The sequence below is a fragment of the Rhodococcus sp. NPDC003382 genome, assembly GCF_053589135.1.
Genome location: NZ_JBSFRH010000006.1, coordinates 1 through 114,121, shown reverse-complemented (window position 1 = coordinate 114,121; position 114,121 = coordinate 1). Strand labels below are relative to the sequence as shown.

Below are 114,121 nucleotides of genomic sequence, written 5' to 3'. Positions count from 1 at the left end.
GGAATCCTCACCATCGCGATGAGCCTCGCGTACCGTCAGCCGCTCGGGTTCTTCTGGACCATCCCCGGCACGGTGGTGGTCGGCGAATCGCTCACGCACCTGAGCTGGCCCGAAGTGATCGGCGCGTACGTCGTCACATCCGCACTGATTCTGCTGCTGGGACTTTCGGGTCTCGTGCGGCGCGTGATGTCGGCGCTGCCCATGCCGATCGTGATGGCCATGGTGGCCGGGGTGTTCCTGAAGTTCGGGGTGGATCTCGTGCGGGCACTCGACGCCGACGTCGCGATCGCGGTGCCGATGGTCCTGGTGTTCCTGGCGCTCAGCGCAGTTCCGCCTCTCGGCAAGTGGATGCCGCCGATCCTGGGGGCGCTGCTCACGGGAGTGGTCGCGGTCGCGGTGTCCGGCCGGTTCGATCCGGTCGGCGACGATGCCGGGGTGTTCGCGTCACCCGTGTTCACCGCGCCGGTGTTCACCTGGACGGCGATCCTGGAACTCGTTGTTCCGCTCGCCATCACGGTGCTTGTCGTGCAGAACGGGCAGGGTGTCGCGGTGCTGCGCAGCGCCGGACATCACCCGCCGATCAACGTGGCGACGGTCGCGTGCGGGGTGTGGTCCTTCGCGGCAGCGGCGGTCGGCGCCGTGTCCACGTGCCTGACCGGACCGACCAACGCGTTGCTGGTGTCCTCCGGCGAACGCAGCCGCCAGTACACGGCCGCCGTGACGTGCGGCGTACTGGCGATCGTGTTCGGCTCGTTCGCACCGCTGTTCGTGCGGTGGATGACCGCGGCGCCCGTCGCATTCGTCGCCACGCTCGGTGGGCTGGCGATGCTGCGGGCACTGCAGGGCGCGTTCGTCGCCGGGTTCGGTCGCACCCACACGATGGGCGCGCTGGTTGCGTTCGTGGTCACCGCGTCGAACGTCGCGTTCTGGAACATCGGCGCCGCATTCTGGGGCCTGGTCGCGGGCGTTGCGGTGTCGTGGCTGCTCGAGCGCAGCGACTGGACTTAGTTTATGCGGCAGAGGATCTCGCTGTGGAGCAGTGCGAACCAACCGTCTTTGTCGGCAGTCCAGGTACGCCAGCCGTCCGAGATGTGGGCGAGGTCGTCGCCGGTTGCGAACCCCAGTTCGATCGCCCGATCGGCGTAGTTCGACTTCAGAACCCGGTCGGCCCACGACCCGCCCCACCACTCGCGGTCCTCGTCGGACGAGAAGCACCATGCGCTCGCGGTGCAGACCACGTCGTCCAGGCCGGCCGCGTGCGCCCAGGCACGGAGGCGTCGCCCCGCGTCGGGTTCGCCACCGTTCGCGCGAGCGATGTCGTGGTAGAGCGACAGCCATCGGTCGAGTTCGGGATTCTCGGGGTACCAGGTGAAGGTGCCGTAGTCGGCGTCACGGGCTGCGACGATGCCACCCGGCTTGCAGACCCGAGCCATCTCGCGCAGCGCCTGCACCGGGTCGCCGACGTGCTGCAGAACCTGGTGAGCGTGGACGACGTCGAACGAGTCGTCGGGAAAGTCGAGTGCGTGGATGTCGGAGACGACCGTCTCTGCATTGGTGATCCCGCGCCGGGTGAACTCGTTCCGGGCGAGATCGAGGGCCTCGTCGTTCATTTCGACCGCGGTGACCTCGGCGACCACCCCGGCGAAGTCCGCGGTGATCGTCCCGGGACCGCATCCGACGTCGAGGAGAGTCATGTCGGGCCGCAGGTGCGGCAGCAGGTATACGGCGGAGTTCTCGGCCGTGCGCCAGCGATGACCGCGCAGCACCGACTCGTCATGACCGTGTGTGTAGACGACCTCTTCGTTGCCCATGCCTCGAGCTTAGGCGACCTGCCCAGTAAGTGGGAAACCAATCCTAAATCATGAGAACGCCGACGCACGCTCCGTGAAACGCACCAGGCGATGCCGCGCATCAGCGGTCGCGGTAGTACGCCCGGATCGCTCGGCTGATCACCTTGGCCTCCCGGTTCCGCTCGTGCCGCAACCGCGCATCGGCACGCGCCGCTACCCACTCGTTCTCGCGGCGCAGCTTTCGGTGACTCTCCACCCGTCGCGCGTCGAGGTCGCCTTGTTCGACGGCAGCGCGGACCGCACATCCAGGCTCGGTCTCGTGCGCACAGTCCGTGAAGCGGCAGTGCTGCGCGAGATCGTCGATCTCGGGGAACACCGCGGCGATACCGGCATCGGCGTCCCACATTCCGACCCCGCGCAGGCCCGGTGTATCGATGAGGGTGATGCCGTCTCCCAGCGGAAACATCTCCCGATCGGTGGTGGTGTGCCGGCCCTTGCCGTCGCCGTGCCGCACCGGCGCTGTTGCCTGGATGTCGCGGCCGCACAACGCGTTGACCAGCGTCGACTTCCCGGCACCGGATGCCCCGAGGAACACGACGGTGCCCTGGATCCGGTCGCGCAGTTCGCTCAGCCCAGCCCCTTCCGGTGCACACACCTCGACCACGTTCGCGCCGGGCGCGAGCGCCACGACCTGCTCGAACACCGGTTCCGTCGTGACGTCGACCTTCGTGAGCGCGACGACCGGCTGAGCTCCACTGTCCCAGGCCAGGGCAAGCAGGCGTTCCACGCGGCCGAGATCGAGCGTGTCCGCCGCGGCCGTCACCACGACGGTGTCCACGTTTGCGGCGAGGACCTGCTCCTCCGATCGCCCCGACGCGTCGGCGCGACGGATCGCACCGGTACGCGGCAGCACGGCGCAGACCGTGCCGACCGTGTCACCGTCGGTGGCAGGTTCGCGCACGATCACCCAGTCGCCGGTACAGACCCGATGACCCGACGACCGCACCCGCAGCGGGCCCGCGGAGGTCACGGCTTCGCTGTGGCCGCGACCGGACCGCACGATTCGTCCCGGCGTCCCCTGAATATCGCTGTCCGCGAAGCATTCTGCAATCCGCCGAGTCCAGCCGTACTCGGCCAGAGGTTCGATTTCGGGTAGGACATCGGGGTGCACGGTGACTCCTGATTCATGGTGGCGCGCGGGGCCCATGTCCCGCTCCGACAGATTCCGATGGTGAACCCGGTGGCACCGCAGCGCAATCGAATTTCCGGATGGGGCAGCCTGGACCGATGACGAGACGCCTCCGCATCGTGATCACCGTCGCCGTCGCGGTGCTGCTCGTGATCGCCACCGTGCTCGGGCTCTACACGCTCTCGAACTCGCGCACCTACCAGCTTTTCGGCGATCTCGTGCACCGGGTCGAGACCGACGACAAGCTCGTCGCGTTGACCCTCGACGATGGACCGTCCGACCGCACTCCCGAAGTTCTGCGTGTCCTCGCTGAAGCAGGTGTGCCGGCGACCTTCTACGTCACCGGCGCCGAGCTGGCCGCGCGTCCCGAGATGGGTCGCGCGATCGTCGAGGCCGGGCACGAGCTCGGCAACCACACCTACACGCATCGGCGGATGATCCTCGTCGGCGGCGACACCGTGCGCGAGGAGATCGAGAGCACGGACGCGCAGATCCGCGCCGCCGGGTTCGACGGCGAGATCACGTTCCGCCCGCCCTACGGCAAGAAACTCGTCGCCCTACCCCGATATCTCGACGCACACGACCGGACCACGGTGATGTGGGACGTGGAACCGGACTCGGTCGCCGCCGACTCGACCACGATGGTCGACACGGCGCTCGCACAGACCCGTCCGGGGTCGATCATCCTGCTGCACGTGATGTATCCGGCGCGGCAGTCGTCGCTCGACGCGATTCCGGGGATCGTCGCCGGTCTGCAGGCGGAGGGCTTCCGGTTCGTGACGGTGTCGGAGCTGCTCGGCTCCTGACCCGCCCGAAAACGTACCCGCTGGTCCCTGCGTCCTGACACGCTGGAGATCTGTAGGCCTCGCCGGCAGAAACCAGACAGGGGTGATCGCAGATGGCACGTCCGGTTCGCGTCGTCGTTCTCGGTTCCGGGTCGTGGGGGACCACGGTCGCGGGGCTCGCGGCCCAGAACACGCCGACGCTGGTGTGGTCACGAAAATCCGACACCGCGGCGGAGATCAACGAGGAGCACCGGAACCGCCGCTACCTCGGCGACCGCGAGCTTCCCGCGGAACTGCGCGCCACCGACGACCTGGTCGAGGCCGCGCGAGAAGCGGACGTTTTGGTCGTCGGTGTGCCCTCGCACGCGGTGCGGGAGACGCTCGAGCAGGTCGCCGACGAGCTGCGCGCGTGGGTGCCGATCGTCTCTCTCGCGAAAGGTCTCGAGCCGGGCACCCGGCTGCGGCCGACCCAGGTGATCTCTCAGTGCCTGCCGGGACACCCGGTCGGGTTGCTCGCCGGCCCGAACATCGCCAGCGAGATCGCCGACGGCTTGGCCGCCGCGGCGGTGGTGGCGATGCAGGACGAGTCGATCGCGAGCGCCCTTCAGCCGCTGTTCGCGTCGAAGGTGTTCCGCGTCTACCGCAACACCGACGTGCTCGGTTGCGAGCTGGGTGGGGTCCTGAAGAACATCGTCGCGATCGCGGCCGGCATGGCCGAAGGACTCGGGGTCGGCGACAACACCCGCGCGATGGTTCTGGCACGGGGACTCGCCGAGATGATCCGGCTCGGCGTGGCGATGGGGGCGCAACCGCGGACTTTCTCCGGCCTGACCGGCATGGGAGATCTGATCGCCACGTGCATGAGCCCGGCGTCCCGCAACCGCCGAGTGGGCGAGGCGATCGCACGTGGGCTGTCCGTCGAGGAGGCGGTCGCCGAGTTGGGGCAGGTTGCCGAGGGTGTCAAGACCGCGCCGACGGTGATGGAACTGGCCCGCGAGTACGGCGTCGAGATGCCGATCGCCGCCGAGGTCGAAGCGGTGGTCGCGGGACGTCACACCCCCACCGAGGCCTACCGCGGCCTCCGGAAGCGCGCACCCGGCGACGAGGAGGACCTCGTCTGATCAGCCGCATATTCGGCTTTCTCGGAGGGACCCTAGAGACCCATAGATTCCCCGATTTGACTGTTCAAACCACAACTTGAACACTGTTCAGGTGTCGTCGTCCACAGAAGTGCTCATCATCGGCGCCGGATTCGCCGGACTCGGTGCCGCCGTGTACCTGCACCGCCGCGGCCGCGACGTGCGGGTTCTCGAACGCGCGGATTCCCTCGGCGGAACGTGGCGCGACAACACCTACCCGGGATGCGAATGCGACATCCCGCCCGCGCTGTACTCGTACTCGTTCGCCCCGCAGGCGACGTGGGCCCGGGGACGCGCCGGCCAACCGGAGATCCTCGCGCACCTGCACGAACTCGCCGACGAACCCGGCCTGCGCGAGTGCATCACGTGCGGGGTCGGCGCCACCGGCTGCCGCTGGGACGAGCACACGCAGCGCTGGCACGTCACCACGGACCGCGGAACCACCTACGAGGCACGTTTCCTCGTCCTCGCGGTGGGCGCGCTCAACGTTCCGCGGACACCCCGCTTGGACGGGACGTTCGACGGCCCCGCCGTCCACACCGCACGCTGGGACCACTCCCTCGACCTCACCGGCCGACGCGTCGCCGTCGTCGGAACCGGCGCCAGCGCGGTACAGATCGTTCCCCGGCTCGCCGAGATCGCGGCTCACGTCACCGTCGTGCAGCGCACCGCACCGTGGATTCTGCCGCGCACCGCACCCCGGCTGCCGCTCCCCCGTCCGGCTCGGCGGGCATTCGAATACTGGCGCGCGGAAGCGCGATTGGGCTCCTTCACGGGTTCGCCGGACCGGCTCGAGGCTCGCGCGCTGAGGCACCTGCACGATCAGGTCACCGATCCGGCGCTGCGTGAGGCACTGACCCCGCGCCACCGAATCGGATGCAAGCGAATCCTGTTCTCCGACGACTACTATCCCGCCCTGAGTCGGGACAACGTCGAGCTGGTGCCGTCACCGATCGCACGGCTCGCCGGGAACTCCGTCGTCACCGCGGACGGTCGCGAACACCCTGCCGACGCCCTGATGTATGCCACGGGATTTCACGTCTCGGGCGCGCTCGCATCGGTGCCGGTGTCCGGTCGGGGCGGAATCGTCCTTCTCGAACGCTGGGCGCGCGAGGGCGCGCAAGCGCACCTGGGTGTCACCGTCTCGGGGTTCCCGAACATGTTCGTTCTGGGTGGCCCCAACACCGGCCTGGCACACACGTCGGTTCTCACTATGCTCGAATCCCAGTTCCGTTATGCCGCAGCCGCGATGGACGTAGCCGATCGCGAAGAAGTCGAGGCCCTCGAGGTAGACGAGCAGGCGCCGGCCCGGTTCGGCGCCGAGATGGCCGAGCGGTCGGCGGGAACCGCGTGGACGTCCGGCTGCGACAGCTGGTACCTCGACCGCGGTGGCATCAACCGTTCGTTGTGGCCCGATTACGCGTGGCGCTACCGGTGGCGCACCCGCAGGTTCGACCGCGAGAACTACCGCGTGCCGGTACCTTCGACAGAGCCGTCACCGACCTTCCTGCCGTAGCGCGAGTTTCGGAATGATCCCGCCGGCCAGCACATCCTCGAGTTGCCGGGGCGACAGCCTGTGCCGCACCGGAATATCGGTGTTGCGGGTCGAGTTGTGCACCGAAAGCTCGGGTCCTGCCACGAGCGCGTCACGAAGCCCGTCGAGGACGAGCACGTCGCCCTGCTCGATGACGTCGTAGTCGTCCGGGTTCGCGAATTCGAGGGCGAGGACACCGAAGTTCGCGAGGTTCTGCCAGTGGATCCGCGCGAACGACTTCGCGAGCACGGCGCGGAGACCGAGATACCGCGGCGTGATGGCCGCGTGCTCACGCGACGATCCCTGACCGTAGTTCTCTCCCCCGACGACGATGTGTCCGGTGGTGTCCTTGGTTTCCGCGGCCCGCTCGGGGTAGGTTTCGTCGACCTGAGTGAACGTGAATTGCGAGAGCTTGGGGATGTTGGACCGGAACGGCAGTGCCCGGGCTCCCGCCGGCGAGATCTCGTCGGTGGAGATGTTGTCCGCGACCTTCAGCAGAACAGGTGACTCGATCCGGTCCGGCAGCGGCGGGAAATCGGGCAGCGACGAGATGTTCGGCCCCTTCACCGGTTCGATCCCGCGTGCGTCTTCTTCCGGGGGCGGCGGGACGAGCATCGCGGTGTTCACCGAGGCCTCGGCGGGCAGGTTCAATTTCGGGTAGTCCGTGCCTACCTCCGCGGCCCAGTCGCGGGGATCGGTGATGCGACCGGTGAGTGCGGACGCGGCCGCGGTCTCCGGCGAACACAACCACACCGAATCCTCCCGGGTTCCGGACCGGCCGGGGAAATTCCTCGGCATGGTGCGCAACGAGTTTCGCCCGGTCGCCGGGGCCTGCCCCATGCCGATGCAGCCCATGCACCCGGACTGGTGGATGCGAGCTCCGGCAGTGATCAGGTCGAGCGTGGCGCCCATGCGGGTGAGGTCGGAGTAGATCTCCCGCGAGGACGGGTTGATGTCGAAGCTGACCTCCGGAAGGGTCTGCCGCCCGGCGACCATCGCGGCCACGATCGCGAAGTCGCGCAGTCCGGGGTTTGCCGAGGACCCGATGACCACCTGCGCGACCGGTTCTCCGGCGACCTCCCGCACGGGCACGACATTGCCCGGCGACGACGGCTTCGCGATCAGCGGTTCGACGGCGGACAGGTCGATGTGCTCGACCAGGTCGTATCCCGCACCCGGGTCGGCGGCAACCTCGACGAAGTCGTCCTCCCGCCCCTCCGACCGCAGGAACTCGTGCACCGCGTCGTCGGCGGGGAACACGGTGGTGGTTGCACCCAGTTCGGCGCCCATGTTCGCGATCACGTGGCGGTCCATCGCCGTGAGCGTGTCGAGGCCCGGCCCGTAGTACTCGACGATCCGCCCGGCGCCGCCCTTGACGCCGTGCCTGCGCAGCATCTCGAGAATCACGTCCTTCGCCGAGCACCACGGCGGTAGCGCACCGGTCAGCTCGACGCCCCAGATCTCGGGCATCCGGAGGTTCAGCGGCTCACCGGCGATGGCCAGCGCAACCTCGAGGCCGCCGACTCCGATGGCGAGCATCCCGAGCGACCCGGCCGCGGGGGTGTGCGAGTCGGATCCGGCCAGTGTCTTTCCCGGAATCCCGAATCGCTGCATGTGCGTCGGGTGCGAGACGCCGTTGCCCGGCTTGGAGAACCACAGTCCGTACCGCAGGCAGGCGGTACGCAGGTACTCGTGGTCTTCGGCGTTCTTCTCGTCCGCCTGCAGCAGGTTGTGGTCGACGTACTGGACGCTGACCTCCGTCCGCGCCCGATCGAGGTTCAGCGCCTCGAGTTCCTGCATCACCAGGGTCCCGGTGGCGTCCTGGGTGAGGGTTTGATCGATCCGGATCGCGATCTCCTCGCCGGGGTCCATACTCCCCGACACGAGATGCGTTCCGATGAGCTTGCGCGCAACGTTCTCCGGCATGGTGGCTCCCGTCCGCGCCCGGGGCACCGAAGGCCGGCCGGGCGGCACTGTCGATTCACTTCCTCCAGGATGCTCCGATTCGACCGCGGGAACTACCGCATTCCGGGGCCTGGGGCCCCCGTGGCGACCACCCGACCCGCCCACTTCAGGAACGAGGGGTCTCTACCGACGCCGAATCCGCACCGCCAGTCCTGCGACGTGAGCGCAGCTGGCGGCGCGGGCACCCTCGGCATCGCCGGCCCGGATGGCCGCGACGATACGTTCGTGCTCTTCGACGGCGAGCTGCCGGTTGGTCTCGGACGCCCACATGTCCGAGCGGTACAGGTGGGCCTGCGCGTCGAGGCGGAACAAGGCCTCGCGCAGCGGCTTGTTCGCGGCGATGTCGCGGATCGCCGTGTGGAAGTCGAGATCGAGCCGCGAGTCCCGTCGTCGGTCCGCGGGCTGGTCGAGCAGTGCCCGCTGTGAGTCGACCATCGCCATGAGATCGGCGACCTGCCGGTGGGTGGCCCGCAACGTCGCCTGGTAGCCGGCGAGCCCGTCGAGCACCTCGCGCACCGCGAACACCTCCCGGATCGTTTCGTCGTCGACCGTTTCGACCTTGGCTCCGGCGTTCCTGGTGTACACCGCGAGTCCGTCGTTGATGAGTTGCTGCACGGCCTCGCGGACCGGGGTCCTGCTCACGTTGAGTTTCGCGGCCAGCGCGGGCACGGACAACGCGGTGCCGGGTGGCAGCTCCCCTGCGAATATCTGTTCTCGGAGCGTGGCGTGAACCGATTCCGCGAGCAGCTCGCGTTCCGTTGTCGTCATCTGTGTTTCTCCGCTGCTTCTTGCCACGCCCCACGGTAACGCGGATGTGGCGTACTCCTCGGTCGCGACCGGGTGTCCTCGGGTGCGCGTCGCATGGACTCGCCGGCTTTCACGGAGACCGACGGGCGCGACAGCGCCCTTCATCGTTCCAGGATTTGTTGTCGTGCAACGGTTGTCCCCCTATTTCTTTGTCGTATCGGCGGAGGAGTGCCAGCTCCCGATCAGAACCTTGGACAGTGCTCCGAAGAGCGTGAACACGGCCACACCGAGCAGAGAGGCGAGGACGATGGCGGCGAAGAGATCCTCGGACTGCAGGCGGCTGCGGTAGATGTCGAGCAGGGTGCCGATGCCGGGGTCTCCCTTGGCGAAGAACATGTCGCCGATGATCGCGCCGACCACGACCAGCCCTGCGGCGGTGCGGATACCGGTGAGGATCGACGGAAGGGCCGAGGGCAGTTCGAGCTTGACCAGCCGGTCCCAGGCGGATGCCCGGGCGAGCGTGAACAATTCGTGTTGCCCGCGATCGACGGACCGGAGGCCGAAGTGCGTGTTCGTGATGATGGGGAAGGCGGCAATGATGACGCACACCAGCACTCGTGCAAAGGTGCCGTACCCGAACCACAGTCCGATCAGCGGCACGATCGCCAGGATCGGAATCACCTGGAGTACAACGGCGTAAGGGTAGATTGCGCGCTCCAGCCAGAGGGCCCGGCTCATGAGGACACCGACACCGACACCGATCGCGGCGGCGATGACGAATCCGAACGCCGCGACCTGGGTCGTGACGAGCAAGGCGTCGAGCATCGGCTTCAGGTGCGTCCAGTCGAGGATCGAGTTGGTCAGCACCGCATGCGGCGGCGGCAGCAGGAATCGTCGCTCGGGGCTGAGCACCAGGTACGTGACCGCGTACCAGGCGGCGAGCGCGACGCCGAAGGACGCGAGCGGAACCGCGACGGCCCCGAGCATGTGACGCACGGATCTCGTGGAGGGACGTCGCGTCGCAAAGGCAATGGTGGGCCGGGCGATTCGTTCGGATCTGGCGAGGACGGTCACTGTGCACCTCCGTGCAGCGAGGCGGAGATCCGCGAGACGTATTCGGTGTAGCGGGTGTCGTAGCGCAGTTCGGGACGGCGGGGGTAGGGGAAGTCGACGTCGATGATCTCGGCGATCCGACCGGGGCGGGCAGTCATGACGACCACCCGGTTGGCGAGGAACACCGCCTCGGACACCGAATGGGTGATGAACATGGCCGTGAACGTCTTCCCCGTGTAGAGCCTCTGGAGTTCGACCTGCATGTCGAGGCGGGTCATCTCGTCGAGGGCACCGAAAGGTTCGTCGAGCAGCAACACCTCCGGGGCCAGAGCGAGCGAACGAGCAAGGGAGGCACGCATCTTCATTCCGCCGGAGAGTGCTCTCGGAAGCTGGTCAGCGAAGTCTTCGAGGCCGACGGCGGCGATCGCGGCATCGGCCCTGACCCGTCGTTCCGCCTTCCGCATGTGCCCCAACTCGGCTGTGAGCTCGACGTTCCGCCGGACCGTACGCCAGGGAAGCAGGGTCGGCTCCTGGAAGATGAACCCGACGGACTCGGTTCCGACGGCGACATTGCCCTCGGTGGGGGTATCGAGCCCGGCCGCCATTCGCAGCAGGGTCGACTTGCCGCAACCCGACGGACCCACCACCGCGACGAAGTCACCGCGGCCGACCTGCAGGTCGATTCCGTCGAGCGCTGTCGTCCCCGTGGGGAATCGCTTGACCACGCTGTCGAACGTCAATTGCGTCGACTTGGTCAGAGTGCGCGCATCCGCGTCGCGCATCGTGTTCACCAACGCCATACCGACCCTCCAGGAATCCGCTCTACATGCAGAACTTGAGTTTGTTGACGACTCAGATCATTAGTTACATGTATTACGCGTGGATGACGAAATATTGCACAGCGGTCACCAAGTCGGGCAAGCACTGGAAATCAGCGAGCTTTCCCGCCACTCAGCGTTGTTAACCCAGATGCAACGACGCACATATTGCATGTAATTCTGAGGCGTGGGATGTTGTCCGTGTCGAACCGGTGACTGTCCCCGGCTCACACTTCGGCTCTCCCTCACGTCCTTTCCGGCGCAGACACGCGCGCAGATCCCGAGGAGCACAGTGACCACTTCACGCACCCATCGCCTGCGGGCCGGCCTCTCGGTCCTCGCTCTCGCCTCGCTGACCTTGACCGCGTGCGCCGACGGTGACACCGCGGAAGCGAACGAGGCCACCCTCGAGTCCGCCGCGCAGGATCAGCATCTGGCCGACGCCTGCCCCGGCACGGTGACGGTACAGCTCCAGTGGCAGCCGCAGTCCGACATGGGCGCGCTGTTCGAGATGCTGGGCCCCGGCTACACCGTCGACACCGAGAACCGGTCGGTGACGGGCCCGCTCGTCGCCGGCGGCAAGGACACCGGGGTCGACCTCTCCCTCCGGGCCGGCGGTCCCGCGATCGGCTTCCAGTCCGTGACCTCCCAGCTGTACGTGGACGAGGAGATCGACCTCGGAATCGTGCACGGCGACCAGCTGATCGCCGCAGCGGGCAACCAGCCCGTCGTGGGTGTCACACCGCTCCTGAAGTACAGTCCCGCGATCCTGATGTGGGATCCGGCAAGCCACCCGGACTGGGAGTCGATCGGTGACATCGGGAAGACCGACGCGACGGTCGTGGTCTCGAAGGAACAGATCTTCCCACAGTGGCTCGTCGCGAAGAGCCTGCTGAAGGCATCCCAGCTGGATCCCACCTACGACGGCGCCCCCTCGCGTTTCGTCGGCGACCCCACCATCGCACAGCAGGGCTTCGCGAACTCCGAGCCGTACTCCTACGAGGAGGACACGCCGGCCTGGAACAAGCCCATCGAATACCAGCTCGCCAAGGACGTCGGCTTCGACATCTACGCATCCAACGTCGTCGTGCGCGCGGACAAGCTCGACGCGATGTCGCCCTGCCTCGAGAAGCTGGTCCCGATCATCCAGCAGGCGAGCGCCGACTACATCACCGCGCCCGACGCGGCGAACGCGACGATCGTCGACGTGATCGCCCAGGACGTCGCATACACGCCGTACAGCGCCGGTGAGGCCGCGGCGGGCGCCGAGCTGCTCGCCGCCGACGGGCTGATCGACAACGAGGCCGACGGCTCCGTCGGCACCTACGACGCCGCGCGCACGCAGCGCAACATCGACGAGCTCGTGCCGGTGCTCAACGCGGGCGGCGCGAACCTGCCTGCCGGCCTGACCGCCGAACAGCTCTTCACCAACCGGTTCACCGACGCCTCCATCGGCATCGAGTGACCGCCGCGACACGATCCGACGGATAGGACCACTGATGAACCACCCCATGACCGAACTACAGCGCGAGTCCCGGATGGGCGCGCTCGGCACCGTGACCACCGACCGGGAGGTTCGCCGAATCGATCTGTCCGACTTCGAGAACCGGCGTGCACAGATCACCGAGGAACTGTGGGCCGCCGCCACGGAAATCGGCTTCTTCCAGGTCGTCGGGCACGGCATCGACCTCGACGAGGTGCACGGTGCCTTCACCGCGGCCGAGCAGTACTTCGCCCTGCCGGAGTCCGTGAAGGGCGCGGCGCCGCTGAAGAAGGGACTCAACTCCGGCTGGGAATCGATGAGCCAGGTACGGCCCTCGATCGGCACCCCCGACCAGAAGGAGTCGTTCCAGATCACCCGGCCGCACATGGACGGACTGTGGCCGGGTGAGGAGAACCTGCCGGGATTCCGTGAGACCGTACTCGACTTCGAGCGTCGCTGTTGGGAGTTGGCGATGCGGCTGCTGTCCTGCTTCGCGGACCGGCTCGGTTTCGAACGTGACTTCTTCACCCGCGCACACGATCCCGAGACCGTGAGCTACCAGAGCACGCTGCGGTTGCTGCACTACTTCGCCCTGCCCGACGATGCGCTTGCCTCTCCGGACATCTGGCGCGCCGGTGCCCACACCGACTTCGACTGCCTGACATTGCTGTTCCAGCGCACCGGGCAGGGCGGTCTGCAGGTCTGCCCGGGCCGCGAGATGGACGGCGAGGCCTGGACGCCGATCGAACCGTCCGACGACGTGATCACCTGCAACATCGGCGACATGCTCATGCGCTGGAGCGATGATCTGCTGCCGTCCAACTTCCACCGGGTGCGGTCGCCGGGACCCGACGAGCATCGCGGCGCCCGGTACAGTCTGGCGTTCTTCGCGCAGGCCAACCGTGACGTGCTCATCGAAAGCCCGCAGGGCAAGTACCCGCCGATCACCGCCGAGGACTACCTGCGCCGGCGCGTCGAGGCCAACTACTCGACTTCGGAGGAAAAACGATGAGCGACAATGCATCACCGACCACCACCGTGATCACCGACGTGACGGTGTTCACGGGAGGTCGGTGGCTGCCCGGACGCGATGTGCTGATCTCCGGCGGGCACGTCGGCGCCATCGGTGCTCGCGGTGAGGTCGACCCGACCGGTGCGGGGCGAATCGACGGGTCCGGCGCCCACATGATCCCGGGATTCGTCAACACCCACACGCACCTGCAGCAGTCGCTGATGCGCGGCATAGCCGAAGGCATACCGCTTCTCGAATGGCTGCTGCAGGTGGGCGAGGAGTCGATGACGATCACCCCGGAGCGGGCGTACACCGCGACGGTCGCCGCGTCGCTCGAGGCGTTGCGCAGTGGTACCACGACACTCGTCGAGCACATGTGGCCTCACCCGTCCACCGAGGTGCACGACGCAGTCCTTCGGGGATTGCGCGACACCGGGATTCGCGCGGTACTCGGTCGCGGCGTCGCCGACCGGGCCGACGCCACCCGCAAGTGGGGCTTCGAGCCGCGGCTCATGCAGCCGCTGGACGACGTGCTCGACCACACCGACCAGCTCGCGAAGGACACGGCCGGATCCGCCGTCACCGTCGGGCTCGCGGTCCCTAACCCGCGGTCCGTCACCGCCGAGGGCATGGCCGCCATCCGGGAGTTCGCGACCGCCCGCGACATGACCGTCTCGATACATCTGCTCGAAACCACCACCGACGACACGATGTGCCGGGAGCACGCGGGTATGGGCGCGGTGGAGTACCTGGCCTCCCACGATTTCCTGTGGGACCGGATGATCGCGGTGCACTGCGTCGAACTCGACGCGGCCGGCCGACGCACGCTCGCCGACCACGGCGTCGCCGTATCGTACAACCCGGTGTCGAACATGCGGCTCGGCAGCGGGATCGCCCCGGTCCCCGACCTGATCTCCGACGGTGTCGCGGTCGGACTGGGTGTGGACGGTGCCGCCAGCAACGACACCCAGGACATGCTCGAATCACTTCGCACGGGTGCGTACGTGCAGCGGGCGGCGCGACGCAGGGCCGACCTGTTCGGCTTCGAGCAGATGCTCGACATCGCCACGGGCGGAGCAAATTCCGCGCTCGGACTGCCGGCCCGTGCCGGTGGCGTGCACGTCGGGGACGCGGCGGATCTGACGTTGATCCGGTTCGACCGGGACTTCGCGACCCTGCCCGTCCGCGATCCGGGTGCCGCCATTCTCACGACCGGCACCAGCCGGATCGTGGACACCGTGATCGTCGGCGGTGAGGTGACGATCCGGGACGGGCGCAGCACCCGGGTCGACGAGTCCGAACTGGCCCGCACCCTGGCAGCACTCTGAGATCACAGCCCGGCAATCGGCAGTTCGAGGGTGAAGACGGCGCCGCGGCCGGGTCCTTCGCTGTGGGCCCGGATGCGGCCGTGGTGGGCTTCGACGAGGGCCCGGGCGATGGTCAGTCCGATGCCGCTGCCTCCACTTTCGCGGTCGCGGGCGGTGTCTACGCGGTAGAAGCGATCGAAGAGATGGTCGAGGTGATCGGGTGCGATGCCTTCGCCGGTGTCGGCGACGGTGATCTGCACACGATCCTCGTCGGCTCGCCTGCTGGTGACGGCGACGAATCCGCCCGGAGGGGTGTGCCGCAGGGCATTGTCGAGCAGGTTCCCCAGCACCTGACCGATCCGGTCCGGATCGACCGCCACGATCTCGGAGTCTTCGATGCGGGTCTGCAGAGCCACGCCTGCGCTTTCGTACCGTTCGCGTACCGCATCGGCCGCGGTGTCGACGAGGGCGCCGGTGGTGGTGGGCACCGGCCGGATGCGGGTGAGGTGTTCTTCGGCGCGGGAGACGGCGGTGATGTCCTGGGCGAGCCGGGACAACCGTTGGGTCGCGGCGTGCAGGACCTGGCGGGTCTCGTCGTCGAAGGTGCGGACTCCGTCGTCGAGGGCTTCGAGGTAGGAGTCGAGAGTGGCGATGGGCGTGCGCATCTCGTGGCCGAGGTCGGCGAGCATACGGCGCCGGGTGGTCTCGGTGGCGTCGAGGCGGCGGGCCAGTTCGTTGACGGTGACGGCGAGTTCGTCGAATTCGCGGCCGAGTCCGGGACTGGCCAGACGGGTGTCGTAGTGGCCACCGGCAATGCGGGCGGCGGAGGCGGTCACCGCGGTGATCGAACGTTGCACCCGGCGGGTCAGATACCAGCTCACCACCAGCGCCAGGAGCACCGCGAGTGCGACGGCCAGCCCCCAGGCCAGGACGATCGACCGGGTGAAGGCCTGCTCGACGTGAGCGGCCTGGCTGGAATTGTGGTCGATGCCGGCCTGTCCGAGGTGATCGTGGAAGATACCGGGCGCAAGAGACGAAGCGACGAGCCAGGCACTGACCGCACAGCCGACCACCACCACGGTCAGCGCGAGAAACAGCCGGGTGCCGAAACTCGCTCCGGGGAAACTGCGCCGCAACGATTCTCTGTGCCGCAACGATTCTCGTGGAGACGACTGGTGGTTCATGCGCCGGTTCCCATCCGGTAGCCGACCCCGCGGACGGTGCGCACATAGCGACCCCGTGAGGCGTCGTCACCGAGTTTGCGACGCAGATGACCGATGTGCACGTCGACGAGGTGCTCGTCCCCCGTCCAGGTCGGCCCCCACACCGTCTCGATCAGCTGGGCGCGGGTGAGCACGACCCCGGGGTCGCGCGCCAAGGCGGCAAGGACGTCGAATTCGGTGCGGGTCAAGGACACCGGCATACCGCCGACGGTGACCTCCCGGCCGTCGACATCGAGGCTCAGATCACCGAAACGGAGGATCCGATCGGCAGGAGCCGAGACAGGCTCGGCTGCAGGTACGGCGAGGCCGGCGCGGGGACGGCGCAGCATGGCCCGGATGCGGGCCATCAACTCGCGGGGACTGAACGGTTTGGTCATGTAGTCGTCCGCGCCCACGGACAGCCCGATGAGGGTGTCGACCTCTTCGGTGCGGGCGGTGAGCATCACCACGTACGCATCGGAGAAGGTGCGCAGTCGCCGGCACACTTCGACACCGTCCAATCCCGGCAGCCCCAGGTCGAGGACCAGGACATCGGGATCGACCTGACGGGCGAGAGTCACCGCGTCGGCGCCGTCGCCGGTGATCACGGTCTCGAACCCGTCGCGTTCCAGATACGAGCCGATCAGGTTCGCCAACGGCGCCTCGTCCTCGACGACCATCGCCCGCAGCCCTGTCGTGGGGCGTTGCGGCGGCCCCGGGTCGCCGGCTGCTGTGGGCGTGCGCGCAAAGGAGTCCATGACGTCCATCTTCACCGGCGCTCACTACGACGAACGCTGTGGTCGGGCTTCTTGAGCAAATCTTCATACGACCTCCACAGCAGTCGCGGGGTAGGAGCGCCAGGCTGGACACACGAACCGGGGAAGGGAGGCGATCATGATGGGCTGGGCAGGTCAGCTGACCTGGACCGGATGGATCGTCATGGCCGTGTGCATGGTCGCGTTCTGGGCGGTGGTGATCTATCTGGTAGCGATGATGTTCCGTTCCGACCGGGTGGACGGATCCGGACGCGGCGGCCAGGAACCCGATCCGCTGCGGCTGCTCGAGACGCGTTTCGCCCGCGGCGAGATCGACGCCGACGAGTTCGCTGCTCGTCGGCAGATGCTCGTCGCAGGTTCACCTGTGCTCCATGGCCATTCGAGGAAGGGAACACCCTGATGGACAAGAAGACTCTCGCTGCCGGTGTAGCGGCGCTTGCGGTGGCGTTCACCGCGGCCGCGTGCGGCGACTCCGACACGGGCACCACTGCCGCCCCGTCGAGCACCACCGTCACCACGCCCGCCGAAGAGGCCGTAACGCACAATCAGGCGGATGTGATGTTCGCCCGCATGATGATTCCGCACCATGCCCAGGCGATCGAGATGAGCGACATCATCCTGGCGAAAGAGGGCATTTCCCCCGAGGTGACCGCGCTGGCCGAGCAGATCAAGGCCGCGCAGGGACCGGAGATCGAGCAGCTCGAATCCTGGCTCGGCCAGTGGAGTCAGCCGCAGATGCCCACCGACGCTCCGGGGGCCGGGCCGAACATGCCCGGCATGACGTCCATGCCCATGGAGCCGATGCCGATGGAGTCCATGCCCATGCAGTCCATGCCCATGCAGTCCATGCCCATGCAGTCCATGCCGGGCATGCAGGGAATGATGAGCGACGAGGACATGCAGGCGCTGTCCGCCGCGCAGGGCACCGAGGCCGCCCGGCTGTTCCTCACCCAGATGATCGTCCACCACGAAGGCGCCATCGCCATGGCGCAGACCGAGGTCGAGAACGGACAGTCTCCCGAAGCAATCACCATGGCCCGCACCATCATCGACACTCAACAGCAGGAAATCGACACCATGCGCCAACTGCTGACCACCCTGTAAACCGATCTCCCTGTCCGGTTTCCCCCAGGGCCCGCCGCGTCCGGAGCACGGACACCCCGGAGGTCTCGCCGGAAGATCCACGGCCGACGCAACCGACGGGTCGCCGCACGTGATTCGGGTATGCCGACGGCGGCCACGCGGTAGGGTTGGCCACACCTGGAGGCGATATGGGCATGCTCGGTTCGCTGCGCACCGCGACGGTGGGGTTGGTCGTCGTACTTCCCGGCATGCTCCTGGCCGGCTGCACGTCCACCGACGCCGCGGATCCGGTCTCGGAATCGACCGACTCCGTCCCGGCCTACTGCCAGCAGATGGAACCCGACCTGGCCGGCCTGGCCGACAGCATGAACGTACCGGGTGCGGTCGTCATGGTGCTCTCGCCGGAGCTGGGCGACTGCCTGCTCACGTTCGGTTCGCGCACGGTCGGGGAGCAGGAGCCGATCGGCTTCGACGACCAGCTCCGCATCGGCAGCAACACCAAGCCCATGACCGGCACGATCGTCCTGCAACTCGTCCAGGAGGGCAAGCTCAGTCTCGACGACCCGGTCTCGAAGTATCGCGAGGGCGTGCCCAACGGCGACGACATCACCGTCGAGATGCTGCTGAACATGCGCAGCGGCCTGGCGGATTACAGCGGCCTGCCCGAGATCGCCCGGTCGATGGACGAAACGCCCGACCGCGTCTGGACGCCGGATGAGCTCCTCGCACTCTCTTTCGCTCAGCCGGTCGCCTTCGCACCCGGCGAGGGGTACCTCTACTCGAACGCCAACACGGTCCTGCTCGGGCTGATCATCGAGCAGCTCACCGGCGAACCGGTCGAGCAAGCAATCGACGAACGTATCTTCGAGCCGCTCGGCTTGGAACGCACGCTGATGCCCGCCCGGACATCCAACGTGATCCCCGAGCAGCACGCGCGGGGCTACCTTTTCGGCACGGTCACCGACTTCGTCGCCACCGGCGGGGTGTTGCCGGCGGAGCAGGCTGCCGAGGCGGCCGCGGGAACGTTGCAACCCAACGACGTGACCGACATCAATCCCTCCTGGGGATGGGTCGCCGGTGCGGGGATCTCCACCAGCAACGACCTCGCCCGCTTCGTGAAGGCACTCGTCGGCGGCGAGCTGCTGGACGACCGGATGCAGGAGGAGCGTCTCGCCAGCGTCATCTCGATCGACCCGGCCAACCCCGACAGTGCCGCCTACGGCCTGGGGATCGCGAAGTACGGCAGCCTGTACGGACACAGCGGGGAGCTTCCCGGCTACAACTCGTTCATGGGACACGATCCGGAACGCGACATCACCGTGATCGCCTGGGCGAACATGATGACCGGACCCGACGGACAGCCGACCGCGGCCGTCCTCTCGCAGGCGGTGATCGACGAGCTCTACTGATCGGATCTCGGTCGCAGGCAGCTCTTCGGTACTGGGGCGAACAGCGCTGCGGCACATCGCGTCCGGTGCCTGACCACCCGCACACCCAGCAGCGCCCTGTCGTCGAGTGAATGACGCAGCTCGCCGGTCGCAGACTCGGGCGACACCCCAGTCGAGATCACTACACTGAGAAGTGCATGACCGATCATCTGCCTCTGGCACCGTGTCCGGTAACAGACTGGAGCGATGAGCGTCGCCGAGCTGCTTTGCACAGCACTCGGTTCGGTCACCGTTGGAGGCGGTTCGCGCGTGTGCGCCGAGCTTTGGTGTGGCTGACCCTCGTTCTCGTGGCGCTGCTGACGCTGTACGGGCAGTACTGGATCCATGACGTCGCACCGGAGCGGGCCCGATTGGCTCACACCCAGCCGTACCTGCATCCGATCTTCGATGCTGCGGAGCCGGCCGACCGGACCACCGCAGTGGTGGATCTGGTCGGGTTGGGCAATCTCGATGCCACCGACACCGCCCGCGCGCTTCCGGCATTGGCCGAGCTGGGTCAGGTGTGGGCGGTGCAGTACGACAACGCCGGCCTCGACACCGCCGTGATCGCCCGGATGATCCTCGATCGTGCCGAACACACCGAGGTGGAGCGGATTGTGCTGGTCGGACACAGCATGGGCGGCATCATCGCTCTCGAGGTGGCCGAGCATGTCGTCACCGATCCGGAGGTGAACCTGCTGGCCGTGATCTTGGACTGCACGCCGATCGATCTGCACGCGGTGCGGGCCGATGCACGAGACACCGGGGAAGATCTGCTGCGCTGGATGGGCTGGCTGCCCGGAGCACGGGAAAGCCGCACGTTGCGCCTGGTGGTCGAAACCGCTGCCCGCAAAGACCACTATCTCGTCACGCGCCCGAACCGCTTGCCCACCGTCGATCCCGGCGCGCTGGTCGAAGCGGTCACCGAAGTGCTCCAGGACAAGATCTTCTCCACCGATGCCGCCAGCAACGGGTTGATCGAGGCGCAATTCGAGGCGATCGTGGCTTCCGGTGCGCTCGACAACCTCGGGGTGCTTGCGTCCCATCGGAAGGACCGGCGACCTCCGGCGGTGGTGTTCCTTCGACCCCGGCACGGCACCGATGACGAGGTCGTCGATGTGGACTACACCCAGAAGGTTCTGTTCGACCGCATCGGCGGACCCCAGGGCTTCTTGCGGGTGGTGCGACTCGCGGGCACCGGGCACGCCGATCCGATCCAGCGGCCGCAGGCCTACAACTCGGCGCTCGAGTCGAGGGTCGTCCCGTTCCTCGAGCGACTCGCCCGAGAGGCCGAGCGCCCGATGGTCGCAGGTGGGCGGTAACGCTCTCTTCGCAATACCGGACCCAGGACCTGAACGAGCGCTAGCTCCCGCCGTGTGCGATCGTGAGCCTATGACTGCCAACGATGCGACGATCCTGTCGACGCTGCTCGACACCCGGTACAGCTGCCGCGCGTTCCTGTCCAAGCAGGTGCCGCGCGAGGACATCGAACGCATGCTGCGGATGGCGCAGCGCACCCCGTCGTGGTGCAACTCGCAGCCGTGGCAGGTTCACGTGACCAGCGGTGATGCCACCGACCGGCTCCGCGCCGCGACGTACGAGCAGGCCGTCTCGGGGGTTCTCGACCCGGACATCGCGGGCCCCGCCGAATACCGCGGCGAGTACGCCGAGCGCCGGCGCAACGCGGGGTACGCCCTGTACAACGCACTGGGCATCGCGCGCGACGACTTCCCCGAGCGCACCCGGCAGATGCTCGAGAACTACCGGTTCTTCGGCGCCCCGCACGTCGCGATCATCACCAGCGACAAGCAGCTCGGAACGTACGGCGCCGTCGACTGCGGCGGCTACGTCGCCACTCTGCTGCTCGCCGCGCAGTCCCTCGGGATCGCCGCCGTACCTCAGGCGGCGGTCGCGATGACGGCAACAGCCCTCAGGAAGGAGCTGAACATCTCCGAGGAGCGCGACATCGTGTGCGCGGTCTCGTTCGGCTACGCCGACGAGTCGCATCCGGCGAACACCTGCCGGACCGACCGCGCCGAACTCGACGACGTCGTGCGGTGGGTGGAGGACTGACCACCCCCAGGGGTGCTGTTTCGTGAGGCCACGGAGGCGCACGCTCGAGGTGTCGAATTCCCGCACCGAGAGGAACCACCGTGACCGATACCGAAACCGAAGCCCTGCTCCGCAATTGGGTTCCGCGGGCCGTCGCGGGTGAACCGCACGCCGTGGGTGTGGTGGTGCGCTCGGTCCATCCCCACGTGATGCGGTTCTGCGACGCACGGATGGACGCGCACACCCGCGCCCACACCCCGGTCGAGGATCTCGTCCAGGAGGTGTGCCTCGCGCTGACCCGCGCACTCCCCCGTTACCGCGACCAGGGAACCTCGGTGCTGCGCTTCGCTTTCGGTATCGCCACCCGGAAGATCGCCGACGCCCGCCGCGGGGCGGCCCGTTCCGTGCCGCACGTGCACGAGGTGACGGTCCCCGGCCCCGAGGAAGCCGTACTCGACGAGGAGTTGATCGCCGCCGCGCAACAGCTCATGACGACGCTCCCCGAACAGCAGCTGCTCGTGCTGAAATTGCGGGTCATGCAGGGCTACAGCACCGAACGCACCGCCGCGATGCTCGGCACCACACCGGGCGCGGTCCGCATCGCCCAGCACCGGGCGCTGAATCGTATTCGGGCGCAGCTCAATCGGATTGAGCGCGCAGATACCGTCCGAAGTGCGGCACGGTGAACCCGATGAAACCCCGCTCGGCGGAGTAGATCAGCCCCTTCTTGATGAGCCCGTCCCTCGCCGGGGACAGCGACGCCGGTTTCCGCCCGAGCTCCGCTGCGATCTTCGACGTGGCGACGGGCCCGTCGTCGCCGGACAGGTCGGCCATCGCACGCATGTATTCCCGTTCGGCGGGCGTCGCGCGTTCGTACCGGGATCCGAAGAACCCGACGGCGAGTTCCTCCTCGGCGGCCGGCGCGGCGACCCGCACGTCGTCCACGGTGATCGGGCTCGCCGCTGCCACGTCCCACGTCGCCTTGCCGTAGGCCTGCACGAAGTAGGGGTATCCGTCGGCTGTTTCGTAGAGGGCATCGAGCGCGTCCTGCGTGAACTCCACGTCCTCGCGTGCGGCGGGGGCGATGAGCGCGAGGTCGGCGGCGGAACGATCCAATCGGTCGATGCGGTGATAGGTGAACAGCCGCTCCGAGTAGCTCTTCGACGCGGACAGCACCGCCGGTAGGTGTGGCAGGCCCGCGCCGACGACGATGAGCGGTGCCGCGTCCTGGCTCAGTTCGTGGCAGGCCCCGCAGATCGCCGACACGTCGGCTGCTCCGAGGTCCTGCATCTCGTCGATGAACAGCGCGATGCCCACGCCGACGTCGCGGGCAAGACCGGACGCGTCGACGAGCAGTTCCACCAGGTCGATCTCGATGTCACCGGAATCCGCGCGACCCTTGACGGCGGGCGCGTCGATCCCCGGCTGCCAGCGCTCGCGCATCCCCTTGTCCGCGGTGGCGCGCAGCGCGAACGACTTGAGGACGCCGAGGAAGTAGTCGACCGACTCGCGGTCCGGATGAGCCGCCGCGATCTCCCGCACCGCCATGTGCAGCGCCGAGGACAGCGGTCGCCGCAGGTCCTGGTCGGGGCGCGCTTCGATCTTGCCGGTGCCCCAACTGCGGGCGATCGCGGCCGAGCGCAGCTGGTTGAGCAGCACGGTCTTGCCGACGCCGCGCAGCCCGGTGAGCACGACGCTCCGTTCCGGACGGCCCCGCGCGATGCGTTCGAGCACCACTTCGAACGCCGAGAGCTGCCTGTCGCGGCCGGCGAGTTCGGGCGGGCGCTGTCCCGCGCCCGGGGCATACGGGTTGCGGACCGGGTCCATCGGTCGATGGTAACGACAGGCCTGCGCGATTCCGCGTTCATCCGAACGGTGATTCGCGGCGGTTCCGGATCGGACGTCGGCCGCGCGTCGGCCGGGTCCGCGGGAAGCCACGAAGTGCCGTCGTCTCCGGCCCGGCCGGGGAACAATAGGGTCCTCCGAAACACACCGGACCGGCACTCCGGTCGGCGCGCCGGTGACAGGGTGTAAGGGGGTAGCCGCGATGACCTGGGCATTGCCCGCGATCGCCGTAGTCCTGCTCGGTTTCGCGGCGATCTCCCGGCGAGTGGAGGGCACGCCGATCACCGCTCCGATCGTCTTCACCGTCAGCGGGCTGCTGCTCGGCGTCGAGGCGGCCGGTGCGGTCGACGTGCACGTCACCGCCGAGATCGTCAAATTACTGGCCGAGGTGACCTTGGCGCTGGTGCTGTTCTCCGACGCCGCTCGCGTCGACCTCCCCGAACTCCGCACCGAGATCTCCTTGCCCGCGCGACTTCTCGGGATCGGACTGCCGCTGACCATCGCCGCGGGATTCGGTGCCGCCGCGATCGCGCTTCCCGGCCTCTCGTGGCCCGAGGCGATGCTCCTCGCGGTGATCCTCGCCCCCACCGACGCCGCGCTCGGCCAGGCCGTGGTCACCCTGCCCGTGCTGCCGACACGGATACGGCAGGGATTGAACGTGGAGAGCGGGCTCAACGACGGTATCTGCGTGCCGTTGTTCCTGATCGTGCTCGCGATCGCGCAGGCCGAAGCGGGCACGATCGGCGGTGGTGCGGCCGCCCGTCTGGTTGCCGAACAGATCGGGTACGGGATCGTCGCCGGGGCCGCAGCGGGTGCACTCGCCGCCGCGATCCTGGTGACCGCCGGCCGACGACACACCCTCGATCCGCTGTGGGCTCACACCGTGCCGGTGACCGCGGCCCTGCTCGCCTACACCGCTGCCGTGCCGCTGGGCGGGTCCGGGTTCATCGCCGCGTTCGTCGGCGGACTGACCTTCGGCACACTCCGGCGCCGCGCCGACCTCGACGACGGAAACGCCGGGCGCATGATCGACGAGGCCGGTGACCTGTTCAGCGCGGTCACATTCATCGTCTTCGGGGCCGTGCTGCTCGGCCCGGCACTCGGTCACCTCTCGTGGACTGTGCTCGGATACGCGGTTGCGAGCCTGACGGTGGTGCGGATGATCCCCGTCGCACTGTCCCTGATCGGCACGCACCCGCGGGCGCCGACCGTTGCGTTCCTCGGCTGGTTCGGGCCTCGCGGCCTGGCCACCATCGTCTTCGTCATCCTCATCGTCGAGGAACCGGGTGAGTTGCCCCACGAGGAACTACTTCTGACCACCGCGGTGATCACGATCGCGCTCTCGGTCCTGGCGCACGGGCTCACCGCCGCTCCCCTCGCCGCCCGCTATGCCGCGTGGTTCCAGGACCACCCACGCCCGGAGAATCGGGTTTCGCGGTGAAGCCCGATCACCGCTCGATTCGGGTGCGCAGCAGCTTCGCCTCCACACCCCGCAGCCCGGTCGCCTATCCCGTCCTGCCCGGCGTCCCCGGCCTGACCCCGACCGACGCCGGAGAACCCGACTGACAATGCACGCATACGCATACTCGACTTTGACATTCGTTTCCATTAACGCGTAGATCTGTGCTCATGAAACCACTCCCCCGATCCGTCGTCGCCACGCTGTCCGCGGGTCTCGCCCTCGCCCTGCTCGCGGGATGCTCGTCGACCGACACAGACAGCTCGGCGAACCAACCCTCCGAGACCACCGCATGGGACGGCCCCGCCGAGACCGCCTCGGCGCAGCCGCGATTGGCCCTCACCTACGACGGCGGCATCCTCGTCGTCGACGCCACCAACCTCGACGTCGTCGCAGATCTTCCGGTCGACGGATTCAATCGTCTCAACGCCGCGGGCGACGGGCGCCACGTGCTCGTCACGACGTCCGGTGGCTTCCGGGCACTGGACACCGGCAGTTGGTCCGAGGCACACGGCGACCACGCACATCACTACGTCGGCGATCCAGCTTGGGCCACAGCGGAATTCGCGGCCGACAAACCTGGACACGTCGTCACCCACGCCGGCCGCACCGCGCTGTTCGACGACGGCACCGGCCGCATCGACCTGTTCGACCCGGCCGAACTCGCCGACGGTACCCCCGACGTCGAAACGGTCGCGCTGCCCGAGGCGCATCACGGTGTCGCGGTACCGCTGGCCGACGGCGGTCTCCTCGTCACGCTCGGAAACAGCGGCTCCCGCAACGGAATCGCCGTCCGCGACGCCGCGGGCACAGAGGTCACCGCCAACGAACAGTGCCCGGGTGTTCACGGTGAAGCAACCGCCCGCGACGCGGTCGTCGTCGGGTGCGAGGACGGGATGCTCGTCTATCGGGGCGGAACCATCACCAAGGTCACCGCTCCCGATCCGTATGCACGTCTCGGCAACCAGGCCGGGTCGGCGAACTCCGATGTCGTGCTCGGCGACTACAAGACCGACCCGGACGCCGAACTCGAACGGCCCGAACGCATTGCGCTGGTCGACACAGTCACCTCGGACCTGCGGCTGGTCGATCTCGGTACCAGTTACACCTTCCGGTCGCTCGGTCGCGGACCGGACGGGGAGGCGCTGGTGCTCGGTACGGACGGCAATCTGCACGTCGTCGACGAACACACCGGAGAACTGATCCGGAAGATCGCCGTCGTCGATCCGTGGACCGAACCGGACGAGTGGCAGCAGCCGCGGCCCGCACTGAAGGTGCTGGGCGGCACCGCATACGTCACCGACCCCGCCGACGACGAACTGCACGCCGTCGATCTCACCACGGGCGCGATCACCACCGGCACCCTGCCGCGAACCCCCAACGAGATCAGCGGAACCTGATCACCGCTCGATGCGGGTGCGCAGCAGGAAGGTGTTGTAGTCGGACCAGGTCGAGAGCATGAAGTACACGTCTTCGTCGGTCGACCACGGGTGGAGGAACCCGCCGTACAGTTCGACGTGTTCCTCCACCCCGACGAGGCGGGCGCTCTCCGACCACGCCCCCTGCGGGGTGTCCGACTCGCGCAGCACGATCGCGGCCTTCGCCGTGTCCAGATACGCCATCTGCCACCGGCCTGCGGCGGCGTCGTATCGCACGGAGAGCTCCGCGGCCGGTGCGTGCACGATCGGTGTGGCCGCGGTGTAACCGCCCACGTGCGTCCAGTTTCCGTTGTTCCAGTACTGGTAGGCGTCGGGCTCGAGCACCCGATCCTCGGGTACCCGGGCCAGCGCCACCGATCCGAGGCGTGTGTTCGGGGTTCCGAAGAGATACACGTAGCCTTCGGCGGGCACCGCCGCCGCCACCTGGAAGTTCGTCACCCCGAAGATGTTGTCCCACTGGGCATGTGGGTCCTTCGTCCAGGTCGAACCGCCGTCGTCGGAGTAGGCGATGCCGCCGTGGTTGGTCCACCAGGTGGCGGGGATGCTGTTCCAGGTGCGGATCGACATGTAGGTCAGGTACTGGCGCGATCCGACCGCGAAGCCCGAGGTGGGGATCACGGTGATCTCGACGTTGTCGAGCTTGCGGCTGCTCAGGATCTCGGCCGCGTGACAGCGCGAGTCCTGCACCATCGAATCGAAGGTCATGCCGTCGGCGAGGTCGCGGTCGGTGCTGAACGCGAGGACGTTGCTGCGCCAGTCCTCGCCCTGTCCGCCCGGCGGGTGGAAACCCTTGCCGACCGTGTCGCCGAATGCGACGGCGATCCTTCCCGGCTCCGACTCCCACATGATGCCGAGATCGGTGCCGTGCACCTGCCAGCGCTTGTCGGTCCGGTTGATCGAGCCGGCACCGGTTTCCTTGGCAACGGTGGTGACGTCCACGACGTTCGGCACCGGAGGTGCCGGAACCTGCGGGGCGGGTTCGATCGGCGCGATCTCACCGCCGGGTTCGGGCGCGGGGGGCTGCGGCTCGGGTCCGGGCACGGGCAGGCCGAAGTAGAAAGGTGTCGGTTTCAGTCCGATGCGGGGCAGCAACGGCGGGGTCCGCTCGGGCTCGTCGGTCAGGTCCGGGCACGGGTCGGTGCACGGGTCCGCCGGGAGGGGGTCCGGTTGGATGCGTACCGGCTCCGGTTCCGGCGCCGGATAGGGCACGGTCGTGATCACCGGGTACGGCACGGGGATGTCGAGATCGGACGGCACCAGCGACTCGTGCTTCCAGGTGTCGGTCGCGCACGGCCCGGTCCCCGGTAGCCCGTCCGGTTCGTCCGCCGAGGCGGTGACAGATTGCCCGGTCGCGACGACGACGGCCGCCAGCACCGCCGCCAGCGGCAGCCCGCGCCGATTCCGTCCCGACCACCTGTCCACCGCCCGCTTCACGGACGAGATCGTGACACAGACACCGGGCCGGTGCAGCGCAGAGGTCCGGCCGACACGCGTGTCGTGGGACGGACAGCGCACGCCTCGGCGGCACGCTCGCGCATTCGGATATCTACCGGTTTCTAGGCACTACGGTAGATATCCGAATACTGCGGTGTTTCGGCGATCCTCGCTGCCGGGAGTCACGGCGCTGCCCCGCGGATCCGTGCGACGATGAAGGCCGGGTCACCGCGACAGGACCCGGTGGAGGTGCTCAGAAATGCAGGACGCGACCGTGCGCGACGTCCCCCCGGCGCTCGGGAATCCCGAGCTCGCCGGTCGGCTGGCCGGACGCCGCCCGGCAGTGTTCCTCGACTACGACGGCGTGCTCAGCCCGATCGTGGAGCGACCCGAGGACGCGGTGATGTCGGAGCACATGCGCACCGTCGTCCGCGACCTCGCCACCCGCGTCCCGGTGTGCGTCGTCACCGGCCGCGACCGCACCGTCGCCCAGCAGTTGATGGGCATCGACGACCTCACGATCGCAGGCAGTCACGGTTTCGACATCTGGACACCGACACAGGGCGCGCTCTCCGACACGTACGTCGAGCAGTACACCGACCTCGTCTCGGAGGTGACCGCGCGGCTCCGCGACGACACGCGCGACGTCCCCGGTGCCCACGTCGAACCCAAACGCGCTTCGGTTGCCGTGCACTATCGCCAGGTCGACCCCGCCGACCGAGATCGCATCTCGGCAACGGTGCAGACCGTGATGGACGCCTACTCCGGCAAATTGAAGCTCACGCCCGGGAAGATGGTGTACGAACTCGGCCCCAACGTCGACTGGAACAAGGGCAAGGCGGTGCTCTATCTCATCGACGTGCTCGGTCTCGCCGGCGACGACATCGTGCCGATCTACCTCGGCGATGACATCACCGACGAGTACGCATTCCAGGCGTTGCGCGAGCGTGGGATCGGCATTCTCGTCGGCGACCCCGACGACCCGGAAGTGGCGAATCGAACCACGGCGGCCCGCTACGCGCTGACGTCCGTCGACGACGTGGAACGATTCCTGGCAGCCCTGACCTGACACACCGGTAGGTCGCGTGACTCGGGAGGTGAAACACCGTGCAATCTCCGGATTTCGGACTGGACTACGATCGTTTCGACAGCGCCGCAGAGGGTTTGCGTGAGGCCCTGACCTCCACGGGCAACGGCTACTTCTGCGCGCGCGGCACCGCCGAGTGGGAGGACATGGGTCCCGTCCACTATCCCGGAACATACGTTCACGGCATCTACAACCGCGAGACCACGATCATGGGAGGGCGACCGGTCCTCAACGAGGATCTCGTCAACGTGTCGAACTGGCTGGTTCTCAAACTTCGTATCGAAGGTGAGGACGCGATCCGGCTCGACAACATCGACCTGCTGGGATACCGCCACACCTACGACATCCGCTCGGCGACCGTGATGCGGGAGATGACCTTCCGGGATCACTGCGGGCGGGAGACGACGCTGCGGAGCCGCCGGTTCGTCAGCATGGCCGACAGCCACCAGGCCGCGATCGAATGGATCGTCACACCCGAGAACTGGTCGGGGCGAGTGGAAGTGGTCTCGGCCCTCGACGGTCGCGTCACCAACCGCGTCGTCGCCCGCTACCGGCAGCTCGAGGGCCGGCACCTGGATCCCGTCTCACCGCGCACGTTCAGCGACGAGACCATCGCTCTGCGGGTGCAGACGCGGCAGTCCGACATCTACGTGGCCGAGGCGGCGCGCACCCGTGTCTTCCGGGGAGACAGCGCGGAACCGTGCGAAGTCGAACGCGACCTCTACCAGATGGAGGACTACATCCAGCAGGTGCTCAGTTTCGACGTCGAGCGCCGGAAGCCGGTGCGGGTGGAGAAGATGGTGTCGCTGTTCACCTCTCGGGACAACGCCATCACCGAACCACTGGCCGCGGCCGGCCGGCACGTGCTGCGGTATCCGGATTTCGCCGCCGCGTACGCCGAGCACTGGGCGGCATGGGACGAACTGTGGGACATCTGCGATGTCCAGTTGCCCAGCGAGCCCCGCGCGCATCTCCTGCTGGGCCTGCACGTGGCGCACCTGCTGCAGGTCTGCTCGCGGCACACCGCACGGCACGACGCCGGGGTCCCGGCCCGCGGATTGAACGGTGAAGCGTACCGGGGCCACGTCTTCTGGGACGAGATGTACGTCTACCCGTTCCTCAATCTCCGGATGCCGGAGGTGACACGGAGCCTGATCCTGTACCGGTATCGCCGTCTCACCGAAGCGCGTTGGGCCGCACAGGATGCCGGATTCCGGGGTGCGATGTTCCCGTGGCAGAGCGGCAGCGACGGCACCGAGGAAACCCAGGAAGTGCATCTCAACCCCCTGTCGGGACAGTGGGATCCGGATCGCAGTCGCAATCAGCGGCACATCAACGCGGCGATCTTCTACAACGTGTGGCGCTTCCATCAGGTCACCGACGACGCCGAGTTCCTCGCCGACTACGGCGCCGAACTCATGCTCGAGATCGCCCGCTTCTGGGCGTCGATCGCGCACTGGAACCCCGAACGGGAACGGTACGAGATCCACGGTGTGATGGGGCCGGACGAGTTCCACGAACGCTACCCCGGTTCGACGGAACCGGGGCTCCGCAACAACGCGTACACGAACGTCATGGTGGCGTGGGTGATGGCGACGGTCCCGTCCGTCCTCGAGGCGCTGTCCACGATCCGGCGGAACGCGCTGCTGGCCCGGCTCGCCGTGACCGATGAGGAACTGAAGCTGTGGGACGACATGAGCCGCAAGATGTTCGTGCCGTTCCACATGGGAGTGATCAGCCAGTTCGAGGGATACGACGAACTGGAGGAACTCGACTGGGAGGAGTACCGCGCCGCCTATCCCGACATCGGACGCCTCGATCGGATCCTGCGCGCCGAGGGCGAAGATCCCAATCGGTTCAAGATGGCGAAGCAGGCGGACACCGTCATGCTGTTCTACCTCTTCGACTACGAGGAACTCCAACCGGTCTTCGAACGGCTCGGCTACCCGTTCGACCGGGATCTCGTCGACCGCACCATCGAGTACTACGACGAAAGAACCTCGCACGGTTCGACACTCAGCCACGTGACGTTCGCGTCCGTGCTCGCCGACCTCGACCCACCCGGCTCCTGGACTCGTTTCATGCTGGCGCTCGAGAGCGACGTCAGCGACCTCCAGGGCGGCACCACCAAGGAAGGTATCCACATGGGGGTGATGTCCGGCACGCTCGACGTGCTGCAACGCACCTATGTCGGGACCCGCGTCGAGGACGGTGTCCTCGTGTTCCGGCCGCGGCTCGTCGACCGGCTCGACGGAGTATCCTTCTCGATCCGGTTCCGCGGCACACCGTTGCGGGTACGCATCTCGAGGGGAGAACTGACCGTGCTCGCGCAGTCCGTAGGCTTCCACGTCCCGATCCGGGTGGCCCTCAACGGACAGGAGCACGAACTCGGTCCCGGCGACAGCTGTGTGTTCACCCTTCCCGCGCAACGGTCGTCGAGCACCCGGCAACCGCGCAGGGCGCGGTCGTGACCCCAGCGGCGACGCCTCCGCCGTCACAACGCACCGGTTTCGCCGGCGCGATCTTCGACGTGGACGGAGTCCTCGTCGACTCCCCCCACGAAGCGGCATGGCGCCGAGCCCTGCACGAACTGATGGTCGGTGAATGGTCCGGCATCCGGGACGCGACCACGTGGTCGCCGGAGGCCTTCACCCCGCAGGTCTATCAGCGGGTGTTGTCGGGGAAGCCGCGCCTGAGCGGCGCGCGCGCCGCGCTCGAGTACTTCCGTGTCCCGGACGCCGCCGAACGCACCGCGACCTACGCGGAACGCAAGCAGCAGCTGCTGGTGCGCCTGATCGACGAGCGCGCGTTCGAGGCGTATCCGGACGCGGTGCGGTTCGTCCTGGCCGTGCGCGCCGCGGGTATCCCCGTCGCCGCGGCGTCGTCGTCGAAGAACGCCGACCGGTTCCTGCGCGGCATCTCGCTGGCCGAGTTCGAGGGTGTCCCGGACGCGGCGGCCGGCTTCACCCTTCTCGATGTCTTCGACGCGAATCTGTCCGGCCGGGACTTCGCCCGCGGCAAGCCGGATCCGGAGATATTCCTCACCGCCGCAGGCGAATTGGGTGTTTTGCCCGAATCGTGTTTCGTCGTCGAGGACGCGGTCAGCGGAATTCTGGCCGCGAAAGCCGGCGACATGGCGGCGCTCGGCGTCGCCCGGTCCGGCGACGCGGACGCCCTGGTGGCGGCGCACGCCGACCTGGTGGTGACCTCGCTGGACGACGTCGATCGAACCCGGTTGCTGCACGGGGAACTCGCCACCCGCAGTCGATGACGGCAACGCAACGGAGCAGTCGACGGTAATCTTGCTGCCACGTCGCAATGACAACGATTGTGTAACGTGGCTCGAGTTCACATGCCGTACCGGTCTCATGCCGTCTCGAACCCAGGGGGTGCACGCTCGTGCTGTCGTCCGAAATCCGAATACGGCCCGTGCAGTCGGCACTCGTCGCGCTGGGCCTGATCCTCTCGGCGATCGTCGTGACGAGGTACCTGCAGGATTCGCTCACCGAGTACCTGATGGACCTGGACGTGTTCCGCGATGCCGGTGAAGCGTTCCTGCGCCACACTCCGCTGTACACGGAGGGCTTCCACACCAGCTCGGGTTTCCGGTTCATCTATCCGCCGTTCGCGGCGGCCCTGTTCGCGGTGTTGCCGCTCGTGGGCAGCACCACCATGCAGTTCCTGTGGACGCTGGGCCTGATCGCGCTGGTCTGGTGGGTGCTGAAGGTCGCGTTCGAACGCATGAACGTCGACCGCGCGCCCCTGCTCGCCACTGCCGCGCTCGGACTGACACTGTGCCTCGAGCCGATCCGGTCGAACTTCGCATTCGGCCAGATCAACATCGTGCTCATGGCGCTGGTCGTCGCCGACTGCCTCGGTGTCATCCCCCGCCGATTCCGCGGGGTCGGTATCGCGATCGCCGCGGCCATCAAGATCACGCCTGCGGCGTTCGGCCTGCTGCTGTTGCTGCGCCGAGACCTCCCGTCGGTGGCCCGCGCGGCCGGTGGGTTCATCGCGCTCGCCGCGTTCGGCTACTGGCTGCGGCCCGAGTCGTCGGTCTATTTCTGGACCCACGAGGCGTGGGCGACCGATCGTGCCGGCGACCAGGAATTCTTCCGGAATCAGGCGCTGACGGGCCTGATCGCCCGGTTCGACTTCTCCGAGACGGTCACCAAGGGCCTGTGGCTGGCCGGAGCCCTCGTCATCGTCGCCGCGGCCGCGTGGGCTGCCAATCGTTTCCTGCGGTCGGACGAGCCGGTGATCGCGCTCGGGGTGATCGCGCTCGCGACGCTGCTCGCCGCCCCCATCGCCGTCACCCACCACTGGGCGTACAGCGTGCTGCTCGTCGCGATCCCGATCGCGCCGCAGTACCGCCGCTGGTGGCCGGTCCTGCTGCCCGCCGCGCTCGTGTTCCTCGTCGGACCGAACTACCTGCTCATCGACGCGTCGTCGCACGGCTGGGTCGAGCAGGCCGTCCTCGAGTTGCTGGGCAACGCCCAGTGCCTGACCGGGATCGCGCTGCTGGTCGCCGCCGTGATCGCCGCCCGGTCGCGCCGCGGAGCCGACACCTCCGCCACGCCCGCCGAGGAGACCGCTCAGCTCCAGAGCGCGCCTGCCGCCACATAGGCGACGGTGCCGGCCACGGTGCTCAGCGCCGGACTGTGCCGCCACAGATGGACCGCGACGGTCACGCCGAGCCCGATCACCGCGGGCAGCCACGTCGTCGCACCGGTGTCCCGCAGCGTGTACATCACCAGGATCAACATCACTCCGGCCGGCATCGTCGCGCCGAGGAACTTGACCACCGCCGAATCACGCAGGAACGCGAGCGCCGCGAACGGCGCCGCGCGCAGGCCGACGGTGACCGCGAACATCACGAACAGCGACGCCAGCACGTAGCCGGCGCCGGGCACCGAGTCAGGCATGGGACACCCGATTGCGGTAGACGAATCGGACGAGCAGCGCCAGCACGAACAACCCGAGCGCGACGGGAAGCATGACGTCCTTGGCGATCACCAGCGCCACCAGACCGCAGACCAGCGCAATCGCGGGCGCGGGCAGGTCGCGATTGATGCGGAATGCGTCGATCGCGAGCACCGCGCACAGCGCGGTGAGCGCGAACTCCAGTCCCGACAGGCCCGCAGGAAGGGCCGCTCCGATCAGCGCGCCGACCGTGCCCGAGGCCACCCACACCACCTGACAGAGCACCTGCACGCTGAGGACGCGGGCACCGGTCAGCTCGTCGCGGGGTTTCGGGGCGACGATCGCGTACGACTCGTCGGTGAGGGCGTACACGCTGTAGATCCGCCCGGCGCGGCTGCGGATCACCCGCAGCGGGAAGCTCAGGCCGTAGAACACGTGCCGGAAGTTGATCAGCAGCGTCGCCACCGCGAGCGACGCGAACGGGGTGACCGCGCCGATCAGCCCGACCGCGAGGAACTCCATCGACCCGGCGTAGATGACGGTGGAGAAGATCGGCGCCCACCACCAGTCGAAACCACCCTGGGTCAGCACGACCCCGAACGCCAGACCCAGCGGGATCAGCCCGAGACCGACGGCCCAGGAGTCGGCGATACCGGCGCGGATCTGGGCGGAGCGACGGTCGGACACGCGATCCAATCTATCGGGGTCGCCGATTCGCCACGCGTCCCCGGCGGCGGTCGATTTGCCGGTCCCCGGCGGCGGTCGATTTGCCGGTCCCCGGCGGCGGTCGATTTGCCGGTCCCCGGCGGCGGTCGATCTGCCGGTCCCCGGCGGCGGTCGCGTGGCAGGGCCCGCCGTACGATGACTCGTTCAGTTCTCCGACGGAAGGTGCCCCGTGTCCTCGACCCTCGCCTCGATCCCGGACGCACTGGGATCCGCGTGGGACGCGGTGTCCGCGGTCAGCGAGCCGGCCCCGCCCGCCCTGATCGTCACGACCGCCGTGATCGCACTCGTGCTGGTCACCGTGCGGCCGTTGTGGCTCGCGACGCGACACCTGATCACCCAGGCCCACGAAGGCTCGCACGCGCTCGTGGCCCGCCTGGTCGGGAGACGGCTGTCCGGGATCCGGCTGCACAGCGACACCTCCGGGGTGACCGTCTCGTCGGGCAATCCACGGGGTCCGGGCATGATCGCGACCGCGTTCGCGGGCTACGTCGGCCCGGCCGCGCTCGGCTTCCTCGCGGCGACGCTGCTGACGCTCGATCGTCCGGCCGCCGTGCTGTGGTCGGTGCTGGCCGCGCTGGCGTTGCTGATCCTGCTGATCCGCAATCTGTTCGGTTTCCTGTCGGTTCTCGCCGTGGGCGCAGCCATCGGGACGGCGGCCTACTACGGGAATCCGGTCATCCGCTACACGGCGGCCTATCTGCTGACGTGGGTGTTGCTGTTCGGCGCGACCCGCCCGGTCGTCGAGTTGGCCCGCACCCATCGGCGTGGGGGCGGCGGGGGTTCGGACGCCGATCAACTGCGGTGGCTCACGCACATCCCGGCTGCCGTGTGGATTCTGGTGTTCGGGCTGGTCACGGCCGGAACAGCGGCGTACGGGGCCGCGCGGATCGTGCTGACGCAACTGCTGTGAGCCGTGTGCCTTTGTGGCGGTCAGGGCCGCCAATAGGGCACACCGGGCGCTAGGCCACCTCCATTGCGACCGCCCGGACCGGGGCACCGTCGCCGTCACGCAAGCGGATCGGCAGGATGCTGATCAGCGGGTCAGGGAAGTCGATGCGTTCGAGTCCGCACAGGTTCTCGCAGATGACGCCGCCGGCATCGGCGATGAGCCAGTGCGCAGGGAACTCGCTCGCGCCGGTGGCATCGAGGCTCGGTGCGTCGATGCCGATCGTGCGCACGCCCCGGCCGAGGAGTGCCCGGCACGCGTCGGCCGCCAGGTAGGGGTGGGCGAAGTACTCATCGGTGCCGTAGTGCGCGTCCCAGCCGGTGTGCAGGAGCACGATGTCGCCGGGTCCGCACGGTACGTCGCCGAGCAGGTCCGCGGTGATGGCGGCACGCGCGGCCAGGCCGCGCACGTCGACGACGACACCGCGCCCGACGAACAGTTCCGGGGCGAGGCGGTCGACGGGTTCCCCGGCCGCGCGCATGTGCCGCGGGGCGTCGACGTGGGTGCCGGTCTGTGACCCCATGTCGATACGCAGCAGGTTGTAGCCGTCCTCGCCGAGGGTGGCGTGCGGGGTGAGGGTCGGCGCGGGATCGCCCGGATAGACCTGGGTGTCCGCGGAGACCAGGCGGCTCAGGTCGACGATCCGGCGTACGCGCACCCGGCGATCGTATCCCCCGCCGGCGGCGCCCTATCAGCTCGCGACCACCGCATCAAGAGTGCCATTTTCAATACTTGCAAGTATTGTTCTCTACTGCGAGAGCACGATGTTCGTACCGGCACGCGACAGCAGGGGACGAAGACACATGTTGTGGGAACCGACTCCCGACCAGGAGTTCTTTCGAGACACCACCGCCCGGTTCCTTCAGGACCAGGCGCCACCGGCGGAACTGCGCCGCCTCCGTGACGACCCGGCCGGTTTCGACTCCGGCTACTGGCGCCGCGGAGCCGAACTGGGCTGGACGAGCCTGCTCGTCGCCGAGGAACACGGCGGCGGCTCGCTCAGCGGCGCGGGCCTGGTCGACCTCACCTTCGTCGCCCACGAATTCGGCCGGCAGGCCGCCCCCGGCCCACTGACCCCGAGCAATCTGGTGGCCGCGGCGCTGAGCACCCACTACACGGACGCGCACGACAAACCGCTCGCCGCACTGATCGCCGGAACGTCGACCGCCGCGTGGTGCGTCGACGAACCGCGACCCGGAAGCCGTGCCGGCGCGACTCCGGTCGAGATCCGGGTCGAGGGCGACGAGGTCGTCGTGCGCGGGACGAAACGTCCCGTCGAAGCCGCACCCACCGCAGACTTCCTGCTGGTAGCCGGCCGCACCGGCGACGGCCTGTCCCAGGTCCTCGTCCCGGCCGGTACCCCGGGTGTCCGGGTCACTCCCCTGCGTTCGATCGACGTGACCCGCCGCTACGCGGCCGTCGAGTTCGACGAGGTGCGCCTGCCGGTCACGGCACTGGTCGGATCCGCGGGCGGTGCGGCGTCCGACGTCGAGCACCTGCGACGGCTCGCGATCGTGATCGGTTGCGCCGAATCGGTCGGCGCCCTCCAATCGGTGTTCGATCTGACCGTCGAATGGGCCTTCGACCGTTACTCGTTCGGCCGGTCGCTCGCCTCGTACCAGGCGCTCAAACACCGGTTCGCGGACATGAAGACGTGGCTCGAGGCGTTCCACGCCCTGGCCGACGACGCCGCCGCCGCGGTCGCGGCAGGAGCACCCGATGCCGCGGAATCGACCAGTGCCGCAAAGGCATACATCGGTGAATACGGTGGTCTGATGATCCAGGACTGCGTGCAGTTGCACGGCGGAATCGGTGTCACCTACGAACACGACCTGCACCTGTTCATGCGGCGGGCCGCCGCGAACCGGTCGAGTCACGGTAGCCCCGCCGAACACCGACAGCTCGTCGCCGACATCGCTCTGCAGCAGGAGGCCGCACAGTGACTCCGTCACCCGACAACGCAGTGACTCCGTCCCCCGACAACGCAGTGACTCCGTCACCCGAGAACACAGTGACTCCGTCACCCGAGAACACCGAGACCCTCGACGAATTCCGCGATCGCGCCCGCACCTGGATCCGCGCGAACCTGCGCCCCGCCGATCCCAAAGCCCACATCGGCGTCCTGCGCGCCGAGGGCACGGACGAGGAGGAACTCGCCGCGGTCGCCCGCGAACGCGAGCTGCAGCGCATGCTCTTCGACGCCGGGCTCGCCGGGATCTGCTTCCCCCGGGAGTACGGCGGTCAGGGGCTGACCCGCGCGCATCAGCGAGTACTCGACGAGGAACTGGCCGGATTCGAATATCCGGCCCGGCTGCAGTCACCGACGTTCGTTCCTTGTGCCGCAGTGCTTCTCGAATGCGGCACCGAGGAGCAGAAGCGGCGTCACATTCCCGCCATTCTCAAGGGCGAGGAGATCTGGATGCAGTTCCTGTCCGAGCCGAGCGGCGGTTCGGATGTCGCGAGTGCCGTGACCACGGCCGTGCGCGACGGCGAGGACTGGATTCTCAACGGATCGAAGATCTGGACCACCGGAGCCTGGTGGTCGGACTGGGCCCTGTGCCTGGCCCGCACCAACTGGGACGTTCCCAAGCACCGCGGTCTCACCGTCTTCATGTTGCCGCTGAAACGCGAGGGCATCGAGGTTCACCGCATCGAAATGCTCAGTGGTTCGAAGGAATTCTGCCAGGAATACCTGACCGACGTGCGGGTGCCGGACAGCGACCGCGTCGGCGAGGTCGACGACGGCTGGAGCGTCGGCACGCGCTGGATGTTCCACGAGCGGATGCAGTCGACTTCGCAGTTCGCCACCCGGCCGCCGGGCAGTTCCCGCGGCGGGTCGCGGATTTCGGAACTCGTCTCGGTCGCCCGCGACGCCGGCCGCCTGGACGACCCGATCGCCCGCGACCTCGTCGGCGAGGCCCACACCCTGGAACTGGCGAAGGAGGCGCTGCAGCGGCGGATCGGCCGGGGCATCGCGACCGGCAAGATCTCCGACCAGGCGGCCGGGATCGTCCGGTTGATGGCCGGGACCGTCGCGACCCGGCTCACCACGATCATGTACGAGTTCACCGATGCCGGCGGTGCCGCGTGGGACGACGACGAAGGCGCTGTCGCGGAGGTCGGACACGACTATCTGATGCAGCAGGTCTGGTGCATCGCCGGCGGCACCACCGAGATGGCTCGGAACACCATCAGCGAACGCGTGCTGGGCATGCCCCGCGAGCGCACCCACGATCCGAACATCGCGTTCCGCGACATCCCGAAGGGCCGGTCCTCGGCCCGGTAGTCAGGACCGGGCGGGCAGATGGTGGTGGTCGCCGCGCGCGATGGTGAGCGCGGCGACCACCACACCGACGACGACGCCGATGAGTGTGTCCCCGATGCGGCTGAGCGCGATGTCCGGTCCGATCGGCTCGCCGAGGCCGATCACCAGCAACGCCATTGCGGTGACCGCGATCGACGTGAGCGCGTAGTTCCGGGTTGCGTACAGTTCCGCCACCGTCTGCAGCGCGACGATCACGACGACGAGCGGCCAGTATCCGAGCGCGGCGGCGATCAGGATCGCGGCCAACAGGGCACCTGCGACGTTCCCGAGCAGTCGCTGGATCCCGCGCTGCACGGTCTGCCGGTAGTTGGCGCCCTGCAGGGCGGCCATCGCGCCCATCGTCGCCCACAGCGGATGCTGCAGTCCTGCGGCCAGCGCGATCCAGCCTGCGAGCAACGACGCGAGCATCACCCGCCCGGCACCGATCACGATCGCGCGGTCGTGCAGATCCCGGACGCCGGTCCGCAGGAAACCTTCGGGCCGGTCGGGCGGTGCGGCGTCGGCCGCATCGACGCGTGGGATCTCGATGTCGCGGCGCACCTTTCGCAGCTCGGATTCGAATCGCGCGAAGTCGTCGCGGCGTGCACGGACCGTGTCGTGCGAACCACCGTCGACGACCGCTTCGGCGGCGTCCAGCAGCGCAAGCAGTTCATGGGTGTGCGGGTGACGGGGCCCGAGGGCGACGACCTCACGCGCTTTCGCGATCGCCGCGCGTGCCGGCGCTACCGCGGACTCGCCGGAGTTCTCCAGCACGGACACCGCGGCGAGCGCGCGGGCGACGGCGACGCGGGCGGGACCGTGCGGGTGGTACAGCGCCGGTGCCATGACGATCACCCAGCCGATCACGGCGCCGGTCGCGGCGGCGGCCACGGCCACGCCGATGTCCGCGGCGGTGTCGGCGAATCCGGCGGCTCCGGCCGCGGCGAAGATGAGGATGACCGCGCCCGGGCCGATGATGCGGAACGCCGCGAGCAGCCAGAACGCAACCCCGGCGGCGACGGCGAGCAGCGCGATCTCCGCCCACATCAGAATTCCCGCAGCGCCGACGGCGGCGCCGAGCGCCACATAGGCGGCGACCGCGGCTCCGGCGCATCCGGACTTGGCGGCGAGCCGCCGATACGGTTCGTGGCGCCCGAACGCCGAGGACAGGGCTCCGAGCGCCGCGAATCCCGCGAGGTGCGTCTGACCGAGCAGACCACCGCCGATCAGGACGACGAGAATCGCCAACCCGACGCGCACCGCCGGGGCGACGACCGCGTCGGCACTCCGCACGTCGAGCGATCGACGCCAGGCGTCGGCGGACAACGAGTGCGCGAGTGCGCCGCCGGTGTGACGCAGACGGCTGTAGGTCGGGTCGACGGTCGAAGGAAGCACCGGGCCAGTCTAATACTTCACAGATGAAATAACTATGAATCGGTTGTGAAACGGATCGCTACACTGGATACATGCCCGACGCACCCACACCCCCGGACGACTTCGTCGATCGAGTGAGACGCGCGTGGTCCGAGGTGTATCCGGACCTGAACACCCGGCCCATCGACATCATCGGCCGCATCATCCGGATCAGCTCGCTGGCACTGAACCATCTCGATCACGAACTGATCGGAAGTGGTGTCACCCGAACGGAATTCGAGGTGCTGTGTGCACTGGCGCGCAGCCCGCACCCGCTGCGCGCCAGCGAGGTCACCTCCGTCACCGGGATCTCGGGGGCCTCCACCACCAAACACACCGACCGGCTCGTCGGGCTCGGACTGGTCGAACGCAAACGGCTCGAACGCGACGGCCGCGTCGTGCTGCTCGAGCTCACCGACGCCGGGCGGCGCGTCGTCGAAACCGAATACCCGCGCCGGGTCACCCGCGAGATGCGCATGCTCGACGGGCTCTCCGACGACGAACTCGACACCCTCACCGACCTGTTGCGCCGGGTCGTGTTCAACGTCGAGCAACAGACCCGCCCGTGACGACGGAGACCGTCAGGGCATCTCGACGGTCTGCTCCCGTTCGATCTCCCCGACCGCCCGGCGGATGTACTGTCCCGGCTCGACCTTGCGGGTCGCGAGCAGGTCGGCGAGGACCACGATCCCCGCGGTGAGGTACTGCTCGGGCCTGGCCTTCGGCGCGTCCGGATCGGTCACCCCGAGCGTCCCGGTCAGCACCGCCACCAGCGCGTCGGGCGTCGCCTGCACGGAACCGCGGGCACAACGTTCGAACACGGCCTGAACGTCCTCACCGGCCAGACCGTCCGGATGCAGTTCCTCGAGCAGTTCGCGCATCATGCCCGAGTGCACCGCGGTGACCTGCTCGTACGGCAACTCGACGAGAGCGCTCACCGCATCGGCGAACGCCGGTTCGTCGTCGGCCCGGGCCGCGTTCAGCGCAGTCTCGGTGGCATGCGCGATCTCCCGCGCGATCGTCGGCCAGTGCGTGGGCCACACAGTGTTCTCCTCGTCGGTGCTGCTTCGTCCGCCTCGTGCGCGGCACGCGCATCAGTGTGCCGTCCGGCCCCGACACCTCACAGCCGGCGCTGCAGCGCGAGCGCGTCGTGAGGAGCGAACCCCTTCGCGTCGTTGTCGAAATACACGTACACGTCGAGGCCGTCGGCGAGCCACGCCCGGATCCGCTCGGCCCACCGATCCAGCGCTGCGTCGCCGTAGCCGCTCACGTACAGCTCGGCGTCACCGTGCATGCGGACGTACACGAAGTCCGAGGTGACCTCGGTGAGGAAGGGAAAGCGGCCCGCGGTGTCGGCGACGACGAGCGCCACGTCGTGTTCGCGGAGCAGCGCAGCCGCCTCGGCGGAAGCGAAGGTCGGATGCCGAACTTCCATCGCGTACCGGAGAGGGCGGTCGGCGTCGGCTTCGGTCCACGCCCGCTCGTCGGGAACCTTGTCCGTGTGGCGCGCCGCCAGCGCCGCAGCGGCCCGTGTCGTGCGCGGCAGTTGCGCGCAGAAGCCGGCGATCCGATCCGGTTCGAACGCCATCGTCGGCGGCAGTTGCCACAGCAGCGGACCGAGCTTGGGACCGAGCGCGGGCACGCCGGATGCGAAGAAGTTGGCGAGCGCCTCGTCGACGTCGACGAGGCGTTTGAGGTGGGTGACGAACCGGCCGCCCTTGACCGCGAACACGAAATCGTCCGGGGTACGGTCGCGCCAGTCCTCAAAGCTCGACTTCCGCTGCAGGCTGTAGAACGTGCCGTTGATCTCGATCGACCCCATCCGCTCGGCGGCGTACTCGAGCTCGAGGCGCTGGGGCAGTCCCACCGGATAGAAGTCGCCGCGCCATCCGGGATAGCGCCAACCCGAGATTCCGACCCGTGCGCGGACCATCGCCCGACGATACCTCCGCAAATCGCCCGCGAGTTGGCTTCCAATTGGGACGCATCGCCCCGTAAGCAGGCATACGCTGTGCCGGGAGACAAGATCAAAAACCAGGAGTGCTCATGTCCGAGGCCGCTGCCACCCCAAGTGATCCGTTCCGTTCACTCTTCAAACAGATCTGGTGGATCGTTCTGATCCGCGGCATCCTCGCGGTGCTGTTCGGCATCGTCGCCCTCGTCTGGCCGGGCATCACCGTGTGGGCCCTCGTCGTCGTCTTCGGTATCTACGCGATCGTCGACGGCCTCGTGCTCGGCTATCACGCGGTCCGCGATCGCAGGACCCTCGACGGCTGGGGGTGGTGGCTCGCGATGGCCGTCATCTCGATCCTCGCCGGCATCGTGGCCCTGGTATGGCCCAAGGCGACCGCGCTCGTGCTGCTCTACATCATCGCGTTCTATGCGATCTTCTTCGGAATCGCCGGGGCCGTCGGCGCATTGCGGTTCCGGAAGGTACCCGAGTCCGGATGGGTGGCGTCGCTCGTCGCCGGCATCCTGGCGATCCTGTTCGGCATCGTCCTGCTGATCTTCCCCGGCGGCGGCATCATCGGCCTGATCTGGCTGCTGGGCATCTACGCGATCCTGTTCGGCGTCCTGCTGATCGCCGTCGCGTTCCAGGCACGCAAGGTCGCGAAGGAGGCCGGCGTCCTCTGAGTTGCCCGGGTGCCGGGTACCTCTCTACTGCTCGACAGCTCTACTGCTCGACAGCTCTACTGCTCGACAGCGAAGACAACGGAGAGGCACCCGGCCCCGAAACGACTACGCGTCCTTGAGCCGACCCCATGCGTGCCAGCGATCGATCTCGATCCACGCGCTGACCCGCTTGCGGTCACGCACGTAGTACGGCTTTCCGGTGTAGTGCCGCGCGATGCGGTCGATGTCGACGAGGCCCTCGTCGTCGACGATCTCGACGACCCGGCCCTGCACGCTCACGTGGGTGATCCAGTCCTCGGGGTCCATCGCGCTCAGGCTCACTCGCGGATCGTTGCGCACATGGTCGAGACGCTTGCGGCCCTCGTCCATGTTCACCAGGATGCGGCCGTTCTCGTAGCCGTACCAGGTGGGCACGGACACTGGCTGGCCGTCGGCACGCAGCGTGCTGATGGTCGCGTAGTTCGGCCGGGCGAGGAATTCGGCCACGGCATCGGGCAGCGGCGGCTTCGGCACGGCAACCCTCCCTTTCGATGAGATCTTCTCGGTGTCGCAACGAGCCTAGGCCAGCAAGAGCGGGCCGATCGCAGCGAAACGGCCCCGCGGCGCGGCGTCCGGACCGAACATGGAAGCAGTCCCCGAACCGAGGAGAACCGTCCCATGCCGAAATTTCTGTGGCAGGTCACCTACACCAGCGAAGGCGCGAAAGGGTTGCTCGGCGAAGGCGGTACCGCCCGCCGCGACGCGATCACCAGCATGGTCGAGAGTGTCGGCGGCAGCGTCGAATCCGTGCATTTCGCGCTCGGCGGCCACGATCTGTACGTGATCGGCGAGGTGCCCGACGACATCGCCGCTGCCACCCTGGAACTGCGCACCATCGGTTCGGGTGCGGCCAGGTCGAAGCCGATCCTGCTGCTCACGCCCGAGCAGATCGACGAGGCCGTGCACCGGGACACCAGTTACCGGGCTCCCGGGAACTGATCCGGTTCGGCACCGCGGCGTCACCGAAGCGTGACGCCGTCCATCTCTCCGTCTTCCCGCCAGCGGGCCAGCAGCTCGAAGAACTGCACCGGACCGCCGCCGTAGTTCGCTGCTGCGAGGCCGTCGGGATTGCCGATGTCTCCCTCGTTGTCGAGATAGCTGGGGGTGCAGTCCGCGTAGAAGGCACGGCCGGGGCCGGAGAGCTCGTTCATGGTGGCGACCCAGGCGTCCTCCGCCCGGAGATCGGCCTCGATCGTGGTGGCTCCGCGCGCCACCCGCTGCTCGAGCAGGTAGACCAGGTGACGGGCCCGTTCCTCGGCGGTGTGCGTGTAGTTGTTCGCGACACCGGTCTGCGTGTACCCGAGGAAGAAGCAGTTGGGGAACCCGCTGGACTGCAGGCCGTGGAAGGTGCGCGGTCCGCTCTTCCACTTGTCGCTGAGGTGAACACCGTCCCGGCCGATGATGTCGAATCCCGTGCGACGGGTGTAGCTGCTGCTGACGTCGTAGCCGGTCGCGAAGATCAGCGCGTCGACCTTGTACTCGCGATCCCCCACGACAACACCGTCGCGCGTGAGGCTCTGGATGCCGCGCCCGTCCGTGTCGACCAACTCGACGTTGTCACGGTTGAAGGTGGGGAGGAACTCGTCGTGGAACCCGACGCGCTTGCAGAGGCGCTTGTACCAGGGCTTGAGGGCTTCTGCGGTGGCTTTGTCGGTCACGATGGCGTCGATCCGCGCCCGTACGCGTTCCATGGATCTGAAGTCGGCCTCGAACAGGAACTCGGCAATCTCCTCCGGGGTCATCGGTGCGCCCCGACGCTCGATCTCCTGCTTGATCGCCGTCTTGGTGACCTCGGCCGACACGCGGGTCCAGCCGTCGTCGACGAGGTCGGTGTGATGCTCCACCCCGGCCGTGTAGCGGGTGAAGTTCTCCATCCGCTCACGTTGCCATCCGGGCCGGAGGCTTGCTGCCCATTGCGGGTCCGTCGGCTTGTTGCCCCGTTCGTCGACGGCGTTCGGAGTCCGCTGGAACACGTAGAGTTTCCCGGCCCACCGACCGAGATGGGGCACCACCTGCAGACCGGTGGCACCCGTGCCGATGAGGCCTACGGATTTGTCCTGCAGCCCGGTCAACCCGCCGCTCTCGTCTCCCCCGGTGTAGCCGTAGTCCCAGCGGCTGGTGTGGAAGGTGTGACCTTCGAATTCGTTGATGCCGGGGATGCCCGGCAGCTTGGGTCGCGTGAGCGAGCCCGGTGAGACCACCACGATCCGGGCGCGGATCCGGTCACCGCGATCGGTCTTCACGATCCAGCGCGCGGCCTCGTCGTCCCAGACCATCTCCTTGACGGTGGTGTGGAAGAGCGCGTCCCGCACCAGGTCGTACTTGTCCGCGATCGCCGTCAGGTGCTCCCGTATCTCGGATCCGTAGGCGTACTTCTGCGTGGGGATGTAGTTCAGCTCCTCCAGCAGCGGCATGTAGATGTAGGACTCGATATCGCACTGCACACCGGGATAGCGGTTCCAGTACCAGGTTCCGCCGACGCCGCCGGCCCGGTCGACCAGCCGGATACCGTCGAGGCCGGCCTCACGCATCCGTGCCGCAGCGATCAGGCTGCCGAGACCCGCGCCGATCATCAGGATCTCGACCTCGTCGTTCACGGGGTCGCGCTCGACCCGCTCGGTGTAGGGGTCGTCCTCGTAGTGCGAGAAGTCCGCCGTGACCTCGATGTACTGTTCGACTCCGTCGCGCCGCAGTCGCTTGGCGCGTTCGTAGGCGTGCTTGGCGCGCACCCAGTCCGGGTCGAAGCCTTCGGGTTGAGGTCCCGGTGGCGTCAACGTCTCCGGCATGTCGGTTCCTTTCGGATTCTCAGCACGTCTTGCGCTACTCGGAGTGGTTGTCATGGAAGGGAATTCGGAATGCTCGTTACTCCCCGCCGACGAAGCGTTCCCGCAACGGTCGCTCGTCGGGAGTTCCCCGGCAGATCCCGCGGTCGATCAGCCGCGGAACCACCTCGTCGATGAACTCCCGGACCGACGCCGGGCCGACGGGGAACATGAGGTTGAACCCTCCGACGTGGCCGTCGGTGAACCACCGGTCGAAGTCGTCGACGATGTCGTCGTAGGAACCGACGAACTTTCGGTGCTGGGCCCCGCCCCGCCCGAGCGACTGGGCTGCGACATCGCGAACGGTTGAGCCGGGATGCGCCTCGATCCAGTCGTAGAGCCCGACGTAGTTCCCGAAAGTGCTCTTGACGGTCGCCTCGACGTCGGCCGGTTTCGGCAGCAGTTCGAGTGGGAATCGGTCGTCGACGCTGTCGTACGGCACCTCCAACCCGAACTGCGCCAACGCTTTCGGCGCGACACTCTCCCACGGAACGTACTCGTCCAGCGCGTGCATCTTCTCCTCGGCCTCGCGCGCGGTACGCCCGATGTACGGGATGAGCCCGGGAACCGCCGGAACACTTCCGGCCGGACGTCCGGCGTCCGCGAGCGCCTTGTCCAGGTCCTCCCGGTACTGCGCCGCACGCTCCCGGGTGGTGGCGGCCGTGAACACCATGTCCGCATGCCGGGCCGCGACTTTGATACCCGGTCCCGACCCGCCGGCCTGAGCGACCAGCGGACGGCCCTGCCGGCTCGGCGCGACGTTCAAAGGGCCTCGGACACTGAAGGATTCACCCTTGTGGTCGATCGGAGTGGCGTAGTACCGCGTCACCCCGTCCGGATCGCGCCGCACCTCACGATTCGCCCACAGGGCCGCGGTCACGTCGAGAAATTCCATGGCTCGGCGATATCTGATCTCCCGATCGGGGTGACCGTCCCGGCTGTAGTTCAGCGCATGCGCGTCACCCACGGTCGTGACCGCGTTCAGCCCGGCGCGGCCGTCGGACGCCTGGTCGAGCGACGCGATGAGGCGAGCGAGGGTGTACGGGTCGTAGAACGTCGTCGAGGCGGTGGCGATGAGACCGACGTGCGTGGTCTCGCGGGCCATCGCGCTCAGCGCGGTGATCGGCTCGGCGGGTCCCCCGTCGAAGGCCGGTGAGCTCGGCATGCCGGGCACGTCGCCGAGGAAGACCGCGGTGAAGAGTCCCTCGTCGCCGAGCCGCCCGTAGGCCATGAGCCGTTCGAACGGGTCGGTGAGTGCCGTGTCGGCGCGGTGCCGCTGTTCGTACGCGGGGGCTCCGAAATGGAGATTGATGTCGTTGCCGACCAGGTTGAGATGCAGATACCGCCGGTTCACCATGGGTCGCCCTTCGGATGGGAAGTGACGCGAAAGTTCTCTTTCAACAATGTAATTCCGACACGTGGACACAATCGGCGACCGCCGCCCGTCCCGCTCTCATCCCCCAGATCCCGGCGACCGCGAGGGTGGCACCGGCACCGCCGTAGACCATCCCGCTCGGGTTGGCCATGACATTGCCGGCGGCGTACAACCCCGCGATGACCGCGCCGTCGACATCGACGACCCGCCCCTCGGTGTCCGTGCGGGGCCCGCCCTTCGTGCCCAGCGCAGAGCTCACGACCTCGACCGCGTAGAACGGTGCCGTCCGGACCGGACCGAGTGTTGCGTGAGGCGAATCGGGATCGCTCATCCGCCCGCCGGGGAATCGATCGAACGCACTGCTTCCCCGGGAGAAGTCCGGGTCCACGCCCTGCTCCGCGTACTCGTTGAAACGTGCGACCGAACTCGACACCGCGTCGACCGGCAACCCCAGGGCCGCGGCCAGCGCGTCCAGCGTGGGCGCGCTTTCGACCCAGTCTGGGACCGGTGCCCCCGGGCGGCCGCCGAACACGCCGAACCGATCGACCGTGGACTGATCGAAGATCATGTACGCCGGAAGGTTCGGATAGTCGAGTTTCGACTCGTCGAGATGGTGGAAGGCGCCGCCGAATGCGTTGTAGTTCGCCGCCTCGTTGGCGAAGCGCCGGCCGTAGCGGTTGACCATGATCGACCCGGGCAGCGCACGCTCACGCGAGGACAGCATCGCCGCCGGCACCCCGTCGCGCCGAGTACCCGGACACGGCACCATCGGCGACCACCACGCTTCGCGCATGTTGCCGAGGCGAGCTCCGACCCGCATGGCCATCCGCAGGCCGTCGCCGGTGTTCGTCGGCGCGCCGATGGGGCGCGTCAGCGGTCCGCGCAGGAAATCGCGGACCAGGTCCGGGTCGTACTCGAACCCTCCCGTCGCGAGCACCACCGCGCGAGCTCCGACCGTTCGCATCCCGTCGTCCGTCTCGACCTCGACCCCGACGACTCGGTTCTCGACGGTGCACAGGCGCAGCGCCCGGCACCGGGTCTCGACCCGGACCCCTTGCGCGAGACACGCTTTCAACACGCCACCGACGAGCGCGCGACCCAGGCCTTCTTGTGCGGCTTCCGCGCGGGCGGCGAGGACTTCGGGTGCGACGACACCCGTCCCACCGCCCAGGGGCATCTCGGTCAGCACGATGCGCTGGATGTCGCCGCCGATGCGGTCGATCCACTCCTCCATCCCGGCGAAGGAGAAGAGGCCCGGCTCGAGAGTCCGGCCGCCTCCCGGCTTTCCACCGGGATGCTCGGGGTGATAGTCGGGGTACCCCTCGACGAGTTGGAGACGCAGATCGGTGTGCTCGTGCAGGAAGTCGACGAACCGGGGGCCACCGGAGATCAGCGCCTCGGCCAACTCCGGGAGGATCATCCCGTTGGAGAGGCTCGCCAGGTAGGCGGCCCCTTCCTCCAGGGAGTCCTCGATGCCCTTCTCGGCCGCGATCGGGTTGCCCGGGATCCAGATCCCCGCGCCCGACAGCGCGGTCGTGCCACCGACCAGTTCGGCCTTCTCCAGCAGGGCGACGTCGGCACCCTCGAGCGCCGCGGCCAGCGCTGCGGTGAGGCCGGCGAGTCCCGACCCGAGAACGACCACGTCGTACGTGTCCTGAATCTGCACCCGTCCCCCGATCCGTTTGCCGCGGTCGCCCACCCCTGACGAGCCAATGCACGTTGTATATATAGAACAGACTTACTCTATTAGTGCACGACGGTTATGGTAATCAGCATCACACCGAGTCACAAGCATCGCGCGAACCGGAGGACCGGAATGCCCGAATCCGAAACGTACGACGTCATCGTCCTCGGCAGCGGCGCCGCCGGGCTGACAGCCGCGTTCACCGCGGCCCGCGAAGGTGCTCGCGTCGTCGTCCTCGAGAAGAACGATCGGGTCGGCGGGACGAGCGCCTGGTCGGGAGGTCACGTCTGGATCCCGAACAACCCGTACATGAAGGACATCGGCGTGCAGGACAGCGCCGACGAGGCGATGGCCTACCTGATGTCGCTCGGGCGCGGCATTCTCGACGAACGCCTCGCACAAGCCTTCGTCGACGCCGGACCGAAGATGGTGCGCTGCCTCGGCGAGGACGGCGGAATCCGCTTCTTCGCCGTCCCCGGACTGCCCGACTACCACCCGTCGAATCCCGGTGGCAAGCCCGAAGGTGGCCGAACGCTCGGGCAGGAACTGTTACCCTTCGCGAAGCTGGGCGAGTGGCGGGACCGGGTCGAGGTGAGCCCCTACTACTCCACACATCTGCGGATGGACGAAACCGCGATCGGCTGCGCGGTTCCCAAACCGCCGTCCGACGAGGAACTCGCCCGCCGCGACGCGGAAGACCTGCGCGGCATGGGCGGAGGACTGGTCGGAGCACTCCTCGACGCCTGCCTCGGGGCGGGCGTCGAGGTCCGGGTGTCGACGCCCGCGCACGATCTCGTGGTCGAGAACGGCCGGGCGCGGGGCGTCGTCGTCGACACCGCCGAGGGTCGGCGGACGATCCATGCATCGCGCGCCGTCATCCTCGCCACCGGCGGATTCGAGTGGAACGAGGAGTATCGCGCCGCTTTCCTCCGCGGCCACGTGACGAAGCCCGCGTCGATCCCCACCAACACCGGCGACGGCCTGCGCATGGCCATGCGTGCCGGCGCCGCGCTCCAGAACATGCGTGAAGCCTGGTGGATTCCCATCACCGAACTGCCCGAGGGCATCAACGCGATGAACCTCGAGATGATCAACGGTGACCGCACGAGGCCACGCAGCATCATGGTGAACCGGACCGGCCGGCGCTTCACCAACGAGGCCGTGAGCTACAACGCCGTCGTGGGGGCCTTCCATCAGGAGGACGTCACCGCGTTCCGCTATGCCAACCTGCCCGCGTGGCTGATCTTCGACCACACCTATCTGACCACCTACGGATCGGCGGGCCGCCCCTACACGGGCACCACTCCTCCGTGGCTGGTGGAGGGCCCCACACTGCGCGATCTCGCGCTGGCACTCGGAATTCCGGGAGACGAGCTCGAGCGCACGGTCGAGCAGTGGAACAAGAATGTCGCCGCCGGGAAGGACCCGCAATTCGCGCGGGGTGAGAGCGCCCACGACCGGTGGTGGGGCGACCCGTACAAGAAGGGCAGCATCGAGGGCACGCTCGGTCCGATCACGGACGGGCCGTTCTACGCCATGGAGCTGACGAGCGGTGTCATCGGCACGAAGGGCGGGCCCAAGGTGAACGAGCATGCCCAGGTGATCGATCTGGACGGCAACGTCATCACCGGGTTGTACGCGGCCGGCAACGTCTCTTCCCCGACCGGCGCCTCCTACGGCGGTCCCGGTGGCACACTCGGTCCCGGCATGACGTTCGCCTGGATCGCCGGGCGGCACGCAGTCGGTGGGGAGAAGGAGTGAGTGTGTACACCTCGATAGTCGACGCGTGGCGCGCGCGGGTCGCCGCCGGTCCGAACCGCGCGGCGATCCGCTACTTCGACGGCACCATCGATGCCGCGACCCTCGACGCGCACTCCGACGCGCTGGCCGCCGAACTGCAGGCGCGGGGCGTGCGCCCCGACGACCGGATCGGGATCTACCTGCAGAACATCCCGTACTACCCGCTGACACTGCTGGCGGTGTGGAAGGCCGGAGCGATCGCGGTGCCGCTCAACCCGATGTATCGGGGCGAGGAACTGCGCCGGCTGATCGAGGACTCGGGCACGACCGGGATCGTCGTCACCCGCGGCACCGATGCCGCGACGCGCAGTGCCCTGTCCGGGACACACGTGCGATGGCTGATCTCGGCGTCCTCACGGGATTTCCAGACCCGCAACGACTCTCGCGTGTTCACCGAGCCCGATCCTGCGCCCTCTCCCGACGGCGATCTGGCCACCGTCCTGGTCGAACGACGCGGACAACGGCCGGATCCGGCCGAGCGGAACCTCGACGACATCGCCTTCATCACCTACACCTCGGGCACGACGGGTCCGCCCAAGGGCGCCCTCAACACCCATCGCAATTTCCTCTGCTCGGTCGCGGGTTACAGCGAGTGGGTCCGGCTGGCCCCCGGCGACGTGTCCTACGCGATCGCTCCGATGTTCCACATCACCGGGCTCTCGCTCAACGCCGGGATCGCGCTGCTGAACGACGCGACGTTGAGCATGGGCGGACGGTTCGAGGCGTCGGTGGTGCTCGACCTGTTCCGCGAGCACGGGGTCACCACGACCGTGGGGTCCATCACCGCTTTCAACGCGTTCTTCGGCGTCCCCGACGCCGGCGCCGACCATTTCGCGAGCGCCAAGTTCGTCTACTCCGGTGGCGCGCCGATCCCACCGGCGACGATCGAGGCCTTCCGCGATCGGTTCGGCGTCTACCTGCACAACATCTGGGGCATGACAGAGACGACCGGCGGAGGTATCGCGGTGCCACCGGGTGTCGCCGCTCCCGTCCACGGTCCCAGTGGAACGCTCTCGGTCGGAGTGCCCACGCGAGGTGTCGAGGTCTTCACGGTCGACGCGCAGGGACGGCGCCAGTCCCCGGGCGAGGAAGGCGAACTCGTCGTCACCGCACCGCAGGTGATCCCCGGCTACTGGCAGAACGAAGAGGCAACGGCGAGAACACTTCCGGGTGGGCACCTGCACACCGGCGACGTCGCCGTCATCGACGACGAGGGATGGGTCTATCTCGTCGACCGGATCAAGGATCAGATCAACACGTCCGGGTACAAGGTGTGGCCGCGCGAGGTCGAAGACGCGTTGTGCGAACATCCTTCGGTCCTCGAGGCGGCGGTCGTGGGTGCGCCCGACGACTACCGTGGCGAGGCGGTCGTCGCATACGTCGCACTTCGCGAGGGCGGTACCGCCGAGCCCGACGAACTGATCGCATTCGCCGGCGACCGCCTCGCCGCGTACAAGCGACCCCGCGAGGTCCACGTACTCGACGCGCTCCCCAAGACGATGACCGGCAAGATCCAGCGAAACGTCCTGCGCAACAGGTAGACCCGGGTCACCGCCTGCCCGGGCCCATCGAGCCCGGGCAGGATGGACTACCTCGCGCGGCTCTCCGGATCCACCGGCTCGATGCCTTCCTCGATCGCCTTGATCAACAGCGCCGTGAAGCGAGAGTAGAAGCGCGCCATGCGGATGAATCCGGTGCCGAACCAGAGTCCCGGCTGGGCCGAACGGCGCCAGGTGTTCGCGTACTCACCGTCGGCTGCACGACCGTAGGCTTTGTCGATCTTGGCGGCCGCCGAACCGAGGACCGGCCCGATATGACCCCAGAACTGGTGGTAACCGGTCGCGAAGACGATCAGGGCGACGTCGTGCATCTCCGACCCGTCGGTGAACACAACCGTTGTGCCGTCCTTGATCTCCTTCAGTTCGACGCCCTGCTTCAGGTGGATCCGCCCGTCGGCGATCAGCTGGGAGGCCCCGATGTCGATCTGATAGCTGTCCTTGCCCGACATGTGCGCACCGATGATGCCCGTGCCGTCCGGGCCCCAATTGAGCTTGAACCCACGGGCTTCGAGTGCATTCAGAAGTTCGCTGTCGGCTTCCTTGGCCAGCTGCACGAGTTCCTTGTTGAGCTCGTCCACCCGTTCGTTGGGGAGGGCGTAGGTCATCTGGTCCGCGAAGTCCGGCGACAGCGTCATGTCCTCGGTGAACAGTGTCGACCAGAACCTGTGGTAGGTCGGATAGGTCACAACGTAGGTCGACGTGCGCTGCACCATCGTGACGTCGGCGTCGTGTTCCCAGAGATCGTGGGCGATTTCGTGGCCGCTGACCCCGGACCCGACGACGAGGACCTTCTTGCCTGCGTAGCAGGCACCGTCCTGGAATTCGTCGGAGTGCACCGCGACACCGCGGTACTCCTGGAGTCCCGCGATCTCGGGGATCCGCGGCGCGCCGAACATGCCTCCCGCCACGATGAAGTGGCGCGGGTGCAGCTCGCGGATCGAGCCGTCGCCCATCTGCACGCGGATCGTCCACCGTTCCGTGGCCTCGTCGTAGTGGCCACCCAGGAACGTCGTGCTGGTCCACACGTTGAGGTCGAGCGTGGTCGCGTACGTCTCGAGCCAGTTCGCGAATTTGTCCTTCGGGGTGTGCGCCGGCCACGTCACGGGCAGCGGGAGATAGGGCAGGTGGTCGCCGTAGACAGTGCTGTGCAGCGCGAGCGACGCGTAACGCTTGCGCCAGGTGTCGCCGATGCGTGCCTCGCGGTCGATCACCAGCGTCGGAACGTCGAGCGCACCGAGGCGCGCCGCCAGCGCGAGGCCATTGTGGCCGGCGCCGAGCACGAGGACTGCGGGGTCGCAGTTTTCGAAGGACGATTCCTCGTTCCGGTCGTCGGCCCAGCGGGTGCGGCCCGGGACGACGCCGTAGACCTTGCCCTCGGGGCGGCGGTGACGAGTCCGCTCCGGAAACGCCGCAAGCGACACGACCTGGGTCTGCAGGGTGAAGGCGACGAATCGAGAGCCGTCACGCACGAGCCGGGCGAATCCGCGGTTGATCCGGTCGCTGGTCGTGAAGTCGAAGAATCCCATGATGTCGTCGCCGGAGACGAAGGGTTCCTGCTCGGCACTCACGGAGAATCCCGACGCGCTCCATTCCTTCGCCAGTTCGGTCAGCCGCGCAGCCGACTGCTCACGGCCGACAGCGTGGTGGAAGTCCCACGGGAAGGCCATGAAGTCGCGCCAGGTGGCATCGGGATGGAGGCATGCTTCGAGCTCGACCTCCGAGCCCGTGCCGAGCGCGGCAGCGAACTCCGTGAGCCAGGCGGCGAAGACTTCTCCCGCGTCTGCAACATCGATCTCACCGGCTGTGCTGTGCCGAGCGTCCGTCATCAGTTCCGGCTCCTTCACCGTCACACGACCCAGGATGTTGTAATTAACGAACGGTACGATTCTATATACACACATTCTGTCGGGAGGCTAGGTCGTCGTCAAGGCTCCGGCCGGGAGCCTTGTGGGGTACCACGCCGTCGGTTACCGTTTCTGTGTATTTTTCGAATCTCGGTGTTCATTATTTGATTCGGAGGTCGAGGTGGCGGACTGCGACTCCCACGACGTGGGGGCAGGACTGACCGTCCGCAGCTTCGCGCCGAGCCGGGCGGCAGCGTTTCCGGAGGACACCGCGCACCTGGCACTCGTCCTCCTCGACGGCACAGCCGATTTCGCGGACGTGTACCGGAAGCTCGCCGACGAAGGACTCGTGATCGTCGAGGTCCGCACCCGTCCCGGCAGCGCACTCGACGACTGCGATCGCGCCCTGCAGTGGGCTCGTTCGGTGGCCACCGACACCTTCGGTGCCGATCCGGGCCGCATCGGAGTACTCGGGGCCCCGGGGTCCGAACTCCTCGCCACCGAACTCGCGGAACGGGTGAGGGTCCGGAAGGAACCCCCCGTTCTCGCCCAGGCATTCACGCCCACCTCGGAGGCCGCCCGGACAGCGGCGAGCCTGCGCGCCTCGCTCGGGGCACTTCCCGCGGTCCGGGGTCCGATGGAACCGGCCATCGCGGTCCACCGCCGGGTCGAGCCGGCGACACTCGCCCGGCTCGACCTCCTGACCCGATGGGACACCACCGACATCGAGACCATCCGCGCCGGCTATTCCAAGGTCACCCCACCTCCGACCCCGGTGAGCAAGCACGTCGCACGCGTCGACGACGTCGTCCCGGGTACGGACGGACGGCCCGGTGTGCCCGTCCGGTGGTACCGGCCTCGCGCGGCCACGGGGCAACTCCCGGCGTTGATCTACTTCCACGGCGGCGCCTACATCATGGGCAGCCTCGCCGAGAACGACGACCGCCTCGATCGCATGGCTGCCGAACTCGGATGCGCCGTCGTATCCGTCGACTATCGCCTGGCACCCGAAAATCCCTACCCGGCCGGACTCGACGATGCCGAAACCGTCTGGCGCCACATCCTCGACAACGCCGACGCCCTCGGAGTGGACCCGAACAGACTGGTCATCGGCGGCGCGAGCGCCGGCGCGGGGCTCGCCACCGCGCTGTGTATCCGCCTCGTCCAGAAGGACCTGCCCCAGCCCGCGCTCCAGCTCCTGGTCTATCCCATGCTCGACGACCGTGAGCACGGATCCGTCCGGGCACTCGAGGGCGGCGCCGGTCATTGGGGTCTGTGGCGGCTCGAGGCCGAGCGCCTCACGTGGCAGGCCTATCTCGGCGGGCTCGACGGCGCGACACCACCGGCAACGGCCGTACCCGGACGGGCGAGGCCCAGCGAATTGCGCGGCGTAGCACCCGCATTCATCGGTATCGGCGACGTGGACGCGCTGCTCGACTCCAATCTGCTCTACGCCGCACAGTTGTCCCGTGCCGGGGTCCCGGTCGAACTCCACGTCTACCCCGGGGTGATCCACGGCGGATTCGTCGCCCAACCCCGCACGCCACAGACCCGGCGATTTCTCGATGACGTCCACGCCGCACTGCGCAGAACGTTCGACGCAACCGAAACAGACACAACCGAAAACTAGGGCCGCTTCCGGGCGGCCTTGCTGAGCCGGAACTCCGGAGGGAAGTTCTCGTCGTTGGCCTTGACCGATGTGGTCAGTCCCGCCTCCATCATCGCGGAATTGAGATGGAACTCGTGCTCGTCCGGACGGACCAGCCGCCCCATCGACTCGACCATGCCGGTGAGCAGACTTCCCATGTACTCCCCCTGATGCTGTTTCATCATCTGGAAGAACATCTTCTGGATGACCACCGTGTCCGTCGGACGGTTGCGCGCGCACGCCTGGGCGTACGTCTGCACCTCGGACTCGAGACGGTCGCGGGTCACGACCTTGTTGAGGAACCCGCACTCGTACATCTCGTCGGCGGTGAACGGCCGCCCGGTGAACACCATCTCCTGGAAGCGCCGGATCCCCATCGTCATCGCCCAGGTCCACATGCGCGGTCCCCAGCCCACATAGCGGAACGCGGCATGCCCGAACAGCGCGTCGTCGGAGGCGATCACGAGGTCGGCGTCGGCGGCCTGATAGAAGTGCCACCCGTAGCAGTACCCCTTGACCTCCACGATGCTGATCTTGCTGAACTCCTGCAGACTCCGGCAACCGGACCGAGCATTGGCGAACCACGGTCCGTAGTTACCCATGTTCCGGTACGAATCCTTCGGCGGATAAACGACATCGGGGTCGTCGATCTTGAACTCCTTGAGCCGCTCGGCGGAGTCCCCGTTCTCGACGCCTTCCATGAAGTCCGGCAAATCGACTCCACTTCCGAAATCGTCCCCCTCGCCCCGCACCACCAGCACCTTCACATCGTCGTCGATGTTCGCTCGGTGCAGCAGGTCGGCATACCGCAGGCGCGCCTCGACCGTCGGCGCGTTCAGCCGGTCCGGTCGATCGAACGTGATCGTCGCGATCTTCGTTGCCGGGTCCTTCTCGTAGCGGACGATTTCCTCTGCCGACGGAGGTTCGCTCTTCGACATCCTCTTGCTCCTCTTGTGGTCCGGTGATGCTGCTGTTCCGGTCGGCCGCGAGCCGGAAGCGCGACCGTCTCGAGCATCCTCACACCCGGCCGCGCAGACAGTTGGTCGATCCGCCGAAATCGTCAGGCGGAGAACGGCACCCGTCAGGTGCGGTGAAAGTTCCGGCCGTCAGCCTGCTGCCGCGTCCGAAACGTCGTCCACCAGGTACTTCTCCATTCCCAGAACGCTCAGCAGTTGCGCCGACAGCAGACCGGCATCCTGGGCGATGCCGGCAGCGGCCACGAAGCGGTCCGGTCGCAGGAAGAGGACGGATTCGCTGTGGGCGTCGAACCACTTCTTCAACTGCCCCGGGTCGCCGACCACGGTCACGTCGTCGCCGTACGAGGTCTGCCCGATCTGAGCTGCCGGCACAACGGCGACGAGTCGGGCGCCGATCGCGCGCCACGCCTCGACGCTGCGTTTGTCGAGGACCGCGGTGGGGTCGTTGTTCCAGCAGAGCACCGCGAACCAGTTCCCGAGCGCCTCGTCGAGCAGGCACCGCCCGTTCTCGGTGACCACCTCGGGCTGGATGAACATCCGTCCTACCGGCGAGGTCTTGCCGGGGCGAGGGACGACGGCGCCGGTCTCGTACCGCGGCATCGGCTTGAACCGCATCTCCAGGATGTATCGCTTCAGCGTGGGGAGCACGGACGCCGAGCGGAGCACCCTGTCGCGGAGCCAGGCGAGGCGCTCGTTCCGCACCGAGATCACCCGTCCGACCATGGTGGACAGGTCGATCATCGCTCGTGCGTGGCCCCGTCGCTCTTCGTCGTAGGTCTTCAGCAGATCGGATTCGGCCTGACCCGAACACACCGCCGCGAGCTTCCAGCCGAGGTTCACGGCGTCGCGCACGCCGCTGTTGTATCCCTGCCCCTGCCAGACCGGCATCAGATGCGCCGCGTCGCCCGCGAGGAAGATGCGTCCGCGACCGAACTCCCCCGCGATCCGCGAGTGGTGGGTGTAGATGCGGTACGCGATGATCTCGGCGTCCTCCGGGCGCGGGATATGCCGGCCCAGGAGCTTCCGCACGAATCCGAGATCGTCGACCTCGGTGTCGGACTCGTCGTCCATCAGCATGAATTCGAAGCGCCGGATGCCGTGGGCGATCGAGATGGAGGCGTAGGGCCGCACCGGGTCGGCACCGACATAGCTGTTCGGTGAACCGATGGGGTCGTGGGCGAGGTCCACGACGAGCCAGCGCGTGGCTGATGTGACGCCGTCGAACGACGTGCCGATGATCCGTCGGGTGCGGCTCCGGCCACCGTCGCAGCCGACCACGTATCGCGCGCACACCCGGCGCGGACGATCATCCTCGAGGAGTTCGACCACGACACCGTCGTCCACCTCCCGCATGGTCTGCATCGAGGTGGACCAGCACACCTCGACGGTGGCGAAGCGCCGAAGTCCGTCCAGGAGTTCTGCATCCACGAGCGGCTGGACGAATCCGTTGCGCCGCGGCCAGCCGAACTGCGCTTCACTCGGCGCCATCTCCGCGAGAAGCTCACCCCTGCCGTTGACGAACCTCAGGATTTGATTCGGGATCAGGTGTCGTTCAACATGTTTCGCCAGTCCGATGCTCTGGAACGCGCGCATGGACTCGTCGTCCAGACCGACGCCACGCGGGTAGTCGATGAGCACGTCCCGCTCTTCGACGACGAGAACCTGCAGCCCTCGCGCTCCCAGGATGTTCGCCAGGGTGAGCCCGACGGGCCCGGCCCCCACAACGAGGACGTCGACGGCGGCAGGCACCGCGGCGGATCGTTCTCGAGCGTCGGTCACGTCGCCCCCTGGATGAGTGTAGTAATTATCGAACGTGCCGCTTCTATATACACACAGACTATGGCGAACGCGAGGTAACCGTGTCAACAGGCGGAGAGGGAATGGTGTATATAATGAATTGCATGTTGCTTTATTCGCACATGCGCGGCTGTGTCTCGACCGGGTCCGGTCCGGCATGACGACTTCCGACGCACGCTCCCGGCCCCAGCCCCAGGTCGGAAGCCAGACGCTGGCTCGCGGACTCACCGCACTGCTCGCGGTGGTGGATTCACCCACCGGCATGACCGTTCAGCAGCTTGCCGCAGAGCTCGGAGTCCACCGTTCGATCGCGTACCGAATCCTGCAGACGCTACGCGACTTCGGATTCGTGACACCCGGCTCGGACGGCGTGTACCGCCCCGGCTCACGTCTGGCCTCGCTCTCGACAGCCTATCTGCCGGCGTTGCGCGAGATCGCCACCCCGGTGATGCGGCGTCTCGCCGACCATGCCGGATGCACCGTCCACCTGTTCGTCGCCGAGCGGGACGAAGCCGTCTCCATCGAGGTCGTCGAGCCGGTCACCGTCCCCCAGCACATCTCCTTCCGCGCCGGGATGCGCACGACGCTGGATCGCGGAGCGGCCGCCTACGCCCTCCTGTCGGCCGGCCCGGCGCTGCCCGACGAACCCGAGGCCGTCACCGAGGCGCGCCGACGCGGATACGCCACGAGCGCGGGCGAAATCGAATCCGGTGTCTACGCGGTCGCGGCGCCCATCGCGAACTCGCACCCCACCGCGTGCCTCACTCTCATGAGCCACCGCGAGGAGCAGCTGACCGCAGCCTCACCGGAAGTCGTACGGGCCGCAGAGGAAATCGCCCGAGCGATACTCGACGCCTGAGCGTCTGGCGTACGAGACTCACCGTCCCGCGTCGTCGCACAGGAACCCGATCACGGCCTTGTCGCAGGTCTCCCGCTGCTCCCACTGGGGCCAGTGCCCCGCGCCGTCGATGAAGAGGAACTGCCCGTCCGGCAGTTTGTCGGCCATGTCCATCCCGGCCGCAGCGGGTCCGGACGGGTCGTTGCTGGTCCAGATCACCAGCACCGGCACCGTCACCGCCGCCAGGTCGGCGTCGGTCACCATGTTGCGCCGGCGCACCTCGGGATCCTGCAGACACAGGACGTGGCGCATCGACTCCGCAAACCCCGGCTGCGAATAGATCGCCCGGCGACACCCGACAAGTTCGTCTGTGACACTGGCGGGATCGGCCATGAGCCACTCGAGACGCGCCCGGATGCGCTCGTGGGTCGGTTCGTCGGCGGCGGCCTGACTCAGGTCCCGGATCCGCGCCATCACCTCGGGGGCTGCCATGGTTCCCCCGGGTGTGTTGAGCACGATCCGGCGCAGCCGATCAGGATGCGCGACAGCGAATTTGATCGCTACCCAGCCGCCGAGCGACTCGCCGCACAGGTGCGCCCGCTCCAGACCGAGATCATCGAGCAACGCGGCGAGATGGTCGACGTAGGCGTCGAGTTCGAGGTCGCGATCGGCCGGAGTCGTGTAGCCCTGCCCCGGGAAGTCGTAGGCGACGACGGAGAAGTGCTCGGCGAGCGCCGGTATGTTGCGCGAGTAGGCCTCCAGGTGACCTCCCGTGCCGTGCATGAGCACCAGCGCAGGCCCGGATCCCGCCCGCAGCACACGGGTTCGCCATCCGTCGATCTCGCGGTACTCGATCGTATGAGCCACCGAGCCGAGGTCGTCCCACATCGTCATCGCGCACCAGCCTCCTTCTGCATTGCCGTGGTGACGGCGAACCCGGCGAACCATTCCTTGATCGGCCGGTAGTACCGGCTGGTCATCTCGTAGGAACCCTGCGTGGACAGGGCCGCGTAAGCCGCGATCCAGGTACGGATCTCGTGAGCGGAGCGGCCGGCCTCCCCGGTGAACCAGTCGTTCGGCTTCTCGTCGAACGCGGCGATGTCGCCCGACTCGAACGCATCGAGCACCAGGGCATCCCACTCCGGATTGAGGTCGTGGAAGTCCGCCGATCCCGCAGCGAACGCCCCGGCGGCGGCCACGGTACGAGACTCCCGCTCCCGCCGTTGCTCTGCAGTCGGGTTGCGCCCGTGCGTGATCCGCGCGGCGACCTCCGGAGTCGCACCCTCCAGCCGCGGAACAGGCGGATCGTGCGAGAGACCACCGGACCCGACGACGAGTACTCTCTTCCCGGATTCCCCCAGGACCCGCCCTGCCGCCTCCCCCAGCAGACGGGCTCGGCTCGCCGGGCCGAGCGGCTCGGCCACACAGTTGACGAACACCGGAACCACGGGCGGGATCTCGTCCACCGACCCGAACAGGAAGAGCAGGGGCTGGACGAAACCGTGGTCGACCTGCATCGCTTCGGACAACGCGACGTCGACACCCGAATCGAGAGCATGCCGCGCGATCGCATAGGCGGCGTCGCGGTCCACCGGGAGCGGCCCGCTCGGCAGGCCGTAGTCACCCACGGATGCCGCTGCTGCACCGACGCAGAACGACGGCATCAGGTCGTACAGGAATCCGTTGTAATGGTCGGGGGCGAAGACGAGCACGAGTTCGGGATCGAAGGCTTCCACGAAAGCCCTGGCTCCGGCTAGTTGTTCGCGCACTTCGCGCACGACGTCCGCCGCCGGATCGTGCAGGCCGATCAGCGGCGAGTGCGACGAGGCGCACAAGGCAAGCGGCATGGCAGCTCCGTCCGTCGACCGGCCTGTCCTTGCCGGTGATGCCCCGACCGTTGTTCTGTATATACACAAGCAACCTCGGTATATACACGCGTGACGGTAGCATGCGACACACAGACCCACAACGAGCCCGGAGGGCGAATCCGGTTCGATCCCAATCGAACCGGTGGGATCGTCAGTCCGACAGCGCTGCGAGGATCTCGTCGGTGTGCTGCCCGTGCCGAGGTGCCGGCCGCGCCTCGGTGTACCGACCGTTCCAGCGCAGTGGCGATCGTGCGGTCAGGACGGGCCCGATCCCGGGCTGGTCGACGTACTGCACCACCGCGTCCGGGCGGGCCGCGAGATCGGCGGCGACCTCGTCCATCGTCCGGTACGGCGCCCACAGCACTCGGGTGCCCGCAAGGTCCGCTTCGACCTGCGCGAGGGTGCGCGACGAGAACCACGGGGCGAGGATCGCGGTGATCGCATCCCGCGCTTCGAACCGATCACCTTCCGCGGTCAGATCGAGGCCGCGTTGCTTCTCGAGCGCAGCGAACACATCCGCGGTTCCGGTGACCTCGACCAGCGCCCGCCACTGCCCCGGCGTCAGGCCGACGATCATCACCGAACGACCGTCGCCCGTCGGGAAGTCGGAGCCGTAGCTGCCGAACAACGCGTTCCCGATCCGGTCGCGACCGGACCCACGCGCCTCGGCCTCGGCGAGCCAGCCCATGCTCGCGACCGCGGAGACCGCGACGTCGTCGAGGGCGAGTTCCAGATAGCTGCCCTCACCGGTCCGGTCACGCCGGTGCAGTGCCGTGACGATGCCGAGCGCGGCGTGGACACCGGTGATCAGGTCCCACGCGGGCAACACGTGGTTCACCGGCGCGGTGTGCCCGGCCGGTCCGGTCATCGACGGCAGTCCGACGGCTGCGTTGACGGTGTAATCGACGGCCGGGCTTCCGTCCGCGTTGCCGGCGATGTGCAGGTGGATCAGGTCGGGCCGGCGAGCGGCCAGCGCCTCGTGCGCGAGCCACGGGGCATGCGCGGCGTTCTCGAGGACGATGCCCGCCCGGGCGATCAGATCGACGACCACCGCGCGGCCCTCGTCGCTGCGCAGATCCACCGCCAGGGACCGTTTCGCCTGGTTGAGACCGGTCCAGTAGAGGCTCTCGCCGTCGTCGGTGAGCGGCCAGCGCCCACCGTCGACGGCCCCGCCGACCGGGTCGACGCGGATGACGTCGGCACCGAGTTCGGCGAGCATGCGTCCCGCGGTGGGACCGGCGACGAAACTCGACAGGTCGACGACCTGGACGCCGTCGAGGGGGCGCGCGGTCACGACACCCGCTCGAAGATCGCGGTCAGACCCTGGCCACCGCCGATGCACATCGTCTCGAGGCCGTAGCGGGCACCACGGCGGTCGAGTTCACGCAGCAGGGTCGCGAGGATGCGCACACCGGTCGCGCCGACCGGATGCCCCAGCGAGATACCGGAGCCGTTGACGTTGGTGCGATCGAAATCTGCTGCGGTGAAATTCCATTCGCGGGTCACCGCGAGTGCCTGCGCGGCGAACGCCTCGTTGAGTTCGATCAGGTCGATGTCGGCGAGGGACAGACCGGCACGCTTCAGCGCCTTCTCGGTGGACGGCACCGGACCGATACCCATCTCGGACGGGGCGACGCCCGCGGCAGCCCAGGTCACGAGCCGGCCCAGCGGGCGCAACCCGAGACGCTCTGCGGTGGCACGGCTGGTGACGACACAGGCTGCGGCACCGTCGTTCTGGCCGCTCGCGTTGCCCGCGGTCACGGTCGCGTCGGGATCCTGCTTGCCCATGATCGGGCGCAGTTTCGCGAGGGTCTCGACGGTGGTGTCGGCGCGCGGGTGTTCGTCGCGATCGATCACCTTCGGCTCGCCCTTGCGCTGCGGCACGGTGACCGGCACGATCTCCTCCGCGAACTTGCCGGAGTCGATGGCCGCGACCGCGCGGCGATGCGATTCGACGGCGAGTTCGTCCTGCTCGAGGCGGGAGATGCCGTACTTGCGGCGCAGGTTCTCCGCGGTTTCGAGCATGCCGCCCGGAACCGGATGGTTGCGTCCGCCGGCGGTGACGCGCCCGCGGGCGAGCCGGTCGTGCAGGGCCGCGGGGGCACCCTTGGCGCCCCAGCGCATCGATTCGGTGTAGTACTCGGCGCGGCTCATGGATTCGACGCCACCGGCGATCACGATGTCGGCGACACCGGTCTGGACGCGCATCGCCGCGTCGAGCACCGCCTGCAGGCCCGAGCCGCAACGACGGTCGAGCTGCAGCCCGGGGACGGTGACGGGCAGGCCGGCGTCGAGCGCGGCGACCCGGCCCATCGCCGGAGCCTCCCCGTTGGGGTAGCACTGGCCGAAGATCACGTCGTCGATCTGCTCGGGGTCGATGCCGGTGCGGGACACCAACTCCGACACGACGCGGGCGGCGAGGTCGGTGGCGGGCACGTCGACGAACATGCCGCCGTATCGGCCGACGGGGGTGCGCAGCGGTTCGCAGATCACCACATCGGTGGCGCCGGCGGTGGAATCAGTCACGGCGGTAGTCCCTTTCGCGATCGGTCCAGTTCTGCGCCCACTCGCGCAGCTCGACGGCCCTGATCTTCGTTCCGTTTCCGCCCACGGTGGTGGGCAGGTGATCGACGATGTGCACTGCCGACGGCACCTTGAACGCCGCGAGTTCCTCACGGCACCAGCGCTTCAGTACGTCGGCATCGGTGTCGGTGGACGCGTCGTCGGTGGGGACGACGAACGCGACGGCCTGCGTGTAGCCGCCGTCGCCGGCGATCCCGACGACCTTGACGATCCCCACGTCGGGGTGCTGCGCGAGGCGGTGCTCGATCTCCGCGGGGTCGACGAGGAATCCACGCAGCCGCAGCACATCTCCCATACGGCACACGAATCGATAGGCGCCGTCACCGGTCGCGACCGCGAGGTCGCCGCTCCGGAACCAGCCGTCGGCCGTGAACGCGCGCTGCGCCGCCTCCGGGTTGCCGAGATAGGCGTCGACGACGTTGGGACCGCGCAACTGCAGCTCACCCTGCTCACCGGCGGGAAGGACGCGGTCGTCCACCGGATCGACGATCCGCGCTTCGATCCACGGTGCCACCGGCCGTCCGCCGCCGTTCCAGCGCACCGACTCCGGATCCTCGGCGGACCACAGCAGTGTGAGCGCGAAGACCTCGGACGAACCGAAGACACCGGAGGTGAGGGCACCGAATTCGTCGCGGGCCCAGCGGGCGATGTCGTGGGATCGACCCAGGAAGTCGGCGATACCGAGCCACTTCAGAGCCGACAGGTCGGAACGTGGCTCCGTGTGCCAGGTGTCGTACAGCCGTCCGAACAGGTCGTCGCCGCCCACCACGTGGGTGACCTTCAACTCCTGCATGCGGCGGAGCACCGCGGCGGCGTCGAACACCGGTTCCATGAGCAGGCTTCCACCACCGGCGAGCGTCGCCATGGCGGTGCTGAATCCGAACACTCCGGACACCGGCAGCACGCACAACGTCACATCGCCGGGGACCACTCCCATGATCGCGGCGTCGGCGCGACCGTGCCGCACCACCGCCGAATCCCGGTGCGCGGCAAGCTTGGGCGTGCCGGTGGACCCGGAGGTCGTGAACGCCACCGCAAGCAGGTCCGACGGATCGGCGACCGCACCGGCGGCGGTGACCGTCGCGGTGACCGGGGTACGGGGTACACGGGTGCCGCGGATGTCGCCGCTGCCGACGAGCCATGCTCCGCCGCCGAGGTCGAATCCCGCTGGGTCGACGGGTGTGGCCGGTGCGGACGGACCGGTGACTACCGCGACGGCCGGGGTGGCGACCTCCGAAGCCGATTCCGCTGCGGCACTCAGTGTTCCGAACAGATCGAGACCGTGGAAGGACGCGGCCACGGCGACCACCGCCGGGCGGGCGGCGACGAGGATGTGCGCGACCTCGCCGGTGTTGTAGCGGGTGTTGACGCCGATGACGTGGGCGCCGAGCGACGACGCGGCAAACTGCCACACCAGCGCGTCGGACCAGTTCGGCAGCATCACGGCGATGCACTGGCCGGATTCGATTCCGGCATCCGCGAGTTCGGTGCGCAGGGCCTCGACCTGTTCGCCGAAACGGGCGCGGGTGCAGGTGCGGATCTCGTCACCGACGACGTCGAAGGCGAGCGGCGCGTCCGGGTCGGTGGTGATCAACTCCGCGAGGAGTCCGGTCAGCGAGGTGGTGTCGGTGGTGGTCACAACGCAACCTCCTCGGAATCCCTTACCGAAAGATCGGTTTCGTCGAGTTCGCGGAACCAGGTGTCGACGACGGCGGCGAAGTCGTCGACTTCCTCCATCGGGTAGTGGCCGATCCCCGACAGCCCGGTGTACCGCGCGAGGCCGGGATGCGCCTCGTTGACGCGGGCGGCCACCTGCTCGACCTCGGCGGCGCGGATCCACGGATCGTCGAGGCCGGCGACGAGATGGATGGGTGCGTCGATGAGGTGCAGACGGTCGCGGACGTCGTGGCTGCCCCAGCCGATCAGATCGGACGAGGAGATCTCGGGGTCCTCGCGCTTGTGCATCGTCGCGATCACGCGTGCTTTGTCGTCGGGCACCGAGGTGCCCACCGACGCCAGGGTTCCGAGATAGGTGCGTTCGGCGCGAGCCGGGCCGGCGACGTCCTCGAGTTCCCGCCGCAGTCCGGCGACGTTGACGCGACCCGGACCGGCCTCGGCCTCCATCGCGACGGCGCCGGCCAGCGGACGTTCCGGGCGGACGGACAGTTCGAGGGTGAGCTTGCCGCCGATGGAGCAGCCGACCACATAGGGGCGCTCGATCTCGAGTTCGTCGAGGACGGCGCAGAGCCAGTCGCCGTAGGCGGTCAGCGACGTGACCGGTCCGCCCGGGGCCGGCTCGGAGCGTCCGTGGCCCGGCAGATCGGGCACGATGACGCGGTATCCGCGGGCGGCGAGGTCGCGGGCGACGTGACGGTACTGCACGCCGCTCTGCCCCGCGGTGTGGATGCAGAGCACGGTCGGCAACGTATCCGGCGCGGGATGCGCATCGGGGGTGACGATCTCGACGAACCCGAGGGCACCGGCGATCTCGAGGTAGCGCGCTTCGATCACGGCCGGACCTCCTGGGCGAGTGCGCGCGCGTGCGCGATGACGATGTTGAGCGGTTTGGTGAGTCGCAGGTACTCGTATCCGTCTCCGCTGGAGGAGAATTCGCCGCCGATGGCACGGCGCATGAAGTCGTCGCGTTCGGCGAGCACCACCTCGGCCCAGAGATGGGCCGGCGCAACGAAGGTGAAGGTCGCGCCGTGCGGGGTGCGCCGCGTGACGTCGACGATGCGGCCCTTGTAGATCCGCAGGTGCAGTTCCCGGTCGTCGCAGCGCAGGCCGATCGTGCCGTCCCAGCTCGACAACGACGACGCGAACTCCGCGTCCTCGTCGAGACGTGCGCGCAGCAGCTCACCCCACGCCGCGGTGCAGAAGTCCAGCTCCGGACGCGCCGGGGCGGCGGTCGAATCGTCGAGCCGCCAGGTTTCGGTTCCACACTCCCGCACGGTCCCGGTGTCGTCGACGAGCCGGACGTACCGGTCGACGATGCCGTCGGCGATGCGCGTGACCAGCACGTCCGCGTGAACGGCATCGTCGTGGGTGACCGGACGGCTCGTGGACCAGGTGATGCCGGTCCGGGTTGCGCCGAGGATGGGCGGTGTCAGCAGTTCGGCGGCGATCGCGCCCGCGAGCGCACTGCCGCCGGGCAGGGCGATGCCGGCTTCGGCGAGCAGCGGTGCGAGTTCCCTTGCGGCTCCGGCGATTCGGTCTCCGACGGTGACGAGATCGGATGTCGTGAGGGTCATCAGTCTTCGACCCTTCCGAGCAGTTCGTCGGAGATGATGCGCATCTGGATCTCGCTGGTGCCCTCGAAGATCTTCGTCAGGCGCGCATCCCGCCAGTGCCGTTCGACCTGGAAGTCGGTGGTGTAACCGGCACCGCCGTGGATCTGCACGGCCTCACTGGTGACCTGCTCGGCCATCTCGGTGGCGACGAGCTTGCACATAGACGCCTCGAGCGAGCAGCGCCGCCCGGTGTCGATGTCGGTGGCAACCGAGTACATGAGCTGGCGGGCCGCTTCGATGTCGGCCGCCATCTTCGCGATCTTGAACCGGAGGTGCTGGAAATCGCCGATGGGGCGGCCGAACTGGCGGCGGGTGTGGACGTACGCGATGGAGTCCTCGAGCGCGGCCCGCGCCAGGCCGATCGCCCGCGCCGCGGTGTGCGCGCGGCCGACCTCGAGTCCCGACACGGCGAGGTAGAAGCCCTTGCCCTCCTCGCCGAGCATCGCCGACGCCGGGATGCGGAAGTTGTCGAACGACAGCTCCCAGGTGTTCCACCCGAAGTAGCCGATCTTGCGGACCTTCGTACCGGAGATCCCTTCCGGGAATACGCCGCGTTCCTTCTCGACGAGGAACGCGCTGATGCCGCGGTGCGGCTTGGCGGGGTCCTTGTTCGGGTCGGTGCGGGCGAACAGAACCAGGTAGTCGGCTTCGTCGGCGTAGGTGCACCACATCTTGGTGCCGTTGACGACCCACTCGTCGCCGTCGCGGGTGGCGCGGCACGAGATGTTGGCGACGTCGGATCCGGCTTCGGCCTCCGAGAGCGCGTAGGCGCCGAGGTATTCGCCGCGGGCGACCTTCGGCAGCAGTGCCGCCTCCTGCTCCGGGGTGAAGCCGCCGCCCATGCCGTTGCCGCGGGCGAGCAGGCCCGACACGCTCATCCAGGCACGGGACAACTCTTCGGCGACGAGGCAGTACTCGAAGACGCCGAGCCCGAGGCCCCCGTGCTCCTCCGGGATCATGATGCCGAAGAAACCGATGTCGGCCATTTCCTTCTTCAGCGAATCCGGGATCGTGCCCTGGACGGGGTCGAGTTCGTTGGCGATGGGCAGCACCTTCGTCATCGCGAAGTCCCGCGCGAGGTCGCGGATGGCGAGGCGTTCCTCGGTGAGGTAGCGCGGGGTATCGGTGCGTGGCTGGGACGGCCGGTGGGTCATGGACACTCCCTCGATGGGCCGGGCAGGCGGGCAAGCAAGGCATTAACGCTTGTTCACCCAGTACAGCATGACCTCCGTCACCCCGTCAACGGCTGAACGCTACGAAGGCCGGTATCCGACGAGGTTGAGGGCGTAGACGCCGTAGTCGTCGGCGACCTGCTGGGCCGTGAGCGGACCCTCGGGCCGGAACCAGAGTGGGATGCCGGCGCACATCGTCAGCACCGCCGTGACGGCCTGGTGAACATGCGGAACCGAGAAAACACCCTGGTCGACGCCGTCTCGAGCAATGTCGACGAACAGCTGTTCCTGCGCGTCGCGGGAGCCGACGACACGCTTGCGGTCCACTTCGCCGAGGTAGCGCAGTTCGGAGTTGGCCACCAGGCAGGCGCGGGGATTGCGGGCGGTGTACAGGGCGTGCGCCACGACCGCGGCGCGCCAGCGATCGACCGGATGCGGGCCGGCCTTGCGCAGGGCATTGCGGGTGACGGTGAACTGTTCGTCACTGGCCCGTCGCAGGATCTCGACGAGCAGTTCGGACTTGTTCTCGAAGTGGTTGTAGACGTTCGCAGCGCTGCAACCTGCACTGTTGGCGATATTGCGCATCGTCGCACCGTGGAATCCGGACGCATAGAACTCGTCGAGCGCCGTCTCCAGAATGCGTTCGCGCACCCCCACCTGCACACCAACCGACCGAGTGTTCATGTATCGGAGCGTAGAGGTCGAACAAACGACCAGCAAGAACCCCGACTTGACCACCCGATAACCCCTGGAATATGGTCCACATCACATGAACGTGCGTTAATCACCGTCGATTATCGATCTCGGAGGATCACGCTGTGACCGCCATGGAGTTCACCGGCGAGGCCACTCTCGCCGACCGCATCGCCCGCCTCGAGGACCTCGAGGCAATCCGCTTGCTCGACGCCCGCTACTGCCGCCACCTCGACGACGGGGACTGGGACGCGCTGATGGACCTGTTCACCGACGACGGTGAATTCGACGGCCTGTCCCACCCGCGCGGGAAGGCCGAGATGCGCGAGTTCTTCGCCGGCCTCGCCGACGGCGGACTGACCGCCTTCTGGCACTTCATCACCAACCTGGAGATCGACCTCGACGGCGACCGCGCGACCGTCCGCTCGTTCCTGTGGCAGCCGTGCGTCACCGACGGGGTCGCGAGCGTCGCCGCCGGCCGGTACACGGACGAGGTCGTCAAGATCGACGGCCGCTGGCTGTACAAGATCAAGCAGGTGCGCTTCCACTTCTTCGGACCACTCGAATCCGGATGGGACGAAAACCTTTTCGCACTCGACTCCGCACGCAGGGCGGCGGTGCGGCCCTCCCCCTCTTTTTCCGAGCGAGCGGTACATTCAGTCGATTGAAGGAGACGAGGGATACATTCGCTCGGAAAAGAGGGGGTGGGGAGGGACGGCTAGTCGAAGGTCATGCCGGCGTCTGCGCCGCGCTGCATGGTGCTGTTCGCGCCGTCGAGCGATTCGCGGATGATGTCTGCGTGGCCGCTGTGGTGTGCGGTCTCACGAATGATGTGCAGCAACACCTTTCGCGCACTCCACCACTCCCGCTCCGGCGCCCAGGGCGCGGTGGGCAGCGGCACCTGCAAGTCGAGATCGTCGAGTGCCAGGACGAACCGTTCGGTCTCCCGCGCGACCTCGGCGTACGCCTCGAGCAGGCCGGCGAGGGTCTCGTCGTCGTTCATGTAGTACTGCACCATCGCCGACTCCATGTCGAACGTGGTGGTGTCGTCGAGGTTGCGGATCGTCGCGATCCAGGTCTTCTCCGTCGCCGTGACGTGCTTGATCAAACCGCCGACCGTGAGATCGCTGACGGTGCTGCGCGTGCGGGCCTGTTCGTCGGTCAGGTTGCGGGCGGTGATCAGCAGCATCTCGCGCTGTTCCGCGAGAATGTCGAGGATGTCCGCGCGTTCTCCGGTTCGGGAATTGTCGGTCATGTCCACTGCCCTTCCGTCGTGGTGATGATGTAATCCACGGTAAGAGCGATTGCGGACAACTTCGGTCACCAATTGGCGGGCGATGAGAAACCACGTCCGCGCGGGTCTGTTCGTGCATGACCATCACACACACCGTTCCCGTGTCCGGCGGCCGGCTGCACTGCGAGGTTCGCGGCGCCGGCCCCCTGCTGATCCTGACCGGCGCCCCGATGGGCGCCGCGGCCCTGGCCCCGTTCGCCGAGGTCCTCGCGGACGACCACACCGTCGTCACCCACGACCCGCGCGGTATCGGGCGCAGTGTCCTCGACGACCCGCACTCCGATTCGACCCCCGACCTGCGCGCCGCCGACCTCGTCGCCGTCCTCGACGCCCTCGATGCGGAGGCCGCCGACGTCTTCGGCACCAGCGGAGGCGCGGTCACCGGTCTCGCCCTCGTGACACTGCACCCGAAGCGGGTACGCACACTGGTCGCTCACGAACCGCCGCTCCTCGAGCTGCTGCACGACGCCGCCGAGCGACGCGCCGCGGTGGATGCGATGGTCGACACCTTCCACCGTGACGGCCTCGGTGCGGCGTGGGCCGCGTTCATGGCCTTCGCCGGATTCGACTCCGGCGCTGCCGGGCCCGACGAACAACCCTCCGGTCCCCCGCCGGGAGAGTCACCGGACCAGGACCTCGCCGACGGCGCCCGCTTCTTCGCCCACGAGATCCGGGGAACCACCCGCTATCTGCCCGACCTCGCCGCGTTGGCGGCGACGCCCGCACGACTCGTGGTCGGCATCGGCGCCGAGTCGCGGGGGCTCGTGACGTACGCGACGTCGATCGCCCTGGCCGAGGCACTTTCCTTGACACCGAAGGAGTTTCCCGGAGGTCACGCCGGATTCGTCGAGCAGCCCGAGAAGTTCGCCGCCGTGCTGCGCGATGCACTCACCCGGCCGTGAGACGTGCGGTCAGGCCGCGAATCCGACCGCACCGATCACCGGGATGATCGTCATGAACACGATCGCGACGGCGAACAGCGTGATCGTCACCTTCTTGTCCCACTTGCTCCGGGTTCCGGTCGCGGCAAGCATGAAGAACACGAATCCGATGCAGATGGAGACGATGCCGATCATCACGGGTGTTTCGAGCATGTCCCCATCATCGCGTATGCCGAAGTCCCGGTCGCCGTGCACCTGCGCCGGGTGAAGCACGTCACCGGTTGAGCTGCGCGATCCGCCCGCTCAGCACCGTCGCGAACCCGGTCCACGCCGCATAGGGTGCCAGTGCCGCACCCGCGATGGGCACGGCGTCGGCGGTGCGTCGTACGAGGTCGGCACTGCTAGCGGCGAGGAGTGCCGCGACCACCGTTGCCGGGACGAGCCGTCCGCCCTTGAAGAACACCCACGACCACGAGCCGTTGAGCACGAGATTCGCGGCGAGCGCGGCGACGTACGCGCGTCGCGCATCGAGTTCGCGACGCCGGGTCAGTTCGTCGATCGCCGCTGCGGACGTGACCGCGATGTCGGCGTACAACGCGGTCCAGACGATGGGGAAAGCCGAGGCCGGCGGCTGGAACGACGGCTTACGGAGGCGGCGGTACCAGCGGGAATCCGATCCCCGGGACGCGACGGACCCGACGAAAGCGGTGATCGCCGTCGCCGCTGTGGTTCCCAGTACCGTTGCTGGTCTCATGCCCCACACCCACCTCTCCTCGACACAGTTGCCCCGTGCGTCTCCGACACAGTTGCCCCGTGCGTCTCCGACACAGTTGCCCCGTGCGTCTCCGACACAGTTGCCCCGTGCGTCTCCGACACAGTTGCCCCGTGCGAATTACCCGCCCACCCTCCGGCCGAAACCCACGCCCTCCGGGCGGTAGCGTGGATGGTCCATACAGATCAGGGGGCGCATATGGAACACGGTGGTCTGACGCAGATCGGCGACGGGGTGTGGGCATTCGTGCGCCCGGGCGGCGGATGGGGCGAAGCGAACACCGGGCTCGTCGTCTCCCCCGGCGCGGCATCCCTGGTCGTGGACACCGTCTGGGATGTGGCGTGGGCCCAGCGCATTTCCGACGTACAGCAACCGCTCGTCATCGACGCTCCCGTCACGGAAGCGGTCAACACCCATTCCGACGGAGATCACTGGTGGGGCAACGACACACTGCCCCCGACGGCGCGGATCACCACCAGTGCGGCGGCGTTGGACGCGATGCACGAGGACCTGCCGCCCGCCGGCTTGAGGGCGCTGGCGACCGCGGGCGAGTTGATCGGCCGCATGCCGGGGCCGGTGAGTGCGGCTGTGGCCTACTCGGCACGGGTGCGAGCGGGGGCCCGATTCCCCCGTCGCACACCACGTTTGCCGGACCGCACCTTCGACACGACCCTCCGGCTGACGGTCGGCGATCGCACGGTGGACCTCGAGCGCCTGGGCCCGTGCCACACCGCGGGCGACGTCGTCGTGCACGTGCCCGACGCGGGCGTGGTGTTCACCGGCGACCTGTTGTGGGTCGGATCCACCCCGATCCTGTGGAACGGTCCGCTCGACAACTGGTTCGCCGCCCTCGACCGCCTCATCGGGTGGGACGCCGCGGTGTACGTTCCCGGTCACGGGTCGACCGGGACCGTCGACGACCTGCGCGCACTCCGCGACTACTGGTTGTGGCTGCGCGACGTCGGCCGCGTGCACTACGAGCGCGGGACCTCCGTGCGGCAGGCGGCGCGAGAAATAGTGCGCAGCAACGAATTCGGGCGATGGAGTTCGTGGCATGCGCCTGAACGGCTGGCGTTGAGCCTGAGCACACTGTTCGACCAGTGGAGCGGCAACCCGCCGGGCGCTCCCACCATCACGCGCCGCGCCCGCGCTTTCGCCGACGCGGAAACACTTCTGCGCGAGGGACTGTTCCGAACTCCCTGACTCCGAAGCGTTCCCGCGACGACGGCCTTCCCGCGACGACGCCGTCACCCGGTCAGGTGAGGAACCTGCGGAACAGGGGGCGCTCCGCCGCCGCGATCAGCATCCGCTCGTAGCCGTACAGGAGGTTCGCCCGGATCCGCCGCGCCGGGACGTCGTAGGCACCGATGTAGTCGACGATGGTCTTGTCGAAACTCAACTTGAACTGACCGACGCCGTGCAGCGGATGCGCCGGATCGTCCGCCTCCCACGACGGCGGGGTCCCGCACATGTCGTACCGCACGGCCCCGTGTTCCCGCGCCCACCGCATCAGTTCCCACTGCACCGCATGGCCGACCCCGTGCGCGCCGAGACCGTTCTCCTCGGACCGCCCCGGCTCCTTCCGCACCGATGCCCCGGTCAGGTACAGCGCGTTGTCACCCACGAGCATCGCGTAGGCGCCGGCCACGACCTTCCCGTCGAGACGCGCGAGGAACAACTGGCCGTTGCCGCTGGCCTGCAGCCGCTGGTAGAGGCTGCGGACATGCTCGAAGGTCCGGATCGGGAACCGTCCGTCGGCCGTCGCGGTCAGCAGGTCGTAGAGGATGCGGCAGTTCTCGTCGGTCGCCTCGACCCGTTCGACGACGACACCGACCCGGGCCGCCTTGCGGATCCAGCGGCGTGCCCGCTGCCCGAACCGGGCCAGCACGTCGTCCTCCGATCCGGTGATGTCCACGACGATCGTGTGCGACGGCGCCCACCCGGGCACGCGCCGATACCCCGCCGCGAGCAGACGCTCCCGCTCGGCAGCATCGTCGCGGATCAGCGGTTCGATCCGCACGGTGAACACACCCTGCTCGGCCGCGAACTCCGCCAGCGCATCGGACACCCGCATGAGGGTGCTGACGTCGAGTACGCCCGGACCCGCCGGCAGATGCCACAACCGCCCCAACAGCGGGATGCGCCGCTCGAGCACGGTGCAGGCGATGTCGTCGACCATCAGATAGACCGGAGTGAAGCCCAGGACACGTTCGTGTTCGGAGTACTCCCGGCCACGCCAGACCGAACCCCCGTCGGGATTCGCGGCGACGAGTTCGTCCCACCTGGCCAGCTCGTGCGCCTCCGCCAGGCGCACTTCCGCTTTCCGCACTACGCCGAGGTCGTCGGCAACTGCATCCACAACCATCTGTCCCTCATCTCACTGCGATGCGCTCCGCCCCGCACGGCGGCAGCGCACCCCGATCCGGTTCGCGGGTGCGTGAGTGCCCGCAGCACTTCGGAGAACGCACACCGCCACGCGTGATCCGGCTGTTCGGCTTCACCGACCGGACGGGCAACGCGTGGTACTCAGCAGCACTGTCGAGGTCCGTCCCGCCTGCGTTATCCGCGGGACAGGGTGAAACAGAGGGTGATAGTCGTTGAAAGTGCAACAATCATCTGTTCGTACGACACGCCGTGACGGTCGGCCGACCGCCTCTCCCCAGAAACGAATGAAGGGCACGTTCGACCGGTTGGACCGGTCGAACGTGCCCTTCACCGTGAGGTGCGGCAGCCCGGGTCAGGAGGTGACGACGGCCTCCCGTGCCTTCTCCTTGCGGTTGCGGTAGACGCTGGATGCGAAGGCCGCGCCGATCAGCGCGATACCGACGAGGCCGGTGACGATCTCGGGGACGTGCGTGCCGATCGAGTACAGCAGGATCAGCGCGAGCGCACCGATCGCCCAGTGGGCGCCGTGCTCGAGGTACACGTACTCCGACAGCGTGCCCTTGCGGACCAGGAAGATCGTGATCGAGCGGACGAACATCGCGCCGATGAAGCCGAGGCCCAGGGCGATGATGATCGGGTCGGACGTGATCGCGAACGCGCCGATGACGCCGTCGAACGAGAACGACGCGTCGAGAACCTCGAGGTAGAGGAACAGGAAGAAGCCGGCCTTACCGGTGGCCTTGGCCAGGGCGGACGGCCCGCCCGCGGACTCCTCGTCCTCCTCGGGGATGTGGAACATCTCACCGAGTCCGTTGACCGCGATGTAGGTGATCATGCCCAGCACGCCGGCGATCATCACCGTCGAGACCTTGTCGTCGGGCGCGATGACCGTCGCCGTGATCAGCAGCAGCGCCGACGCGACGACGACCTCGAGCTGGTCGAGCTTGCCGGCCTTCGCGAGGGGGCGCTCGATCCACTGCAGCCACTTGATTTCGCGTTCCTCGAAGATGAAGTGCAGGAACAACATCAACAGGAACATGCCACCGAACGCAGCGATCTGCGGATGTGCGTCGGTGATGAGCGTTTCGTAGCTGGGGCTGCCGTCGGGGAAGTACGCGGCGCCGTCGGCCGGCGGATTCAGGGCGAGTCTCAGCGCCTCGACGGGCCCGAGGCCCGACGCGGCCCACACGATGACCAGCGGGAACACCAGGCGCATGCCGAAGACGGCGATGAGGATGCCGACGGTGAGGAAGATCTTCTGCCAGAAATCGCTCATCCGCTGCAACACGGTCGCGTTGATGACCGCGTTGTCGAACGACAGCGAGACCTCGAGGACGCCGAGGATGGCGGCGAGGAACAGAGCTTGGGGGCCGCCGTACAGGAAGGCGACGACGAGGGAGACAACGGTGACGGCGAACGACGCCCCGAATATTCGCAGTATCACGACTGCGGCCTTTCTTGATCAGTAGTCAGGTCGATGCAGCGAGGTACTGCAAAAGCCAGGAAGACGAGTCCGGTCCCGGCTACGGACGGCCGGGACCGGATCGAGTTCATCGAACGAGCTAGACGTTGACGCCGTAGTCGCGGGCGATCCCCGCCAGGCCGGACGCGTATCCCTGACCGATCGCACGGAACTTCCACTCGGCGCCGTGCCGGTAGAGCTCACCGAACACCATGGCGGTCTCGGTGGAGGCATCCTCGGTGAGGTCGTAGCGGGCCAGTTCGGTGCCGTTCGCGCGGTTGACGACGCGGATGTAGGCGTTGCGGACCTGACCGAACGACTGGCTGCGGGCCTCGGCGTCGTAGATCGACACCGGGAAGAAGATGCTGTCGATGTTGGCCGGGACCGCCGCGAGGTCGACGTTGATGACCTCGTCGTCGCCCTCACCCTCACCGGTGCGGTTGTCACCGACGTGCTCGATCGAGCCGTCGGGCGACTTCAGGTTGTTGAAGAACACGAAGTGCTGGTCGGACACGACCTTCTTGTCGGCACCGGTTGCGATCGCGCTGGCGTCGAGGTCGAAGTCGGTGCCTGTCGTCGTGCGGACATCCCAGCCGAGGCCGACGGCCACAGCGGTCAGGTTCGGCGCTTCCTTGGTGAGGGAAACGTTTCCGCCCTTGGTCAAGCTGACGCCCATGCGGGGTCCTTTCGATCGTGGGTCGGCGGGCCCGAACGGACCCGCCCGATTTGCGCGTGTTCTCTCCAGCCTAAACGGATACCCGCGGCTGCGCTCCCGCCCTCCTCGCCGACCCGCGGCCGAGTCGGACCGACCAGTACCATTCGGGTCGTGGCGAGCCGATTCACGCGCCGACTCTTCGGGGGTGGGCCTACCGAGGATCCAGCAGCCCGGCACGCCCACGACACGATGGTGGCGGCCTTCCTCGACATGGACCGGCGGCAGTCGGTCACCGAGGCTGCGGTCACCGCGTCGCACGAACTGGAACCCGAGCGGGGCCTGATCCGCATGTGGACACCGATCCGCGAGGCGTGTTACGAGGCCGCCGAGATCTACCTGCGGCTCTCCCGTACCGAACCGGAGCAGCCCCTGGCGAGCGCCGCCGAGTACGAGCAGGCGATCTATCGGATCGGTTCCGCGACAAGAACTCTGGACGAGTTCTACGGCGCCCATCGCGCGCATCTCGAACACGCGATGGCCGTCGCTGCGGCCACTCCGCAACTCGCGCACCGTGCCCGCACCGAGGCGCATGCCGTCGCACAGGCACTGCAGTCGCCGGAGAATGCCGCGTTCGCCGACTATCCGTCGGTGCGGGCCGCAGCGCGCGCACTGGACGCCGCGCTGGACGCGCTCGGGGCCGCTGCCGGGGCAGGCGCGATCCGGAAGCAGGCCGGGCAGGTCGAACAGGCGACGGCGGCGCTGCGAGCGGCCCTGGACCAGGCACCCGCGCAGTCGGAGCGGGCCCGGAACACCCTTGCGTCCGTCACCACCCGGATCGGCGCGGTCCGTACCCGGCTCGAGGGTCTCGCACCGGCGTACTCGGCGCTGTTGCGCGAATTCAACGCGGCAAGTTCCGCCGACCTGACCGGCAACGACCGGCGCGCCACCGAAATGCTCGCGAAAGCCGAGGAGAGCCTGGCCGCGGCACGGGCCGCGTTGTCGGCAGGCCGGCCCGAGGAGGCCCTCGATCACGCGAACGCGGCACGCTCGCAGTTGTCGGTCGCCGAACACAACGTCGACGCCGTCACCAGCCGACTCGCAACCCTGCGCGCCGTACGGGAGAATCCAGGAGCGAAAGTCGATGCCGTGCGCTTCCGACTGCGTGACGCGCAGCACCTCGCGGTGCAGCGTGGATTGACCGCAGAATGGGGCTCGGTACTCGACGCACAACTCGCCCGGATCGACAGAGCCGTCGATTCGCTGACAGGAATCCACCCGGACTACTGGGCGTACGTGCGCGATCTGGACGCGGTGACGGACTTCATCACCGGGGTGGTGCAACGAATGAGAGGACGGACGGACAGCCCATGAGCGGGGGGACCTTCACGCAGGTGCGTGGCACATGCCACTTCCGGCACCTGGATCCGGCCACACGGGACACCTTGTTCCTCCACCACCCCCAACCGTTCGACGACAGCGACGACCGTGAACGCCTGGCGCTCGCGCTCGGCGCAACCCTCTACGTGCCGGCAACCCGTCCGGATCTGGCCGCGACCGTGCTGCGCCGCGCCGCCGAGGGGGTCACCTCGATGGTTCTGGACCTGGAGGACGCCGTCGCCGACGACGAGGTGGAGGAAGGCCTGCGCAACACCGTCGACACCCTCGACCGGCTGGCCGGGACGGATGCGGCGGGCATGCTGCTGTTCGTCCGGGTGCGCACACCCGACGGCGTCGACCGCATCGCCGCCGAGCTCGGCACGGGCGTCGGCGCCCTCACCGGCTTCGTGCTACCGAAGTTCGGGGCGAGCACCGGGCGCGCATTCCTCGACGCGGTCGCCGCGGCGTCGGAACGGCTCGGCAAACACCTGTATGCGATGCCGGTGCTCGAGTCCAGCGAACTCGTCCATCGTCAGACCCGCGACGACGAACTGCAGGCGGTGTCGGCGCTGCTCGCCGAGCACCGGCAGCGGGTGCTGGCCGTGCGGATCGGCGCGACCGACATGTGCGGCACGTTCGGCATCCGACGCGACCGCGACCTGACCATCTACGACGTGCGGGTCGTCGTCGACGTCATCGCCGATGTCGTCAACTACCTGGGCCGCACCGACGGCACCGGGTTCGTCATCACCGGTCCGGTGTGGGAGTACTTCGCCGACCACGAACGCATGTTCCGGCCGATGCTGCGGGCCACCCCGTTCGAGGAACACGATGCGGTGCTGTTCCGCCAGCAGCTCGTGAGCCGCGACCTCGACGGGCTGCTCCGGGAGATCGCGCTGGACCGGGCCAACGGCATCCAGGGCAAGACGGTGATCCATCCGTCGCACGTGGCCGCGGTGCACGCACTGTCCGCGGTGACCCACGAGGAATACCACGACGCCGTCGACATCCTCGGCGGCGACACCGGCGGCGTCCGCGCCTCCGGATATCGCAACAAGATGAACGAACGCCGCCCGCATCGCACGTGGGCGCAGCAGACGGTGCTGCGCGCGTCGGTGTTCGGTGTCACCAACAAAGGAGTCACGTTCGTGGACCTGCTGACCGCACTGGTGGACCGGTGAGCGCCGCCGCTCCGGCCGGCGTCGCCGAGGACGTTCGGATTCCCTGGGCGACGCAGGAGTTCGGCCTGACGCTGCACCACCACGATTCGGCCACCGGGTACCGCGTGCCGGAGCTGGTCCACCCCGGGCTGCGCCGCAATCCGCGCCGCGCGCACCTGCTGGTGTCCACCGTGCTGGGCAAGCACGTGCCGACCGATCCCGCGGTCGTGATCGCCGCCGGCGACCGGCTCGGCGATCTGGTGGCCGAGCTGCTCGGCGAGGACGCGTCGACGGCGGTCGTCCTGGGCTTCGCCGAGACCGCGACGGGCCTGGGGCATTGTGTCGCCGCGCGTATCGGCGCGGCCTGCTACCTGCATTCCACCCGCCGCGACGTTCCGGGCGCCGACACGTTCGCCGGTTTCGAGGAGGGACACTCCCACGCGACCTTCCATCTGCTCCAGCCGACCTCCCCGGACCTGTTCGCGAACCCTGCCCCACTCGTCCTCGTCGACGACGAGATCTCGACCGGGACAACCGCGCTCGATGCCATTCGCGCGCTGCACCGGCACCACCCGCGCAGCCGGTACGTGATCGCCTCCCTCGTCGACATGCGCGCCGAGGAGCACCAGCGTGCGGTCGCGGAGGCCGCCGGTGATCTCGGCGCACGGATCGAGCACGTGTCGCTCGCGTCCGGACGGGCCGTGATTCCCGAGGGCACCACCGAACGTGTGACGGCACTGACCGATCCGGTGCTGAACCCCCGCGCGCCGCATCGCGGAACCGCGGAGTTCGTCGAACTTCCTTGGCCGGCAACGGTTCCCGACGGGGGTCGGCACGGATTCCTGAGCACCGACACCGCGGGTTTCGACGCTGCGATCGCCGTGGCGGCCGACGCCCTCGCGGCAGCGCTCGAACCCGGTCGTCCGGCCGTCGTCGTCGGGCACGAGGAACTGATGTACCTGCCGCTGCGGCTCGCCGACACCCTCGCGACCCGTGGCACGGCCACTCGATTCCAGACCACCACCCGCTCCCCCGGTTACGTCCTCGACGTCCCCGGCTATCCGCTGCGCCGCGGATTCACCTTCCTCGCACCGGAACACGTGCCGGAGACGCACGAAACCGAGGCACCCCGGTATCTGTACAACGCGCAGTGGCCGGACGCCGACCGGCGGCCCGCGCTCGTGCTGGTGGTCGACAGCCCCGCGGACACCGACCGGCTCCGCGCGACCGGAGGACTCGTCGACGTCCTCACCGCCGCCGGTGAGGACGTGCTCGTCGCGACGGTTCCCGCGACCGACCCGGTCGCGCTTCGTATCAGCAGGGAGGCACTGTGACGGCACCGTTGACCGGGCCCGGATTCGGGTCGTATGCGCCGGACGACGTGACCTGGCTGCTCAAGGACCTCTCGCACGTCGACCTCGAAACCGACATCGCCGAGCGGGAGCAACGAATCCAGGCGGGGCTTGCGCACTACGCCGAGTCGCTGCCGGTGGAGTACCGGCCCGACGCGGCCTACCGCGAACTGTTCGACAAGGTGCTCGCCGAGACCTCCGGGCGGCTGGCGCGCGCGGTCGGCACCGTCACCGAACTCCTTCTGGCAGAACGCGGGCCGGACCTGACGCTCGTGTCGTTGGCCCGTGCCGGCACGCCCGTCGGCATCCTGATCCGGCGGTGGGCTCAGCACCATCACGGACTGTCGTTGCCGCACTACGCGGTGTCGATCGTGCGGGGCCGTGGCATCGACGCCGCCGCGCTCGACCACATCACCGCGCGGCACGATCCGGCGTCGGTGGTCTTCGTCGACGGGTGGACCGGCAAGGGTGCGATCGCCCGCGAGTTGTCCGCGGCGCTGGCCGAGTACGCGGCGGCCGGTGGCCCGGCGCTGTCCGACGATCTCGCGGTTCTGGCCGATCCTGGGCAGTGCGTGCGCACCTACGGCACCCGCGACGATTTCCTCATCGCCTCCGCGTGCCTGAATTCCACTGTGTCCGGGCTGATCTCACGCACAGTCCTCAACGACACCCTGATCGGGCCGGGTGAGTTCCACGGCGCGAAGTTCTACGCCGAACTCGCCGGCGAGGACGTGTCGACGACGCTGATCGACGCGGTGTGCGCGGAGTTCGGCGATCGCGAGAGCGCGGTCGCCGACGCCCGATTGGTCATGAACTCCGACCGCACCCCGACGTGGGCGGGCTGGGCGTCGGTGGAACTGATCCGGGCCCGGTACGGGATCTCCACCGTGAACTTCGTCAAACCCGGTGTGGGAGAGACGACGCGGGTGCTGCTGCGGCGTGTGCCGTGGAAGGTTCTCGTGCGCGAGGCCGACGCCCCCGAGCACGCGCACATCCGGATGCTCGCCGCAGCGCGCGGTGTCCCGGTCGTGGAGGTCCCCGACCTCGCCTATTCCTGCATGGGCCTGATCAAGGACCTGCCGTGACCACCGCGCTGATCGCCTCGGACCTCGACCGCACCCTGATCTATTCGCGGGCGGCGATGACGCGGGCCCAGTTCGACCGCGACGATCTGCTGTGCGTCGAGTACCACAAGGGCGCCCCGCTGTCGTACCTGACGGAAACGTCCGCGCTGCGCTTGCGGGAACTGAGCACGACCGCACAACTCGTCCCGACGACGACCCGCACCCCGGCGCAGTTCCGGCGCATCGCGCTGCCGGGCGGGCCGTGGCGGTACGCGATCACCAGCAACGGTGGCGCGATCCTCGTCGACGGCGAACCGGACCCCGCCTGGCGCGAAGGGCTCGACCGCGCGGTGCGGGCCGGCGGCGCCGGGCTCGACGAGGTGCTCACCGCGCTGCGGGCGCGTATCTCACCGGACTGGGTGCGCAAGCTGCGGATCGCCGACGACCTGTTCTGCTATCTCGTCGTCGACGTGGACGCGCAGCCCGCAGACTTCCTCGTCGAGTGGGACGAGTGGTGCCGCGCGCACGGCTGGGGTGCGTCCCAGCAGGGCCGGAAGATCTACACCGTCCCCGACAGCGTGTGCAAGAGCCACGCGGTCGCCGAGGTGCACCGTCGGCTCGTGGGCGACGGGGTGCTCAGCGAGGACTCGCCGGTGTTCGCCGCGGGCGACGGCGCACTCGACGCCCCGATGCTCGAGGCGGCCGACGCCGCGATCCGTCCGTGTCACGGGGAACTCGAGGCGCTGAACTGGCAGCATCCGACCGTCGCCGTCACCGAGGAGTCGGGTGTCTCCGCGGGCGAGGAGATCCTCGCCTGGTTTGCCGGTTCCACCCGGATCCCGTCCGGTTCGTAGAGTGGGACCGAACTCGACCGATCCCAACCGAGTGCCGCCTTCGGCACGCCTATCCAGTGAGGACGATTGACGTGACCACTTCGCTCGCCAAGGGCCAGAACGGCTCGATCACCGCCTCCGACGTGGTCGTCTCGCTCGAGCTGACCACTCCGGCCGACCTGTCTGCTCTGCTGGTGAAGGCCGACGGCAAGGTCCGGTCGGACGCCGACTTCGTGTTCTTCAACCAGCCCTCCGGTCCGGGCGTGCGTCTGGTTCCCGGTGCTCCGGGGCAGGCGGCGTCCCTGGCGGTGTCGCTCGGTGCGGTCCCCGCCGACATCGAACAGGTCCGTGCCGTGATCACCCTCGACGACGCGTCGAGCACCTTCGGGCAGTTCGCGCCGCCCACCGCGCGGGTCTCCGACGCCACCGGCGCGGTGCTGTACGAGTACCGGATCGAGGGCCTGAGCAGCGAATCGATCGTCATCGCTCTCGAGCTGTACCGCCGCCAGGGTGCGTGGAAGGTCCGGGCCGTGGGGCAGGGCTACGCCGGTGGTTTCGCCGCGCTGGTCACCGACCACGGGGTGTCGGTCGACGATGCACCCGCCGCCCCGGCCCCGGCACCGCAGCCCGCCCAGCCGGCACCGCAGCCCGCAGCATCTCAGCCCGCAGCACCCCAGCCCGCAGCACCCCAGCCCTATGCCCAGCCGACGGCGCCCCAGCCGCAGTACTCGCAGCCCCAGTACACGCAGGCGGCACCTCCCCAACCCTACGGGCAGCCCACGCCCGCCCCGCAGGCCCCCGCGCCGGCCGCTCCGCCCGCCGAGGTGAGTCTCACCAAGAACCGCCCGGTCAGCCTGGTCAAGGGCCAGAAGGTGACCTTGCGCAAGGAGGGCGGCGTCGCGCTGACGTTCCTGCGCATGGGCCTCGGATGGGATCCGGTCGAGAAGCGCGGCCTGTTCGGCAACCGCTCGGTGGACGTCGACCTCGACGCCTCGGCGGTCCTGTTCGCCGACCACAACATCGTCGACGTCGCGTACTACGGACAGTTGACGTCGAAGGACGGATCCATCCAGCACCAGGGCGACAACCTCACCGGTGAGGGCGCCGGTGACGACGAGGTCGTACTCGTCGACCTGACGCGGATCCCGCCGCACGTCAACACCGTGATGTTCATCGTCACCTCGTACAAGGGCCACACGTTCGAGCAGGTCAGGAACGCGTTCTGCCGCCTCGTGGACGGCACCACCAACGCCGAGCTGGCCCGCTACACGCTGCAGGGCGGCATGCCGTTCACCGGCATGGTGATGGCGAAGGTGTACCGGCAGGGACCGGAGTGGAAGCTGCAGGCGATCGGCGAGGGCATCCAGGCCAAGCATCCGGGTGAGGCCGCGCCGCAACTCGGCCGGTTCCTGGCGACGTAACCGATGGCCGTCGAGTTCCGGGCGGGGCAGAACGCCCCGCTCGCGGCGCCGTCGGTCCGCTTCACGGCGACCGCGTCGGTCCCGGTGGATCTGTGTGCCCTCGTCGTCGACGCCCACCTGCAGGTGGCGTCGTCGCAGGACGTCGTGTTCTACAACCAGCCGCAGACCGCGGGTGTCCGGCTCGACGGTGACGCACTCGTCGTCGAACCGGGGCGGTTGCGGCCGGACGCCGACAGGGTGCTGTGTGCCCTCGGCACCGAGCAGGCCACCCCGGTGGACACCACCCTCACCGATACTGCGGGCACACCGCTGGCGACGTTCCGCATCGAACCGGTCGCCGGAGAGACGTCGCTGCTGTGCTGGGAGATCTACCGGCGCGGCGGCGACTGGAAGATCCGCGCGCTCGGGCAGGGCTATGCGGGTGGCCTGGCCGAGTTGTTCACCGCGCACGGCGTCGAGGTCGACGATCCCGAGCCGGCCACCCCGCCCGCGCCGCAGGAAGTGCCGCCCCTCGAAACCGGGGCGACGTGCGTTCGGATGTGGCAGATCTTCGAGGACGCCTCCCGGTCGGCCGCGGCATACGTCTCGGCGCACGAGTACGCGCATCACCGGCTGGACGAGGAACTGTCCGCCGCGGTCGCCGATCCCTCGGCCCGCACCGGTGACGCCGCCGAGCAGGCCCGGGCCCGGGCGCATCGGCGCTGTGACGAGCTGATCGCCGCGGCCGAGGTCCGCTACACCGACGATTCCGAGCAGCTGATCTCCGAGCTGGCTGCGCTCGAAGGGGCGCTGCCGGCGGCCCTCGCCTCGTGGGATGCACCCGTGTGGCGGCGGCCGGGTGAGGTCGCGGACGGCGTGCGGATCGGCGAGGTCACGGCACCCGACCGCGGACCGTTGCGGGTGCCGTTCTGTGTCCCCGTGCCGCTGGGGCGGCCGTTGTGGGTGGACGGTGACGCCGAGGCCGCGGCCCCGGTGGCGTCGGCGCTCGCGCTCCGGTTGCTCGCATCGCGGCCGGGTTCCCTCCTCCACGTCGTCGATCCGGCGGGTGCGATGCGGCAGCTCACCGACCTCGCCGGCTCGCTCCTGGCCGGTCCGCCGGTCCACGAGGTCGCGGGTGTCCGTGCGAAGCTGAAGGGTCTCGCCGACGCCGCGGACCTGGATGCGCTGGCCGCGTCCGCGGGCGACGCGCACCACCCCGAACCGCGGGTGCTGGTGGTCTCCGGTCTTCCACACGGATACGGCAGCGACGACCTCCTGCACCTGGTCCGCCTGGCGCAACTCGCTGCCGCACAACAGATTTCGCTTGTCATGACGGGCACGGAGGACGAGGGCGTCGACAGCCCGGCGTATCGGATCCTCGCCGAGGCCGCCCAGCACGTCCCCTCGGACGAAGGCCGATTCGTCGACCCGTGGACCCGGACCGACTGGCAGTTCGTGTCCGACACCGGGCCGTCGGATCCGGAACGGATCCGGGCCGTGGTGCGGTCGCTGGAATGTCGCCGGCAAGAGATATAGGTCTTCCCTAACGGTTCGTGCGGCGCCCCGTCTTTGTGGTCGAGGCCACCGTGATGGTCGACTGGGCTGTGCGGGCCCGGCCGGGTTCGTGACAAATCACGGGGATCGGGAGCTTCCTTTGTCAGGTGGACTGCTGTCGAGTGGGCTGCATCTTCCCAATCGCATTCGGCACTTCGCGGCCGAGCGCCCGAACCGTCCCGCGTTGACCGCCGGCGGGACGACCCTGACGTACCGCGAGTTCGACGAGTACACGAACAAGGTCGGCTCGGCACTCGCCGCGATCGGGTCCGCGTCGAGGCGCGTCGGAGCGCTGCTGCGCATGAGCCTGCCCGGCGCTGCCATGTTCGTCGGGTGCACGAAGGCCGGCCTGGTGTTCACCCCGCTGAACTGGCGGCTGACGCCGGACGAGGCCGCCGCCATCGCCGAGGACGCACAGCTGGGCATCCTCGTGGTCGACGCCGACTTCGCCGACGCCGCCCGAGCGGTCGCGCGCGTGCTGCCCGACGTGCGCATCGTCGTCGTCGGTGACCCCTCGGTCGTTCCGGGCGCACAGTCCTGGGAGCAGTTCGTCGAATCCGGCGACGGAATCGACCCCGGTTTCGGCGACGACCCGGAGTGCGAAGCACTGCAGCTCTACACCTCCGGCACGACCGGTCGCCCCAAAGGCGTTGTGTCCGTGCATCGCAATCTCTACAACGTGCCCGAGAACTTCGAGCTCTACGAGTTCGCCGAGGACTCGGTTTCGCTGAATGCGCTGCCGCTGTTCCACATCGCGGGCGCCGGATGGATGAGCACGAGCCTGTCCGCGGGGCTGCACCTGGTACTGCTCGGCGAGATGCGCCCGGCGCTGGTCGCCGCGGCGATCTCCGACTACGGCGTCACCCACGCGTTCCTCGTCCCGTCCGCGATCGGCATGTTGCTCGAGATGCCGAATCTCGCGGACTACGACCTGTCGAGCCTGCACCTCGTCGCGTACGGCGCATCCCCGATCACGCCGGCACAGCTCGCCCGCGCGATGGACACCCTGGGTTGCCGGTTCGTCCAGCGCTACGGGATGACCGAAACCACCGGTGCGCTCACCGCCCTGCGCGCCGACGACCACGATCCGCACGGTCCCCGCTCCTACCTGCTGCGTTCGGCCGGTACCGCGCTGCCCGGGGTCGACGTGCAGATCCGGGACATCACGACGGGGGAGATCCTGCCGATCGGAGCGACCGGTGAGATCGTCTGCCGCTCGCGCAACAACACCGTCGGATACTGGCGGCGGGACGCCGAGAACGCCGAACTGTTCACCGAGGACGGCTTTCTGCGTACCGGGGACGCCGGCCACCTCGACGAGCACGGCTATCTGTTCGTCACCGACCGCGTGAAGGACATGATCATCACCGGCGGGGAGAACGTGTACCCGATCGAGGTCGAATCCGTTCTGGCCGAACATCCTTCGGTTGCGGAGGTCGCCGTCGTCGGCCTGCCCGACGACAAGTGGGGCGAGGCCGTCACCGCGGTCGTCCGCCTCGTCGAGGGCGCCCCCGTCCCCACCGAGGCGGAACTGCTGCAGTTCACCGTCGAACGCCTCGCCTCCTACAAGAAGCCGCAGCACATCCATTTCGTGCCGGAACTGCCGCGGAACGCGAGCGGCAAGATCCTCAAGCGCACCCTGCGCAGCACCTTGGGTACGCGCGTCCCCGGAGCGCAACCATGAGCGTCACCGACGACATCGGCGTGCTGCAGCGCGAGGCGTGGGCCGCCGGAATCCTCCCGCCCGTCGAGCAGGTCCGGGACGGCCTGTGGTCGATTCCCGTTCCCATGCCCCGCAATCCGCTGCGGTACGTCCTCGTCTACGCCTTCGCGATCGACGACGGTCTCGCCCTCGTCGATGTCGGCATGGACACCGAGGAATCGTGGAACGCCCTGGTCGACGGCATCGCCGAAACCGGTCACCACATCTCCGACGTCCGCTATGCCGCGATCACCCATCTGCATCCGGATCATTTCGGTCTGGCTCCGCGCCTGCGCGAGACGACCGGCGCCGCCCTCGCGATGCACGCCGCCGAGGCCACGGCACTCGGGCACTTCACCCCGCACGATGTCGCTGCGGAAGTCGAAGCGTGGCGGGTGGACATGACCGAACTCGGCGCACCTGACGAGGTCGCCGAAGCACCGCGCTTCGAGATCGTCCGGTTCCCGGCCGGTGAGTCCGCCGACGTCGTGCTGTCCGGCGGGGACCGGCTCGACCTGCCCGGATGGAACATCGAAGCGGTCTGGACGCCGGGCCACACCCCAGGTCACCTGGCGTTCCTGGACCGCGACCACGATCTGCTGTTCAGCGGCGACCACATGCTGCCGCGGATCAGCCCGAACATCTCGTCCGGTCCCGGCGAGCTGGAGAATCCGCTCCACCGCTACCTGCTGTCGCTGCACGCGACCACCGCGCTGCCGGAATGCGAGGTGCTGCCCGCCCACGAGTACCGGTTCCGCGGTGTCGCCGACCGCGCGCGCCGGCTGATGGCACACCACGACGAGCGGCTCGACGAGATCCGTTCGGCCGTCGACGCGCACCCGGAATCCACCGCGTGGGAGGTCACCACGCGCATCACGTGGTCGCGACCGGTCGACGTGATGTCCCCCCGCCTGCGGCGTCTCGCCGTCCGGGAAACGCAGGCGCACCTCATCGTTCTCGCCGACCGCGGTGAGATCCGTTCCGACGGCGGTGTTCCCGCACGATGGTCACTCGTCCGCACAGACACGAAGGAAATCTGACATGAGCGTTGTCCTGACCGAATTCTCCGACGGTGTAGCCGTTTTCACGCTGAACCGGCCCGAAGCGAAGAACGCCGTCGACCTGGAGGTCTCGAAGGCGCTCGCCGCCGCGATCGACGAGTTCGAAGCTCGCCCGGACCTGACCATCGGCATCCTCACCGGTGCCGGCGGAACATTCTGCGCCGGAATGGATCTGAAGGCGTTCGCTCGCGGTGAGCGTCCGTCGATCCCGGGTCGCGGTTTCGGTGGTCTCACCGAGGCACCCCCGACCAAGCCGCTGATCGCTGCCGTCGAGGGGTGGGCGCTGGCCGGTGGCTGCGAGCTCGCCCTGTCCGCCGACCTGATCGTCGCCTCCCGTGAGGCGAAGTTCGGAATCCCCGAGGTCAAGCGCGGTCTGGCGGCCGCCGCGGGTGGCCTGCTGCGCCTGCCGAAGATCCTCCCCTACCCGCTGGCCATGGAGATGGCGATCACCGGCGATCCGCTCACGGCAGAGGTCGCCCACCAGCACGGCCTCGTCAACCGACTCACCGAACCGGGCGAGGCCCTGGCCGTGGCGAAGGAACTCGCCGCGCGCGTCGCCGCGAACGGACCGCTCGCCGTGCGCGCCACCAAGCAGGTCGTGGCGATGTCCGCCAATTACACCGACCCCGACGCGTTCGTCGCGCAGCGCAAGTTCATCGAGCCGGTCTTCGCCTCCGCCGACGCCCAGGAAGGTGCCCGCGCGTTCGCCGAGAAGCGTGCACCCGTCTGGAAGGGCGAGTGAGTTTGCCCGGCATCGCGGTGGAGCGGGACGGCGCGGTCGCGACCGTCGCGCTCCACCGTCCCGATCGCAAGAACGCGATGACGCTCGACTCGTGGACCGCGCTGCGGGATGCCTTCCACGAGCTTCAGCGCGACGACTCGGTGAGGGCGGTCGTCCTCACCGGCGCGGGCGGCAACTTCTGCAGCGGCGCCGACATGGACCGGCGCGACAGCATGCATCCCCTCGAGCGCATGCGGGAGGTCAATTCGGCGGCACTGGCGGTCGCGGAGTTCTCGAAACCGGTGATCGCGTCGGTCGAGGGCTATGCGGTCGGCGCCGGCTGGAACCTGGCGTTGCTGTGCGATGTCGTCGTGGCGTCCCGTACCGCGAAGTTCAGCCAGATCTTCGCTCGGCGCGGCATGTCCGTGGACTTCGGCGGCTCCTGGATCCTGCCGCGCCTCGTCGGCCTGCACCAGGCGAAGCGGCTGGTCATGCTCGCCGACATCGTGGACGCCGAGGAGGCGTTCGCGCTCGGGCTGGTGACAGAGCTGGTCGAACCCGCCGACCTCGGTACCCGAACGATCGAGCTGGCCGTCCGGCTGGCCGAGGCGCCGCCCGTCGCGGTGAGTCTGTCGGCACGTCTGCTGGAGGAAGGCTCGACGTCGACGCTCCGCGAAGCCCTCGACAACGAGGCCCGATCCCAGGCCGTAAACCTCGCGACCGACGCGCCCGGCGCGATCCGCGCGTTCGTCGAGAAGCGTCCTCCGGCGTTCACCGGTAACTGGCAGGTTACGTGATCGCATAGGATAGCCGCGTGGACCTGCATCTCGTGACCTACTTCGTCGCTGTCGTCGACCACGGTGGGATCACGAAAGCCGCGCAGTCCCTCTACATCTCGCAACCGTCGCTGTCCCAGGCGATCCGCACGCTCGAGCGCCGCCTGGGCACGACGCTGTTCGACCGCACCGGTCGCCGCCTGACACTGACCGACGAGGGTAGATCCTTCGAGGTCGCCGCACGCCGCATCCTCGCCGACGTGGACCGCGCGAAGAGCAAGGTCGCCGCGGTCCGCGAACTCGCCGCCGGCCGCATCGAGATCGTCACCTATTCGGCGTTCTCCATCCACCCCGTCATCGAGCTGGTGCGTCGCTTCCGCAGCCGCTATCCCGGCATCCTCGTGCGGGTCGTCGCCACCGACGGCCCGGCCGGCGTGCACACCGCGCTGCGGCGCGGGGAGGCGGAGATCGGTGTGACCGACCTGTCCGTCGAACACGCGGGCATGATCACCGTGCCGGTGGTCGAGCAGGAACTGGTGCTCGCGGTACCGCCGAACCTCGCCGACGGCCTCCCGAATCCGGTGCCTCGTTCGCTGCTCCCCTCGATCCCCCTGGTCGTCGACCTCACGAACCGGACCGACGCGATGCAGTCGGGGGAACTCACCGACGGCAAGGACCTCGACATCGCGGTCGACTGTGCGCATCCCTCGGCCACCTGGGAACTGGTGATGCGGGGAACCGGCGCGACGATCGCTCCCCGGCAGGTCGCCGAAGCACAGATGCCCACGGCCGAAGTGCGGTCGCTCGATCCGCCGATGTCGCGGCCGGTGGGCCTCGTGCTGCGCGCCGGGGAACCGTCACCGGCGGCCGCCGCGTTCGTCGCGATCGCCACCAACGGGACGACGGGAGCGTAGTCGCACATGGAATTCCGACAGGTCGAATACTTCCTCGCCGTGGTGGAGAACGACGGCATCAACGGTGCTGCGGCCGCGCTCGGCGTCGCACAGCCGACGGTCTCGCAGGCGCTGCGCAGCCTCGAACGCGAACTCGGCGTGCAGTTGTTCCACCGGATCGGACGCGGGATGGTGCTCACCGCGGCCGGGCACAGCCTCATCGGCCCGAGCCGCCAGATCCTGCGCGATGTGGGAGGCGTGGAAGACCTGTTCACGTCGCTGGAAGGGGAGATCACCGGCCGTCTCGACATGGCGGTGTTCCCGGCGCTGGCGATCGACCCGCTCGTCGATCTCGTCGCCCAGTTCCGCAAGGCCCACCCGAAGGTGGCGGTCCGGTTCGGGGAGTTCCGCGCCGAGGAGACCGCCGCCTCGCTCATCCGGGACGGTCACTGCGAGTTCGTGGTGTCCCACCTCCCGATCGAAGGGGGCTACGGACTCGAGGTGATCGAGCTCGGCGAGCAGGAGTACTGGCTCGCGTATCCCCCGGGCACCGACCTTCCGGAAGGCCCCGTGCCGCTCGCCGCCATGCCGGACATTCCGATGGTGCTGGTTCCCCGCGGCGGCGGCGCGATGGGTGACAGCATCGACTCCGCGATGCGGCGGGCCGGTGTGCGTCTCGACGTCGGCGTGGTGACCGATCATCGCGAGGCCCGGCTGCCGATGGTGCTGGCCGGTCTCGGTGGTTCGCTCGTCGAACGGCAACTCGCGGAATCCGCGCAGGACCACGCGGTGGTGCGGCCCTGCGACCCCACGTTCACCCGCGCGTTCGGGCTCGTGTTCGATCCCGATTCGTTGTCGGCGGTGGGTCAGGCGTTCGTCGACCTGGTGCGGTCGGCGAACGCCTGACCCGGCTGCCTGCGTCGGATCAGGCCACGCGCTCGAAGATCGCGGCCAGGCCCTGCCCGCCGCCGATGCACATGGTCTCGAGCGCGTAGCGGCCGTCGCGGCGGTGCAGCTCACGCGCGAGGGTCGCGAGCATGCGCCCACCGGTCGCGCCGACCGGGTGGCCCAGCGAGATGCCGGAACCGTGGATGTTGGTGCGCTCGAAGTCCGACTCGGTGAACTTCCACTCGCGGGTGCAGGCGAGCGCCTGGGCCGCGAAGGCCTCGTTCAGCTCGATCACGTCGACGTCGGCGAGGGTGATGCCCGCCTTCGCGAGCGCCTTCTCGGTCGCCGGGACCGGGCCGATGCCCATGATCTTCGGTGCGACGCCGGCCAGACCCCACGAGACGATCCGCACCAGCGGGGTCAGCCCCAGCTCGGCGGCCTTCTCCGGGGTGGTGACGATCGCCATCGACGCGGCGTCGTTCTGGCCGCTGGCGTTGCCGGCGGTGACGGTCGCCTCGGGGTCCTGCTTGCCCATGATCGGCTTGAGCGCGGCGAGCGACTCGAGGCTGATGTCGGCGCGCGGGTGCTCGTCGGTGTCGATGACCTGGTCGCCCTTGCGGCTGGTCACGGTCACCGGGACGATCTCCTCGGCGAGGATCCCGTTCTTCTGGGCGGCGACGGCCCGCAGGTGCGAGTTCAGGGCGAGCTCGTCCTGCTCGGCGCGGGAGATCGAGTACTCGCGGCGCAGGTTCTCCGCGGTCTCGATCATGCCGCCGGGCACCGGGTAGAACTTGCCGCCGGCCGTCTCGCGAGCACGGACCAGACCGTCGTGCATCCGCACACCGGTGCGGGCGCCGCCCCAGCGCATGTCGACGGAGTAGAACGCGGCGTTGGACATCGACTCGGCGCCACCGGCGACCACGACGTCGTTGTCGCCGTTGCCCACCTGGAGCGCGGCCTGGATCACGGCCTGCAGACCCGACCCGCAGCGGCGGTCGATGTGCATGCCCGGCACGGTGATCGGCAGTCCGGCGTCGAGCGCGACGACGCGACCGATCGCGGGGGCCTCGCTGTTGCCGTTGCAGTGGCCGAGGATGACGTCCTCGATCGCGTCCGGTGCGATCCCGGTCCGGTCGAGCAGACCCTTCAGCGCCGCAACGCCGAGGTCGACTGCGGTGAGGGACTTGAACATTCCGCCGTAGCGGCCGATCGGGGTACGAACCGGTTCGCAGATGACTACGTCGCGCATGATGACCTTTCGAGAGGGAGATGGATGGCGTCGCGGGACGCGATCACATGAAGCGGCCGCCGGTGACCTCGAGGACCGTGCCGGTCATGTAGGAGGACATGTCGGACGCGAGGAACAGTGCGACGGAAGCGATTTCGTCGACCTCACCCGGGCGGCCCATCGGGATCTCGCTCATCTTCTGGTCCCATGCCTTCTGCGGCATGGCCTCGGTCATCGCGGACCGGATCAGGCCGGGCTGGATCGCGTTGACACGCACGCCGTGGTGCGCCATCTCCTTGGCGGCGGCCTTGGTCAGGCCGACGATGCCGGCCTTCGCGGCCGAGTAGTTGGTCTGGCCGACCATGCCGACCTTGCCGGACAGCGACGAGATGTTCACGATCGCACCGCGCTTGGCTTCACGCATGATCGCCGACGCCTTGCGGGTGCCGTGCCAGGTGCCCTTCAGGTGCACCGCGATCACCAGGTCGAAGTCCTCTTCGGTCATCGTCCGCATCGTCGCGTCGCGGGTGATGCCGGCGTTGTTGACGACGACGTCGAGCGAACCGAATCCGTCGACGGCCTCGGCGAGGAGCGTGTCCCAGTCGGAGGACTCGACGACGTTCGCCTTCACGGCACGCGCGACGTCACGGCCACCGAGCTTCTCGGCCGCGGCGGTCGCGGCATCGAGGTCGAGGTCGCCGATGACGACCTTGGCTCCCTGCTCGACGAAGGACTGGGCGATCGCGAAACCGATGCCCTGGGCCCCACCGGTGATGACGGCAGTACGGTTCTCCAGCAAAGACATGCGAATCCTTTCGGCATGCGACCTTCCGAGAGGATCGGTGGAAGGCACACGAGCGGCAGGTGCGGACAGTCCGCACGAGTTGATGATCCGAATATAACGGCGGAACCGTGCCGTCGACCCCGTCGGAACCATCGACAGTGCCTATGTGGAGATACCCCATTCGTATTGGACAGGCCGCCCGGAACGATCGATGGTTGTTGCCATGACCACTTCGTCGACAGCCACCAAGTCCGTTCCGGCCCCCGAGGTCGACGACGACGACTTCCAGGAGATCCTCGCGCAGACGCGTGCCTTCGTGCGCAATGTGGTGGTGCCCCGTGAACAGGAGATCGCCGACACCAACGCGATCCCGGACGACATCCGCCAGGCGGCCAAGGACATGGGCCTGTTCGGATACGCGATCCCCCAGGCGTGGGGCGGCCTCGGCCTGAACCTGCAGCAGGACGCGGAACTGGCCATGGAACTCGGCTACACCACTCTGTCGCTGCGCTCGATGTTCGGCACCAACAACGGCATCGCCGGGCAGGTCCTCGTCAACTTCGGTACCGACGAGCAGAAGGCACAGTGGCTCGAGGGCATCGCCTCCGGCGAGGTCGTCGCGTCGTTCGCGCTCACCGAGCCCGGCGCCGGGTCCAACCCGTCGGGCCTGCGCACCAAGGCCGTGCGCGACGGTGACGACTGGGTGATCAACGGCGAGAAGCGTTTCATCACCAACGCGCCGCTGGCGAACCTGTTCGTCGTGTTCGCCCGCACCCGTCCGGCCGACGAGAACGGCACCGGCATCGCGGTGTTCCTCGTGCCCGCGGACACTCCGGGTGTGCAGGTCGGCAACAAGGACGCCAAGATGGGCCAGGAAGGCGCCTGGACCGCGGACGTCGCGTTCACCGATGTGCGCGTGCCGAACTCCGCGCTCGTCGGCGGCAGCGAGGACGTCGGCTACAAGGCCGCGATGGTCTCGCTCGCCCGCGGTCGCGTGCACATCGCCGCGCTCTCCGTCGGTCAGGCGCAGCGCGCGCTCGACGAGTCGGTTGCCTACGCGGCCACCGCAACCCAGGGCGGCACCCCGATCGGCAACTTCCAGCTGGTGCAGGCGATGATCGCCGATCAGCAGACCGGAGTGATGGCCGGTCGCGCGCTCGTCCGCGACGCCGCGAAGGCGTGGGTCGAGGAGACCGACCGCCGCATCGCTCCGTCGGTGGCGAAGCTGTTCTGCACCGAAATGGTCGGCAAGGTCGCCGATCTCGCGGTGCAGATCCACGGCGGCACCGGCTACATGCGCGAGGTTCCGGTCGAGCGCATCTACCGCGACGTGCGTCTGCTGCGCCTGTACGAGGGCACCAGCGAGATCCAGCGCCTGATCATCGGCGGCGGGCTCGTCAAGCAGGCCCAGCGAGGCTGAATTCTGCTGTAACAGAACAACACACAGCCCCGGCGCTGTCCGCTCACGCGGATGGCGCCGGGGCTGTGTCGTGTAGGGAAGGTTCGTCTCCGGTGACATGAGAGTCCACCGAGAGGGAGGTTGTGTGCGATATTCCCGAGGATTTCGCGCACAACCTCCCGCTCGGTTCACCGGCGCCGGTCACCGGGCAGGTGCGCTGGAGTTAACGATCTGCTAGAGAGAGCGTCAGGCGGCCTTCTTGCGGGCGACGACCTCGATCGCGACGAGATGGTTGCGGTACTTGGTGAACGTGGACCGCATCTGCAGTACCCGGGCGCGAGCGTCCGAGTCGCGCAGCACATTCGAAACGAACTTCAGCGTGCCGAGCAGGCCCTCGTCGGCGACGATCCGGGACGGGTCCAGCAGCTTCATGGGGGCGAAGCCGACGACGTCGACCTCGAAGCCCGCCTCGACGAGCAAGTCCTTCCACTCCTGCGCGGTCAGCGGGCGGGCGTTGACCTTGATGGAACGGGCCAGCGCCCTGCGGATCTCGGTCTTGACCTCGTCGTCGACGTTGTCCGGTTCGATCGCGAGTTCGTGGATGACGTAGCGGCCGCCGTCGCGCAGCACGCGATGCGCCTCGGCGGCGATCTCCGCCTTGTGCTTGTCGGTCTGCATGGTCAGCATGGCCTCGCCGACGACGACGTCGGCCGAGGCATCGTCGAGGCCGGTTTCTGCGGCGTCACCGGACACGACCGTGCCGTTGCCGGCGATCGCGCGGCGCGTGAGATCGGCTGCCTTCGGGTCGGATTCGATGCCGACGTAGCTCTTCGGTCCGGCGGCGACGATGTCCTGAGCGGTGCGGCCGAGACCGGGAGCGAGCTCGACGACGTCGGCGCGGGCGAGTTTCGCGTCGGCGAGCATCCGCTCGGTCAGCTCCTTGCCGCCCGGGCGCAGAACGCGCTTGCCCAGACGTGCGAGCAGCCAGTGGCCCGGCACGTGCGCGGCGTCGCGTTCGGCGAGGGGGAGTTCTCCCGAGGATCCTGCGGTGCTCTTGTCGTCGCTCATGTCGTCCTCAAATCAGCTAAGGCTTACTTTAGAGGAATAATGTACGGTAATTTCCCATGAGTGGGAACACGGCGGTCTCCTCGTGGGCTGTGATCAGCACCGCAGCACCCGAATCCGCGAGGCGGCGCAATGCCGACGCGACGAGACCGGCCGACTGCGCATCGAGATGCGCGAACGGTTCGTCCGCGAACACCACCTGCGGTTCGCTGTACAGAACCCGGGCCAGCGCGGCCCTGCGCTGCATCCCGCCGGACAACCGGAACGGCGCCGACCCCGCATGGCCCGCCAACCCGACCTCGGCGAGGACCTCGTCGACACGTGGGCACGGGCGCAGCGAATACACCGAGCGGTCCCGCGCGCCCAGGCGCACGTTGCGTCCCACACTCATCCACGGCAGCAGCCGGGCCTCCTGGAACAGCACGGACTGCGCCTCGGTGCGGCGCTCCACCGTCCCGGACGCCGGGCGCAGCAGACCGGCACCGGCGTGCAGCACGCTGGTCTTGCCGCGCCCGGACGGACCGAGCAGCGCCAGAATTTCTCCCGCGGCGACCCGAAAGGTGAGCCGCTCCACGATCTTCCGGCCGCCCCGGACGATCGTCACGTCGTCGAACCCGATCCGGGGTTCGTTGCGCTCCCCCGCCTCGATGGAAGGATCCGCGTGAACCGACCCCATGTCCGCCTCCTGTTCCGTCCGCTCGTCGCGGCTGCTGCCGCCGGTGTGCTGACCGCCGGGCTCGTCGCGTGCGGCAGCGACGAGGCCGCGACCGCGTGCGGCACCGCCCCGGCCGCGGGTGATCCGGTCCCGGGCCTGCCCGACACGCTGAACGTCGGGGTCGCCAACAACATTGCGATGGCCGTGCCGCTGACCCGGCTCGACGAACTGGGCATCGCGGAGACGACCGTCTCGACGGCGAGCACCCCCGAGGAGTTGCGGACCAACTTCATCGCCGGCCGATACGACCTGGCCGCGATGCCCGTGAACGTCGCGGCGAACCTGTGCGCCCAGGGTATCGATCTTGTGCTGGTCGGCACCGTGAGCGGCAACAACGTCCAGCTCATGGGCCCGGAAGGGACCACGCTCGACGACCTGCGCGGCCAGGTCGTGCACATTCCCTTCCCCGGGGACATCCTCGACCTGACGATGCAGCAGATCCTCGACTCCGCGGGATTGACGTACGACGGCGAAAACCCGGACGTCACGCTCGAGTACCACCCCACACCCCTGGACATCGCCACCGGCCTGACCAGCGGGTCCATGACGTACGCGGTGCTGCCCGAACATTTGGCGACGGTCGTCGCGGACACCTCCGACTCGGTCGGCAAAGCGGTCGGGCTCGAACAGCTGTGGACCGAACGCACCGACGCGACGGCGCTGCCGTTCGCCGGGTTCGTCCTGCGCGGCGAACTGGCCCGCACCCGTCCCGACCTGGTGGCCGCACTGCAGGCCAACTTCGTCTCCTCGGTGGTGTCCGTCGTCTCCTCGCCCGCCCGGGGGGCGGCGGAGGTCGCCGCGCGGATCCCGGTGCCCGCGGACGTCGTGGGCCGGGTCCTGCCCGGTCTGCGTCCGGTGTACCTGCCGGCCGCGGAGGGTCGCGCCGACACCGAACTGCTGTACTCGTCGCTGCTCGAGAACGTGCCCGCATCCGTCGGAGGTGAACTGCCCGCGGACGGGTTCTACGCGGGCTCGGCGGGGTGAGCACGCCGCGGTATCTTTTCGGCGCGACGGCGTGCATCGTCGCCCTGGTCGCGGGCTGGCATCAGCTGTCACTGGGCCGCTCCCCCGCCGTGATGCCGAGCCCGGCCGAGACGCTCACCGCGTGGTGGGACCTGCTCGTCGACGGAACGCTCGCCGTGGAACTGGCGATCACCCTGGGCCGGGCGGCGGCGGCGACCGGCGCGGCACTGGTCGTGGGAGTGCTGATCGGCTGGGCCGCCTCGGTGTCCGCCGTCGCGGACGGATTCCTGGCGCCGCTGCGCGCGATCCTGCAGGGCCTGCCACCGATCGTGCTGATCGTGTGCCTGGTGCTGTGGTTCGGCAGCGACCCCGCCATCACGATCGTGGTGACCGCGACCGTCATGACACCGCTGGTGGCCGCCGCGACCACCGCGGCACTGCGCGCCGTCGACCCACACCTGAGGGAACTGGCTGCGGGACTGCGTCTTTCGCGGACCCGCCGGATCGTGTTCGTGATAGGCCCGGCGGTGCTGCCGCCGATCGTGGGTGCGGCCGGCGCGGTCGCGTCCGGCGCCGTGCGCGTCGCGGTGATGGCGGAGCTGCTGTCCGCACCGGACGGTGTCGGCGCGGCGATCGCGCAGGCCCGGACGCTGTTGCAGACGCCGGAACTGTTCGCGTGGGCCCTGACGATCATCGGCGCCGCGCTCGTCGTGGACGTCGCGATCCGCTTCCTGGTGGGACGGTGGAGCGCACTGTTCTCGCCGGGTGAGGGTGTCGTCAGCGCGCGTACCCCGACGGACACGAAAAACCGTTGAACGACGCGACGTCGCACACGCTGCGCGCGGACAGCTTCCACCCGGAGCCGTCGTTCACGAAGGTCAGACGCAGCGGGGTCTGCGGACCGGCGGCACCGGCGAACATCACCTGCAGCCGTCCGGACGCGGTATTGCCGTCGACCGAGATCGGGTCGACGACGGTCGGGTTCACGACCGCGAGCATCTGCCCGGCCCGGCCGCTGATCTGTTCGAGCACGCCCGCCGCTTCCGAGCCGCGCTCGACGTACGACTGGCGGACCGATGCGGGGTTGGCCGGATCGACGGCGGACCGCAGGACAGCGGTCAGTTCGGCGCCCGACGGGGCCGCGACCGCGGCGGGAGCCGCCGGCGCTTCGGCGACCGGTTCGGGTGCCACGGCAGGGGCGGGAGCGGCAGCCGGTTCCGGGAGTGACGCGGCCGGGGCCGGTGCGATCGGCGCGGGAGCCGCTTCCGCAGGCGCCTCGTCCGCCGGGACCCCGGGCTCGGCGGGCGCCGGGGCCGGAGCGGCACCCGCGCCGACGTCGGACGCGTTCGCCTGCAGGGCCGCGAGAATCGCCGCACTCAGCGACGGATCGGCCTCCCGCTCACCCGAATCACCGGGAAAGCGCACCGCGACGACGACGGCGGCGATCGCCACGATCACCGCGCACACCGATACGATCACCGACGCCGCGACCACCGCCGCTCCCGTGCGGCTCCGCGATGTTTTCCCCGTGTCGTGCGTAGCGGTCGACTCGTACATGATCACGAGAATAGAGGAAAAAAACTCCGTTAATTAAGCCTTACCTCACCAACGGTGCCCGAAGACGCCGAGTGGCGGCGCCCCACAGGGGACGCCGCCACTGGCCGGCATCGTCGGATAACCCTCCCCGTGACCGAGCGAATGTACCGCTCGTCTCCTTCAACCGACCGAGCGTGCCGTTCGCTCGGATACACGGGATCGGATACGAGGGAGGGGTTTCGCCTGTCAGCTCGGCTGCGACACCTCCGCCAGCCGCGACCGCAGATCCGTCTTGAGGATCTTGCCGGCCGCCGACGTCGGCAGCGCATCGACCACCACGACATCGCGAATCTTCTTGTACGGCAACACCTGTTCGGCGACGAACGTCATCAGTTCCGCCTCGTCGACGTCGGCGCCGTCACGCGGGACCACGAACGCGATGGGCTCCTGCCCGACCGCGCCGGCGTCGCGGCCGATCACCGCGGCCGTCGACACCGACGGGTGCGACACCAGGATCTCCTCGAGCTCACGCGGATACACGTTGTAGCCCTTGTAGATCAGCATGTCCTTCGCGCGGTCCGCGATGAACACGTAGCCGTCCTCGTCCTTGTAGGCGATGTCACCGGTGTCGAGCCATCCGTCGACGTACTGCTGCGCCGTGATGTCGGGGTGATTCAGGTATCCGTCGGTGACCTGCGGTCCGCGGACCCACAGCACACCGTGCTCCCCGGGACCGACCTCGGTCGTGGTGCCCTGCGCACGGATCTGCACCTCGGTGTCGAAGATGGGGATCCCGACACTGCCGAGGCGGTAGTCCGTGCCGACGCCCAGCGGGTTGGCCGTGACCACACACGTCGCCTCGGTCAGGCCGTAGCCCTCGGTGACCCGCGCATTGGGGAACGCCGTGACCAGCGCGTCGAGCGTGCCGCGGTCGATCGGCGCGGCACCGGACGAGACGACCCGCACCGTCGAGGTGTCGCGGGTGGCGACATCCGGATGGGTGGCCAGCGAATGCCACATCGCGGGGCTGCCCGTGATGTAGCTCGCCTCGTGCTTCTCGATGAGCTCGAGCATGCGCGCGGGATCGAAGCGACCGGCCATCACCTGCGTCAACCCGCACATCAGCAGGAACGACGTGTTGATCAGCGCGTGCGCGTGGAACAGCGGCGACACCACGACCGTCGAACCCGTGCCGGGCTGGACGCCGTAGATGTCGAGCTCCTCGATCGGGTCGAGCGTGACCAGGCCGTCGGGGGTCTCCCGGACGGCGTGCCCCGCGCGCCACGCGCACATCTGGGTGACGTTGCCGACGACGTTGCGGTGCAGTACCCGCACGCCCTTCGAGATGCCGGTCGTACCGCCGGTGAAGGCGAGGTGCGCGACGTCGTCGCCGGTGACCTCGGCCGCCGCGAACTCGGTGGGTTGCCCGGCGAGGAACGCGTCGAACCCGACGACCGGGCCGTCCGCGACGACCCCGTCACCGGCGACGACCACCGTCGTGAGCGACGTACCGGCCGCGGCGTCCCGCAGGGTCTGTGCCTGCGCGGGCTGGCTGACACCGACGACCGCGCCGGTCTCCTCGATCTGGCGACGCAGACCCGGCAGCGGCTGCAGCGGGTTGACCGGGGTGACGGTCGCGCCGGCCCGCAGCGTGCCGTAGTAGGCGACGACGAACTCGATGCAGTTGCCGATGTGCAGCAGCACCACATCGCGCGGCCGCACACCGGACGCGGCGAGCGCGCTCGCGAACTGCGCGGACCGCTCGTCGAGTTCGCGGTACGTGCAGGTGCGGTCACCGTCGACGATGGCGAGCCGGTCCCCGTAGCGAGCACCCATGCTCTGCGCCCACACGGCCATGGACACCTGCGGGTAGGTCAGGTGCATCTGGGTAAGAGTGCTGAGATCCATTGCGATACAGCCGTTACCGCGGCGCCATGCGGATGGCACCGTCGAGGCGGATGGTCTCGCCGTTGATGTAGCCGTTCTCGAGGATCGACGCCGCGAGGCGGCCGAACTCGTCCGGGCGGCCCAGGCGGGACGGGTTCGGGACGGTCGCCTCGAGCGATGCGCGCACGTCCTCGCGCAGGCGGGCGAGCAGCGGGGTGTCCATGATGCCGGGGGCGATCGTGTTGACGCGGATGCCCTTGCTGGCCAGGTCGCGGGCGGCGACGATCGTCATGCCGACGATGCCGGCCTTCGACGCCGAGTAGTTGATCTGCCCGATCTGGCCCTCGAACGCCGCGACCGAAGCGGTCATGACGACCGCGCCACGCTCACCGTCGATCGGCTCGAGCTGCGCCATGCGCTCGGCGCCGAGGCGCAGCGCGTTGAACGAGCCGATGAGGTTGAGACGGATCACGAACTCGAAGTCCTCGAGCGACCCGGCCTTGCCTTCCTTGTCGAGCACGCGCATCTTGCGGCCGGCACCGGCGCAGTGGACGACGCCGCGCAGCCCGCCGCGCTCGTGCGCGACGTCGAGGGCGGCGGCGAACTGGTCGGCGTCGGTGACGTCGGCGGGGGCGAAGACCGCAGCGTCACCGAGTTCGGCCGCGACGTCCGCGCCGTTGGAGGTGGGCAGGTCGATCAGGGTGACGGTGCCGCCCGCGTCGAGGACGCGGCGCGCGGTGGCGAGGCCGAGGCCCGAGGCGCCACCGGTGATCGCGATCGAAAGTCCCTTGAGTTCCATGGTGTTCGATTTCCTTCGGTCGATGCGGGTCAGGTCAGAGGAGTTCGAGGATGGTGGCGTTGGCCATGCCGCCGGCCTCGCACATGGACTGCAGGCCGTAGCGGATTCCGTTGTCGCGCATGTGGTGCACGAGACGCGTCATGAGGATCGCACCGGAGCCACCGAGCGGGTGACCGACACCGATGGCACCGCCGAGCGGGTTGAGACGGTCGAGCTTGGCGCCGGTCTCGGCCTGCCACGCGAGCGGCACCGGGGCGAACGCCTCGTTGATCTCGAAGGCGCCGATGTCGTCGATCGACAGACCGGAACGCTTCAGCGCCTTCTCGGTCGCGGGGATCGGGCCGGTGAGCATGACGACCGGGTCGTCGGCGGCGACGACGGCGGTGTGGATGCGGGCGAGCGGGGTCCAGCCCTGCGCCGCGGCGTATTCGCTGGTGGTGATGAGCAGGGCGCCGGCACCGTCGGAGATCTGCGAGGAGTTGCCGGCGTGGATGACGCCGTCCTCCTTGAAGACGGTCTTGAGCTTGCCGAGCGACTCGAGGGTGCCGCCGCGGCGGATGCCCTCGTCCGTGGCGAAGTCGCCGACGGGGGCGATCTGGCCGGTGAAGGCGCCCGCATCGGTGGCCGCGGCGGACAGCTCGTGCGAGCGCAGCGAGAACTCGTCGAGCGCGGTGCGCGAGAAGCCCCACTTCTCGGCGATCATCTCGGCGCCGATGCCCTGGCTGAAGCCCTCGACACCGAAGCGGTCGCGCACGTTCTGCGGGAAGTGCTGGCCGTCCTTGCTGGCGCTGCCCATCGGCACGCGGCTCATGGACTCGACACCACCGGCGACCACGACGTCGTTCTGGCCGGAGATGACGGTCGCGGCGGCGAAGGACACGGCCTGCTGGCTGGAGCCGCACGCGCGGTTGATCGTGGTGGCGGGCACGGTGACCGGCCATCCTGCCGCGAACACCGCGCTGCGCGAGACGATTCCGGCCTGGTCGCCGACCTGGCTGACGCAGCCCCACTGGACGTCGTCGATGGTGGCGGGGTCGAGGCCGGTCCGCTCGGCGAGCGCCGTCAGCACGTGTGCGGACAGGTTGACGGGGTGGATCTCGGACAGTGCGCCACCGCGACGCCCGATGGGGGTCCGGACGGCGTCGACGATCACGGCATCGCGCATGCGAATCGGTCCTTTGCTGTTGCGGGGACACGGTTGCCGGGCAACCGTGGCGAAGGGAAAACGATGACCGGCCGGGTGGTGGTCCTCACATTCGAGGAGACCACGCACCCGGCCGGTGAGGGAAAGTCTTTCGGCGGAAGCTTCCGTTAGGTGGAAGCTATGCCACTACTTTCGTCAGGCCTCGCTGCGGATCAGCTTGCGGTCGCGATCGGGGTTCGCGAGTGCCAGCACCAGCACCGCGGCGATCACACCGAGCACACCGATGACCTGGAACGCGGTGGCGTAACCCTCGGCCGGAGTCGCGGCGTTGTCGACGATGACACCGGTCGCGTACGGGGCGACCAGGCCACCGATCGCCATGAGCGCGAGGAACACACCCATGGTGCCCGCGGTCTGCTGCGGCGGGCACAGCTCCGAGATCGCGGCGTTGATCAGCGGGAACACGATCGCACCGAAGCCGTAGCCGATGGAGACCGCGGCGACAGCGAGGGCCGGCGTCCCGATGTAGGGGAGGAAGACCAGCACGGCACCGCAGATGAGCACGCCGACGCACGGCACGATGATGCGGACGACCCGGGAGCTGGTGCCCTTGCCGGCCAGGCGGTCGGTGACGGATCCGGAGACGATCATGAGGAACAGGCCGACGATCGACGGGAAGGCGAACATGGAACCGGCCTGGAGCTGGCTGTAGCCGAGGCCGTCCTGGAAGTACGAGGGAAGCCAGGTCAGGACGACGGTGGTCAGCGCGTAGACGACGATGATCAGAAGTGCGCAGCTCGCGAATGTGCGGTTGAGGAAGATCTTGCTCCACGGCACGGACGGCTCGGTGGATGCGCTCGCGGCGTCACCACCCTTGACGACCTTCGCGGTGTAGGGACCTTCCTTCCAGCCCGACAGCCACGACAGGACCCACACGCCACCGAGGACCGAGAGCGCGATCAGCGCCATCTTCCAGCCGTACTCGACCGTGATGTACGTGAGCACGGGCGCGAGGGCGATCTTCGCAACCGACGCCGAGCCGGCGAGGAACGCGCCCGGCAGACCACGCTTGGCCGGCGGATGCCACGAGTAGGTCGCGGCATGCATGAGTGCCGAGCTCGGTCCTTCGGCCAGACCGAGGAGCATGCGGCACACGATCAGCAACACGAGCGACGCCGAGACGACGAGCGGGAGCATGACGACCGACCAGATCACGCCGAGTGCCAGCAGCGCCCACCGCAGGGTCAGGTACTTGTTGAGCGGGCCTGCGAGGAACCCGCCGATCGTGAACGTCACGAAGAAGAGCGAACCGACCAAGCCGATCTGCGACGAGGTGAGGCCGAGGTCTTCCTTCAGCGGCTTCGCGATGATGCCGAGGACGGCCTTGTCCGCGTAGTTGACGACGTAGAGGAAGATGACCAGCCCGGTCATCCCCCATGCGCGGCCCGCGGTCACCTTGAAGGCGGGGGCTTTCGCCCTCGCGGCATCAGGAGTGTCCGATCTGCCGTTGACGATTTCGCCTGTAGTCACTGGGGAGTCCCTTCAGAACTCGGAGGGTGAGAAGCGGGGACCTACCCCGGCCTCTACGTGGAACATCACGCCTGGCGTCCGTACACATTGAACGTGACCCATCTCACGGACCGCAAAGAGCCGTATGTGAACGGATCGATCACTCGTACCTATGAAAGATCACAACCGGACCGAAAGCAGTTGTGACCCGCGCTCAGTTCGACGATCAGCTCATTGGTGTGCGCTAACCGTCCGATAGCCGAACGGTCCTGGTTCCGTAGGTGAGATGTGTTGCATTCTGACGTGGCAATCGGTTCGGGACAGGTGTGCCCGGACCTCGTGACGAGGACAGGCAACGCATGAACTCCACCGCTTCCACCGACGAGCTCCCTTCGTCCACGGCACCCCTCGCCGGTGTGCGCGTGATCGAGGTGTCGAGCTTCGTGGCCGCGCCGTTGTGCGGAATGACCCTCGCCGCCCTCGGCGCCGACGTGATCCGCATCGACCCGATCGGTGGAGCCGCCGACTACAAGCGGTGGCCGCTGACCGAGGACGGCGAGTCGATCTACTGGGCGAACCTGAACAAGGGCAAGCGCTCGTTCGCCGCGGACTTCCGTGATCCGAACGCGCACAAGCTGATCCGCGACCTGATCATCGACGCCGGGATCGTCGTCACCAACGCCGCCGGCCGCGACTGGCTGGACTACGACGCCCTGGCCGCGATCCGTCCCGACCTGATCCACGTGCAGGTGCTCGGACGTGCCGACGGCACCGGCGCCGTCGACTACACCGTCAACGCCGCCGCCGGCTTCCCGCAGGTCACCGGTCCGGAGAATCTCGACGGCCCGGTCAACCACGTGCTGCCCGCATGGGACGTCTCGTGCGGTCTGTACGCCGCGCTGTCGGTGGCGTCCGCGGTGTACCGCCGCGAGGTCACCGGAGCCGGCACCAAGATCGTTCTGCCGCTGGAGGATGTCGCGTTCGCGACGGTGGGCAATCTCGGCTACATCGCCGAGGCGCAGCTCGGCCTGACGGGACGCGGCCGCGTCGGCAACGCCGTCTACGGCACCTACGGCTGCGACTTCGCCACCTCCGACGGTGCCCGCTTCATGATCGTCGCGCTGACCCCGCGGCACTTCCGCGACCTCACGGAGCTGACCGGCACGACCGCGGCCGTCACCGCCGTCGAAGCCGCGCTCGGCGCCGACTTCCGCATCGAGGGCGAACGCTACAAGCACCGCGCGGTACTGAACGGCCTGTTCGCCGGGTGGTTCGGCGCCCGCACCGCAGCCGAGGTCGAAGCCGCGCTCGACGGGACCTCCATCCTGCACGAGCGCTACCGCACGTTCGCCGAGCTCGCCGCCGACCCCCGGGTCACGGACAATCCGATGTTCCAGCAGCTCGACCAGCCGCGTATCGGCACCTACTCCGCGGCCGCGGTCCCCATGTCGTTCGACGGCGGGTACCCGGCCGTCCGCCCCGCTCCCGCCAACGGTGACGACACCGCCGACGTGCTCGTCGAGCACCTCGGTCTCACCGGCGACGAGGTCGACGCCCTCGCCGCAGCCGGCACCGTCCGCATCAACCAGAAGGATCACGCATGACCCGCCTCGCCCAGACGATCGGCCTGACCGAGTTCCAGACCGAAATCCTGGACACCGTCCGCACATTCGTCGACCGCGAGATCATCCCGAACGCGCAGGAACTCGAGCATTCGGACACCTACCCGCAGGCGATCGTCGACCAGATGCGGGAGATGGGCCTGTTCGGCCTGATGATCCCCGAGGAGTACGGCGGCCTCGGCGAGTCGCTGCTCACCTACGCGCTGTGCGTCGAGGAACTCGCCCGCGGCTGGATGAGCGTCTCCGGCGTCATCAACACCCACTTCATCGTCGCGTACATGCTGCGCCAGCACGGCACCGACGAGCAGAAGAACTACTACCTGCCGAAGATGGCCACCGGTGAGACCCGCGGTGCCTTCTCCATGTCCGAGCCCGAACTCGGCTCGGACGTCGCCGCGATCCGCACCAAGGCCAAGCGCGACGACAGCGGCGACTACGTCATCAACGGCCAGAAGATGTGGCTGACCAACGGCGGCAGCTCGACGCTGGTCGCCGCGCTGGTCAAGACCGAGGAGGGCGCCGAGAAGGCGCACCAGAACCTGACCACCTTCCTGGTCGAGAAGCCCGCCGGATTCGGCGAGGTCGTCCCCGGGGTCACCATCCCCGGCAAGATCGACAAGATGGGCTACAAGGGCATCGACACCACCGAGCTCATCTTCGACAACTACAAGGCCAAGGCCACCGACATCCTCGGCGGCGTCCCCGGCAAGGGCTTCTTCCAGATGATGGACGGCGTCGAGGTCGGCCGCGTCAACGTCTCGGCCCGCGCGTGCGGTGTCGCGATCCGCGCGTTCGAGCTCGCCGCGCAGTACTCCCAGCAGCGCACCACCTTCGGCAAGCCCATCGCACAGCACCAGGCGATCGGGTTCTCCCTCGCAGAGATGGCCACCAAGGTCGAGGCAGCCCACCTGATGATGGTCAACGCTGCGCGCCTGAAGGATTCGGGCGAACGCAACGACGTCGCGGCCGGCATGGCCAAGTACCTCACCAGCGAGTACTGCTCGGAGGTCACCCAGGCCAGCTTCCGCATCCACGGCGGCTACGGCTACTCCAAGGAATACGAGATCGAACGGCTCATGCGCGAAGCGCCGTTCCTGCTCATCGGCGAAGGCACCAGCGAGATCCAGAAGACGATCATCAGCAAGGGTGTACTGCGTAGTTACGCACTGTAATTCGACCAACCGGACAACCAGAGGGAGTTCGACCGTGCAGCGTACGGTGTACAACGAGGATCACGAGGCGTTCCGCGAGACGGTGCGCGACTTCATCGCGAAGGAAGTCGCGCCGGTGTACCACGAGTGGGAGGCCGACGGGCATCCCCCGCGCAAGTTCTACAACCGTCTCGGCGAGCTGGGCATCCTCGGCATCCAGGCTCCGGAGGAGTACGGCGGCGGTGGCGAGAGCTCGATCAAGTTCAATGCGGTTGTCGCCGAGGAATGCTCGGCCGCCGGTGTGACCTTCGGCTCGTACTCGGTGCACTCGAATCTCATCCTGCCGTACCTGTTGGAGTACGGAACCGAGGAGCAGAAGCAGCGCTGGATCCCGGGATTCTGCTCCGGTGACCTGATGTTCGCGATCGCCATGACCGAGCCGGGCACCGGTTCGGACCTCGCGAACATCGCCACCACCGCCAAGCTGTCCGAGGACGGCACCCACTACGTGATCAACGGCGCGAAGACGTTCATCACCGGCGGCGCCCTGGCCGACCGCATCCTCACGGTCTGCCGCACCGCGCCGTTCGATCCGGAGAACCGGCGCGCCGGCCTGTCGATCCTCGTCGTCGACACCACCTCCGAGGGATTCTCGGTGGGCCGCAAGCTCAACAAGATCGGCCTGAAGACCTCCGACACCGCGGAGCTGTCGTACTCCGACGTCAAGGTTCCTGTCGAGGACCTGCTGGGCGAGGAGGGCAAGGGCTTCCAGTACCTGACCCACAACCTCGCGCAGGAGCGGCTCACCATCGCGTTCGGTGCGTCGGCAACCGCGGCCGCGGCGGTGCAGCACGCGCTCGCATACACCAAGGACCGCAAGGTGTTCGGCAAGCCGGTCGCCGCGTTCCAGAACACGAAGTTCGTGCTCGCCGAATGCTCGACGGAGCTGCAGGCCCTGCAGCTGATGGTCGACAACGCCCTCGAACTGCACGACCGCGGTGAGCTCACCGTGCCCGACGCCGCCCGCGCGAAGCTGTTCGGCACCGAGGTGGCCGGACGCATCATCGACAAGTGCCTGCAGCTGCACGGTGGCTACGGCTACATCACCGAGTACCCGATCGCGCGCCTGTACGCGGACACGCGCGTCAGCCGCATCTACGGCGGCACCAGCGAGGTCATGAAGACGATCATCGCCAAGGATCTCGGCCTGTAGAACCCCCACAGGTACGACGAAATCCGGCCCGGCCCGCCACACGCGGACCGGGCCGGATCCCGTTCGGGACGAGCAGCGCATTCGACAGTCGACTGCCGCTAGGCGCGCACGACCTGCACCCGCTATCGTTTCGCGCCATGCGACTGCTCGAGAAATCGAAACGGGTCATCGAGGCCCAGCTGAGCAACACCAGCATCCGCGCCCTGTCGGGCTCGATGGTGGCCTACGAAGGCCAGGTGAGCTTCAAGTCGGCCGGGTTCGGCGGCGGCGAGGGCGTGCTCGCGGGTCTGCGGCAGCGCGCGACCGGTGAGGGGTTGTCTCTGATGGAGGCCAGCGGCACCGGCGTCGTCTATCTCGCGCATCGGGGCCGGAACGTGACCGTGCTCGACCTGAACAACGAGACGCTGCAGGTCGAGTCCGAGCAGTTGCTGGCTCTGAACGGGAACCTCGCCACCAATGTCGCGTTCGCCGGGGTCCGGGGCGGCATGAGCGGTCAGGGACTGTTCACCACGACGGTCACGGGCACCGGACAGGTCGCACTGCTGTCGTCGGGCGGGCCGCTGATCCACCTCGAGGTCTCTCCCCAGTACCCACTGGTCGTGGACCCGGATGCCTTCGTCTGCGCGAAGGGACAGTTGACGCAGTCGTTCGTCACCGACGTGTCGTGGCGGTCCGCGATCGGTCAGGGCAGCGGCGAAGCCTTCTCGCTCAAGTGGGACGGGATGGGTGTCGTGTCCATCCAGCCGGCGGAACGGTAGGAAGACGATGACTTTCACCAAGGTCAACAACAAGGTCGTCCGCGTCGACCTGAACCAGTCGGGGCCCGTCGTTGCACGCCGCGGCGCGATGCTCTTCTACACGGGGACAGTACATTTCAGCCCGCATCAGGTTCCCGGTGCCGGCGGTATGCCCGGCATGGGCGGGATCGCGGCGATGGCCGGACGCATGATGCAGGGCGAGCACGAGGCGACGATGGTCGCGCAGGGCAACGGCGTCGTGCACTACGGATTCCGTGGCCTCGAAACCCACATCGTGGACATGTCCGCCGGTGGGGAACTGCGGGTGGAGGCGTCCCGACTGCTCGCGCACACCTCGGGCCTGCAGAGCGCGGTCGTGCAGGCGTCCGCCGCTCCGGCGGCCGCGGGCGGCGGTGGCGGCGGTCTGCTCGGGGCGCTGCGCGGCGCGGCCACCGGCATGGTGACGGGCACCGGCATGTTCACCACCCAGTTGTCGGGTTACGGGGCGGCGGTGCTGCTGGCCCACGGCGGGATCATCGAGCTGCAGGTCGGTGGACCGGCACCGGTGTTCGTCGATCCACAGTCGTTCGTCGCGGCGCTCGGGCCGGTGCGGACCGACCTGAAGTCGACGATGAGCTGGCGCAACGCCGGCCGGACCGGGGGCGAGAGTCTGCAGCTCGAGTGCACCGGGCAGGGCATCGTCTACGTGCAGGCATCGGAGGAGAAGCTGTGAGTGTCGTTCTGAATCCGTCGCATCTCGTCGGCAACGACAACGTGCCCGGCAACAACTACGCGTACTGCATCGATCTACAGAGCCCGTGGTTCCTGTCGAAGGGCGCGATGATCGCCTACTACGGCCAGATGCAGTTCACCGCGCTCACCCACGGGCTGCAGGGGCAGCTGTTGCAGATGGTGGCCCACCAGTTCTCGGCACCGTTGTATCTGGGTGACTACGTGGTCGCCGAGGGCTACGGAAAGCTGATCCTCGGCGACCGCGGCTACGACATCAACTCCTACGATCTCGACGACGGCAACCTGACCATCCGGGCCGCGAACCTGCTGGCGTTCGAGCCAGGATTGTCGCTGAACCAGTCGATCGTGCCCGGTTTCCTCACGTTGATCGGAACCGGCAAGTTCCTGGCGTCGTCGAACGGCCCGGTGATCTTCGCGGAGCCGCCGTTGCGGGTGGACCCGGAGGCGCTGGTGGGCTGGGCGGACTGCCCGTCCCCCAGCCATCACTTCGACGAGTCCTGGGTGACCGGGTTCGTCGCGGCCGGTGCGCGCATGTTCGGCGTGCAGTCCGGCGAGGAGCGGCAGTTCGATTTCACCGGCGCGGGGACGGTGCTCATCCAGTCCAGCGAGAAGGTGATCGACGACAGTTCGGTGGTCCGGATGATCGAAGGACAGCTGCCGGGGCTGACGAACAGCGGACTGCAACGCATCAATCATGCGGTGTCGTCGCAACTGCAACAGCAGCAACAGTTCTGAGTGACCTGGGTGGAGGCTGGGCATTTTCCCGACGCAGAAACGGTCGCAATGTGATTACGATCACAGGGTAGCCAGGCCTTAGTACGGTAAGGTTTGGACATCCTAAGTACCACCGCTCCAGATTGGTCGACCGCATGTACGTCTGCAGCTGCCACGCTCTCACTCACAATCACATCGAGGCCGAGATCGCTGCAGGCGCGCGCTGTACCCGGGAAATCAGCGCGGCATGCCGGGCGGGTACCGACTGCGGCGGTTGCGTACGCAATATCTCGGCGATCCTGCGGGCCGCCCGCCAGAGTGAGAACATCGAACTCGAGACCGCCGTGTAGCCAGCCCCTACCCGGCGGTGAACTCGATGGTTCCACCCCGGGAGGTTCCATGAAGGGCGACAAGAAGGTCCTGGAGTATCTCAACGAGCAGCTGACTGCCGAACTCACCGCGATCAACCAGTATTTCCTGCACTCGAAGATGCAGGACAACAACGGCTGGGCGAAGCTCGCGTCACACACGCGCGCCGAGTCGTTCGAAGAGATGCGTCACGCCGAAACACTCACCGATCGGATTCTGTTCCTCGACGGTCTGCCGAACTACCAGCGGCTCGGGTCGATCCGCATCGGACAGACCGTGAAGGAGATGTTCGAAGCCGACTTACAGGTGGAGATCGAGGCTCGCGACCGCTTGCGGAAGGGGTCCGAGTACATGCGCTCGGTCAGCGACATCACGTCGGCGAACATCTTCGAGTCGATCCTCGCCGAGGAGGAAGAACACATCGACTACCTCGAAACCCAGCTCGCACTGCTCGAGCAGCTGGGTGAGCCGCTGTACATCTCCGTGCACGTCTCCCCGCCGGAGTAATCGCCGTAATCGCCCCGAGGGCCGCCACAGTCGTTGATCGCGCAACCATATCGCGTATCCTGGCAATATGGACACTCCGAGGTGGCTCGACGACAACGAGCAACGCGCCTGGCGCGCCTATCTCGACGCCACGCGCCTGCTCATGGCGGCCCTCGACCGGCAACTCGTCCGCGACTCCGGCCTCTCGCTGACGGACTACGAACTGCTCGTCGCCCTGTCGGAGGCACCGGGTAGACGCATGCGCATGAGCGCCCTGGCCGATGCCGTGGTCACGACCCGCAGCGGGGCCACCCGCGCGATCGCCCGCCTCGTCGACGCCGGATTGGTCCGCCGGGTCGAATGCCCCGAGGACAAACGCGGCACGCTGGCCGAACTGACCGACGAGGGCGCCGCCAAGCTGGACGAAGCCAGCCCCGGACATGTCGAAGCGGTGCGTTCGAGTATGTTCGACCTGCTCAGCGCGGAGGACGTCACGCGGTTCGGCGACTCCTTCACCGCGATGCGCAAGCACCTGCTCGGAAACGGCTAGGGGAAATTCATGAGCGACTCGTCCGTGATCACCGTCCACAACCCGGACCTGCAGCGATACGAACTGCGCGACGGCGACACCGTCATCGGCTACACCCAGTACCACCCGGACGGCGATGTCCAGCTCGTGTTCGACCACACCGAGGTCGACGGCGCCTACTCGGGCCGGGGTCTGTCCGGCAAACTCGTGCGCTTCGCCCTCGACGACGTACGCGAACAGGGCAAGCGGATCGTTCCGATCTGCCCCTTCGTGCACTCCTACATCGAGAAGCACCCCGAGTACCAGGACATCGCCGACTGATCGTGTGTCGCGGACAATGGCCTCATGACCGAGCGCAAGCGTCCGGACATCACCTTCGAGTCGTGGGTCGAGCGACAGATCCGCGTCGCCCAGGAACGCGGCGACTTCGACAACCTGCCCGGCGCGGGTAAGCCGATCCCCTACTACGGCGACGACGAGCTGTGGTGGGTCAAGGACTACCTGCGCCGGGAAGGCCTGTCCACCGAGGCGCTGCTCCCGCCGCCGCTGCAGCTGCGCAAGGAGATCGAACGGCTGCCGGAGACCGTGCGGGACATCCCGACCGAGGACGGTGTGCGCGAGGTCGTCGCGGAACTGAACCGGCGCATCGTCGACTGCCTGCGCGCACCCGACCGGCTGCCCGTGCCGCTGCACATGGTCGACGCCGACGACACGGTGCAGCAGTGGCGCGCGGATCGGCGTGCCGCGATCGCACAGCGCGTGGATCGACCCGCGGCGAATTCGGTGCCGGCGCCTCCCGCGCGCATCTCCTGGTGGCGGAGGCTCTTCGCCTCGGAGTGACGACCGGTCCGGCGCGATGAGTTCCGCTCCGGTCGCCGGTCTGTTCCTGTACGAGGCGCACGGCACCGGCCGTGCCCGAGCGACGAGGAGCGGACATGAGCGCACCCACGATCGGCAGCATCCTTCTGGCCAGCAGCAACCCGGAACGGCTCCGCGACTGGTACGTCGCGGCACTGGCGCCGAAGGTCGAACGCACCCCGGGCGAACCCGCGTACGACGTGCTCGACTTCGACGGCTTCTACCTCATGCTCGACCGGCGCGACGACGTCGGCGGCAAGAACCCCGAGCCCGGGCGGATGATCCTCAACATCGAGGTCACCGACGCTCCGGCGATCGCGGCACGGCTCGACGACCTCGGTGCGACCTGGCTGTCGCCGCTGGAAGACCGCGACGGCAGCTGGTTCGGCACGGTGGTGGACCCGGACGGCAACTACGTGCAGTTGATCGAACTGAGCGAACGGGCGCGAGCCGAGATGAGCTGAACGCGCCGGCCGGTCACCGCCGTACGAGGTCCGCGACCATCCGGTCGACGGCCCCGATGCTGAGCACCTGATCCAGCGTCATGGAGGCGCACCCGATCATGCCGGACCGGTCGCCGTACGCCCAGGGCAGGATCTGCAACGTCTGCGTCGCCGTGGAAATCGCGTTGCCGTACAAGGTTTCCCGCATGCCCGCGACGAAGACGTCGTAGGCGCCGGCCATGTCTCCCCCGACCACGAGCACCTCGGGGTCGAGCAGGTTGACCGCGCCCGCGACCACCTCGCCGATGCGTCTGCCGCTGTCGCGGATCAGTCTGCGCGCCTCGGAGTCTCCGTTTCCGGCGAGTTCGACGACGTCGCGGATGTGGGTGACGCTGCGGCCCAGCGCCTCCAGGTCGCGAACCAGCGCCCAGCCGCCGGCCACGGCCTCGACACACCCGACGTTGCCGCAGCGGCACACGACGCCTTGCGCCGCAGCGATTTTCGTATGACCGATCTCCCCCACCGCGCCGACCGCGCCGCGCTGCAGCACACCACCGGAGACGATGCCCGCACGAAGCCCGGTGGAGGCCTTGATGAGCAGCATGTCGCGGAACTTGCGCCGCTCACCGAAACGCTCGGCCAGAACCATGGCGTTGGCGTCGTTGTCGACGAAGATCGGCACGTCGCCGAGAGCGGCGAAATAGGGCTGCAGCGGCACGCCGTCCCACCCGGCCATCGTCGGTGAGTTGCGGCTGCAGCCCCGGTCGACGTCGACGGTGCCGGGCAGAGCGACACCGATTCCGACGGTCTTCGGGCGTTCCGGGCCGAGGGTGTCGCGCAGCGCCCCGAGACGCGCGGCGACGAGCGGCATCAGTTCGTCGGGGTCGTTGCCGATTTCCTGTTCCACGTCGTCGGTACACAACAGACGACCGGCCAGGTCGCAGACCGCGAGCTGGGTGCGGCTGCGGCCGATCGCGGCGACGAGGACGATGCCGGCGTCGACCCCGAACGTGAGGGTCGCCGGCGGACGGCCGCCCGTGGACGGACCCTCCTCGCATTCGACGACCAGCCCGAGCGCCTGCAAGGCCGAGACCCGGGAGGCCACCGCGGTGCGGGAGAGCCCGGTGAGCTGCCCGATCTCGGTGCGAGTGGTCGCGGTGCCGGCGCGCACCAGCGCGAACACGTCACCTGCAGTCGCGGGGGCGATCGATCGGGTCGCTCGGGTCATGAATCAACCGTAAGCGCGATCGCTCACCGGCGGAGATCGGCGGTCGAGCCGTGCGCCGGGCCCCGCCGGTGAAGCGAGTTGTCGATCAGTCCTTGGGGGTCAGGCCTTGGGGGTCAGGCCTTGGGGGTCAGGCCTTGGGGGTCAGGCCTTGGGGGTCAGGCCTTGGGGGTCAGGCCTTGTGCTTTAGTCTTATTGGGA

At 68.3% G+C, this 114,121-nt stretch carries 108 protein-coding genes and 1 pseudogene (1 of these 109 cut by a window edge); 61 read left to right on the top strand and 48 right to left on the bottom strand.

The window, feature by feature from the left end; genetic code table 11:
* Positions 1-1,008 carry the 3' portion of a benzoate/H(+) symporter BenE family transporter gene (locus ACWDUD_RS06705; protein ID WP_450108788.1) on the top strand. 246 nt of this gene lie to the left of the window's left edge, so the window shows 1,008 of its 1,254 coding nt (coding positions 247-1,254); its start codon lies beyond the left edge, outside the window; the stop codon is at positions 1,006-1,008.
* Here ACWDUD_RS06705 and ACWDUD_RS06700 read toward each other — a convergent pair.
* Entirely contained in the window at positions 1,005-1,811 is an 807-nt protein-coding gene (locus ACWDUD_RS06700; protein WP_450108787.1) for a class I SAM-dependent methyltransferase, read from the bottom strand. The two genes, ACWDUD_RS06705 and ACWDUD_RS06700, sit on opposite strands and share 4 nt — an antisense overlap.
* Positions 1,812-1,911: 100 nt before the next feature.
* On the bottom strand, positions 1,912-2,820 hold the full coding sequence (gene rsgA / locus ACWDUD_RS06695) for a ribosome small subunit-dependent GTPase A (protein ID WP_450108786.1): 909 nt from the start codon (positions 2,818-2,820) through the stop codon (positions 1,912-1,914).
* A 257-nt stretch (positions 2,821-3,077) separates the two neighbouring features.
* On the opposite strand from rsgA, the gene ACWDUD_RS06690 reads away from it, so the two are divergent.
* The 3 genes from ACWDUD_RS06690 (at position 3,078) to ACWDUD_RS06680 (ending at position 6,419) form a co-directional block, all read left to right on the top strand.
* Positions 3,078-3,785: a polysaccharide deacetylase family protein gene (locus tag ACWDUD_RS06690; protein WP_450108785.1), complete on the top strand. Its 708-nt coding sequence runs from the start codon at positions 3,078-3,080 to the stop codon at positions 3,783-3,785.
* A 92-nt stretch (positions 3,786-3,877) separates the two neighbouring features.
* On the top strand, positions 3,878-4,885 hold the full coding sequence (locus ACWDUD_RS06685; protein WP_450108784.1) for an NAD(P)H-dependent glycerol-3-phosphate dehydrogenase: 1,008 nt from the start codon (positions 3,878-3,880) through the stop codon (positions 4,883-4,885).
* 91 nt (positions 4,886-4,976) lie between these two features.
* The gene (locus ACWDUD_RS06680) at positions 4,977-6,419 is read left to right on the top strand and encodes a flavin-containing monooxygenase (protein WP_450108783.1); all 1,443 of its coding nucleotides are present in this window, start codon (positions 4,977-4,979) and stop codon (positions 6,417-6,419) included.
* On the opposite strand, the gene ACWDUD_RS06675 is transcribed toward ACWDUD_RS06680, so the two are convergent.
* From ACWDUD_RS06675 to ACWDUD_RS06660, 4 genes are all read right to left on the bottom strand, one after another.
* Positions 6,399-8,363: an aconitate hydratase gene (locus ACWDUD_RS06675; RefSeq protein WP_450108782.1), complete on the bottom strand. Its 1,965-nt coding sequence runs from the start codon at positions 8,361-8,363 to the stop codon at positions 6,399-6,401. The genes ACWDUD_RS06680 and ACWDUD_RS06675 overlap by 21 nt on opposite strands.
* A gap of 162 nt (positions 8,364-8,525) precedes the next feature.
* Positions 8,526-9,170, bottom strand: coding sequence for a GntR family transcriptional regulator (locus ACWDUD_RS06670; protein ID WP_450108781.1), 645 nt, complete (start codon positions 9,168-9,170; stop codon positions 8,526-8,528).
* A gap of 180 nt (positions 9,171-9,350) precedes the next feature.
* Positions 9,351-10,136 carry an ABC transporter permease gene (locus ACWDUD_RS06665; RefSeq protein ID WP_450108780.1) on the bottom strand — a complete coding sequence of 262 codons (786 nt, stop codon included), beginning with the start codon at positions 10,134-10,136 and terminating at the stop codon, positions 9,351-9,353.
* A gap of 83 nt (positions 10,137-10,219) precedes the next feature.
* On the bottom strand, positions 10,220-11,002 hold the full coding sequence (locus tag ACWDUD_RS06660) for an ABC transporter ATP-binding protein (RefSeq protein WP_450108779.1): 783 nt from the start codon (positions 11,000-11,002) through the stop codon (positions 10,220-10,222).
* A 310-nt stretch (positions 11,003-11,312) separates the two neighbouring features.
* Here ACWDUD_RS06660 and ACWDUD_RS06655 point away from each other — a divergent pair, with 310 nt between their 5' ends.
* From ACWDUD_RS06655 to ACWDUD_RS06645, 3 genes are read left to right on the top strand one after another with little or no spacing between them, the layout of a single operon-like run.
* Entirely contained in the window at positions 11,313-12,485 is a 1,173-nt protein-coding gene (locus ACWDUD_RS06655) for a nitrate ABC transporter substrate-binding protein (protein WP_450108778.1), read from the top strand.
* Between the two features lie 34 nt (positions 12,486-12,519).
* Positions 12,520-13,515, top strand: a complete 996-nt coding sequence (locus tag ACWDUD_RS06650) for an isopenicillin N synthase family dioxygenase (RefSeq protein ID WP_450108777.1) — start codon at positions 12,520-12,522, stop codon at positions 13,513-13,515.
* The gene (locus tag ACWDUD_RS06645; protein WP_450108776.1) at positions 13,512-14,843 is read left to right on the top strand and encodes an amidohydrolase family protein; all 1,332 of its coding nucleotides are present in this window, start codon (positions 13,512-13,514) and stop codon (positions 14,841-14,843) included. The genes ACWDUD_RS06650 and ACWDUD_RS06645 overlap by 4 nt, the downstream gene beginning before the upstream one ends.
* 2 nt (positions 14,844-14,845) lie before the next feature.
* On the opposite strand, the gene ACWDUD_RS06640 is transcribed toward ACWDUD_RS06645, so the two are convergent.
* Positions 14,846-16,006, bottom strand: a complete 1,161-nt coding sequence (locus tag ACWDUD_RS06640) for a sensor histidine kinase (protein WP_450108775.1) — start codon at positions 16,004-16,006, stop codon at positions 14,846-14,848.
* The gene (locus ACWDUD_RS06635) at positions 16,003-16,782 is read right to left on the bottom strand and encodes a winged helix-turn-helix domain-containing protein (protein ID WP_450108774.1); all 780 of its coding nucleotides are present in this window, start codon (positions 16,780-16,782) and stop codon (positions 16,003-16,005) included. The genes ACWDUD_RS06640 and ACWDUD_RS06635 overlap by 4 nt, the downstream gene beginning before the upstream one ends.
* 136 nt (positions 16,783-16,918) lie before the next feature.
* On the opposite strand from ACWDUD_RS06635, the gene ACWDUD_RS06630 reads away from it, so the two are divergent.
* The 6 genes from ACWDUD_RS06630 (at position 16,919) to ACWDUD_RS06605 (ending at position 22,048) form a co-directional block, all read left to right on the top strand.
* Positions 16,919-17,200 carry an SHOCT domain-containing protein gene (locus tag ACWDUD_RS06630; protein ID WP_450108773.1) on the top strand — a complete coding sequence of 94 codons (282 nt, stop codon included), beginning with the start codon at positions 16,919-16,921 and terminating at the stop codon, positions 17,198-17,200.
* A complete protein-coding gene (locus ACWDUD_RS06625) occupies positions 17,200-17,904 on the top strand; it encodes a DUF305 domain-containing protein (RefSeq protein WP_450108772.1) in 705 nt (234 codons plus the stop codon). The genes ACWDUD_RS06630 and ACWDUD_RS06625 overlap by 1 nt, the downstream gene beginning before the upstream one ends.
* 167 nt (positions 17,905-18,071) lie before the next feature.
* On the top strand, positions 18,072-19,292 hold the full coding sequence (locus ACWDUD_RS06620) for a serine hydrolase domain-containing protein (RefSeq protein WP_450108771.1): 1,221 nt from the start codon (positions 18,072-18,074) through the stop codon (positions 19,290-19,292).
* A gap of 176 nt (positions 19,293-19,468) precedes the next feature.
* A complete protein-coding gene (locus tag ACWDUD_RS06615) occupies positions 19,469-20,632 on the top strand; it encodes an alpha/beta fold hydrolase (RefSeq protein WP_450108770.1) in 1,164 nt (387 codons plus the stop codon).
* A 70-nt stretch (positions 20,633-20,702) separates the two neighbouring features.
* Positions 20,703-21,383 carry a nitroreductase gene (locus tag ACWDUD_RS06610; RefSeq protein WP_450108769.1) on the top strand — a complete coding sequence of 227 codons (681 nt, stop codon included), beginning with the start codon at positions 20,703-20,705 and terminating at the stop codon, positions 21,381-21,383.
* 80 nt (positions 21,384-21,463) lie between these two features.
* A complete protein-coding gene (locus tag ACWDUD_RS06605; RefSeq protein ID WP_450108768.1) occupies positions 21,464-22,048 on the top strand; it encodes a sigma-70 family RNA polymerase sigma factor in 585 nt (194 codons plus the stop codon).
* Here ACWDUD_RS06605 and ACWDUD_RS06600 read toward each other — a convergent pair.
* The gene (locus ACWDUD_RS06600; RefSeq protein ID WP_450108767.1) at positions 22,002-23,189 is read right to left on the bottom strand and encodes an AAA family ATPase; all 1,188 of its coding nucleotides are present in this window, start codon (positions 23,187-23,189) and stop codon (positions 22,002-22,004) included. The two genes, ACWDUD_RS06605 and ACWDUD_RS06600, sit on opposite strands and share 47 nt — an antisense overlap.
* Positions 23,190-23,409: 220 nt before the next feature.
* Here ACWDUD_RS06600 and ACWDUD_RS06595 point away from each other — a divergent pair, with 220 nt between their 5' ends.
* From ACWDUD_RS06595 to aztD, 3 genes are all read left to right on the top strand, one after another.
* Positions 23,410-24,648 carry a cation:proton antiporter domain-containing protein gene (locus tag ACWDUD_RS06595; RefSeq protein WP_450108766.1) on the top strand — a complete coding sequence of 413 codons (1,239 nt, stop codon included), beginning with the start codon at positions 23,410-23,412 and terminating at the stop codon, positions 24,646-24,648.
* Positions 24,645-24,773 carry a hypothetical protein gene (locus ACWDUD_RS06590; RefSeq protein WP_269437552.1) on the top strand — a complete coding sequence of 43 codons (129 nt, stop codon included), beginning with the start codon at positions 24,645-24,647 and terminating at the stop codon, positions 24,771-24,773. The genes ACWDUD_RS06595 and ACWDUD_RS06590 overlap by 4 nt, the downstream gene beginning before the upstream one ends.
* A gap of 63 nt (positions 24,774-24,836) precedes the next feature.
* Positions 24,837-26,066: a zinc metallochaperone AztD gene (aztD, locus tag ACWDUD_RS06585; RefSeq protein WP_450108765.1), complete on the top strand. Its 1,230-nt coding sequence runs from the start codon at positions 24,837-24,839 to the stop codon at positions 26,064-26,066.
* Here the strand turns inward: aztD and ACWDUD_RS06580 are convergent, their stop codons facing one another.
* A complete protein-coding gene (locus ACWDUD_RS06580) occupies positions 26,067-27,539 on the bottom strand; it encodes a DUF4185 domain-containing protein (protein ID WP_450108764.1) in 1,473 nt (490 codons plus the stop codon). It lies immediately after the preceding gene.
* A gap of 259 nt (positions 27,540-27,798) precedes the next feature.
* Here ACWDUD_RS06580 and otsB point away from each other — a divergent pair, with 259 nt between their 5' ends.
* The 4 genes from otsB to ACWDUD_RS06560 all read left to right on the top strand — a co-directional run bounded on the left by otsB (position 27,799) and on the right by ACWDUD_RS06560 (position 33,252).
* Positions 27,799-28,608, top strand: coding sequence for a trehalose-phosphatase (gene otsB / locus ACWDUD_RS06575; RefSeq protein ID WP_450108763.1), 810 nt, complete (start codon positions 27,799-27,801; stop codon positions 28,606-28,608).
* 38 nt (positions 28,609-28,646) lie between these two features.
* Positions 28,647-31,097 (top strand): glycoside hydrolase family 65 protein, encoded by a 2,451-nt coding sequence (locus tag ACWDUD_RS06570; protein WP_450108762.1) that lies wholly within the window; start codon positions 28,647-28,649, stop codon positions 31,095-31,097.
* Positions 31,094-31,897, top strand: coding sequence for an HAD family hydrolase (locus ACWDUD_RS06565; protein ID WP_450108761.1), 804 nt, complete (start codon positions 31,094-31,096; stop codon positions 31,895-31,897). The genes ACWDUD_RS06570 and ACWDUD_RS06565 overlap by 4 nt, the downstream gene beginning before the upstream one ends.
* 128 nt (positions 31,898-32,025) lie before the next feature.
* Entirely contained in the window at positions 32,026-33,252 is a 1,227-nt protein-coding gene (locus ACWDUD_RS06560) for a glycosyltransferase family 87 protein (protein ID WP_450108760.1), read from the top strand.
* On the opposite strand, the gene ACWDUD_RS06555 is transcribed toward ACWDUD_RS06560, so the two are convergent.
* Complete coding sequence (locus ACWDUD_RS06555) at positions 33,222-33,551, bottom strand: branched-chain amino acid transporter permease (protein WP_450108759.1); 330 nt, start codon at positions 33,549-33,551, stop codon at positions 33,222-33,224. The genes ACWDUD_RS06560 and ACWDUD_RS06555 overlap by 31 nt on opposite strands.
* Complete coding sequence (locus ACWDUD_RS06550) at positions 33,544-34,236, bottom strand: AzlC family ABC transporter permease (RefSeq protein WP_450108758.1); 693 nt, start codon at positions 34,234-34,236, stop codon at positions 33,544-33,546. Before ACWDUD_RS06550 ends, ACWDUD_RS06555 begins: the two co-directional genes overlap by 8 nt.
* 208 nt (positions 34,237-34,444) lie before the next feature.
* Between ACWDUD_RS06550 and ACWDUD_RS06545 the strand changes: the two genes are divergently transcribed.
* The gene (locus tag ACWDUD_RS06545; RefSeq protein ID WP_450108757.1) at positions 34,445-35,185 is read left to right on the top strand and encodes a M50 family metallopeptidase; all 741 of its coding nucleotides are present in this window, start codon (positions 34,445-34,447) and stop codon (positions 35,183-35,185) included.
* A 49-nt stretch (positions 35,186-35,234) separates the two neighbouring features.
* On the opposite strand, the gene ACWDUD_RS06540 is transcribed toward ACWDUD_RS06545, so the two are convergent.
* Positions 35,235-35,879 (bottom strand): cyclase family protein, encoded by a 645-nt coding sequence (locus ACWDUD_RS06540; protein WP_450108756.1) that lies wholly within the window; start codon positions 35,877-35,879, stop codon positions 35,235-35,237.
* Between the two features lie 145 nt (positions 35,880-36,024).
* Here ACWDUD_RS06540 and ACWDUD_RS06535 point away from each other — a divergent pair, with 145 nt between their 5' ends.
* Both ACWDUD_RS06535 and ACWDUD_RS06530 read left to right on the top strand, forming a co-directional pair.
* Positions 36,025-37,164, top strand: coding sequence for an acyl-CoA dehydrogenase family protein (locus tag ACWDUD_RS06535; protein WP_450108755.1), 1,140 nt, complete (start codon positions 36,025-36,027; stop codon positions 37,162-37,164).
* 68 nt (positions 37,165-37,232) lie between these two features.
* Entirely contained in the window at positions 37,233-38,507 is a 1,275-nt protein-coding gene (locus tag ACWDUD_RS06530) for an acyl-CoA dehydrogenase family protein (protein ID WP_450108754.1), read from the top strand.
* Here the strand turns inward: ACWDUD_RS06530 and ACWDUD_RS06525 are convergent, their stop codons facing one another.
* Positions 38,508-39,920: an FUSC family protein gene (locus ACWDUD_RS06525; protein ID WP_450108753.1), complete on the bottom strand. Its 1,413-nt coding sequence runs from the start codon at positions 39,918-39,920 to the stop codon at positions 38,508-38,510.
* A 71-nt stretch (positions 39,921-39,991) separates the two neighbouring features.
* On the opposite strand from ACWDUD_RS06525, the gene ACWDUD_RS06520 reads away from it, so the two are divergent.
* Complete coding sequence (locus tag ACWDUD_RS06520) at positions 39,992-40,507, top strand: MarR family winged helix-turn-helix transcriptional regulator (RefSeq protein ID WP_197251106.1); 516 nt, start codon at positions 39,992-39,994, stop codon at positions 40,505-40,507.
* Positions 40,508-40,519: 12 nt separating this feature from the next.
* Here ACWDUD_RS06520 and ACWDUD_RS06515 read toward each other — a convergent pair whose 3' ends face one another.
* Complete coding sequence (locus ACWDUD_RS06515; RefSeq protein ID WP_450108752.1) at positions 40,520-40,981, bottom strand: hypothetical protein; 462 nt, start codon at positions 40,979-40,981, stop codon at positions 40,520-40,522.
* Between the two features lie 77 nt (positions 40,982-41,058).
* The gene (locus ACWDUD_RS06510; protein WP_450108751.1) at positions 41,059-41,871 is read right to left on the bottom strand and encodes a DUF72 domain-containing protein; all 813 of its coding nucleotides are present in this window, start codon (positions 41,869-41,871) and stop codon (positions 41,059-41,061) included.
* 113 nt (positions 41,872-41,984) lie between these two features.
* Between ACWDUD_RS06510 and ACWDUD_RS06505 the strand changes: the two genes are divergently transcribed.
* Complete coding sequence (locus ACWDUD_RS06505; RefSeq protein ID WP_450108750.1) at positions 41,985-42,572, top strand: HdeD family acid-resistance protein; 588 nt, start codon at positions 41,985-41,987, stop codon at positions 42,570-42,572.
* A 105-nt stretch (positions 42,573-42,677) separates the two neighbouring features.
* On the opposite strand, the gene ACWDUD_RS06500 is transcribed toward ACWDUD_RS06505, so the two are convergent.
* A complete protein-coding gene (locus ACWDUD_RS06500; protein ID WP_450108749.1) occupies positions 42,678-43,085 on the bottom strand; it encodes a PPOX class F420-dependent oxidoreductase in 408 nt (135 codons plus the stop codon).
* A gap of 144 nt (positions 43,086-43,229) precedes the next feature.
* Between ACWDUD_RS06500 and ACWDUD_RS06495 the strand changes: the two genes are divergently transcribed.
* The gene (locus ACWDUD_RS06495) at positions 43,230-43,550 is read left to right on the top strand and encodes a GYD domain-containing protein (RefSeq protein WP_197251101.1); all 321 of its coding nucleotides are present in this window, start codon (positions 43,230-43,232) and stop codon (positions 43,548-43,550) included.
* A gap of 20 nt (positions 43,551-43,570) precedes the next feature.
* Here ACWDUD_RS06495 and ACWDUD_RS06490 read toward each other — a convergent pair whose 3' ends face one another.
* The 3 genes from ACWDUD_RS06490 to ACWDUD_RS06480 all read right to left on the bottom strand — a co-directional run bounded on the left by ACWDUD_RS06490 (position 43,571) and on the right by ACWDUD_RS06480 (position 48,474).
* The gene (locus tag ACWDUD_RS06490; protein ID WP_450108748.1) at positions 43,571-45,397 is read right to left on the bottom strand and encodes a flavin-containing monooxygenase; all 1,827 of its coding nucleotides are present in this window, start codon (positions 45,395-45,397) and stop codon (positions 43,571-43,573) included.
* Positions 45,398-45,473: 76 nt separating this feature from the next.
* Positions 45,474-46,790 (bottom strand): NtaA/DmoA family FMN-dependent monooxygenase, encoded by a 1,317-nt coding sequence (locus ACWDUD_RS06485; protein ID WP_450108747.1) that lies wholly within the window; start codon positions 46,788-46,790, stop codon positions 45,474-45,476.
* Positions 46,791-46,830: 40 nt separating this feature from the next.
* A complete protein-coding gene (locus ACWDUD_RS06480) occupies positions 46,831-48,474 on the bottom strand; it encodes an FAD-dependent oxidoreductase (RefSeq protein ID WP_450108746.1) in 1,644 nt (547 codons plus the stop codon).
* A gap of 150 nt (positions 48,475-48,624) precedes the next feature.
* Here ACWDUD_RS06480 and ACWDUD_RS06475 point away from each other — a divergent pair, with 150 nt between their 5' ends.
* Both ACWDUD_RS06475 and ACWDUD_RS06470 read left to right on the top strand, forming a co-directional pair.
* Entirely contained in the window at positions 48,625-50,253 is a 1,629-nt protein-coding gene (locus tag ACWDUD_RS06475) for an FAD-dependent oxidoreductase (protein WP_450108745.1), read from the top strand.
* Positions 50,250-51,833 (top strand): class I adenylate-forming enzyme family protein, encoded by a 1,584-nt coding sequence (locus tag ACWDUD_RS06470; RefSeq protein ID WP_450108744.1) that lies wholly within the window; start codon positions 50,250-50,252, stop codon positions 51,831-51,833. The genes ACWDUD_RS06475 and ACWDUD_RS06470 overlap by 4 nt, the downstream gene beginning before the upstream one ends.
* Before the next feature lie 47 nt (positions 51,834-51,880).
* Here the strand turns inward: ACWDUD_RS06470 and ACWDUD_RS06465 are convergent, their stop codons facing one another.
* Positions 51,881-53,677 carry an NAD(P)-binding domain-containing protein gene (locus ACWDUD_RS06465; protein ID WP_450108743.1) on the bottom strand — a complete coding sequence of 599 codons (1,797 nt, stop codon included), beginning with the start codon at positions 53,675-53,677 and terminating at the stop codon, positions 51,881-51,883.
* A 199-nt stretch (positions 53,678-53,876) separates the two neighbouring features.
* Here ACWDUD_RS06465 and ACWDUD_RS06460 point away from each other — a divergent pair, with 199 nt between their 5' ends.
* Entirely contained in the window at positions 53,877-55,325 is a 1,449-nt protein-coding gene (locus tag ACWDUD_RS06460) for an alpha/beta hydrolase fold domain-containing protein (protein WP_450108742.1), read from the top strand.
* On the opposite strand, the gene ACWDUD_RS06455 is transcribed toward ACWDUD_RS06460, so the two are convergent.
* A complete protein-coding gene (locus ACWDUD_RS06455; RefSeq protein ID WP_450108741.1) occupies positions 55,322-56,281 on the bottom strand; it encodes an enoyl-CoA hydratase/isomerase family protein in 960 nt (319 codons plus the stop codon). The two genes, ACWDUD_RS06460 and ACWDUD_RS06455, sit on opposite strands and share 4 nt — an antisense overlap.
* Positions 56,282-56,500: 219 nt before the next feature.
* Positions 56,501-58,099 (bottom strand): annotated as a pseudogene (gene mhpA, locus ACWDUD_RS06450) (bifunctional 3-(3-hydroxy-phenyl)propionate/3-hydroxycinnamic acid hydroxylase MhpA); the annotation flags it as partial.
* 175 nt (positions 58,100-58,274) lie between these two features.
* Here mhpA and ACWDUD_RS06445 point away from each other — a divergent pair.
* On the top strand, positions 58,275-58,976 hold the full coding sequence (locus tag ACWDUD_RS06445) for an IclR family transcriptional regulator (protein WP_450108740.1): 702 nt from the start codon (positions 58,275-58,277) through the stop codon (positions 58,974-58,976).
* A gap of 18 nt (positions 58,977-58,994) precedes the next feature.
* On the opposite strand, the gene ACWDUD_RS06440 is transcribed toward ACWDUD_RS06445, so the two are convergent.
* The 9 genes from ACWDUD_RS06440 to ACWDUD_RS06400 form a co-directional block, all read right to left on the bottom strand.
* Positions 58,995-59,849 carry an alpha/beta fold hydrolase gene (locus ACWDUD_RS06440; RefSeq protein ID WP_450108739.1) on the bottom strand — a complete coding sequence of 285 codons (855 nt, stop codon included), beginning with the start codon at positions 59,847-59,849 and terminating at the stop codon, positions 58,995-58,997.
* Complete coding sequence (locus tag ACWDUD_RS06435) at positions 59,846-60,802, bottom strand: 3-carboxyethylcatechol 2,3-dioxygenase (protein ID WP_450108738.1); 957 nt, start codon at positions 60,800-60,802, stop codon at positions 59,846-59,848. The genes ACWDUD_RS06440 and ACWDUD_RS06435 overlap by 4 nt, the downstream gene beginning before the upstream one ends.
* Before the next feature lie 172 nt (positions 60,803-60,974).
* A complete protein-coding gene (locus ACWDUD_RS06430) occupies positions 60,975-62,117 on the bottom strand; it encodes a CoA transferase (protein WP_450108737.1) in 1,143 nt (380 codons plus the stop codon).
* On the bottom strand, positions 62,114-63,349 hold the full coding sequence (locus ACWDUD_RS06425; RefSeq protein ID WP_450108736.1) for an acetyl-CoA C-acetyltransferase: 1,236 nt from the start codon (positions 63,347-63,349) through the stop codon (positions 62,114-62,116). The genes ACWDUD_RS06430 and ACWDUD_RS06425 overlap by 4 nt, the downstream gene beginning before the upstream one ends.
* The gene (locus ACWDUD_RS06420) at positions 63,342-65,045 is read right to left on the bottom strand and encodes an AMP-binding protein (protein ID WP_450108735.1); all 1,704 of its coding nucleotides are present in this window, start codon (positions 65,043-65,045) and stop codon (positions 63,342-63,344) included. The genes ACWDUD_RS06425 and ACWDUD_RS06420 overlap by 8 nt, the downstream gene beginning before the upstream one ends.
* Positions 65,042-65,917, bottom strand: a complete 876-nt coding sequence (locus ACWDUD_RS06415) for an alpha/beta fold hydrolase (RefSeq protein WP_450108734.1) — start codon at positions 65,915-65,917, stop codon at positions 65,042-65,044. The genes ACWDUD_RS06420 and ACWDUD_RS06415 overlap by 4 nt, the downstream gene beginning before the upstream one ends.
* A complete protein-coding gene (locus ACWDUD_RS06410) occupies positions 65,914-66,657 on the bottom strand; it encodes a hypothetical protein (RefSeq protein WP_450108733.1) in 744 nt (247 codons plus the stop codon). The genes ACWDUD_RS06415 and ACWDUD_RS06410 overlap by 4 nt, the downstream gene beginning before the upstream one ends.
* Positions 66,657-67,850, bottom strand: a complete 1,194-nt coding sequence (locus tag ACWDUD_RS06405) for an acyl-CoA dehydrogenase family protein (RefSeq protein WP_450108732.1) — start codon at positions 67,848-67,850, stop codon at positions 66,657-66,659. The genes ACWDUD_RS06410 and ACWDUD_RS06405 overlap by 1 nt, the downstream gene beginning before the upstream one ends.
* Before the next feature lie 99 nt (positions 67,851-67,949).
* Entirely contained in the window at positions 67,950-68,552 is a 603-nt protein-coding gene (locus ACWDUD_RS06400) for a TetR/AcrR family transcriptional regulator (RefSeq protein ID WP_450108731.1), read from the bottom strand.
* Positions 68,553-68,695: 143 nt separating this feature from the next.
* Here ACWDUD_RS06400 and ACWDUD_RS06395 point away from each other — a divergent pair, with 143 nt between their 5' ends.
* Positions 68,696-69,229, top strand: coding sequence for a nuclear transport factor 2 family protein (locus tag ACWDUD_RS06395; protein WP_450108824.1), 534 nt, complete (start codon positions 68,696-68,698; stop codon positions 69,227-69,229).
* Between the two features lie 50 nt (positions 69,230-69,279).
* On the opposite strand, the gene ACWDUD_RS06390 is transcribed toward ACWDUD_RS06395, so the two are convergent.
* Entirely contained in the window at positions 69,280-69,816 is a 537-nt protein-coding gene (locus ACWDUD_RS06390) for a DinB family protein (RefSeq protein WP_450108730.1), read from the bottom strand.
* A gap of 116 nt (positions 69,817-69,932) precedes the next feature.
* Here ACWDUD_RS06390 and ACWDUD_RS06385 point away from each other — a divergent pair, with 116 nt between their 5' ends.
* Positions 69,933-70,757, top strand: a complete 825-nt coding sequence (locus ACWDUD_RS06385) for an alpha/beta fold hydrolase (RefSeq protein WP_450108729.1) — start codon at positions 69,933-69,935, stop codon at positions 70,755-70,757.
* 9 nt (positions 70,758-70,766) lie between these two features.
* On the opposite strand, the gene ACWDUD_RS06380 is transcribed toward ACWDUD_RS06385, so the two are convergent.
* Entirely contained in the window at positions 70,767-70,949 is a 183-nt protein-coding gene (locus ACWDUD_RS06380) for a hypothetical protein (RefSeq protein WP_450108728.1), read from the bottom strand.
* Between the two features lie 61 nt (positions 70,950-71,010).
* Positions 71,011-71,490 (bottom strand): TspO/MBR family protein, encoded by a 480-nt coding sequence (locus ACWDUD_RS06375; protein WP_450108727.1) that lies wholly within the window; start codon positions 71,488-71,490, stop codon positions 71,011-71,013.
* Positions 71,491-71,706: 216 nt separating this feature from the next.
* Here ACWDUD_RS06375 and ACWDUD_RS06370 point away from each other — a divergent pair, with 216 nt between their 5' ends.
* A complete protein-coding gene (locus ACWDUD_RS06370; RefSeq protein ID WP_450108726.1) occupies positions 71,707-72,711 on the top strand; it encodes an MBL fold metallo-hydrolase in 1,005 nt (334 codons plus the stop codon).
* Positions 72,712-72,763: 52 nt separating this feature from the next.
* Here the strand turns inward: ACWDUD_RS06370 and ACWDUD_RS06365 are convergent, their stop codons facing one another.
* The 3 genes from ACWDUD_RS06365 to ACWDUD_RS06355 form a co-directional block, all read right to left on the bottom strand.
* Positions 72,764-73,873 carry a lipid II:glycine glycyltransferase FemX gene (locus tag ACWDUD_RS06365; protein ID WP_450108725.1) on the bottom strand — a complete coding sequence of 370 codons (1,110 nt, stop codon included), beginning with the start codon at positions 73,871-73,873 and terminating at the stop codon, positions 72,764-72,766.
* Between the two features lie 372 nt (positions 73,874-74,245).
* Complete coding sequence (locus ACWDUD_RS06360) at positions 74,246-75,337, bottom strand: DUF475 domain-containing protein (RefSeq protein WP_450108724.1); 1,092 nt, start codon at positions 75,335-75,337, stop codon at positions 74,246-74,248.
* A 118-nt stretch (positions 75,338-75,455) separates the two neighbouring features.
* Positions 75,456-76,031: a TerD family protein gene (locus tag ACWDUD_RS06355; RefSeq protein WP_197251073.1), complete on the bottom strand. Its 576-nt coding sequence runs from the start codon at positions 76,029-76,031 to the stop codon at positions 75,456-75,458.
* Between the two features lie 228 nt (positions 76,032-76,259).
* Here ACWDUD_RS06355 and ACWDUD_RS06350 point away from each other — a divergent pair, with 228 nt between their 5' ends.
* From ACWDUD_RS06350 to ACWDUD_RS06290, 13 genes are all read left to right on the top strand, one after another.
* Entirely contained in the window at positions 76,260-77,381 is a 1,122-nt protein-coding gene (locus ACWDUD_RS06350) for a hypothetical protein (protein ID WP_450108823.1), read from the top strand.
* The gene (locus ACWDUD_RS06345) at positions 77,378-78,568 is read left to right on the top strand and encodes an HpcH/HpaI aldolase/citrate lyase family protein (RefSeq protein ID WP_450108723.1); all 1,191 of its coding nucleotides are present in this window, start codon (positions 77,378-77,380) and stop codon (positions 78,566-78,568) included. The genes ACWDUD_RS06350 and ACWDUD_RS06345 overlap by 4 nt, the downstream gene beginning before the upstream one ends.
* Positions 78,565-79,881 (top strand): phosphoribosyltransferase family protein, encoded by a 1,317-nt coding sequence (locus tag ACWDUD_RS06340; protein WP_450108722.1) that lies wholly within the window; start codon positions 78,565-78,567, stop codon positions 79,879-79,881. The genes ACWDUD_RS06345 and ACWDUD_RS06340 overlap by 4 nt, the downstream gene beginning before the upstream one ends.
* Positions 79,878-80,984 carry a cysteine protease StiP family protein gene (locus ACWDUD_RS06335; protein WP_450108721.1) on the top strand — a complete coding sequence of 369 codons (1,107 nt, stop codon included), beginning with the start codon at positions 79,878-79,880 and terminating at the stop codon, positions 80,982-80,984. The genes ACWDUD_RS06340 and ACWDUD_RS06335 overlap by 4 nt, the downstream gene beginning before the upstream one ends.
* 56 nt (positions 80,985-81,040) lie before the next feature.
* A complete protein-coding gene (locus ACWDUD_RS06330) occupies positions 81,041-81,817 on the top strand; it encodes an HAD family hydrolase (protein ID WP_450108822.1) in 777 nt (258 codons plus the stop codon).
* Between the two features lie 71 nt (positions 81,818-81,888).
* A complete protein-coding gene (locus ACWDUD_RS06325) occupies positions 81,889-83,217 on the top strand; it encodes a TerD family protein (RefSeq protein WP_450108720.1) in 1,329 nt (442 codons plus the stop codon).
* Between the two features lie 3 nt (positions 83,218-83,220).
* A complete protein-coding gene (locus ACWDUD_RS06320) occupies positions 83,221-84,732 on the top strand; it encodes a TerD family protein (RefSeq protein WP_450108719.1) in 1,512 nt (503 codons plus the stop codon).
* A gap of 88 nt (positions 84,733-84,820) precedes the next feature.
* Entirely contained in the window at positions 84,821-86,434 is a 1,614-nt protein-coding gene (locus ACWDUD_RS06315) for an AMP-binding protein (protein WP_450108718.1), read from the top strand.
* A complete protein-coding gene (locus ACWDUD_RS06310) occupies positions 86,431-87,492 on the top strand; it encodes an MBL fold metallo-hydrolase (protein WP_450108717.1) in 1,062 nt (353 codons plus the stop codon). Before ACWDUD_RS06315 ends, ACWDUD_RS06310 begins: the two co-directional genes overlap by 4 nt.
* A 1-nt stretch (position 87,493) precedes the next feature.
* Positions 87,494-88,255 carry a crotonase/enoyl-CoA hydratase family protein gene (locus ACWDUD_RS06305; RefSeq protein ID WP_197251068.1) on the top strand — a complete coding sequence of 254 codons (762 nt, stop codon included), beginning with the start codon at positions 87,494-87,496 and terminating at the stop codon, positions 88,253-88,255.
* Positions 88,252-89,031 (top strand): enoyl-CoA hydratase/isomerase family protein, encoded by a 780-nt coding sequence (locus ACWDUD_RS06300; protein ID WP_450108716.1) that lies wholly within the window; start codon positions 88,252-88,254, stop codon positions 89,029-89,031. Before ACWDUD_RS06305 ends, ACWDUD_RS06300 begins: the two co-directional genes overlap by 4 nt.
* Positions 89,032-89,048: 17 nt before the next feature.
* Positions 89,049-89,924 (top strand): LysR family transcriptional regulator, encoded by an 876-nt coding sequence (locus ACWDUD_RS06295; RefSeq protein ID WP_450108715.1) that lies wholly within the window; start codon positions 89,049-89,051, stop codon positions 89,922-89,924.
* A gap of 6 nt (positions 89,925-89,930) precedes the next feature.
* Entirely contained in the window at positions 89,931-90,809 is an 879-nt protein-coding gene (locus ACWDUD_RS06290) for a LysR family transcriptional regulator (RefSeq protein ID WP_197251066.1), read from the top strand.
* Between the two features lie 19 nt (positions 90,810-90,828).
* Here ACWDUD_RS06290 and ACWDUD_RS06285 read toward each other — a convergent pair whose 3' ends face one another.
* Together ACWDUD_RS06285 and fabG are read right to left on the bottom strand one after the other, a co-directional pair.
* Positions 90,829-92,040 (bottom strand): acetyl-CoA C-acetyltransferase, encoded by a 1,212-nt coding sequence (locus ACWDUD_RS06285; RefSeq protein ID WP_450108714.1) that lies wholly within the window; start codon positions 92,038-92,040, stop codon positions 90,829-90,831.
* Between the two features lie 43 nt (positions 92,041-92,083).
* A complete protein-coding gene (fabG, locus tag ACWDUD_RS06280; protein ID WP_197251682.1) occupies positions 92,084-92,824 on the bottom strand; it encodes a 3-oxoacyl-ACP reductase FabG in 741 nt (246 codons plus the stop codon).
* A 202-nt stretch (positions 92,825-93,026) separates the two neighbouring features.
* Between fabG and ACWDUD_RS06275 the strand changes: the two genes are divergently transcribed.
* A complete protein-coding gene (locus ACWDUD_RS06275; protein WP_197251683.1) occupies positions 93,027-94,223 on the top strand; it encodes an acyl-CoA dehydrogenase family protein in 1,197 nt (398 codons plus the stop codon).
* Between the two features lie 225 nt (positions 94,224-94,448).
* Here ACWDUD_RS06275 and ACWDUD_RS06270 read toward each other — a convergent pair whose 3' ends face one another.
* Together ACWDUD_RS06270 and ACWDUD_RS06265 are read right to left on the bottom strand one after the other, a co-directional pair.
* Entirely contained in the window at positions 94,449-95,270 is an 822-nt protein-coding gene (locus tag ACWDUD_RS06270; RefSeq protein ID WP_450108713.1) for a methyltransferase domain-containing protein, read from the bottom strand.
* 28 nt (positions 95,271-95,298) lie between these two features.
* Positions 95,299-95,943, bottom strand: coding sequence for an ATP-binding cassette domain-containing protein (locus ACWDUD_RS06265; protein ID WP_450108712.1), 645 nt, complete (start codon positions 95,941-95,943; stop codon positions 95,299-95,301).
* On the opposite strand from ACWDUD_RS06265, the gene ACWDUD_RS06260 reads away from it, so the two are divergent.
* Together ACWDUD_RS06260 and ACWDUD_RS06255 are read left to right on the top strand one after the other, a co-directional pair.
* Positions 95,929-96,966: an ABC transporter substrate-binding protein gene (locus ACWDUD_RS06260; protein WP_450108711.1), complete on the top strand. Its 1,038-nt coding sequence runs from the start codon at positions 95,929-95,931 to the stop codon at positions 96,964-96,966. The two genes, ACWDUD_RS06265 and ACWDUD_RS06260, sit on opposite strands and share 15 nt — an antisense overlap.
* Positions 96,963-97,760: an ABC transporter permease gene (locus ACWDUD_RS06255; protein ID WP_450108710.1), complete on the top strand. Its 798-nt coding sequence runs from the start codon at positions 96,963-96,965 to the stop codon at positions 97,758-97,760. The genes ACWDUD_RS06260 and ACWDUD_RS06255 overlap by 4 nt, the downstream gene beginning before the upstream one ends.
* On the opposite strand, the gene ACWDUD_RS06250 is transcribed toward ACWDUD_RS06255, so the two are convergent.
* From ACWDUD_RS06250 to ACWDUD_RS06230, 5 genes are all read right to left on the bottom strand, one after another.
* Entirely contained in the window at positions 97,723-98,502 is a 780-nt protein-coding gene (locus ACWDUD_RS06250; RefSeq protein WP_450108709.1) for a hypothetical protein, read from the bottom strand. The genes ACWDUD_RS06255 and ACWDUD_RS06250 overlap by 38 nt on opposite strands.
* Before the next feature lie 225 nt (positions 98,503-98,727).
* Positions 98,728-100,365, bottom strand: coding sequence for a class I adenylate-forming enzyme family protein (locus ACWDUD_RS06245; RefSeq protein ID WP_450108708.1), 1,638 nt, complete (start codon positions 100,363-100,365; stop codon positions 98,728-98,730).
* Between the two features lie 37 nt (positions 100,366-100,402).
* Complete coding sequence (locus ACWDUD_RS06240) at positions 100,403-101,167, bottom strand: SDR family NAD(P)-dependent oxidoreductase (RefSeq protein ID WP_197251686.1); 765 nt, start codon at positions 101,165-101,167, stop codon at positions 100,403-100,405.
* 34 nt (positions 101,168-101,201) lie between these two features.
* Positions 101,202-102,332 (bottom strand): thiolase family protein, encoded by a 1,131-nt coding sequence (locus tag ACWDUD_RS06235; RefSeq protein WP_450108707.1) that lies wholly within the window; start codon positions 102,330-102,332, stop codon positions 101,202-101,204.
* 174 nt (positions 102,333-102,506) lie between these two features.
* Positions 102,507-103,841 (bottom strand): MFS transporter, encoded by a 1,335-nt coding sequence (locus ACWDUD_RS06230; protein WP_450108706.1) that lies wholly within the window; start codon positions 103,839-103,841, stop codon positions 102,507-102,509.
* Positions 103,842-104,179: 338 nt separating this feature from the next.
* On the opposite strand from ACWDUD_RS06230, the gene ACWDUD_RS06225 reads away from it, so the two are divergent.
* From ACWDUD_RS06225 to ACWDUD_RS06170, 12 genes are all read left to right on the top strand, one after another.
* The gene (locus tag ACWDUD_RS06225) at positions 104,180-105,424 is read left to right on the top strand and encodes a CoA transferase (protein WP_450108705.1); all 1,245 of its coding nucleotides are present in this window, start codon (positions 104,180-104,182) and stop codon (positions 105,422-105,424) included.
* Complete coding sequence (locus tag ACWDUD_RS06220) at positions 105,421-106,614, top strand: acyl-CoA dehydrogenase family protein (RefSeq protein WP_450108704.1); 1,194 nt, start codon at positions 105,421-105,423, stop codon at positions 106,612-106,614. Before ACWDUD_RS06225 ends, ACWDUD_RS06220 begins: the two co-directional genes overlap by 4 nt.
* Positions 106,615-106,648: 34 nt before the next feature.
* Positions 106,649-107,806 (top strand): acyl-CoA dehydrogenase family protein, encoded by a 1,158-nt coding sequence (locus tag ACWDUD_RS06215; protein ID WP_450108703.1) that lies wholly within the window; start codon positions 106,649-106,651, stop codon positions 107,804-107,806.
* Positions 107,807-107,943: 137 nt separating this feature from the next.
* The gene (locus tag ACWDUD_RS06210; protein WP_450108702.1) at positions 107,944-108,564 is read left to right on the top strand and encodes an AIM24 family protein; all 621 of its coding nucleotides are present in this window, start codon (positions 107,944-107,946) and stop codon (positions 108,562-108,564) included.
* A 7-nt stretch (positions 108,565-108,571) separates the two neighbouring features.
* Positions 108,572-109,276 (top strand): AIM24 family protein, encoded by a 705-nt coding sequence (locus ACWDUD_RS06205; protein WP_450108701.1) that lies wholly within the window; start codon positions 108,572-108,574, stop codon positions 109,274-109,276.
* Positions 109,273-110,031, top strand: coding sequence for an AIM24 family protein (locus ACWDUD_RS06200; protein ID WP_450108700.1), 759 nt, complete (start codon positions 109,273-109,275; stop codon positions 110,029-110,031). The genes ACWDUD_RS06205 and ACWDUD_RS06200 overlap by 4 nt, the downstream gene beginning before the upstream one ends.
* Before the next feature lie 134 nt (positions 110,032-110,165).
* On the top strand, positions 110,166-110,360 hold the full coding sequence (locus tag ACWDUD_RS06195) for a (2Fe-2S)-binding protein (RefSeq protein ID WP_197251698.1): 195 nt from the start codon (positions 110,166-110,168) through the stop codon (positions 110,358-110,360).
* 49 nt (positions 110,361-110,409) lie between these two features.
* Positions 110,410-110,886 carry a bacterioferritin gene (gene bfr, locus ACWDUD_RS06190; RefSeq protein ID WP_197251693.1) on the top strand — a complete coding sequence of 159 codons (477 nt, stop codon included), beginning with the start codon at positions 110,410-110,412 and terminating at the stop codon, positions 110,884-110,886.
* A gap of 67 nt (positions 110,887-110,953) precedes the next feature.
* Positions 110,954-111,415: a MarR family winged helix-turn-helix transcriptional regulator gene (locus ACWDUD_RS06185; protein WP_197251694.1), complete on the top strand. Its 462-nt coding sequence runs from the start codon at positions 110,954-110,956 to the stop codon at positions 111,413-111,415.
* Between the two features lie 9 nt (positions 111,416-111,424).
* Positions 111,425-111,715, top strand: a complete 291-nt coding sequence (locus ACWDUD_RS06180; protein ID WP_197251695.1) for a GNAT family N-acetyltransferase — start codon at positions 111,425-111,427, stop codon at positions 111,713-111,715.
* 24 nt (positions 111,716-111,739) lie between these two features.
* Positions 111,740-112,234, top strand: a complete 495-nt coding sequence (locus ACWDUD_RS06175) for a DnaJ family domain-containing protein (protein ID WP_450108699.1) — start codon at positions 111,740-111,742, stop codon at positions 112,232-112,234.
* Between the two features lie 95 nt (positions 112,235-112,329).
* On the top strand, positions 112,330-112,716 hold the full coding sequence (locus ACWDUD_RS06170) for a VOC family protein (RefSeq protein WP_420753019.1): 387 nt from the start codon (positions 112,330-112,332) through the stop codon (positions 112,714-112,716).
* A gap of 13 nt (positions 112,717-112,729) precedes the next feature.
* Here ACWDUD_RS06170 and ACWDUD_RS06165 read toward each other — a convergent pair whose 3' ends face one another.
* Positions 112,730-113,923, bottom strand: coding sequence for an ROK family protein (locus ACWDUD_RS06165; RefSeq protein ID WP_450108698.1), 1,194 nt, complete (start codon positions 113,921-113,923; stop codon positions 112,730-112,732).
* Positions 113,924-114,121: the final 198 nt, after the last annotated feature.

Excerpts from the sequence above, each read along its gene's own strand:
- ACWDUD_RS06700 (WP_450108787.1), bottom strand. The coding sequence starts at position 1,811 with ATGGGCAACGAAGAGGTCGTCTACACACACGGTCATGACGAGTCGGTG.
- ACWDUD_RS06690 (WP_450108785.1), top strand. The coding sequence starts at position 3,078 with ATGACGAGACGCCTCCGCATCGTGATCACCGTCGCCGTCGCGGTGCTG.
- ACWDUD_RS06685 (WP_450108784.1), top strand. The coding sequence starts at position 3,878 with ATGGCACGTCCGGTTCGCGTCGTCGTTCTCGGTTCCGGGTCGTGGGGG.
- ACWDUD_RS06675 (WP_450108782.1), bottom strand. The coding sequence starts at position 8,363 with ATGCCGGAGAACGTTGCGCGCAAGCTCATCGGAACGCATCTCGTGTCG.
- ACWDUD_RS06670 (WP_450108781.1), bottom strand. The coding sequence starts at position 9,170 with ATGACGACAACGGAACGCGAGCTGCTCGCGGAATCGGTTCACGCCACG.
- ACWDUD_RS06665 (WP_450108780.1), bottom strand. The coding sequence starts at position 10,136 with ATGCTCGGGGCCGTCGCGGTTCCGCTCGCGTCCTTCGGCGTCGCGCTC.
- ACWDUD_RS06660 (WP_450108779.1), bottom strand. The coding sequence starts at position 11,002 with ATGGCGTTGGTGAACACGATGCGCGACGCGGATGCGCGCACTCTGACC.
- ACWDUD_RS06650 (WP_450108777.1), top strand. The coding sequence starts at position 12,520 with ATGAACCACCCCATGACCGAACTACAGCGCGAGTCCCGGATGGGCGCG.
- ACWDUD_RS06645 (WP_450108776.1), top strand. The coding sequence starts at position 13,512 with ATGAGCGACAATGCATCACCGACCACCACCGTGATCACCGACGTGACG.
- ACWDUD_RS06640 (WP_450108775.1), bottom strand. The coding sequence starts at position 16,006 with ATGAACCACCAGTCGTCTCCACGAGAATCGTTGCGGCACAGAGAATCG.
- ACWDUD_RS06635 (WP_450108774.1), bottom strand. The coding sequence starts at position 16,782 with ATGGACTCCTTTGCGCGCACGCCCACAGCAGCCGGCGACCCGGGGCCG.
- ACWDUD_RS06630 (WP_450108773.1), top strand. The coding sequence starts at position 16,919 with ATGATGGGCTGGGCAGGTCAGCTGACCTGGACCGGATGGATCGTCATG.
- ACWDUD_RS06625 (WP_450108772.1), top strand. The coding sequence starts at position 17,200 with ATGGACAAGAAGACTCTCGCTGCCGGTGTAGCGGCGCTTGCGGTGGCG.
- ACWDUD_RS06620 (WP_450108771.1), top strand. The coding sequence starts at position 18,072 with ATGGGCATGCTCGGTTCGCTGCGCACCGCGACGGTGGGGTTGGTCGTC.
- ACWDUD_RS06615 (WP_450108770.1), top strand. The coding sequence starts at position 19,469 with ATGACCGATCATCTGCCTCTGGCACCGTGTCCGGTAACAGACTGGAGC.
- ACWDUD_RS06610 (WP_450108769.1), top strand. The coding sequence starts at position 20,703 with ATGACTGCCAACGATGCGACGATCCTGTCGACGCTGCTCGACACCCGG.
- ACWDUD_RS06600 (WP_450108767.1), bottom strand. The coding sequence starts at position 23,189 with ATGGACCCGGTCCGCAACCCGTATGCCCCGGGCGCGGGACAGCGCCCG.
- ACWDUD_RS06595 (WP_450108766.1), top strand. The coding sequence starts at position 23,410 with ATGACCTGGGCATTGCCCGCGATCGCCGTAGTCCTGCTCGGTTTCGCG.
- aztD (WP_450108765.1), top strand. The coding sequence starts at position 24,837 with ATGAAACCACTCCCCCGATCCGTCGTCGCCACGCTGTCCGCGGGTCTC.
- otsB (WP_450108763.1), top strand. The coding sequence starts at position 27,799 with ATGCAGGACGCGACCGTGCGCGACGTCCCCCCGGCGCTCGGGAATCCC.
- ACWDUD_RS06555 (WP_450108759.1), bottom strand. The coding sequence starts at position 33,551 with ATGCCTGACTCGGTGCCCGGCGCCGGCTACGTGCTGGCGTCGCTGTTC.
- ACWDUD_RS06535 (WP_450108755.1), top strand. The coding sequence starts at position 36,025 with ATGTTGTGGGAACCGACTCCCGACCAGGAGTTCTTTCGAGACACCACC.
- ACWDUD_RS06520 (WP_197251106.1), top strand. The coding sequence starts at position 39,992 with ATGCCCGACGCACCCACACCCCCGGACGACTTCGTCGATCGAGTGAGA.
- ACWDUD_RS06510 (WP_450108751.1), bottom strand. The coding sequence starts at position 41,871 with ATGGTCCGCGCACGGGTCGGAATCTCGGGTTGGCGCTATCCCGGATGG.
- ACWDUD_RS06505 (WP_450108750.1), top strand. The coding sequence starts at position 41,985 with ATGTCCGAGGCCGCTGCCACCCCAAGTGATCCGTTCCGTTCACTCTTC.
- ACWDUD_RS06495 (WP_197251101.1), top strand. The coding sequence starts at position 43,230 with ATGCCGAAATTTCTGTGGCAGGTCACCTACACCAGCGAAGGCGCGAAA.
- ACWDUD_RS06490 (WP_450108748.1), bottom strand. The coding sequence starts at position 45,397 with ATGCCGGAGACGTTGACGCCACCGGGACCTCAACCCGAAGGCTTCGAC.
- ACWDUD_RS06485 (WP_450108747.1), bottom strand. The coding sequence starts at position 46,790 with ATGGTGAACCGGCGGTATCTGCATCTCAACCTGGTCGGCAACGACATC.
- ACWDUD_RS06475 (WP_450108745.1), top strand. The coding sequence starts at position 48,625 with ATGCCCGAATCCGAAACGTACGACGTCATCGTCCTCGGCAGCGGCGCC.
- ACWDUD_RS06465 (WP_450108743.1), bottom strand. The coding sequence starts at position 53,677 with ATGACGGACGCTCGGCACAGCACAGCCGGTGAGATCGATGTTGCAGAC.
- ACWDUD_RS06455 (WP_450108741.1), bottom strand. The coding sequence starts at position 56,281 with ATGTCGAAGAGCGAACCTCCGTCGGCAGAGGAAATCGTCCGCTACGAG.
- ACWDUD_RS06445 (WP_450108740.1), top strand. The coding sequence starts at position 58,275 with ATGACGACTTCCGACGCACGCTCCCGGCCCCAGCCCCAGGTCGGAAGC.
- ACWDUD_RS06440 (WP_450108739.1), bottom strand. The coding sequence starts at position 59,849 with ATGACGATGTGGGACGACCTCGGCTCGGTGGCTCATACGATCGAGTAC.
- ACWDUD_RS06435 (WP_450108738.1), bottom strand. The coding sequence starts at position 60,802 with ATGCCGCTTGCCTTGTGCGCCTCGTCGCACTCGCCGCTGATCGGCCTG.
- ACWDUD_RS06410 (WP_450108733.1), bottom strand. The coding sequence starts at position 66,657 with ATGACCCTCACGACATCCGATCTCGTCACCGTCGGAGACCGAATCGCC.
- ACWDUD_RS06405 (WP_450108732.1), bottom strand. The coding sequence starts at position 67,850 with ATGACCCACCGGCCGTCCCAGCCACGCACCGATACCCCGCGCTACCTC.
- ACWDUD_RS06400 (WP_450108731.1), bottom strand. The coding sequence starts at position 68,552 with ATGAACACTCGGTCGGTTGGTGTGCAGGTGGGGGTGCGCGAACGCATT.
- ACWDUD_RS06395 (WP_450108824.1), top strand. The coding sequence starts at position 68,696 with ATGGAGTTCACCGGCGAGGCCACTCTCGCCGACCGCATCGCCCGCCTC.
- ACWDUD_RS06390 (WP_450108730.1), bottom strand. The coding sequence starts at position 69,816 with ATGACCGACAATTCCCGAACCGGAGAACGCGCGGACATCCTCGACATT.
- ACWDUD_RS06385 (WP_450108729.1), top strand. The coding sequence starts at position 69,933 with ATGACCATCACACACACCGTTCCCGTGTCCGGCGGCCGGCTGCACTGC.
- ACWDUD_RS06380 (WP_450108728.1), bottom strand. The coding sequence starts at position 70,949 with ATGCTCGAAACACCCGTGATGATCGGCATCGTCTCCATCTGCATCGGA.
- ACWDUD_RS06375 (WP_450108727.1), bottom strand. The coding sequence starts at position 71,490 with ATGAGACCAGCAACGGTACTGGGAACCACAGCGGCGACGGCGATCACC.
- ACWDUD_RS06370 (WP_450108726.1), top strand. The coding sequence starts at position 71,707 with ATGGAACACGGTGGTCTGACGCAGATCGGCGACGGGGTGTGGGCATTC.
- ACWDUD_RS06365 (WP_450108725.1), bottom strand. The coding sequence starts at position 73,873 with ATGGTTGTGGATGCAGTTGCCGACGACCTCGGCGTAGTGCGGAAAGCG.
- ACWDUD_RS06355 (WP_197251073.1), bottom strand. The coding sequence starts at position 76,031 with ATGGGCGTCAGCTTGACCAAGGGCGGAAACGTTTCCCTCACCAAGGAA.
- ACWDUD_RS06350 (WP_450108823.1), top strand. The coding sequence starts at position 76,260 with ATGGTGGCGGCCTTCCTCGACATGGACCGGCGGCAGTCGGTCACCGAG.
- ACWDUD_RS06345 (WP_450108723.1), top strand. The coding sequence starts at position 77,378 with ATGAGCGGGGGGACCTTCACGCAGGTGCGTGGCACATGCCACTTCCGG.
- ACWDUD_RS06330 (WP_450108822.1), top strand. The coding sequence starts at position 81,041 with ATGACGCGGGCCCAGTTCGACCGCGACGATCTGCTGTGCGTCGAGTAC.
- ACWDUD_RS06320 (WP_450108719.1), top strand. The coding sequence starts at position 83,221 with ATGGCCGTCGAGTTCCGGGCGGGGCAGAACGCCCCGCTCGCGGCGCCG.
- ACWDUD_RS06310 (WP_450108717.1), top strand. The coding sequence starts at position 86,431 with ATGAGCGTCACCGACGACATCGGCGTGCTGCAGCGCGAGGCGTGGGCC.
- ACWDUD_RS06305 (WP_197251068.1), top strand. The coding sequence starts at position 87,494 with ATGAGCGTTGTCCTGACCGAATTCTCCGACGGTGTAGCCGTTTTCACG.
- ACWDUD_RS06290 (WP_197251066.1), top strand. The coding sequence starts at position 89,931 with ATGGAATTCCGACAGGTCGAATACTTCCTCGCCGTGGTGGAGAACGAC.
- ACWDUD_RS06285 (WP_450108714.1), bottom strand. The coding sequence starts at position 92,040 with ATGCGCGACGTAGTCATCTGCGAACCGGTTCGTACCCCGATCGGCCGC.
- fabG (WP_197251682.1), bottom strand. The coding sequence starts at position 92,824 with ATGTCTTTGCTGGAGAACCGTACTGCCGTCATCACCGGTGGGGCCCAG.
- ACWDUD_RS06275 (WP_197251683.1), top strand. The coding sequence starts at position 93,027 with ATGACCACTTCGTCGACAGCCACCAAGTCCGTTCCGGCCCCCGAGGTC.
- ACWDUD_RS06270 (WP_450108713.1), bottom strand. The coding sequence starts at position 95,270 with ATGAGCGACGACAAGAGCACCGCAGGATCCTCGGGAGAACTCCCCCTC.
- ACWDUD_RS06265 (WP_450108712.1), bottom strand. The coding sequence starts at position 95,943 with ATGGGGTCGGTTCACGCGGATCCTTCCATCGAGGCGGGGGAGCGCAAC.
- ACWDUD_RS06250 (WP_450108709.1), bottom strand. The coding sequence starts at position 98,502 with ATGTACGAGTCGACCGCTACGCACGACACGGGGAAAACATCGCGGAGC.
- ACWDUD_RS06245 (WP_450108708.1), bottom strand. The coding sequence starts at position 100,365 with ATGCACCTGACCTACCCGCAGGTGTCCATGGCCGTGTGGGCGCAGAGC.
- ACWDUD_RS06240 (WP_197251686.1), bottom strand. The coding sequence starts at position 101,167 with ATGGAACTCAAGGGACTTTCGATCGCGATCACCGGTGGCGCCTCGGGC.
- ACWDUD_RS06235 (WP_450108707.1), bottom strand. The coding sequence starts at position 102,332 with ATGCGCGATGCCGTGATCGTCGACGCCGTCCGGACCCCCATCGGGCGT.
- ACWDUD_RS06225 (WP_450108705.1), top strand. The coding sequence starts at position 104,180 with ATGAACTCCACCGCTTCCACCGACGAGCTCCCTTCGTCCACGGCACCC.
- ACWDUD_RS06220 (WP_450108704.1), top strand. The coding sequence starts at position 105,421 with ATGACCCGCCTCGCCCAGACGATCGGCCTGACCGAGTTCCAGACCGAA.
- ACWDUD_RS06210 (WP_450108702.1), top strand. The coding sequence starts at position 107,944 with ATGCGACTGCTCGAGAAATCGAAACGGGTCATCGAGGCCCAGCTGAGC.
- ACWDUD_RS06205 (WP_450108701.1), top strand. The coding sequence starts at position 108,572 with ATGACTTTCACCAAGGTCAACAACAAGGTCGTCCGCGTCGACCTGAAC.
- ACWDUD_RS06195 (WP_197251698.1), top strand. The coding sequence starts at position 110,166 with ATGTACGTCTGCAGCTGCCACGCTCTCACTCACAATCACATCGAGGCC.
- bfr (WP_197251693.1), top strand. The coding sequence starts at position 110,410 with ATGAAGGGCGACAAGAAGGTCCTGGAGTATCTCAACGAGCAGCTGACT.
- ACWDUD_RS06185 (WP_197251694.1), top strand. The coding sequence starts at position 110,954 with ATGGACACTCCGAGGTGGCTCGACGACAACGAGCAACGCGCCTGGCGC.
- ACWDUD_RS06180 (WP_197251695.1), top strand. The coding sequence starts at position 111,425 with ATGAGCGACTCGTCCGTGATCACCGTCCACAACCCGGACCTGCAGCGA.
- ACWDUD_RS06175 (WP_450108699.1), top strand. The coding sequence starts at position 111,740 with ATGACCGAGCGCAAGCGTCCGGACATCACCTTCGAGTCGTGGGTCGAG.
- ACWDUD_RS06170 (WP_420753019.1), top strand. The coding sequence starts at position 112,330 with ATGAGCGCACCCACGATCGGCAGCATCCTTCTGGCCAGCAGCAACCCG.
- ACWDUD_RS06165 (WP_450108698.1), bottom strand. The coding sequence starts at position 113,923 with ATGACCCGAGCGACCCGATCGATCGCCCCCGCGACTGCAGGTGACGTG.